Source organism: Streptomyces sp. NPDC002054 (assembly GCF_040296685.1).
Classification (GTDB): domain Bacteria; phylum Actinomycetota; class Actinomycetes; order Streptomycetales; family Streptomycetaceae; genus Streptomyces.
On record NZ_JBEOXT010000037.1, the window covers coordinates 1 to 89,828 of the forward strand.

The 89,828-nt window shown below is 71.5% G+C and carries 82 protein-coding genes, 2 tRNA genes, 1 pseudogene and 1 riboswitch; of the genes and pseudogenes, 36 read left to right on the forward strand and 49 right to left on the reverse strand.

The window, feature by feature from the left end; all coding sequences use genetic code 11:
* The first annotated feature begins 202 nt into the window (after positions 1-202).
* Both glyA and ABT123_RS29180 read left to right on the forward strand, forming a co-directional pair.
* The gene (gene glyA, locus ABT123_RS29175; RefSeq protein ID WP_351320074.1) at positions 203-1,603 is read left to right on the forward strand and encodes a serine hydroxymethyltransferase; all 1,401 of its coding nucleotides are present in this window, start codon (positions 203-205) and stop codon (positions 1,601-1,603) included.
* Positions 1,600-7,599 carry a non-ribosomal peptide synthetase gene (locus ABT123_RS29180; RefSeq protein ID WP_351320076.1) on the forward strand — a complete coding sequence of 2,000 codons (6,000 nt, stop codon included), beginning with the start codon at positions 1,600-1,602 and terminating at the stop codon, positions 7,597-7,599. The genes glyA and ABT123_RS29180 overlap by 4 nt, the downstream gene beginning before the upstream one ends.
* 99 nt (positions 7,600-7,698) lie before the next feature.
* Here ABT123_RS29180 and ABT123_RS29185 read toward each other — a convergent pair whose 3' ends face one another.
* The 3 genes from ABT123_RS29185 to ABT123_RS29195 form a co-directional block, all read right to left on the reverse strand.
* Positions 7,699-8,592, reverse strand: a complete 894-nt coding sequence (locus ABT123_RS29185) for a helix-turn-helix transcriptional regulator (protein ID WP_351320078.1) — start codon at positions 8,590-8,592, stop codon at positions 7,699-7,701.
* Position 8,593: 1 nt separating this feature from the next.
* Positions 8,594-9,505, reverse strand: coding sequence for a DUF4097 family beta strand repeat-containing protein (locus tag ABT123_RS29190; RefSeq protein WP_351320080.1), 912 nt, complete (start codon positions 9,503-9,505; stop codon positions 8,594-8,596).
* 612 nt (positions 9,506-10,117) lie between these two features.
* Positions 10,118-11,053, reverse strand: a complete 936-nt coding sequence (locus ABT123_RS29195; RefSeq protein WP_351320081.1) for a LysR family transcriptional regulator — start codon at positions 11,051-11,053, stop codon at positions 10,118-10,120.
* 221 nt (positions 11,054-11,274) lie between these two features.
* On the opposite strand from ABT123_RS29195, the gene snpA reads away from it, so the two are divergent.
* Positions 11,275-11,943, forward strand: a complete 669-nt coding sequence (snpA, locus tag ABT123_RS29200) for a snapalysin (protein WP_351320083.1) — start codon at positions 11,275-11,277, stop codon at positions 11,941-11,943.
* A gap of 284 nt (positions 11,944-12,227) precedes the next feature.
* Here snpA and ABT123_RS29205 read toward each other — a convergent pair whose 3' ends face one another.
* From ABT123_RS29205 to ABT123_RS29220, 4 genes are all read right to left on the reverse strand, one after another.
* A complete protein-coding gene (locus ABT123_RS29205) occupies positions 12,228-12,809 on the reverse strand; it encodes a dihydrofolate reductase family protein (RefSeq protein WP_351320085.1) in 582 nt (193 codons plus the stop codon).
* A 101-nt stretch (positions 12,810-12,910) separates the two neighbouring features.
* Positions 12,911-13,510 (reverse strand): GNAT family N-acetyltransferase, encoded by a 600-nt coding sequence (locus tag ABT123_RS29210; RefSeq protein WP_351320087.1) that lies wholly within the window; start codon positions 13,508-13,510, stop codon positions 12,911-12,913.
* Positions 13,511-13,654: 144 nt separating this feature from the next.
* Positions 13,655-14,686, reverse strand: a complete 1,032-nt coding sequence (locus tag ABT123_RS29215; protein ID WP_351320208.1) for a family 2 encapsulin nanocompartment cargo protein polyprenyl transferase — start codon at positions 14,684-14,686, stop codon at positions 13,655-13,657.
* Positions 14,683-16,092 carry a family 2B encapsulin nanocompartment shell protein gene (locus ABT123_RS29220; RefSeq protein ID WP_351320089.1) on the reverse strand — a complete coding sequence of 470 codons (1,410 nt, stop codon included), beginning with the start codon at positions 16,090-16,092 and terminating at the stop codon, positions 14,683-14,685. Before ABT123_RS29220 ends, ABT123_RS29215 begins: the two co-directional genes overlap by 4 nt.
* Positions 16,093-16,274: 182 nt before the next feature.
* Here ABT123_RS29220 and ABT123_RS29225 point away from each other — a divergent pair, with 182 nt between their 5' ends.
* The 3 genes from ABT123_RS29225 to ABT123_RS29235 all read left to right on the forward strand — a co-directional run bounded on the left by ABT123_RS29225 (position 16,275) and on the right by ABT123_RS29235 (position 18,716).
* Entirely contained in the window at positions 16,275-16,724 is a 450-nt protein-coding gene (locus ABT123_RS29225) for an Rrf2 family transcriptional regulator (protein ID WP_351320091.1), read from the forward strand.
* Positions 16,725-16,812: 88 nt separating this feature from the next.
* Positions 16,813-18,009 (forward strand): globin domain-containing protein, encoded by a 1,197-nt coding sequence (locus ABT123_RS29230; protein ID WP_351320093.1) that lies wholly within the window; start codon positions 16,813-16,815, stop codon positions 18,007-18,009.
* Between the two features lie 116 nt (positions 18,010-18,125).
* Entirely contained in the window at positions 18,126-18,716 is a 591-nt protein-coding gene (locus ABT123_RS29235; RefSeq protein ID WP_351320095.1) for an N-acetylmuramoyl-L-alanine amidase, read from the forward strand.
* Positions 18,717-18,775: 59 nt separating this feature from the next.
* On the opposite strand, the gene ABT123_RS29240 is transcribed toward ABT123_RS29235, so the two are convergent.
* Both ABT123_RS29240 and ABT123_RS29245 read right to left on the reverse strand, forming a co-directional pair.
* Positions 18,776-19,339, reverse strand: coding sequence for a S1 RNA-binding domain-containing protein (locus tag ABT123_RS29240; protein WP_351320097.1), 564 nt, complete (start codon positions 19,337-19,339; stop codon positions 18,776-18,778).
* Positions 19,340-19,372: 33 nt separating this feature from the next.
* Entirely contained in the window at positions 19,373-19,843 is a 471-nt protein-coding gene (locus tag ABT123_RS29245; RefSeq protein ID WP_351320099.1) for an NUDIX domain-containing protein, read from the reverse strand.
* Between the two features lie 62 nt (positions 19,844-19,905).
* On the opposite strand from ABT123_RS29245, the gene ABT123_RS29250 reads away from it, so the two are divergent.
* Entirely contained in the window at positions 19,906-20,802 is an 897-nt protein-coding gene (locus ABT123_RS29250) for a 1-aminocyclopropane-1-carboxylate deaminase/D-cysteine desulfhydrase (RefSeq protein ID WP_351320101.1), read from the forward strand.
* Positions 20,803-20,824: 22 nt separating this feature from the next.
* On the opposite strand, the gene ABT123_RS29255 is transcribed toward ABT123_RS29250, so the two are convergent.
* A complete protein-coding gene (locus ABT123_RS29255; protein ID WP_351320103.1) occupies positions 20,825-22,417 on the reverse strand; it encodes a Na+/H+ antiporter in 1,593 nt (530 codons plus the stop codon).
* Between the two features lie 67 nt (positions 22,418-22,484).
* Between ABT123_RS29255 and ABT123_RS29260 the strand changes: the two genes are divergently transcribed.
* From ABT123_RS29260 to ABT123_RS29270, 3 genes are all read left to right on the forward strand, one after another.
* Entirely contained in the window at positions 22,485-22,745 is a 261-nt protein-coding gene (locus ABT123_RS29260; protein ID WP_351320105.1) for a UBP-type zinc finger domain-containing protein, read from the forward strand.
* A 215-nt stretch (positions 22,746-22,960) separates the two neighbouring features.
* Complete coding sequence (locus ABT123_RS29265; RefSeq protein ID WP_030153599.1) at positions 22,961-23,374, forward strand: ATP-binding protein; 414 nt, start codon at positions 22,961-22,963, stop codon at positions 23,372-23,374.
* Positions 23,371-24,324 (forward strand): RNA polymerase sigma factor SigF, encoded by a 954-nt coding sequence (locus ABT123_RS29270; protein WP_351320107.1) that lies wholly within the window; start codon positions 23,371-23,373, stop codon positions 24,322-24,324. Before ABT123_RS29265 ends, ABT123_RS29270 begins: the two co-directional genes overlap by 4 nt.
* A gap of 57 nt (positions 24,325-24,381) precedes the next feature.
* On the opposite strand, the gene ABT123_RS29275 is transcribed toward ABT123_RS29270, so the two are convergent.
* Positions 24,382-24,816: a hypothetical protein gene (locus ABT123_RS29275; RefSeq protein WP_351320109.1), complete on the reverse strand. Its 435-nt coding sequence runs from the start codon at positions 24,814-24,816 to the stop codon at positions 24,382-24,384.
* A gap of 85 nt (positions 24,817-24,901) precedes the next feature.
* Between ABT123_RS29275 and ABT123_RS29280 the strand changes: the two genes are divergently transcribed.
* Both ABT123_RS29280 and ABT123_RS29285 read left to right on the forward strand, forming a co-directional pair.
* Complete coding sequence (locus ABT123_RS29280; RefSeq protein ID WP_351320111.1) at positions 24,902-25,870, forward strand: diacylglycerol/lipid kinase family protein; 969 nt, start codon at positions 24,902-24,904, stop codon at positions 25,868-25,870.
* 317 nt (positions 25,871-26,187) lie between these two features.
* Positions 26,188-26,445 carry a WhiB family transcriptional regulator gene (locus tag ABT123_RS29285; protein ID WP_004937597.1) on the forward strand — a complete coding sequence of 86 codons (258 nt, stop codon included), beginning with the start codon at positions 26,188-26,190 and terminating at the stop codon, positions 26,443-26,445.
* Between the two features lie 149 nt (positions 26,446-26,594).
* Here ABT123_RS29285 and ABT123_RS29290 read toward each other — a convergent pair whose 3' ends face one another.
* Both ABT123_RS29290 and ABT123_RS29295 read right to left on the reverse strand, forming a co-directional pair.
* Positions 26,595-28,064: a sensor histidine kinase gene (locus tag ABT123_RS29290; protein ID WP_351320210.1), complete on the reverse strand. Its 1,470-nt coding sequence runs from the start codon at positions 28,062-28,064 to the stop codon at positions 26,595-26,597.
* A gap of 372 nt (positions 28,065-28,436) precedes the next feature.
* Entirely contained in the window at positions 28,437-29,033 is a 597-nt protein-coding gene (locus tag ABT123_RS29295; RefSeq protein WP_351320113.1) for a TetR/AcrR family transcriptional regulator, read from the reverse strand.
* Between the two features lie 96 nt (positions 29,034-29,129).
* Here ABT123_RS29295 and ABT123_RS29300 point away from each other — a divergent pair, with 96 nt between their 5' ends.
* Both ABT123_RS29300 and nagB read left to right on the forward strand, forming a co-directional pair.
* On the forward strand, positions 29,130-29,891 hold the full coding sequence (locus tag ABT123_RS29300; RefSeq protein WP_351320115.1) for an SDR family oxidoreductase: 762 nt from the start codon (positions 29,130-29,132) through the stop codon (positions 29,889-29,891).
* 141 nt (positions 29,892-30,032) lie between these two features.
* On the forward strand, positions 30,033-30,818 hold the full coding sequence (gene nagB / locus ABT123_RS29305) for a glucosamine-6-phosphate deaminase (protein ID WP_351320117.1): 786 nt from the start codon (positions 30,033-30,035) through the stop codon (positions 30,816-30,818).
* A 5-nt stretch (positions 30,819-30,823) separates the two neighbouring features.
* On the opposite strand, the gene ABT123_RS29310 is transcribed toward nagB, so the two are convergent.
* Positions 30,824-31,972: an FHA domain-containing protein gene (locus ABT123_RS29310; protein WP_351320119.1), complete on the reverse strand. Its 1,149-nt coding sequence runs from the start codon at positions 31,970-31,972 to the stop codon at positions 30,824-30,826.
* 71 nt (positions 31,973-32,043) lie between these two features.
* Here ABT123_RS29310 and ABT123_RS29315 point away from each other — a divergent pair, with 71 nt between their 5' ends.
* Complete coding sequence (locus ABT123_RS29315; protein WP_351320121.1) at positions 32,044-33,867, forward strand: serine/threonine-protein kinase; 1,824 nt, start codon at positions 32,044-32,046, stop codon at positions 33,865-33,867.
* Positions 33,868-33,949: 82 nt separating this feature from the next.
* Here the strand turns inward: ABT123_RS29315 and ABT123_RS29320 are convergent, their stop codons facing one another.
* From ABT123_RS29320 to ABT123_RS29335, 4 genes are all read right to left on the reverse strand, one after another.
* The gene (locus ABT123_RS29320; RefSeq protein WP_351320123.1) at positions 33,950-35,482 is read right to left on the reverse strand and encodes a glycoside hydrolase family 3 protein; all 1,533 of its coding nucleotides are present in this window, start codon (positions 35,480-35,482) and stop codon (positions 33,950-33,952) included.
* Positions 35,483-35,489: 7 nt separating this feature from the next.
* A complete protein-coding gene (locus ABT123_RS29325; RefSeq protein WP_351320212.1) occupies positions 35,490-36,326 on the reverse strand; it encodes a carbohydrate ABC transporter permease in 837 nt (278 codons plus the stop codon).
* A 65-nt stretch (positions 36,327-36,391) separates the two neighbouring features.
* The gene (locus ABT123_RS29330) at positions 36,392-37,417 is read right to left on the reverse strand and encodes a carbohydrate ABC transporter permease (protein ID WP_351320125.1); all 1,026 of its coding nucleotides are present in this window, start codon (positions 37,415-37,417) and stop codon (positions 36,392-36,394) included.
* A 123-nt stretch (positions 37,418-37,540) separates the two neighbouring features.
* A complete protein-coding gene (locus ABT123_RS29335) occupies positions 37,541-38,827 on the reverse strand; it encodes an extracellular solute-binding protein (protein ID WP_351320127.1) in 1,287 nt (428 codons plus the stop codon).
* A 292-nt stretch (positions 38,828-39,119) separates the two neighbouring features.
* On the opposite strand from ABT123_RS29335, the gene ABT123_RS29340 reads away from it, so the two are divergent.
* From ABT123_RS29340 to ABT123_RS29360, 5 genes are all read left to right on the forward strand, one after another.
* Entirely contained in the window at positions 39,120-39,884 is a 765-nt protein-coding gene (locus ABT123_RS29340) for a GntR family transcriptional regulator (protein WP_351320129.1), read from the forward strand.
* Positions 39,885-40,063: 179 nt separating this feature from the next.
* On the forward strand, positions 40,064-42,217 hold the full coding sequence (locus tag ABT123_RS29345) for a carbon starvation CstA family protein (protein ID WP_351320131.1): 2,154 nt from the start codon (positions 40,064-40,066) through the stop codon (positions 42,215-42,217).
* Positions 42,214-42,411 carry a YbdD/YjiX family protein gene (locus ABT123_RS29350; protein WP_351320133.1) on the forward strand — a complete coding sequence of 66 codons (198 nt, stop codon included), beginning with the start codon at positions 42,214-42,216 and terminating at the stop codon, positions 42,409-42,411. The genes ABT123_RS29345 and ABT123_RS29350 overlap by 4 nt, the downstream gene beginning before the upstream one ends.
* A 202-nt stretch (positions 42,412-42,613) precedes the next feature.
* A riboswitch (cobalamin riboswitch) is annotated at positions 42,614-42,742 on the forward strand.
* A 148-nt stretch (positions 42,743-42,890) separates the two neighbouring features.
* Entirely contained in the window at positions 42,891-45,284 is a 2,394-nt protein-coding gene (locus tag ABT123_RS29355) for a ribonucleoside-diphosphate reductase subunit alpha (protein WP_351320135.1), read from the forward strand.
* A complete protein-coding gene (locus ABT123_RS29360) occupies positions 45,284-46,297 on the forward strand; it encodes a ribonucleotide-diphosphate reductase subunit beta (RefSeq protein WP_351320137.1) in 1,014 nt (337 codons plus the stop codon). The genes ABT123_RS29355 and ABT123_RS29360 overlap by 1 nt, the downstream gene beginning before the upstream one ends.
* A 658-nt stretch (positions 46,298-46,955) precedes the next feature.
* Here ABT123_RS29360 and ABT123_RS29365 read toward each other — a convergent pair.
* Positions 46,956-47,384: a hypothetical protein gene (locus ABT123_RS29365; RefSeq protein ID WP_351320139.1), complete on the reverse strand. Its 429-nt coding sequence runs from the start codon at positions 47,382-47,384 to the stop codon at positions 46,956-46,958.
* A 403-nt stretch (positions 47,385-47,787) separates the two neighbouring features.
* Entirely contained in the window at positions 47,788-48,003 is a 216-nt protein-coding gene (locus ABT123_RS29370) for a hypothetical protein (protein ID WP_351320141.1), read from the reverse strand.
* Between the two features lie 94 nt (positions 48,004-48,097).
* On the opposite strand from ABT123_RS29370, the gene ABT123_RS29375 reads away from it, so the two are divergent.
* A complete protein-coding gene (locus ABT123_RS29375) occupies positions 48,098-49,066 on the forward strand; it encodes a helix-turn-helix domain-containing protein (protein ID WP_351320143.1) in 969 nt (322 codons plus the stop codon).
* 9 nt (positions 49,067-49,075) lie between these two features.
* Here the strand turns inward: ABT123_RS29375 and ABT123_RS29380 are convergent, their stop codons facing one another.
* The 9 genes from ABT123_RS29380 to ABT123_RS29420 form a co-directional block, all read right to left on the reverse strand.
* On the reverse strand, positions 49,076-50,107 hold the full coding sequence (locus tag ABT123_RS29380; protein WP_351320145.1) for a FliH/SctL family protein: 1,032 nt from the start codon (positions 50,105-50,107) through the stop codon (positions 49,076-49,078).
* A gap of 101 nt (positions 50,108-50,208) precedes the next feature.
* Positions 50,209-50,844, reverse strand: a complete 636-nt coding sequence (gene def, locus ABT123_RS29385; RefSeq protein ID WP_351320147.1) for a peptide deformylase — start codon at positions 50,842-50,844, stop codon at positions 50,209-50,211.
* Positions 50,845-50,903: 59 nt separating this feature from the next.
* Positions 50,904-51,899 carry a tetratricopeptide repeat protein gene (locus tag ABT123_RS29390; protein WP_150209640.1) on the reverse strand — a complete coding sequence of 332 codons (996 nt, stop codon included), beginning with the start codon at positions 51,897-51,899 and terminating at the stop codon, positions 50,904-50,906.
* Between the two features lie 122 nt (positions 51,900-52,021).
* The gene (locus ABT123_RS29395; protein ID WP_502971088.1) at positions 52,022-53,302 is read right to left on the reverse strand and encodes an HD-GYP domain-containing protein; all 1,281 of its coding nucleotides are present in this window, start codon (positions 53,300-53,302) and stop codon (positions 52,022-52,024) included.
* A complete protein-coding gene (locus tag ABT123_RS29400) occupies positions 53,299-54,783 on the reverse strand; it encodes an HD-GYP domain-containing protein (RefSeq protein ID WP_351320149.1) in 1,485 nt (494 codons plus the stop codon). Before ABT123_RS29400 ends, ABT123_RS29395 begins: the two co-directional genes overlap by 4 nt.
* A gap of 185 nt (positions 54,784-54,968) precedes the next feature.
* Positions 54,969-55,286, reverse strand: coding sequence for a mycothiol system anti-sigma-R factor (rsrA, locus tag ABT123_RS29405; RefSeq protein ID WP_351320151.1), 318 nt, complete (start codon positions 55,284-55,286; stop codon positions 54,969-54,971).
* Positions 55,283-55,927: a sigma-70 family RNA polymerase sigma factor gene (locus ABT123_RS29410; protein ID WP_190345011.1), complete on the reverse strand. Its 645-nt coding sequence runs from the start codon at positions 55,925-55,927 to the stop codon at positions 55,283-55,285. Before ABT123_RS29410 ends, rsrA begins: the two co-directional genes overlap by 4 nt.
* Positions 55,928-56,257: 330 nt before the next feature.
* Complete coding sequence (locus tag ABT123_RS29415; protein ID WP_351320155.1) at positions 56,258-56,920, reverse strand: alpha/beta hydrolase family protein; 663 nt, start codon at positions 56,918-56,920, stop codon at positions 56,258-56,260.
* The gene (locus tag ABT123_RS29420; protein ID WP_351320157.1) at positions 56,920-57,738 is read right to left on the reverse strand and encodes an SOS response-associated peptidase; all 819 of its coding nucleotides are present in this window, start codon (positions 57,736-57,738) and stop codon (positions 56,920-56,922) included. The genes ABT123_RS29415 and ABT123_RS29420 overlap by 1 nt, the downstream gene beginning before the upstream one ends.
* Positions 57,739-57,793: 55 nt before the next feature.
* Here ABT123_RS29420 and ABT123_RS29425 point away from each other — a divergent pair, with 55 nt between their 5' ends.
* The 4 genes from ABT123_RS29425 to ABT123_RS29440 all read left to right on the forward strand — a co-directional run bounded on the left by ABT123_RS29425 (position 57,794) and on the right by ABT123_RS29440 (position 61,403).
* Positions 57,794-58,513, forward strand: a complete 720-nt coding sequence (locus ABT123_RS29425; protein ID WP_351320159.1) for a M50 family metallopeptidase — start codon at positions 57,794-57,796, stop codon at positions 58,511-58,513.
* An 82-nt stretch (positions 58,514-58,595) separates the two neighbouring features.
* A complete protein-coding gene (gene aroA / locus ABT123_RS29430; RefSeq protein ID WP_351320161.1) occupies positions 58,596-59,936 on the forward strand; it encodes a 3-phosphoshikimate 1-carboxyvinyltransferase in 1,341 nt (446 codons plus the stop codon).
* Positions 59,937-59,940: 4 nt separating this feature from the next.
* Entirely contained in the window at positions 59,941-60,951 is a 1,011-nt protein-coding gene (gene rsgA / locus ABT123_RS29435) for a ribosome small subunit-dependent GTPase A (protein WP_351320163.1), read from the forward strand.
* 128 nt (positions 60,952-61,079) lie between these two features.
* Positions 61,080-61,403, forward strand: a complete 324-nt coding sequence (locus ABT123_RS29440; RefSeq protein ID WP_125641979.1) for a DMT family transporter — start codon at positions 61,080-61,082, stop codon at positions 61,401-61,403.
* Here the strand turns inward: ABT123_RS29440 and ABT123_RS29445 are convergent.
* Entirely contained in the window at positions 61,295-61,885 is a 591-nt protein-coding gene (locus tag ABT123_RS29445; protein WP_351320165.1) for a TetR/AcrR family transcriptional regulator, read from the reverse strand. The two genes, ABT123_RS29440 and ABT123_RS29445, sit on opposite strands and share 109 nt — an antisense overlap.
* A 101-nt stretch (positions 61,886-61,986) precedes the next feature.
* On the opposite strand from ABT123_RS29445, the gene hisN reads away from it, so the two are divergent.
* Together hisN and ABT123_RS29455 are read left to right on the forward strand one after the other, a co-directional pair.
* A complete protein-coding gene (hisN, locus tag ABT123_RS29450) occupies positions 61,987-62,790 on the forward strand; it encodes a histidinol-phosphatase (protein ID WP_351320167.1) in 804 nt (267 codons plus the stop codon).
* Between the two features lie 169 nt (positions 62,791-62,959).
* Positions 62,960-63,352: a CBS domain-containing protein gene (locus ABT123_RS29455; protein WP_150212278.1), complete on the forward strand. Its 393-nt coding sequence runs from the start codon at positions 62,960-62,962 to the stop codon at positions 63,350-63,352.
* An 84-nt stretch (positions 63,353-63,436) separates the two neighbouring features.
* Here ABT123_RS29455 and ABT123_RS29460 read toward each other — a convergent pair whose 3' ends face one another.
* Complete coding sequence (locus ABT123_RS29460; RefSeq protein ID WP_351320169.1) at positions 63,437-64,888, reverse strand: catalase; 1,452 nt, start codon at positions 64,886-64,888, stop codon at positions 63,437-63,439.
* 160 nt (positions 64,889-65,048) lie between these two features.
* Here ABT123_RS29460 and ABT123_RS29465 point away from each other — a divergent pair, with 160 nt between their 5' ends.
* The gene (locus ABT123_RS29465; protein WP_150209627.1) at positions 65,049-65,465 is read left to right on the forward strand and encodes a Fur family transcriptional regulator; all 417 of its coding nucleotides are present in this window, start codon (positions 65,049-65,051) and stop codon (positions 65,463-65,465) included.
* Positions 65,466-65,571: 106 nt separating this feature from the next.
* On the opposite strand, the gene ABT123_RS29470 is transcribed toward ABT123_RS29465, so the two are convergent.
* Together ABT123_RS29470 and ABT123_RS29475 are read right to left on the reverse strand one after the other, a co-directional pair.
* A tRNA-Met gene (locus tag ABT123_RS29470) sits at positions 65,572-65,648 on the reverse strand.
* A gap of 47 nt (positions 65,649-65,695) precedes the next feature.
* Positions 65,696-66,295 carry a TetR/AcrR family transcriptional regulator gene (locus tag ABT123_RS29475; protein ID WP_351320171.1) on the reverse strand — a complete coding sequence of 200 codons (600 nt, stop codon included), beginning with the start codon at positions 66,293-66,295 and terminating at the stop codon, positions 65,696-65,698.
* 75 nt (positions 66,296-66,370) lie between these two features.
* Between ABT123_RS29475 and ABT123_RS29480 the strand changes: the two genes are divergently transcribed.
* A complete protein-coding gene (locus tag ABT123_RS29480) occupies positions 66,371-67,534 on the forward strand; it encodes an FAD-dependent monooxygenase (RefSeq protein ID WP_502971089.1) in 1,164 nt (387 codons plus the stop codon).
* Positions 67,535-67,558: 24 nt separating this feature from the next.
* Here ABT123_RS29480 and ABT123_RS29485 read toward each other — a convergent pair whose 3' ends face one another.
* From ABT123_RS29485 to ABT123_RS29495, 3 genes are all read right to left on the reverse strand, one after another.
* Positions 67,559-69,427 carry a tetratricopeptide repeat protein gene (locus ABT123_RS29485; RefSeq protein ID WP_351320175.1) on the reverse strand — a complete coding sequence of 623 codons (1,869 nt, stop codon included), beginning with the start codon at positions 69,425-69,427 and terminating at the stop codon, positions 67,559-67,561.
* Positions 69,428-69,621: 194 nt separating this feature from the next.
* A tRNA-Met gene (locus ABT123_RS29490) sits at positions 69,622-69,695 on the reverse strand.
* A 55-nt stretch (positions 69,696-69,750) separates the two neighbouring features.
* Positions 69,751-72,630, reverse strand: coding sequence for a UPF0182 family membrane protein (locus ABT123_RS29495; protein WP_502971090.1), 2,880 nt, complete (start codon positions 72,628-72,630; stop codon positions 69,751-69,753).
* Positions 72,631-72,763: 133 nt separating this feature from the next.
* Between ABT123_RS29495 and ABT123_RS29500 the strand changes: the two genes are divergently transcribed.
* Complete coding sequence (locus tag ABT123_RS29500) at positions 72,764-73,321, forward strand: PPA1309 family protein (protein ID WP_351320177.1); 558 nt, start codon at positions 72,764-72,766, stop codon at positions 73,319-73,321.
* A gap of 53 nt (positions 73,322-73,374) precedes the next feature.
* On the opposite strand, the gene ABT123_RS29505 is transcribed toward ABT123_RS29500, so the two are convergent.
* The 4 genes from ABT123_RS29505 to ABT123_RS29520 form a co-directional block, all read right to left on the reverse strand.
* Positions 73,375-74,463: a YlbL family protein gene (locus tag ABT123_RS29505; protein WP_351320179.1), complete on the reverse strand. Its 1,089-nt coding sequence runs from the start codon at positions 74,461-74,463 to the stop codon at positions 73,375-73,377.
* Between the two features lie 106 nt (positions 74,464-74,569).
* Entirely contained in the window at positions 74,570-74,776 is a 207-nt protein-coding gene (locus ABT123_RS29510; RefSeq protein WP_351320181.1) for a hypothetical protein, read from the reverse strand.
* Between the two features lie 138 nt (positions 74,777-74,914).
* Positions 74,915-75,376, reverse strand: coding sequence for a molybdenum cofactor biosynthesis protein MoaE (locus ABT123_RS29515; protein ID WP_351320183.1), 462 nt, complete (start codon positions 75,374-75,376; stop codon positions 74,915-74,917).
* Between the two features lie 414 nt (positions 75,377-75,790).
* The gene (locus ABT123_RS29520; protein ID WP_351320185.1) at positions 75,791-76,843 is read right to left on the reverse strand and encodes an SDR family oxidoreductase; all 1,053 of its coding nucleotides are present in this window, start codon (positions 76,841-76,843) and stop codon (positions 75,791-75,793) included.
* A gap of 303 nt (positions 76,844-77,146) precedes the next feature.
* Between ABT123_RS29520 and ABT123_RS29525 the strand changes: the two genes are divergently transcribed.
* Both ABT123_RS29525 and ABT123_RS29530 read left to right on the forward strand, forming a co-directional pair.
* Complete coding sequence (locus ABT123_RS29525) at positions 77,147-78,550, forward strand: zinc-dependent metalloprotease (RefSeq protein ID WP_351320187.1); 1,404 nt, start codon at positions 77,147-77,149, stop codon at positions 78,548-78,550.
* A complete protein-coding gene (locus tag ABT123_RS29530; protein WP_351320189.1) occupies positions 78,547-79,071 on the forward strand; it encodes an NUDIX hydrolase in 525 nt (174 codons plus the stop codon). Before ABT123_RS29525 ends, ABT123_RS29530 begins: the two co-directional genes overlap by 4 nt.
* An 89-nt stretch (positions 79,072-79,160) precedes the next feature.
* Here the strand turns inward: ABT123_RS29530 and ABT123_RS29535 are convergent, their stop codons facing one another.
* The 4 genes from ABT123_RS29535 to ABT123_RS29550 all read right to left on the reverse strand — a co-directional run bounded on the left by ABT123_RS29535 (position 79,161) and on the right by ABT123_RS29550 (position 82,778).
* Positions 79,161-79,892 (reverse strand): AIM24 family protein, encoded by a 732-nt coding sequence (locus ABT123_RS29535; RefSeq protein WP_351320191.1) that lies wholly within the window; start codon positions 79,890-79,892, stop codon positions 79,161-79,163.
* A gap of 18 nt (positions 79,893-79,910) precedes the next feature.
* Complete coding sequence (locus ABT123_RS29540) at positions 79,911-80,588, reverse strand: AIM24 family protein (RefSeq protein WP_351320193.1); 678 nt, start codon at positions 80,586-80,588, stop codon at positions 79,911-79,913.
* Positions 80,589-80,595: 7 nt separating this feature from the next.
* Positions 80,596-82,146, reverse strand: coding sequence for a TerD family protein (locus ABT123_RS29545; RefSeq protein WP_351320195.1), 1,551 nt, complete (start codon positions 82,144-82,146; stop codon positions 80,596-80,598).
* Between the two features lie 92 nt (positions 82,147-82,238).
* Positions 82,239-82,778, reverse strand: coding sequence for a M48 metallopeptidase family protein (locus ABT123_RS29550; RefSeq protein ID WP_351320197.1), 540 nt, complete (start codon positions 82,776-82,778; stop codon positions 82,239-82,241).
* A gap of 149 nt (positions 82,779-82,927) precedes the next feature.
* Between ABT123_RS29550 and ABT123_RS29555 the strand changes: the two genes are divergently transcribed.
* The gene (locus ABT123_RS29555) at positions 82,928-84,055 is read left to right on the forward strand and encodes a ThiF family adenylyltransferase (protein WP_351320216.1); all 1,128 of its coding nucleotides are present in this window, start codon (positions 82,928-82,930) and stop codon (positions 84,053-84,055) included.
* 42 nt (positions 84,056-84,097) lie between these two features.
* Positions 84,098-85,426, forward strand: coding sequence for an ABC1 kinase family protein (locus ABT123_RS29560; RefSeq protein ID WP_351320198.1), 1,329 nt, complete (start codon positions 84,098-84,100; stop codon positions 85,424-85,426).
* 26 nt (positions 85,427-85,452) lie between these two features.
* Here ABT123_RS29560 and ABT123_RS29565 read toward each other — a convergent pair whose 3' ends face one another.
* The 5 genes from ABT123_RS29565 to ABT123_RS29585 all read right to left on the reverse strand — a co-directional run bounded on the left by ABT123_RS29565 (position 85,453) and on the right by ABT123_RS29585 (position 89,303).
* Positions 85,453-85,659: a hypothetical protein gene (locus ABT123_RS29565; protein WP_351320200.1), complete on the reverse strand. Its 207-nt coding sequence runs from the start codon at positions 85,657-85,659 to the stop codon at positions 85,453-85,455.
* A 100-nt stretch (positions 85,660-85,759) separates the two neighbouring features.
* Positions 85,760-86,089, reverse strand: a complete 330-nt coding sequence (locus tag ABT123_RS29570) for a putative WhiB-interacting protein (RefSeq protein ID WP_351320202.1) — start codon at positions 86,087-86,089, stop codon at positions 85,760-85,762.
* Positions 86,086-86,454, reverse strand: coding sequence for a WhiB family transcriptional regulator (locus ABT123_RS29575; RefSeq protein ID WP_150209610.1), 369 nt, complete (start codon positions 86,452-86,454; stop codon positions 86,086-86,088). The genes ABT123_RS29570 and ABT123_RS29575 overlap by 4 nt, the downstream gene beginning before the upstream one ends.
* Before the next feature lie 182 nt (positions 86,455-86,636).
* Positions 86,637-86,963 (reverse strand): hypothetical protein, encoded by a 327-nt coding sequence (locus tag ABT123_RS29580; RefSeq protein ID WP_351320218.1) that lies wholly within the window; start codon positions 86,961-86,963, stop codon positions 86,637-86,639.
* A 180-nt stretch (positions 86,964-87,143) separates the two neighbouring features.
* The gene (locus ABT123_RS29585; protein ID WP_351320204.1) at positions 87,144-89,303 is read right to left on the reverse strand and encodes an ATP-dependent DNA helicase UvrD2; all 2,160 of its coding nucleotides are present in this window, start codon (positions 89,301-89,303) and stop codon (positions 87,144-87,146) included.
* A 125-nt stretch (positions 89,304-89,428) separates the two neighbouring features.
* On the opposite strand from ABT123_RS29585, the gene ABT123_RS29590 reads away from it, so the two are divergent.
* Both ABT123_RS29590 and ABT123_RS36790 read left to right on the forward strand, forming a co-directional pair.
* The gene (locus tag ABT123_RS29590; protein WP_351320206.1) at positions 89,429-89,689 is read left to right on the forward strand and encodes a mycoredoxin; all 261 of its coding nucleotides are present in this window, start codon (positions 89,429-89,431) and stop codon (positions 89,687-89,689) included.
* A 48-nt stretch (positions 89,690-89,737) separates the two neighbouring features.
* Positions 89,738-89,828 (forward strand): annotated as a pseudogene (locus ABT123_RS36790) (methylmalonyl-CoA mutase family protein); the annotation flags it as partial.

Below are 89,828 nucleotides of genomic sequence, written 5' to 3' on the forward strand. Positions count from 1 at the left end.
TCGCCGCCGCCTGGATCCTCGGCATCGCCGTCCTCGGCTTCTTCTGGGCCATGAGCCACTTCAACAAGGACCGCACCCACTGATCCGAAACCCGGCCGAACCGAACCGACCTGACACGTTCGACGGCCGGCAGAAACAGTCCACAAGCAACGGGCAGTTATAGCCCTTCGAGGCGCTGGAAGCGCGAGATGAGGTACTGGTGATGGAACGTCAGCTAGTGGTGGACGGTGCACAGGGCGAGCTCCTCCGCATCGGATGGGACTCCCTGCAGGACACCGACCCCGAGCTCGCCTCGCTGCTGGACGCGGAGGTGGGCCAGCAGAACACGACCCTCGCGATGATCGCCTCGGCGAGCATCGCCGACCCCTCGGTCCTCGCGGCCGGCGGAGCGGCCCTGTCCAACGTGACCGCCGAGGGCTACCCCGGTGCCCGGTACCACCCCGGCGCCCAGCAGTTCGACCGGGTCGAGAACCTGGCGGTGGAGCGGGCCAAGCAGCTGTTCGGCGCCCAGTACGCGAACGTCCAGCCGCACTCCTGCTCCTCGGCCAACCTCGCGGTCCTCGCCGCGCTCGTCCCACCGGGCGGCACCATCCTCGGCCTCGACCTCGACGCCGGCGGTCACCTCACCCACGGCTCGCGGGCCTCGGTCACCGGCCGCCACTACCACGCGGTCCACTACGGCCTGGACGAGGCCGGCCGGATCGACTACGCCCAGGTCGAGGCCCTGGCCCTGGAGCACCGCCCCAAGGTCATCATCGCCGGGGCGAGCGCCTACCCGCGCACCGTGGACTTCACCCGGTTCCGGGCCGTCGCCGACCAGGTGGGCGCGTACCTGCTCGCGGACATCTCCCACATCGCGGGACTGGTGGCCGCCGGGGTGCACCCCAGCCCGGTCGACGTCGCCCACATCACCACCATGAGCACGTACAAGCAGCTCGGCGGCCCCCGCGGCGGCCTGATCCTGAGCGGGCGCGAGTACAAGACGCCCGGTCCCGACGGCCGCACCCCGCTCGGCCGGCTCATCCAGCGGGCCGTGTTCCCGCAGTCGCAGGGAACTCCCAGCCCCGCCTCGATCGCCGCCAAGGCCCGCGCCTTCTCGGTGGCGGCCGGACCCGGCTTCCAGGAGACGGCCCGCCTGATCGTCGAGAGCGCCTCCGCGCTCGCCGCCGAACTGTCCTCCCTCGGCTACCGGATCCTCACCGGCGGCACCGACAACCACATCGTCCTGCTGGACACCACCGACGTCGGCCTGACCGGTGTGATCGCCGAACGGGCCCTGGAGGAGTGCGGGATCCTCGCGAACCGCAACCGCATCCCCGGTGACACCAAGCCGCCGCTGGTCACCAGCGGTCTGCGCCTGGGCACCAACATCCTCGCCCAGCGCGGCATGGGCCCGGAGCAGATGGCGGAGTGCGCACAGCTGCTCCACACCGTCCTCAAGGCCACCACCGCGCTGACGGACACCGAGTACCGGATCGACCCCGCACTGGTCGCCACGATCCGTGAGGAGGTGCGCTGGCTCTGCGCCCGGCACCCCCTGCCCATCGAGAGCCCCAGCAGCGTCACCAGCGTCGAGACAACACTGATCGGAGTCGGACCATGATCCACGACCGTACCCACGACGCCTCCCAGGAGGCCTGGGCGCCGGTGCTCGTACCGACGGACCGCCCGCGCCTTCCTGACGTGGCGCCCCGGTGCTCGGCCGTGGCGCACTCCCAGCTCGAGATCGAGGTCCCGGCCGCCGCCGACGGGACCGGCTCCACCGGCGTACTGGCCGCAGCCTTCGCGGCCCTGCTCTTCCGCTACACGGGCCAGGACCGGATCGCCCTGGCCGGCCCGGACGGCGAGACCCGCTTCCCGGTCGACGGCGCGGCCACCCTGCAGGAGCTGGCCGCGGCCGGCACCGCCGGGACCGCCACCGCCACCCCGGTCGTCGCCTTCGCGGCCGACGGCACCCCCGCCCGGGACCACGCCCCGTACGAGCTCCAGCTGCTCGTCCGCGGCGAGGCCCTGGAACTCCACTACGACGCCGCGCTCTTCGACCGCGACACCGCGGTCCGCCTGCTCGACCACTACCGCACGCTGCTCACCGACGCACTGGCGTCCCCGGGGCAGCCCGTCAACCTGCTGCGGCTGCTCACCGACGAGGAGCTGCAGCGCACCCTGGTCGAGTGGAACCGCACCGAGACCCCGCTGCCGGCCCACGGCACCCTGCACGAGGCCTTCGAGGCCCAGGTGGAGCGCGCCCCCGAGGCCACCGCCGTCGTGCACGGCGGCCGGCGCATCGGCTACGGGGAGATCAACGCCGCGGCCAACCGCCTGGCCCACCACCTGCGTTCCCTGGGCGTCGGCCCGGATGTCCGGGTCGGCCTCTGCCTGGACCGCTCCCCCGCCCTGCTGATCGCGGAGCTCGCCGTCCTCAAGGCCGGCGGCGCGTACGTCCCGCTCGACCCGGACTACCCGGCCGACCGGATCGCCATCATGGTCAACGGCACCTCCTGCGCCGTGATGATCAGCCGCGAGGACCTCACCTCGAACCTGCCCGAGCTGGACGAGCAGAGCCCGCCGCTGGTCCTGGTCGACCGGGACGCCGAGGTCCTGGCCGCCCTGCCGGAGCACAACCCCGAGCCCGTCGCCGGCCCCGAGCACCTCTGCTACATCATCCACACCTCGGGATCCACCGGTGCCCCCAAGCCGATCGCACTGCGGCACCTGGGCGTCCTGAACAACATCGCCGACCTGAACACCCGCTTCGCGGTGGGCCCCGAGGACTCCGTCCTCGCCCTGTCCTCGCCCAGCTTCGACATGTCGGTCTACGAGTTCCTCGGCCTCACCGCCGCCGGCGGCACGGTGATCGTTCCCGACGCCGGCCGCACCAAGGACCCCGTCCACTGGGCCGAACTGGCCGCCGCCGAGGGCGTCACGGTCTGGAACTCCGCCCCGGCCCTGCTGGGCCTGCTCGCCGACCAGCTGGAGCAGACCGGCGCCGACCCGCTGCCGCAACTGCGGCTGGCCCTGCTCGGCGGCGACTGGGTGCCGGTCCCGCTCGCCGAGCGGGTCCGCGCCTTCGCCCCCGACCTGCGGTTCATCGTGATGGGCGGGGCCACCGAGTCCTCCATCCACTCCACCATCTTCGAGGTGGAGAAGGCCGACCCGGACTGGACGAGCATCCCGTACGGCCGTCCGATGGCCAACCAGCGCACCTACATCCTCGACGAGGCCCTCCAGCCGGTGCCTCCGGGCGTTCCCGGCGAGCTGTACCTGGCCGGGGTCGGTCTGGCCCGCGGCTACCTGAACCAGCCCGAGCGCACCGCCGAACGCTTCATCGAGTGGTCGTACGGCGAGGTCCGCGAGCGCCTGTACCGGACCGGTGACGTCGCCCGGTTCGGCCCGGACGGCCTGATCGAGCTGCTGGGCCGCGCCGACTTCCAGGTGAAGATCCACGGCCTGCGGGTGGAGCTCGGTGAGATCGAGAGCGTGCTGCGCGCCCACCCGGCCGTGCGGCAGAGCGTGGTCGTGGCCCGCTCGAACCGGCTCGTCGCCTATGTGGTGCCCGAGGCGGGCGACGGCGACGCCGGCGCGCCGGCCCTCGACACCGAGGAGCTGCTCAGGACGGCCGCCGCCCGGCTGCCCGAGTACATGGTGCCCGCCGCCGTGGTCACCCTGGAGAAGCTGCCGCTCACCCCGAACGGCAAGCTGGACCGGAAGGGGCTGCCGGAGCCGGAGCTCACCACGGCCGCCTACCGGGCCCCCCGCACGGCCGAGGAGGAGACCCTGGCCGGGGTGTTCGCCGAGGTCCTCGGCGCCGACCGGATCGGCATCGACGACGACTTCCTGGCCATCGGCGGCGACAGCATCCGCGCCATCCAGGTCGTCACCCGGGCCCGCGCCCGCGGCCTGGAGGTCACCCCGCGCCAGATCCTGCAGTCCCGTACGGTCGCCGCGCTCGCCGTGGTCGCCACGGGCACGGACCCGGCAGCGGAGGCGGCCGGTTCCGCCCCGCTGGCCTCGCCGGACTCCCCGGAGTTCCGGGCCTGGCAGCAGCGCTACCCCGGGCTGTCCGACGTATGGCCGCTGACCGCCCTGCAGTCCGGCATCCTCTTCGAGTCCACGCTCAACGACACGGGCTACGACGCGTACCAGATGCAGACCGTGTTCCACCTGTCCGGTCCGGTCGACCCCGCCCGGATGCGGGCCGCCGGCCAGGCCCTGCTCGACCGGTACGCAAACCTGCGCGTGGCCTTCGTACCCGATTCCGACGACAACCTCGTCCAGCTCGTGGTGGACGGTGTGGCGCTGCCCTGGCAGGAGGTCGACCTGACCGGTCTGGCCCCTGCCGAGCGCGACGCGGCCTTCGAGGCGTTCCTGACCGAGGACTACGCCCGGCACTTCGACCGCACCGCACCCCCGCTGCTGCGCCTGACCCTGGTGCAGTTCGGAGAGGACCGCCACGAGCTGGTCCTCACCACCCACCACGTGCTGATCGACGGCTGGTCCGAGCCGATCCTGATGCAGGACCTGCTGCGGCTGTACGCCTCCGACGGGGATGCCTCCGGGCTCCCCCGGGTCCGCGACTTCCGCGAGTTCCTGGCCTGGCTGGACCGGCAGGACCGCGCGGAGACCGCCAAGGCCTGGGCCGAGGAGCTCGCCGGGGTCGAGGAGCCGACCCTGCTGGTGCCGGCCACCGCGCCCCGGGCGCAGGCCTCCGGCGCCGGATCGGCCGGGCTCGGACTGTCCGAGGACGAGTCCCGCAGCCTGTTCCGGAAGGCCTCCGAGCTGGGTGTCACCGTGAACACCCTGGTGCAGGGTGCCTGGGCGGTGCTGCTCGGTGAGCTCACCGGCCGCCGGGACGTGGTGTTCGGTGCCACGGTCTCCGGCCGGCCGGCGGCACTGCCGGGGGTGGAGTCCATGGTCGGACTGTTCATCAACACCCTTCCGGTGCGGGTCCGGTACGCCCCCGGCGACACCCTCGCCGAGGTGCTGACCGGCCTGCAGGACCGGCAGTCCGTCCTGCTGGACCACCACCACCACAGCCTGACCGAGATCCACCAGGCCACCGGACTGGACACGCTGTTCGACACCCTGGTGGCGTTCCAGTCGTACCCGGTGGACCGGGTGGGCATCGCGGAGGCGACCGCGGCGGCCGGGGTCGAGGTGACCGGCATCCGTGCGGAGGGCGCCGCGAACTACCCGCTCGCCCTGATCGTCGAGACCGAGCCGCATGTCCGGCTGAACCTGCAGTACCACCGCAACCTGTTCACCGAGGAGGCGGTCGACGACATCGCCGAGCGGCTCCACGGGGTGCTCCGGCAGCTGCTGGCCGACTCGGACCTGCGGGTCGACGCGGTCGACGTGCTGCTGGACGTCGAACGCGACCGGATCATCGCGGGCTACCGCGCGGCGGTCACCGCCGCCTCGGTCACCGCGGACACCCTGCCCGCTCTCGTCGAGCGGCAGGCGGCCTCGGCCCCGGACGCGGTCGCAGTGGTCTCCGGCGGGCTCTCGCTGACCTACGGGGAGCTGAACCGCCGGGCGGATGCCCTGGCCCGGCACCTGGTCCGGCTGGGTGCCGGACCGGAGGCGGTGGTCGGGCTCGCCCTGCCGCGCTCCGCTCAGCTGGCCGTGGCGCTGCTGGCGACGCTGAAGTCCGGTGCCGCGTTCGTGCTGGTCGGCTCCGGCCGGTCCGGCCCGGAGCGCGATCCGCTGCCGGCCCAGGCGGGCGCCGGACTGGTGCTCACCCAGGCGGACGTCGACGCTCCGTACGCCGTCCCGGGCGCCGGGGACCGCGTCGCGGCGGTGCCCGCCGCCCCGCAGCAGCTGGCCTGGCTGCGGCGGGCGCCGCAGCAGGACGGTGCGCCGGCGGGTGCCGCGATCAGCCACCGCGCGCTGGTCGAGGGGGTCTCCGGGTTCGCGTCCGGGGCGGGTCTGACGCCCGGCACCCGGCTGCTGGCGGCCTCGCCGCACGGCGATGCGGTGGCCTTCGAGATCCTCGCCGCACTGAGCGGGGGCGCCTGCGTCGAGGTGGTCCAGGACCTCGGGGCGCTGGCGGAGCGGGGCGGCTGGTCGGGCGATGTGATCAGCACGACCGCGCCGTTCTTCGCCGGGCTGCTGAACGGCTCCACCGGTGCCGGTGCCGGTGCCGGTGCCTTCCGGGCCGGGACGGTCGTCCTCACCGGCGAACCGGTGCTCGCCTCCTTCGCCCGGCGGGTCCGTACGGCGATCCCGGGGGTCCGCGTGGTGGGCAGCTACAGCCCCGCCGGAACGGTCCGGGCCACCGCCTTCACGGTGCCGGCCGGGGACGAGGACTCCGCCGGTACGGGAACCCGTACCGGAACCCTGCCGCTCGGCGACCCGCTCGACGGCCTGCGGTTCCACGTGCTGAACGAGTCCTTCGCGCCGGTTCCGACGGGCGTGACCGGAGCCCTGTACGTCGGGGGCGGGGTGGCCCGCGGCTACCACGGCCGGGGTGCCCTGACCGCCGACCGGTTCCTGCCGGACCCGTTCGGTCCGGCCGGGGCCCGGATGTTCCGCACCGGCGACCTGGCCCGCTGGGGCCGCGACGGCCGGCTCGAGCTGATCGGGCGCGGCGGCTCGCAGGTGAAGATCCGCGGGCGGCGGTTCCGTACCGACGAGGTGGAGGCCGTGCTGGCCGCGCACCCGGCGGTGTCGCAGGCGGCGGTGGTCGCCCGCGCGGCGGACGGCCCGGGCGGCGACGACCAGCTCGTCGGGTACGTCGTACCGCTGCGGGTGGGCGGCACGGTGGCTTCCGCTTCGGCGGGCGTGACCGCCGAGCAGCTGCGCGAGTTCGTGGCGCAGCAGCTGCCGGAGCACATGGTGCCGGCCACGGTGGTGACGCTCGACGAGCTGCCGCTGACGGTGGACGGGACCGTGGACCGGGACGCCCTGCCCGAGCCCGGCGCGGACACCGCCGCGGACGCCGGCCACCGCCCGGGCCGCACCCCGCAGGAAGAGGCGGTGTGCGGGGTGTTCGCCGAGGTGCTCGGCGTCGAGCGGGTCGGCATCGACGACAACATCTTCGCCCTCGGCTGCAACTCGCTGAAGGCGACCAGGATCATCGGCCGGCTGCGGCGGACCGTCGGACTGGAAGTCTCCATCCGGCTGCTCTTCCAGCACCCGACCATCGCGGAGCTGTCCGGGCACCTGAAGCCCGCAACGGCCAAGAGCCGGCCCGCACTCGGCAAGTCGATCAAGCAGACCGTGAAATCCATCAAGAACGAAACGAAGGAATCGGTGATTCAGATGCGCGCTCAGGCTCAGGACCAGGCTCAGCAGCTCAAGGAGAACCTGGAGGAGTCCTACCGCGAGCAGTACTCCGGCGCTGACTTCAACGCCCGGATCCAGGAGGACATCGACAACCGCATCCAGAGCAGCATGCAGTGGGGCGGCAACAAGCCGAAGGACCCGAAGGACGCGCAGCGCCGGCTGAAGCGGATGCTGGAGCGCTTCGCCGAGGAGGTCCGCGACAACACCAAGCACCACGAGCTCACCGAGGAGCAGCTGAACGCGGTCCAGGAGACGCTGACGGCAACCCTGGCCACGCTCCGCACCCGAGTCACGGAGAACCGCAAGACCCTCTGATCCGAACTCTGATCCGGCTCACCTCCTCCCCTGGGCGAGCACCGCAGCCCCCCGGCCGTGACAGGCCGGGGGGCTGCGCGCGTGCCGGGTCAGGTCAGGTCAGCCGCGGGTGCGCAGGGCCGAGGTGAGGTCGGCCGCGGCGGCCGAGAGGCGGTGGCGCGCCTCCTCGACCTGTGAGGTGGTCACCCCGTGGTCGCGGGCCGCGTCGCGGACGTCGTCGCGGAAACGGTCCAGCAGCCGGTCCAGATCGCGGGCCGGATCCCCGGTGGGAGCCAGGTCGGCGGCCCATGCGGAGCCGGTCTTGCGCGCTTCGGCCGCCGGCTCGGCCGGGCCGGTGCCACCGAGCCAAGCCCCGAGCTTGTCCGTGATGTCGGACAGGCCGGACCGGGCGAACTGCTCCTGCAGCTGGCCGGCGATCCGCTGGACCTCCTCGCGGGCCTTGTCCTGCGCCTCCTTGGCCTGCCGGCGTGCCTGCTGGGCCTCCTCGCGGGCCCGGCGGCTCTCGTCCTTGGCCCGGCGGGCCTGTTCCTTCCACTCCTGGCGGGCCCGCCGGAGCTCCTCCTTCGCCGCGGCCCAGGCATCGTCCGAGGGGCCCGGGTCGGGGGTGGCGGAGGCAGAGGCCGCGGCGCGCATCTCGCGCCGCAGGTCGCCCGCTGCGCCGCGGACGTCGTCGCGTATCTCGGCGGCCAGTTCGGAAACCGACTCGCGGATCTCCAGCTCCAGGTCGGCGAGTTCACCGCTGCGGCCGGCCAGTTCGGCCCGGCCGGCATCGGTGATCGAGTACACCTTGCGCCCGCCCTCGGTGGCGTGCGTGACCAGCCCCTCGGCCTCCAGCTTGGCCAGCCGCGGGTAGACGGTGCCGGCCGAGGGCGCGTACAGGCCCTGGAAGCGCTCCTCCAGCAGGCGAATCACCTCGTACCCGTGGCGCGGCGCCTCGTCCAGCAGCTTCAGCAGGTAGAGGCGGAGGCGGCCGTGGGCGAAGACGGGCGGCATGTCAGAGCACCTTCTTGTCGAACGAAAGGGGGGCCGACGTCTCAGAGTTGTCGGGGCGGCGCAGCAGGGCGATGGACCCGGAGACGGTGGTGGCGCGGAGCGTGCCGGTGCCGTCCCCGAGCGTGCCGGTGATCTTCTTGGAGCCGATCCGGCCGGAGACCCGCAGGTCCTCGAAGGCGTTGGAGATGCCGCCGCTGGTGGTGCTGGCCTCGACCCTGGCGTCGGCCGGGTGCGGGAGCCGGATCGCGACCTGCCCGGAAACGGAATTGAGGCTGATGTCGACCGGCCGCTCGGCGGCGGGGTCGGGGGCCAGGTCGAGGAGCATGTCCCCGTTGACCGATTCGGCCTGTACGGTGCCGGCCGAGCCGTCGACGAGGGTGAGTCCGCCGGAGACGGAGCGGAACCGGAAGTCCCCGTTCACGGACTGGGCTTCGACGCTACCGGTGACGGTGCGGGTGCGGACGCTGCCGGACAGGCGCACGAGGGTGGCGTCACCGGAGACCCCGTGCAGCTCGGTCCCGCCGCGGATGCCGGAGACGACGGAGGCCGCGCCGACCGCGGCGATCTGGACGCGGGCGTCGACGGGCAGGGTGAGGGTGACGACGGCGCTGCGCTCCCAGGCCTTGCGGCCGGAGCCGGACCGCCAGCTCTCCCACGGCTTGGAGTCGAACCATTCGCGCAGGCCCTGGGAACCGTTCCAGGGCAGGTCTTCGTAGGACACGGTGAGGGTGTCGCCGTCCTGCACGATGTGCAGCGGGGGGCCGTCCACGGCGGAGACCTCCAGCCGGGCCGGCCCTTCGTCGGTACCGACGACGTTGACGGTGCCGTCCAGGACGCGGACGCGCAGGCGCTTCACCGGGGATTCGAAGGTGAGTTTCTGCGGCTCGGCGATGGACCAGGTCTGCTCGGCCATGGGTGCGGATCCTCCTCGTCGGAACGCGACGCAACATATCGCGTCTTCCGCCTAACACGATATATCGCGCCCCACCCAAGTCAAGGCCGGCCCCGAGCAAAGCCCCGCCCGCCCTGCGGGCCCGGCCCGTCCGGAGCGGGCCCAGAGGCGGAGCCCGCACCCCCTGGGGGCGCGGGGGCGTGGCCCCAGCCCCAAAGCAGGGCCCGAGCGAAGCCCCCCGCGGCGGGCCCGGCCGGGGGCGTAGCCCCGAAACGGGCCAGGCGAAGCCCGCAGCCACCGCGGGGCGGGGCGCAGCCCGGAACCTGGGTCCGGGCGCAGCACCCACCGGCCGGGGGGGGCCGCGGGCGGAGCCCCGCAAGCGGGTCCGGGGCGCAGCACTCACCGGCCGGGAAGCCGGGGGCGGAGCCCCGGAAGGGTGCTGGGCGGGGCCCGCGCGCCGTGCGGGGGCCGGTGTCCCGTGCTCGGGGCGGAGCCCCGGAACCGGGGGCCGGGCGAAGCCCGCATACCCTGCGGGCCCTGCCGCCCCGCGGCCGGGGCGCAGCCCCGCGGCCCTGCCGGGCGGAGCCTGTACGGGCGCAGCCCCGGAAAGCGGGCCCGGCCCCCGCAAGGGGGTTAGGCCGCGGACAAGAGGGGGCTGCCTGTGCGGTGGAGCCAGGCGCGGTATGGGGCCGTTCGGAGCGCCAGCTCCCGGTAGGCCGCCCGCAGGTCCGCGTACACCTCCGCATGCGCCCCCGGCCGCGTCGCCAACAGCAACCGCACCGCCAGCGGATCACCCTGCAGCGGCCGTATGGCCATGTCGTCCCGCGGCCCCGACGTCGGCTGGCACGGCGCCACCGCCTCGCCCGACACGATCAGCGAAGCCGCAGTGTGGTAGTCGGTGTGCAGCACCGGCGGGTCGAGGCCGGCGCCGGCGAACACCCGCCGCAGGCCGTCCCATTCGCCGTCCACCGACGGGTCCACCGTCCACCGGTCCCGCGCAAAGTCCTGCAGGTCCACCACCGGCTGCCGGGCGGCCGGATGGTTCCGGGCCATCGACACGAACTGCGGCTCGCGCTCCATCAGCACCCGCATCTGCAACCCGGCCGGCACCCGCAGCGGGCTGCCCTCCACCTCGTGGACGAAGGCCACATCCAGCTGCCCGGCCGCCACCATCCGCAGCAGCGCGTTCGCCGACACGTCCACCACCAGCGTGGTCTCGGTGTCGGGGAGCCGCCGGTGCAGCCTGCGCAGCCAGCCCGGCAGCGCCCGGCTGGCGGTGGAGCCGATCCGCAGCCGCTGGCCGTGCGCCTGCGCCCGCGCCTCTGCGACCAGCGCGGCCATCTCCGCCAGCAGCGGCCGGGCCCGGCCGAGCACGGTGCGCCCGAACGGCGTGGGCCGGCAGCCGGTGCGCTCGCGCAGGAACAGCTCCCCTTCCAGAGCCCGTTCGATCCGCTGAAGCTGCGTGGTCAGCGAGGGCTGGCTGACGCCGAGCTGCCGGGCGGCCTTGTGCAGACTGCCGGCGTCGGCAATGGCGCACAGCGCGCGCAGATGCCTCACCTCGAGCTCCATGACCCGAGAGTAGGACGCGGCCCGCAGACCGCACCAGCCACTAACACCCCACCTATTCCCGCCATTTTCAAGCGAGTTGGCCAGAGTTGGCCAGTCCGCCACCCTCCCGATAGCCCGGTGTTATCGAGCGCTGACATCATCCGCCGGCCACCCCGGCTCCCCCAGACTCCGGTACCGGAACCACCCACCCCCCGCACCGGATTCAGGAGGAGCCCCCCACCATGCGCCACTCCCGACGCACCAGCAGCTCCCGTAAGGCCGTTCTGGCCACCGTGATCGGACTCGGTCTCGCGACCGCCCTCGGCGTCACCGCCCCCGCCGCCGGCGCGGCCCCGGCGCCGATGCCGGCCGGGAACGCCGCGAGCTATGCCGCGTACGAACGGTCACAGGAGAACGCGGACGCCAACCGCGCCTTCTTCGACGCCGTGCAGCGCTCCGTGGCCGAGCAGCGCAAGGCCAACCCGGGCGCGCTCGCGGTCACCGTCACCTACAACACCCGCAATGCGCCCAGCTTCCGCACCCAGATAGCCCGCTCCACCCAGATCTGGAACAGCTCGGTGTCCAACGTGAAGCTCCAGGAGGTCTCCTCGGGCGGGAACTTCGCGTACTACGAGGGCAATGACTCGCGCGGTTCGTACGCCAGCACCGACGGGCACGGCCGGGGCTACATCTTCCTCGACTACCGGCAGAACCAGCAGTACAACTCCACCCGGGTGACCTCCCACGAGACCGGGCACGTGCTCGGCCTGCCGGACCACTACTCGGGTCCGTGCAGCGAGCTGATGTCGGGCGGCGGGCCGGGCACGTCCTGCCAGAACGCGCAGCCGAACGGGGCGGAGCGCTCACGCGTCGACTACCTCTGGCGCAACGGCCTGGTCGCCCAGCGCTAGAGCGGAACTCCCACCACTACGGCGCGCCGGGCTCGTACTCAGGGCACTCCGGGTTCCGGCAGGGACCCGGGCCCCACGCCGGTACGAAGGCCCCCAGGACCTTGCGCCGCCTGAGCACCGTATCGACAGGGCGCCCGCAGGCCGGGCAGAACAGCTGCTCGTGCCCGGCCTGCGGGGCCACCGTCAGATGACGATACTGATCATGACCGCTCATATGTCTACATTAGTCCGCTTTGCTCCGGTTCACCCGGAAACCGGTTCACCCGGAGACCCGGAGACCCGGTTCAGCGCTTGCGCGCGTAGGTGGAGACCACCTGGCCGCCCCCGAAGCCCTTCACCCCGAGCAGCTCGACCTCCCGCACGCCGAACCCGGCCCGGGTCATCGGCACCCCGGACCCGGCCACGACCGGGTAGGTCTTCACCACGAACTCGTCGATCTCCTCCACCAGCTGCCCGGCCAGGTCGGCGCCGCCGCACAGCCAGATCCCGAGACCGTCCTGCGCCTTGAGCTCGCGCACCCGGGCCACCACATCCCCGGCGATCAGCTCGACGGCCGGGTCGGGCGAGGTGGCCAGCGAGCGGCTGACCACGTACTGCTCCAGGTGGGCGTAGGGGCTGGTGATGCCCAGCTTGAGACCCTCCTCGTACGTCCCGCGGCCCTGGATGACCGCGTCGAAGCGCCGGGCCTCGAGGTCCTTGATCCCGAAGAATTCCTGCACATGAGTGGGCAGGGTCTCCGGGTACTCCGCGGCCATCCAGTCCCGGTACTCGGGGTCCAGCCACTGGTTGAAGAAGTCGGCGTTGCCGTCCGGCCCGCCAATGAAGCCGTCGACCGAGGTGGCGACGAAATAGGTCAGCTTGCGCAAAGAATCCCCCCCTGAATGAGCAGCACTCCAACTCGAAGCACTTCGAGCAAAGTACTACACATGAAGTGGTTGCGCAATCAGCGGCGCACCCAGCCGTGCAATCAGCCGCGCGGCTTGCGCCACATGGGCCACATCGGCGGCCCGTCCGGCAGCTGTACCGCCGTCCCGGTGAACTCCCAGCCCAGCCGCTCGTACAGCCGCTTGCTCCGCTCGCTGCTCGCCTCCAGGTACGCCGGTACGCCGTCCCGGTCGCAGGCGTCCAGCACCGGCCGCATCAGCCCGGTCCCCAGCCCCTCCCCCTGCCGGGCCGGATCGACCGCGATCATCAGCAGGTACTCGTGCTCCTCGGCGGTCGGGTGCACCTCGCCGGTCAGCCGGCCGACCAGCTCGCAGCGCTCGTTGTCCGGATCGGCCACCGCGCGCATCTTCGCCGGGATGTCCTCCTCGTCCTCGTCCTCGTGCTCCCCGGCCGGGACCCGCAGCCACAGGGCGGCGCAGGAGCCGTCCACGGCGTAGTCGATCCGGCCCTGCTCGAGCGCCACGTCCACGAACACCCCGAGGAACTTCCCGTGCACCGCGCGCCGGTGCTCCGGGTCGGGGAAGACCCAGCTGCTCACCGGGTCGTTCCGGAAGGCCTCGTCGAGCAGCCGCGCCACCGCGTCCCGGTCCGACGGCCCTGCCTGGCGTATGTCCAGCCCCACTGGTCTCACCCTTCGCTCACGCGTCAACAACCGTGAGTGATCCTAGAGTTGGCCGGATCATGCGGAAAGGAGTGTTCCGGCACCATGAGGTGCCGGAACGCTCCTTGGCCCACCTGGGCGGTTCTGCTATCGGACGCGCCCGGGCTACCGCGTACGCCGGGTCACGAACTCCGCCAGCGCCAGCAGACCGCCCGCCGCCGCAAGGTCCGGTACCGCCCGGGACAGCTGGTGCACCGCCCGGCCCATCCGGTCCGCGGCATGGGCCTGCGCCCAGTCGCGGCCCCCGGCCCGCTCCACCGCTTCGGCGGCCCGGTGCACGTCGTCGCCGGTCATGGGCCCGGCGTACAGCTCGGCCAGTTCCCGGCCCGCGTCGGTGCCTGAGGTGAGGGCTGCCACCACGGGCAGGGACTTCTTGCGGGCGAGCAGATCGGCGCCGGCCGGCTTGCCGGTGTGCTCCGGGTCGCCCCAGATGCCGATCAGGTCGTCGATCAGCTGGAAGGCCAGCCCGGCCTCCCGCCCGAACGCGTCCATGGCGTCGACCTCGTCCGGCCCGGCCCCGGCATAGAGCGCACCGAGCGCACAGGCGCACCCCAGCAGGGCACCGGTCTTGGCCATCGCCATGGTCAGGCACTCGTCCAGCGACACCTGGGCCCGCTGTTCGAAGGCACAGTCCGCCTGCTGCCCCGCGCAGAGCTCGATCAGACAGGCGGCGAGCCGGGCCGAGGCCTGCGCGGAGGCCGGATGCGCATCCTCCGCCAGCAGACGCAGGGCGAGCGCCATCACGGCGTCCCCGACGATGATCGCGTCCGGTGTCCCGAACACGGTCCACGCCGTGGGCCGGCCGCGCCGCCGGACGTCCTCGTCGATGACATCGTCGTGCAGCAGGGTGAAGTTGTGCGCCAGTTCCACGGCCACCGCCGCCGGTACCGCCCGATCCGCGTCCCCGCCCAGCGCCTGTGCAGCGGCGAGCACCAGGGCGGGCCGGATGGCCTTGCCCGCGTTGCCCGCGGCCGGGGTGCCGTCCGCGTCCTCCCAGCCGAAGTGGTACATCGCCACGCGCCGCATGGATCCGGGCAGGTTCTCGACCGTGCGGCGCAGCTCCGGGTTGACCGTTTCCCTCGTGTGTTCCAGGAGAGCCGCGGCCTCCTGGCCCTCACCGGTCGCGATGGCGTTCAGCGCCGGCGGCCGATCTCGACGTTCTCCAGCACCCCGAGCGCGTCCGGGACCAGCACCGCGGCCGAGAAGTAGGCGGTGACCAGGTACGAGATGATCGCCTGCTCGCTGATGCCCATGAAGCGGACCGACAGGCTCGGCTCGATCTCGTCCGGGATGCCGGTCTGATGCAGGCCGATCACGCCCTGCTCGTCCTCGCCGGTACGCATGCAGAGGATCGAGGTGGTCCGGGCGTCGCTGATCGGGATCTTGCTGGACGGGAAGATCGGCACCCCGCGCCAGGACGGCACCCGGTGGCCGCCGATCTCGACGGCCTCCGGGTACAGGCCGCGCTTGTTGCATTCGCGGCCGAAGGCGGCGATGGCCTGGGGGTGGGCGAGGAACAGCTTGGAGCCGCGCCGCATGCTGAGCAGCTGGTCCATGTCGTCGGGGGTGGGCGCGCCGTCGTGCGGCTGGATGCGCTGGTCGTAGTCCGCGTTGTGGAGCAGGCCGAACTCGCGGTTGTTGAGCATCTCGTGCTCCTGGCGCTCGCGCAGCGCCTCGACCGTGAGCCGCAACTGCTGCTCGGTCTGGTTCATCGGCTGGTTGTACAGGTCGGCGACCCGGGTGTGCACGCGCAGGACCGTTTGTGCAATGGAGAGTTCGTACTCGCGCGGCCGGGCCTCGTAGTCCACGAAGGTGCCGGGCAGCACAGCCTCGCCGACGTGGCCGGCGGAGAGGTCGATCTCGGCCTCGCCGTACGTGTTGGTGCGCTGCTCGGGCATGGCCCGGACCCGGTCGAGGTGGGCGCGGAGGGAGTCCACGCGGTCGGCGAGCAGCTGGAAGTCCTGCCGGGAGAGGACCAGTGCGGTGCCGGAGGTGGCGGCACGCGCGGTGTACTCCCAGATCGCCTCGTCGTCGAGCAGGCTGTCCTCGCCGAAGTAGGCCCCGTCGGCGACGGTGCGGAGCACGGCGTCCTCGCCGTAGGGGCCCGGGCCGACCTGGTCGATGCGGCCGTGGGCGAGCAGGAAGACCGTGTCGGAGCGGCTGCCGAAGGAGGTGAGTTCCTGGCCGGCCTCGAAGTCGATCTGCCGGCAGCGCTGTGCGAGCTCGCCGAGCACGTCGATGTCGTCGTACGAGCGCAGCAGCGGCAGTTCACCGAGCTCGGCCGGAATGACCTGGACCTGGTCCCCGGTCTTGATGAACGTGACGCGTCCGTCGCCCACCGAGTAGCTGAGCCGGCGGTTGACCCGGTACGTGCCGCCCTGCACGGACACCCACGGCAGCATCTTCAGCAGCCACCGGGAGGTGATCTCCTGCATCTGCGGCACGGACTTGGTCGTGGTTGCCAAGTTCCGTGCGGCCGAGGTGGCGAGACTGCGCTGCGGCAGCGACTGTGCCTCGGTTTCGGAACCTGCCTGGACCGACATGTGTCATTCCCCTTCGATCACTCCATGAATCTGCGATCGAAGCCTCGCAGGACGGAACGTGACGGGGCCATTACACAAAAGGGTGGGACTACTCCGAGCGGGTCTGGGCACTCTCTTCTGCCACGGTCGATGGAGACCGCCTTAATTTGCATATCAGATGCACATATCTCTACCGTGGGCCCATGCGGCTCACCCGATTCACCGACCTGGCCCTGCGCGTCCTGATGCGCCTGGCCGTCGCGGAGGCGGACCATCCGACCACCCGCGAGGTGGCGGCGACCATGCAGGTCCCCTACACGCACACCGCCAAGGTGGTCGCCAGGCTGCAGCACCTCGGCCTGGTCGAGGCCCGGCGCGGTCGCGGTGGCGGGCTCACCCTCACCGGCGCCGGGCGCTCCGCCTCGGTCGGCGGGGTCGTCCGCGAGCTGGAGGGCGCGGGCGACGTGGTCGAGTGTGAGGGCACCACCCCCTGCCCGCTGCGCTCCGCCTGCGTACTCCGCGGCGCGCTCCGCCGGGCCCAGGAGGCCTTCTTCGCCGCGCTGGACCCGCTGACGGTGAACGACCTGGTGGCGACCCCGACCGGGCCGCTGCTGCTCGGGATCTCCGGCGGAACCGAAAGACCGACGATCTAGCCACAACCGGGACCGGCCGACCGGCCGGCCATCCGCACACCCTTAAATACGCATCCCACATACCAATTAAGAAGAAGCGAGGATCTCCATGCTCTCCGAGAAGTCGACCGCGACCGTACGCGCCACCCTGCCCGCCGTCGGAGCCGCCATCGGGGACATCACCGAGCTCTTCTACCGCAAGCTGTTCACCGCCCACCCGGAGCTGCTGCGCGACCTGTTCAACCGCGGCAACCAGGCCGCCGGAGTGCAGAAGCAGGCCCTGGCGGGATCCATCGCGGCCTTCGCCACCCACCTCGTCGACCACCCCGGGACCCGCCCCGATGTGATGCTGGCCCGCATCGCGCACAAGCACGCCTCGCTGGGCGTCACCCGCGAGCAGTACCGGACCGTGCACCTCCACCTCTTCGCGGCGATCGCCGAGGTCCTCGGCGAGGCCGTCACCCCCGAGGTGGCCAAGGCCTGGGACGAGGTCTACTGGCTGATGGCCAACGCCCTGGTCGCCATCGAGGAGCGCCTGTACGCCGAGCAGCAGGTGGCGGCCGGCGAGGTCTGGCGCACCTGGAGGGTGACCGGCCGGACCGAGGAGACCCCCGACTGCACCACCTTCCGGCTCGCCCCCGCCGACGGCCGGCCCGCCCCGGTGCACCGGCCCGGCCAGTACGTCTCGGTCCAGGTCGAACTGCCCGACGGCGCCCGGCAGATCCGCCAGTACAGCCTCTGCGGCGCGCCCGGCTCCCCGGACCTCTCGATCACCGTCAAGCGGGTGCACGGCCCGGCCGCCGGCGGCCCCGACGGGGAGGTCTCCCACCACCTGCACACCCGGGTCCACCCCGGGGACACCCTGCGCGTCTCCGCCCCGTACGGCGACCTGGTCCTGACGGACAGCCGGGACCCGCTGCTGCTCGCCTCGGCCGGCATCGGCTGCACCCCGATGCTGTCGATGCTGGAGCACCTGGCCGACACCGGACACACCGCCCCGGTCACCGTCGTGCACGCCGACCGCTCCCCCGCCGACCACGCGCTGCGCACCGACCACCGCGCGCTGACCGGCAAACTGGCCGATGCCCGGGCGTACTTCTGGTACGAGGAGTCCCCGGAGCCGGGCGACCTCCAGGGCCTGGTGGACCTGGCCCCCGTCCCGCTCGCCCCGGGCACCCGGGCCTACCTCTGCGGCCCGCTGCCCTTCATGCGCGCGGTCCGCGAGCAGTTGCTGGCCAAGGGCCTGCCGGCGGCGGACATCCACTATGAGGTGTTCGGCCCGGATCTGTGGCTCGCGAACGCCTGAGGCCGACTGTCCGAATCGGCTCGCTCAACGTACGAACAACATACGAAGGCACTAGCCGCGGAAGGGCCGCCTCCGCTACACCCGGTGACAACGGGTACGCAAGGAAGGAGGCGGCCATGGCCGCACCCATGTCCTCGGAACGGTTCATCAACGCATTGCGGGGCGAGGGGCTGACCGTCGTCGAAGTCGGCGCCTGGCGCACGCACAACCGCAACCACAAGGGCCCCTGGGGGCCGGTCCACGGGGTGATGATCCACCACACGGTCTCCCGGGGCACCGCAACGACGGTGTCCATCTGCCGCGAGGGCGACGCGGACCTCCCCGGTCCGCTCTGCCACGGCGTGATCACCAAGGACGGCCGGGTCCACCTGGTCGGCTACGGCCGCGCCAACCACGCCGGGGCCGGGGACTCGGACGTACTGGCGGCGGTGATCGCGGAGAAGGCCCTGCCACCGGACAACCAGGCGAACAGGGACGGCAACCGCCACTTCTACGGCTTCGAATGCGAAAACCTCGGCGACGGCCGGGACCCCTGGCCGGAGATCCAACTCGCCGCGATCGCCCGCGCGGCAGCAGCCGTCTGCCGCGTCCACGGCTGGAACGCCCGCTCGGTGATCGGCCACCTGGAGTGGCAGCCGGGCAAGATCGACCCGAAGGGCTTCACGATGCGCTCAATGCGCGACCGCGTGGCCGAACGCCTGAAGTAACCCACCGGGGGCGAGGAACCCCAACCGCCCACACCCCCTCGCCCCCACCGGGGTCACGATCAAGCCGACCCGGCTTCCGCCTGCCTGCGGGACAAACCGAGCCGGCGCCGATCGCGCTCGACCCGCGTAACGACGACCTTGATCCGGTCACCCACCTGGACGGCTTGCTCGGGGGTTTCGACGGGTTCGAGAGCCAGCTCTTCGAGATGGACGAATCCCTCCACACCGTCTGCAACGCATACGAAGGCACCGAAGGGCACGAGTTTGGTGACCCTTCCGTCCACCTGCATCCCCTCCCGCACCATGTCGGCGAACTGCTGGAACGGGTCCGGTTCCAGCGCGCGCAACGAGAGCCTGGCCTCGCCGTTCCAGGAGTCGAAGTACAGGAACTCGCAGGTGACCTGTTGTCCGATCTCGACCACCTCGGAAACGGACTCGAATCTCCGCCACGACAGATCGGGGATGGTAATGAAGCCGACCCCCGGATACACCGGATGCTGAGGTCCGTCATCCAGCGCCACGAACACGCCGAATGACCGCACGTCCGCCACAGTGCCGGAGAGGTGGTCACCAGACCGGAGGGACTTCAGGAACGCCCAGAGTTCAGGATTCTCTGTGATCACGGCGTTCAGCCTCTCACCCCGGCAGGCGCATGGTCAGCCGAGGTACGGCGCGGGGCGGCGCTCCAAGAAGTGTTGGAGGCGCAGGCGTTGGGTGTGGTGCAGGGGCAGCGCGTCGAGGTCTGCCGCTGCCACGAAGCGCAGTTCCGTGCTCTCGTCAGAAAAGGCCAGTTCTCCGCCCGTAATGCGGGCAGTGAAGCAGACGTTGAACTGTCGCCTGACCTCGCCGTCGCTGTACTCGATGATGTGCCGGGGGTCCGTGTACGTACCGACCAGTCCCGTGATCTCCACGTCGAGCCCGGTCTCCTCCTTGACCTCACGGACGGCCGTGCCGGGCAGCGAGTCACCCAGGTCCATCCCTCCGCCGGGCAGCGCCCACAGGCCGTTGTCCGTGCGCCGTTGCAACAGGATGCGACCCTCGCCGTCGGTGACCACCGCCGATGCGGCCACGACCATGCTGTTCGGCGCGGGCGCGTGGGGATCGTCGTAGTACTCGGTCCGAGCCATCGGGGCGTACCTCCACGGACGCACCGTACGCGTTCACACCCCGACCGGCACACAATGGACGGGTGAACCGTCCCGCGCATCTCGACCTGCTCTTGCAGCCACGCCCGCCCTCTCCGCTGCAGGAGGTTCGGGACGAGCGGTTCGAGCGGGGTGGGGTGCGGCTGGTGGTCAAGCGGGATGATCTTGTGCACCCGGAGCTGCCCGGGAACAAGTGGCGGAAGCTGGCGCCCAATCTGCGGGCCGCCGTCGAGGGTGGGTATCCCTCGTTGTTGACCTTCGGCGGGGCCTATTCGAACCATCTGCGGGCCACCGCCGCCGCCGGGCGGCTGCTCGCGCTGCCCACCGTGGGCGTTGTGCGCGGCGAGGAGCTGGCCGGGCGGCCGTTGAACGCCTCGCTGGCGCAGTGCGTGGCCGACGGGATGCGGCTGCACTTCGTGAGCCGGGCCCGGTACCGGGAGAAGTCGGATCCCGCCCTGCCGGCGGAGGCGGGCGCGGCCGAGGCGTACGTGGTCCCCGAGGGCGGCAGCAATCCGCTCGCCCTGACGGGCTGCGCGGAGCTGGGCCGCGAGCTCGCCGGGGCGGCGGATGTGGTGGCGGTCGCCTGTGGCACCGGTGGGACGCTGGCCGGCCTGGCGGCCGGGCTGGGGCCGGGGCAGCGGGCGCTGGGGGTGCCGGTGCTGCGCGGGGGCTTCCTCGCCGAGGAGATACGTTCCCTCCAGGCGGCGGCCTTCGGAGCGCCCCTCGGCAACTGGTCCCTGGCGGAAGGCTTCCACCACGGTGGCTATGCCCGGGTGCCGGCGGACCTGGAGGCCTTCGCCGCGGACTTCGAGGCCCGGCACCGGCTCCCGGTGGAGCGCATCTACGTGGCGAAGCTGCTGTTCGCCCTGGCCTCCCTGGCCGAAGCCGGCGCGTTCCCCGCGGGGACGACCGTGGCCGCCGTCGTGACCGGCCGCCCCTGATGGCCGCGGTCCCGGCCCGGCGTCATTCCTCCCGGTACGCCGCCGCCTCCTCCAGGTCCAGCCGGCGGAGCAGCACGCGGAGCATCTCGTCGTCGATCCGGCGCCGGTCGCGGAGGTCGACGAAGACCTCCCGCTCCGCCTCGATCATCTCCCGCGACAGCCGCCGGTAGACCTCGTCCGCCGACTCCCCGGTCACCGGGTTCACCTCCCCCAGCCGCTCCCACACCGCGTTGCGCCGCCGCTCCAGCACCGTGCGCAGCCGGTCCGCCAGCGGCGGCGGGAGCTGGTTGGCCGGGTCCTCCAGAAGTTCCGTCAGGCGCTCGTCCGCCGCCCGCGAGGCCTCGCTCTGGGCCTGCGCCTCCGCCAGCGTCTCAGCCTGCACGTCCCGCGGCGGCAGCCGCAGCAGCCGGATCAGCGGCGGCAGGGTCAGGCCCTGCACCACCAGCGTGGCGATCACCGTGGTGAAGGTGAGGAAGAGGATCAGGTTGCGGTACGGGAAGGGGCTGCCGTCGTCCAGGGTCAGCGGGATCGAGAAGGCGATCGCCAGCGAGACCACTCCCCGCATGCCCGCCCAGCCGACGATCACCGGGGACCTCCAGTCCGTCGTCGGCTCCCGTTTCCGGATCCGCGCGGACAGCACCCTCGGCAGGAAGGTGGCCGGGAACACCCAGACGAACCGGGCGACCACCACCACCAGGAACACGGCCAGCGCGTACCAGGCCGCGTCCAGGCCCTCGTACTCGCCCAGGTCCTTGAGGACCACCGGCAGCTGGAGGCCGATCAGTGCGAAGACCACCGATTCCAGGATGAACGCGACCATCTTCCAGACCGCCGCCTCCTGGAGCCGGGTCGCGAAGTCGACCTGCCAGGCCCGGTGGCCCAGGTAGAGGGCCACCACGACCACCGCCAGCACCCCGGAGGCGTGCACCCGCTCCGCCACCGCGTACGCCACGAACGGGATCAGCAGGGAGAGGGTGTTCTGGAGCAGGGGTTCCCGCAGGCGGGTGCGGAGGTGGTGGATCGGGACCATCAGCAGCAGGCCGACGCCCACACCGCCGACCGAGGCCAGCAGGAACTCGGTGATCCCGCCCGCCCAGCCGGCGCCCTCGCCGACCACCGCCGCGAGCGCCACCTTGTAGGCGGTGATGGCGGTGGCGTCGTTGACCAGCGACTCGCCCTGCAGGATGGTGGTGATCCGGTTGGGCAGGCCGAGCCGCCGGGCGATCGCGGTCGCGGCGACCGCGTCCGGCGGGGCGATCACCGCGCCGAGGACCAGCGCGGCCGTCAGCGGCAGCCCCGGCACCACCAGGTGGACCACATAGCCGACCACCAGGGTCGCGAAGAGGACATAGCCGACCGACAGCAGCGCGACCGGCCGGAAGTTCGCCCGGAGGTCCAGGTAGGAGCTGTCCACCGCCGCCGTGTAGAGCAGCGGGGGCAGCAGCAGCGGCAGGACGATGTGTGGGTCCAGGGTGTAGTCGGGCATCCCCGGCAGGTACGCGGCCACGAGCCCGGCCGCGACCAGCAGCAGCGGCGCCGGCACCGGGGTGCGGCGGGCCAGCCCGGCCACGGCGGCGCTGGCCGCCACCAGCGCGACCAGCGGAAGTACCTCCATGGAAGATCCGCCCTCCATCCCTCGCCGATTCCTCGACGCGCGCCCCCACCTGCGTAACCTGGCCATCATGAGCGAGTGCACGCACCTACCGGAACTGCCGCGCCCCGAGCCTGCCCCACATGCCCTGACCTGCCCGCAATGCGAAGCCATGGGCAGCCATCCGGTGCAGTTGCGGCTCTGCCTCTGGTGCGGCCACGTCGGGTGCTGCGACTCCTCCCCGCACCGCCACGCCACCGCGCACTTCCTCGAAACCGGCCATCCGGTGATGCGGAGTTTCGAGCCCGGCGAGACCTGGCGGTGGTGTTTTGTCGATGCCTCGATCGTCTGAGGTTCGATCGCTCGCGGTGGGGTAGGTCAACCCTCCGCCGGTTCCCTCGATTTGGGCCCGCAGACCCCTAGCCACTGTGTGTACCCATGGGCTTACCATCAGTCACTGACTGCCATTGGTCTGGGGTCGGGTGCCACCGGGGGTGCCGCGACACGATCGTCCGGATCGCGATAGCGTCACCGGCGAACAGAGCTCGTACCACCTTGGAGGTGAGGGTGTCCCAGATCGCAGGCGAGCCCGGGACCCAGGACTTCGTGGAAGTCCGGCTGCCGGCCGCGGGTGCCTACCTGTCGGTGCTGCGTACGGCCACGGCCGGCCTCGCGGCACGTTTGGACTTCACCCTCGACGAGATCGAGGACCTCCGCATCGCGGTGGACGAGGCCTGCGCGATCCTGCTCCAGCAGGCCGTGCCCGGCTCCGTCCTCAGCTGCGTATTCCGGTTGGTCGACGACTCGCTGGAGGTGACCGTGTCGGCCCCGACGACCGACGGACGTGCACCGGAGCGCGACACATTCGCCTGGACCGTCCTGTCGGCGCTGGCCGGCAAGGTCGAGTCCACGGTCGAGGAGGACCGCACGGTCAGTATCAGCCTCTACAAACAGCGCGGCGCGGGACCAGGCCCGGCGTGAGCGGCGGGGAGACCCCGGTGCGGGAGGCGGCAGGCATCCCGGAGCAGCATGCCCGCCCCCACCCGGTGGAGGACGGCGGGCCGGCGGACGGCGGGCCGACGGACGGCACGGCGGCAGACGGCTTTTTGGACTCGGCGGAGCGACGGGCGGGCCCTATGAGCGAGAACCAGCACGAACATCAAGAGGGGCACGATCCGCGCGACCGCAGCGGCGCGCGGGCCCTGTTCCTGCAGCTGCGGGAACTTCCGGAGGGGTCCCCGCAGCGGGCCGAGCTCCGCAACCGGCTGGTCCGGATGCACCTGCCGCTGGTCGAACACCTGGCGCGGCGGTTCCGCAACCGGGGCGAACCACTGGACGACCTGACACAGGTCGCCACCATCGGGCTGATCAAATCGGTGGACCGGTTCGACCCGGACCGGGGCGTCGAGTTCTCGACGTACGCGACCCCGACCGTGGTCGGCGAGATCAAGCGGCACTTCCGCGACAAGGGCTGGGCGGTCCGCGTCCCGCGGCGCCTCCAGGAACTGCGGCTGTCGCTGACCACCGCCACGGCCGAGCTGTCCCAGCAGCACGGCCGCTCCCCCACGGTGCACGAGCTGGCGGAGCGGCTCGGGATCTCCGAGGAGGAGGTGCTGGAGGGGCTGGAATCGGCCAATGCCTACAGCACGCTGTCGCTGGACGTGCCGGACACCGACGACGAGTCGCCGGCGGTCGCGGACACGCTGGGCGCGGAGGACGAGGCGCTGGAAGGCGTCGAGTACCGCGAGTCACTGAAGCCGCTGCTGGAGGGGCTGCCGCCCCGGGAGAAGCGGATCCTGCTGCTGCGCTTCTTCGGCAACATGACGCAGTCGCAGATCGCGCAGGAGGTCGGCATCTCCCAGATGCACGTCTCCCGCCTGCTGGCCCGCACCCTGGCCCAGCTTCGGGAGAAGCTCCTGGTGGAGGAGTAGGCGGCGGAGCAGCCGCTACGCCCTACGCCATATACGCCCTAATACGTCCTATACGTCCTACGCCGCGTCCCTGGGCCCGATGCCCAGGGCCTCGGTGGCCGTCGGGTTCACCAGCAGGACGATCACGGCCAGTGCGGCCAGGGCCAGGGCCACGGCCGCCGCGATCATCGCGCCGCCGGTGGTCCAGAGGGTCCAGGCCACCGGCATGGCCATGATCTGGGTGATCAGTGCCGGGCCGCGGCTCCAGCGACGGCCCAGGCGCAGCCCGCGGGCCGCGATCAGCGGCAGCGCGGCGAGTGCGAGCACGGTGATGCCGCCGGTCTCGGCCTGCTGCGGGGAGTCGGCGTCGCCGGCGATGCCGACAAACAGCAGGTAGACACCGAGGCCGGCCAGCGCCAGGCCCTCGAGGGCGGTGAGCGCCGCGGCGGCGGTCAGCCGGCCGGGGACGACGGGCGCGGGCGCGGGGGTCTGCGGGGTCTGCTTCGTACTCACCCCAGCAGGGTAGCGGCGCGCCCCGGGGCGGCGGTGGGGGCAGCCGGTATGAGTGGTGTGACATCGGGTGGGTACTCTGACGCTCATGCGTGCACTCCTCGTGGCCAACCCAGCAGCGACGACCACCAGTGCGCGCACGCGCGATGTCTTGATCCACGCCCTGGCCAGCGAGATGAAGCTGGAGGCGGTGACCACCGAGTACCGGGGGCACGCCCGGGACCTGGGACGCAAGGCCGCCGAGAGCAAGGACATCGAGCTGGTCGTGGCGCTCGGCGGGGACGGCACGGTCAACGAGGTGGTCAACGGTCTGCTGCACGCGGGCCCGGATCCGGAGCACCTGCCCCGGCTGGCCGTGGTGCCGGGCGGGTCCACCAATGTGTTCGCGCGGGCGCTCGGCCTCCCCAATGACGCGGTCGAGGCGACCGGCGCCCTGCTGGACGCACTGCGGGAGCGGCGCGAGCGGACGGTGGGGCTGGGACTGGCGGCGGGTCCGGCGGGCTCGGAGGACGAGGGGGTCCCGGAGCGCTGGTTCACCTTCTGCGCGGGCTTCGGCTTCGACGCGGGCGTGGTCGGCCGGGTGGAGCAGCAGCGGGAACGCGGCAAGCGTTCGACCCACGGCCTGTACGTGCGACAGCTCGTACGGCAGTTCCTGGGGGACTCCAACCGGAGGCGCGGCACGGTGACGCTGGAGCGGCCGGGCGCGGATCCCGTCCACAACCTGGTGCTGTCGATAGTCTGCAACACCTCGCCGTGGACCTACCTGGGAAATCGCCCGCTGTACGCGTCCCCGGAGGCCTCCTTCGACACCGCACTTGACGTGCTGGCGCTGAACCGTTTGTCAACTCCGGCCGTCGCGCGCTACGCGACACAGCTGCTGACCTCGACTCCTGAGCGGGGCCCGCGCGGCAAGCATGCCTTGTCTCTGCACGATCTGACCGACTTCACCTTGCATTCGAAGGTGCCGCTTCCGTTCCAGATGGACGGAGACCACCTCGGTCTGCGGACCAGCGTTCGGTTCACAGGCGTTCGCCGTGCACTGCGTGTGATTGTGTGAGTAGAAGAGCCTAAAAGCCTTTCACTCGAACGTTTAGGCGCCGGTCCACCCCTAAGAAGTACGGCTGTGACCTAGTCGACACCGACGAATCAAAAAAAACTTTCCGGAAGGGGTTGTATCCCCGTCCGAGGTTTGCGAATCTCTACATGGCGATCGGGACAGCCCGCAGGACCGGCACCCACGAAGACCGCCAGAACCCCTCCACGCATCACGGACCGCCCCGGGCAACTGGGCGTTGGCCCTTCCCTTGCGTAGGGATTCGTGAAAGCGTTCACATTCACAAGCAACGTGCAAGTCACACAAGAGAGGTAGCAGCCATGGACTGGCGTCACAACGCCGTTTGTCGTGAGGAAGACCCCGAGCTGTTCTTCCCCATCGGCAACACCGGTCCTGCGCTGCTGCAGATCGAGGAAGCCAAGGCCGTCTGCCGCCGCTGCCCCGTCATGGAGCAGTGCCTGCAGTGGGCGCTCGAGTCCGGCCAGGACTCCGGCGTCTGGGGTGGCCTCAGCGAGGATGAGCGCCGCGCCATGAAGCGCCGCGCCGCCCGCAACCGGGCGCGCAACGCCACCGCCTGACATCGACTTTCGAGCCTCGAGCCGCAGCGCGTAGTACCCAAAGCAGCGCTCAGCAACGTGCTCTTGAGCCCCGGACCGGGAAACATTCGGTCCGGGGCTCAGTGCTGTGCCCCGGACCCTCGCGGTCACGGCGTCACACTGTGTGACTGCTACTTCTGCGGGCTGGCCGGTATGTCCAGGACCACCTTGGTGCCCCGCGGCTCGCTCGCCACCATGTCGAAGCTGCCGCCGAGCTCTCCCTCGACCAGGGTCCGTACGATCTGCAGCCCGAGGTTGCCGGCCCGCTGAGGGTCGAAACCCTCGGGCAGCCCGCAGCCGTCGTCCAGCACCGTGATCAGCAGCCGGGCGTCGTCCCGGCCGGTGCCGCTGCGCATCGCGGACACCTCCAGCGTGCCCCGCTCCCCCGGCGCGAAGGCGTGCTCCAGCGCGTTCTGCAGGATCTCGGTGAGCACCATCGACAGCGGGGTGGCCACCTCGGCGTCCAGGATCCCGAACCGTCCGGTGCGGCGGCAGTCCACCTTGCCGGGCGAGATCTCCGCGACCATCGCGATCACACGGTCGGCGATCTCGTCGAACTCGACCCGCTCGTCCAGGTTCTGCGAGAGGGTCTCGTGCACGATCGCAATCGAACCGACCCGGCGCACCGCCTCGTTGAGCGCCTCGCGACCGTTCTCCGAATCCATCCGGCGCGCCTGGAGCCGCAACAGTGCGGCCACGGTCTGCAGGTTGTTCTTCACCCGGTGGTGGATCTCCCGGATGGTCGCATCCTTGGTGATCAATTCACGTTCGCGACGGCGCAGTTCGGTGACGTCCCGGCAGAGGACCAGGGAGCCGATCCGGGTTCCCTTGGGCTTCAGTGGAATGGCGCGCAGCTGGATGACCCCGCCGTTGCCCTCGACCTCGGTCTCCCGGGGGGCCCAGCCGCTGGCCAGCTTGACCAGTGCCTCGTCCACCGGGCCGCGGGACGGGGCGAGTTCGGCGGTGGTGGTGCCCAGGTGCTGGCCGACCAGGTCGGAGGCCAGGCCCAGCCGGTGGTAGGCGGAGAGCGCGTTCGGTGATGCGTAGGTCACCACGCCGTCGGCGTCCAGCCGCATCAGGCCGTCGCCGACCCGCGGCGAGGCATCCATGTCGACCTGCTGGCCGGGGAACGGAAACGCCCCGGCGGCGATCATCTGGGCCAGGTCGGAGGCGGACTGGAGGTAGGTCAGCTCCAGCCGGCTCGGTGTACGGACCGTGAGCAGATTGGTGTTCCGGGCGATGACCCCGAGCACCCGGCCCTCGCGGCGGACCGGGATGGACTCCACCCGGACCGGCACCTCCTCGCGCCATTCCGGGTCGCCCTCGCGCACGATCCGGCCCTCGTCCAGGGCCGCGTCCAGCAGCGGCCGACGGCCGCGCGGAACCAGGTGGCCGACCATGTCGTCCTGGTAGGAGGTGGGGCCGGTGTTGGGCCGCATCTGCGCGACCGAGACGTACCGGGTGCCGTCGAGGGTGGGAACCCACAGGACGAGATCCGCGAAGGACAGGTCGGAGAGCAGCTGCCACTCCGAAACCAGCAGGTGGAGCCACTCCAGGTCAGTCTCACTGAGAGCGGTGTGCTGGCGTACGAGGTCGTTCATGGAGGGCACGTGTGCGAGCGTACCCCGGGTTCGGGGGATGACATTGCGCACGGCTTTCCCACAGGAATACCCAGGAGTACCGTCGGCCGCGTACTGTTGGAGGAACCGCCGGAGCAGATCTGCCCTCCTCGGTGGATGGACAGAACAGATTGGTCTAGTCCACAATCGAAATGAAGACTTCCGCCCTCCCCGCACAGGAGGACGGATCGAGGGAAGCCCAGCGCGTTCTGCCCTGACCGCGCAGGCCCCTCCTGCCGGCCGCCGGGACCGCACACCCGCCGGCCGCCATACTCCGGGCTGCGGTGCCGGACGGGTTGAGGGTCCCGTCCCGGCACCGTGGCCCTGAGGATCTCCGACCGGCCCCTCAGGCCGTCAGGCGGCGGGCCAGGCCCGCAGCGCCACCTCGGCCACCGCCGCCAGTTCCGCCCGGGTCGCGCCGTCCCGCGACTGCTGGGACATCCCCTGGAGCACCGCCCAGCTGTACCGGGCCAGCGCCGCCGCGTCCGTATCGGCCGGCAGCACCCCGGCGGCGACATCCGCCCTGATCCGGCTCTCGAAGGCGGCCAGATTGGCCTCCCGAAGCACCCGCAGGCCCTCCGCCACCTCCTCGGTGGCGGTGTTCACGGCCGCGCTGATCACCAGGCAGCCCCGCGGATGGCCCGGGTCGGTGTAGATCTCGGCGGCCTCGCGCAGGATCCGCTCCACCGCCGCCCGCGCGGTGGGCTCCTCGGCGAGGGCCACGCTCCCGAAGTCCCCGTACCGGCACCCGTACACCGCCACGACCTCGTCGAACAGCTTCCGCTTGTCGCCGAACGCCGCGTAGAGGCTGGGCGCGCCGATGCCCATCACGGCGGTGAGGTCCGCGATGGAGGTCGTCTCGTAGCCGCGCTCCCAGAAGGCATGCATGGCCTTGTCGAGGGCGGCGTCCCGGTCGAAGGAACGGGGCCTGCCACGCTGTCCGGTCACCATCCCCAAATTCTATAGCGCCCGCTAGCAAATCTGGTACGGTCCCATTCTGTAGCGACCGCTAGCAATTTCTGGACGGACGGAATGGGGAGGCACGTCATGGGTGTACTCGACGGGAAGACGGCACTGGTCACGGGCGGCGGCCGGGGGATCGGGCGGGCCGTGTCGGAGCGGCTGGCCCGGGACGGGGCGCTGGTCGCCGTGCACTACGGGAACAACGAGGCGGCTGCGCTGGAGACCGTGGCCGCGATCGAGGCGGCCGGCGGGCGGGCGTTCGCGCTCCGGGCGGAGCTGGGGGTTCCGGGGGACGCGGAGGCGCTCTGGGCGGCGTACGAGGCCCATCCGCTGAGCACCCCGGGGGTGGACGTCCTGGTCAACAATGCGGGGTCGGCGACTTTCGCGGACATCGAGGCCACCGATGAGGAGGCCTACGACCGGGCGCACGCGGTGAACGCCAAGGCGCCGTTCTTCATCATCAAGCACGGGCTGGCGCGGCTGCGGGACGGCGGCCGGATCATCAATGTGACCGGCACTCCGGACATCGCCCTCCCGGCCATCCTGGCCACCATCACCGCCAAGGGTGCGGTGAACGCGCTGACCGTCTCACTGGCCGCGCAGCTCGCCCCGCGCGGGATCACGGTGAACTCGGTGGGCCCGGGGATCGTGGAGACCGACCTGAACGCGGCCTTGCTCGCCGATCCGGCGGTCCGGGCGCACGCGGCCTCCCGGTCGGTGTTCCACCGGCTGGGCACCACCGGGGAGGTGGCCGGCGCCGTGGCGTTCCTGGCCTCGCCCGACTCCGGCTGGGTGACCGGCCAGCACCTGCCGGTCACGGGCGGCCTCCAGCTGTCTCTGCTCTGACCCGGGAGGCCGGGGCGGGCGATCCGGATCACCATGGGAGCAGTGGCCGGAGCAGCGGCCGAAGCACCCCCTCGCCCGCCCCGGCTCTGCTAGATTGGTCTATACCACAATCGAGCTTCTCTCCAGATCGGCAGGCCCAGCGTGGAAGTTGTCATCGTCCCGGACGCCAAGGCAGGCGGCGAGCTCATCGCCGAGGCCATGGCCGCCCTGGTACGCCGCAAGCCCGACGCCCTGCTCGGCGTGGCGACCGGGTCGACGCCGCTGCCGATCTACCAGGCGCTGGCCGCGAAGGTGCAGCGCGGCGAGGTCGACGCCTCCCGCGCCCGGATCTGCCAGCTCGACGAATACGTCGGCCTGCCGGCCGGACACCCCGAGTCCTACCGCGCGGTCGTGCTCCGCGAGGTGGTGGAGCCGCTCGGCCTGTCCGAGGACTCCTTCATGGGACCGGACGGCTCGGCCGCGGACATCGTGGCCGCCTGCGAGGCGTACGACCGGGCGCTCGCCGAGGCCGGCGGCGTCGACCTCCAGCTGCTGGGCATCGGCACCGACGGGCACATCGGCTTCAACGAGCCCTGCTCCTCGCTGGCCTCCCGCACCCGGATCAAGACGCTGACCGAGCAGACCCGCCTCGACAACGCCCGCTTCTTCGACAACGACATAGACCAGGTGCCGCACCACGTCATCACCCAGGGCATCGGGACCATCCTGGACGCCCGCCACCTGGTGCTGCTGGCCACCGGCGAGGGCAAGGCCGAGGCGGTGGCGCAGACCGTCGAGGGCCCGCTGTCGGCCCTGGTGCCGGCCTCGGCGCTGCAACTGCACCGGCACGCCACGGTGATCGTGGACGAGGCAGCCGCGTCCAAGCTGAAGCTCGCGGACTACTTCCGCCACACCTACGCCAACAAGCCTGCCTGGCAGGGACTGTAGGCCCGTCAGTACCGGCGGGTGGGCGCACTCGCCCCCGGCGGCTCCGCACCGCCCGCACCGCCCGCACCCCGCCACGCGTCGGCCAGTTCGGCGGGGAACCGGCGGCCACTGCGGGTCAGGACCACGCCGGGGGCGAGCTCGACCTCGTCCCCGGGGCGGAACGGCCGGCCGGTCCCCGGCGGCAGCGGCTCCCACGGCCCGAACCCGCCGCGCCGGCCGGCCGGCCGCATCCGGGTGCCGTAGCTGCTGACGTCGCGGATCAGCACCGAGCCCTTGCGGGCGGAGACGGTCACATGGGTCCGGCTGACCCGGGCGGCGGTCTCCGGCTTCAGCAGGCTGTGCAGGGCGATTCCGGCCGGACCGGGGTGCCGGCCCACCTGCGCCTCGGCGCCCTCGTCGAGGGTGTAGCGGGCCACGCAGACCCCGTCGATCACGGCCTTGAGCTGGGCGGTTCCCAGCCGCGGCCCCTGGTCCTCGAGCGGCAGCCCGTGCAGTTCGCAGGTGGGTACGCCTCCGCGGATGCGCGGCAGCAGGACCCGGCCGCCCTTTCGGGTGTCGTAGAGCGAGCAGCGGCGTTCCGGGCAGCGCCAGGACCGCATGATCACCGTGGTCATCGGGGTGCTGGAAGGCCCGATGAGCCCCTGCTTCTTGAGCGCGGAGAGCTCCATCTTGCGGGAGATCTCGGCCGCCGAGCGGACCCCCATGTCCATCGGGACGAGGGCCACCGTGCCGCCGGCGCGCGGCTCGGGCCGCAGGAACTGCCAGGTGTTGCCCTGGATCCAGTCGTGTTCGAGCCGGTGGTCGACGTACTGGTCGCCGGTGATCACCCGGGTGCCGGTCATCCGCGCCAGCTCCAGGATCCGCTCGTCGGCGTCGGCGACCTCCTCGACCAGCCCGTCGGCCACCCAGCGGCGCAGCCGGCGCACCTCGGCGGGGTCCGCGAACTCCCGGTGCCCGCCCAGCAGGCTGATGTCGGCGACCGGGTACACGGAGACGTCCGGGTCCCCGGTGAGCTCCATCAGGGCGCGGAGCACCAGGCCCAGCCGGCGCAGCGACCGGGGGCCGCGGGGGCCGATGTTCGTCTGGCGCACGACGTTGGAGAGTTCGACCAGGTAGTCGGCGTGTTCGGCCGAGGCGGCCAGGTGCTGTTCCATGTGTCCCCCCATGGCGGCGCTTTTGCCGCGTTTTCCCTCCGCAGCGGTAGGTGACATATAGCATCGCTGCCGTGACGGGGAGAGACGATCGCATCAACACCACAGGTACGGGGCCCCAGTTGAGCCCGCTGGGCCCTGAGGATCCGCGCGAGGTGTCGGGGTACCGGTTGCTGGCCAGGATCGGCGAGGGCGGCATGGGATCGGTCTACCTGTCCCGGACCCGGGGCAACCAGCCCGTGGCCCTCAAGGTGATCCGCCGGGAGTACGCGCAGGACGACGAGTTCCGGCGGCGCTTCGAGCAGGAGGCGCGGTCGGCCCGGCAGGTGCAGGGCTACCACATCGTCCCGGTCGTGGACCACGACACGGGCGGCCCCCAGCCCTGGCTGGCCACCACCTATATCCCCGGCCTGCCGCTGGATTCGGTGCTGGCCGCGTACGGGACGCTGCCGCTGCCCGCGGCCCTCCAGCTCGTCGGGTGCGCGGCGGAGGCCCTGCAGGCGGTCCACAAGGCCGGGGTGATCCACCGCGACCTGAAGCCGAGCAATGTGCTCATCGGATCGCAGGGGCCCTGGGTCATCGACTTCGGTATCGCGCGGGCCGCCGACGCCACCCAGCTCACCCGCAGCGGCGGGTTCATCGGCACCCCGCAGTACATGTCGCCCGAGCATGCGAACGGCCTGCCCCTCACGCCCGCGACCGATGTCTTCTCGCTCGGCCTGATCGCCGCGGTCTGTGCGGCCGGCCGCCATCCGTACGGGGATGCCGGGGCCATCACGGTGGCCGCCCAGATCGCCAACACCGAGCTCCGGCCGCCGGACCTGAGCGGCTACCCGGAGCCCCTGCGGACCGTGCTGACGCACTGTCTGGCGGCCGACCCGGCGGCCCGCCCCACCCCTCAGGCCCTGGCCGAGCTGTGCCAGGAGCTGAGCGGGCGGCACTTGCGGGACTTCGCCGGCTGGCTGCCGGCCCCGGTGGCCGCGGACATCGCCGGGCGGGAGCGGGCGGCGGAACACCTGCCGGAGCCTGCCGACCCGGGCCCGGCGGCGTACGGGGCGACCGTCCCTCCGGAGACCCCGTACGGCACGGGCGGGTACGGCACCGGCGGGTACGGCACGGGTCCGTTCGCCGCCGGCCCGGACACCGGGGCGACGCACCTCCGGCAGGGGGCTGCCACCCCGCCCCCGGCAGGCCTGCCGGGAACTGCACCGGTCGCCGCCCCCGCCCGCCGTACCGGCCGCCGCCTGGTGATCGGCGCGGTCGCAGTGGCCGTCGTGGCGGTGGCCGTGGCGGGCTGGGCGCTGACCCGGGGGGAGGACGATCCGGACTCGGCCGCGGGCGGGAAGCCGGGCGGCGGCGCGCAGCCGCAGTCCTCCCCGAGCGCCACGCCCTCGCAGCAGCCGACCGCGTCACCCCCGAAGGCCCCGGCCGCCGGCTCCCCGTCGGCGCCGTCGGCCCCCTCGGCTCCGGCCGGCGTCACGTACAAGGTGGTGTTCGAGAACCGGCCGTTCGCGATGCGCTTCCCCTCCACCGGGTACACCCAGGGCGATCTGGACGCTCCCAAGATGGTGCCGCTGGGCGCCGACAGCGGCGCGACGGAGCTGGTCTACTCGGCCGCCGCGAACGGCAAGGGCTATCAGGTGCTGAAGTTCGAAACCCCGACCGGGCTGAGCGAGGGCACCACACCGGAACAGTGCGAGAAGGCGGCCGGCGGCAACGCGCTGTCCCAGGAGCTGGACGCGGAGATGATCGAGAGGTATCTGACTCCGGGCGCGGTCCTGTGCACCGTCACCAAGGACAAGAACCTGGCGATGATGAAGATCACGAAGGTGGAGGACAACGGCGGCAAGCCGGACTTCCTCACCGAACTGACCCTCTGGAGCCCAAAGAAGCCCTGAGAAGCCCTGACCGGCACCAGCACCGGCACCGAAGGCCGGGCTTCCCCCTGGAAAGCCCGGCCTTCGGCGTATCGGGGAGGCCTCAGCAGCCCGCGATGATCTCGGCCGCCGCTCGCCCGCAGACGCGCGAGGCGCCGTGCGTGGCGATGTACAGGGACCCGCGCGGCTCGGCCCGCGGCAGGCCCATCTCCACCACCACCGTGTCGGGCCGGGCCGCGACCAGCGCGTCCAGGACCTCGGCCATCCACGGGTGGCGGTGCGCGTCACGGACCACGGCCACCAGGGTGCGGTCGCCCGCGGCGGCCAGGATGTCCGCGGCCGAGGAGCCCTCCGGGAAGCGGGCCGCGTCCGTGTCCGGGACCAGCGCCGCCAGTTCGGCCGCCACGCCCCACGGGGTCTCGTCCCCCACGGCGATGTTCGCCACCGGGACGAGCGTGGCCACGTACGGGCGGGACAGGTGGACCGGCTTGCCGGTGGCGCGGACCGCGCGGCGGGCCGCGGTCAGGCCGATGTCGATGCCGATGCCGGTGCTGATGCCGGGCGCACTCCCCTCCTGGTGCGCGCCCGGCGCGACAGCTGCCCGGGAGCGCCGGGTCCAGTCGGCGAGGGCCCGCACCCGGGCGGCGGCGTCGGCGAGCCGCTCCTCGGGCAGGCTGCCCTCGCGTACGGCCTCCACCAGCGCGTCGCGCAGGCGCAGCACGGTCGCCTCGTCGGCGAGTCCGCCGCCCACACAGATCGCGTCGGCGCCCGCGGCGATCGCCAGGACCGAGCCGCGCTCGATGCCGTAGGTGCCGGCGATGGCGTTCATCTCCATGCCGTCGGTGACGATCAGGCCCTCGTAGCCGAGCTCCTTGCGCAGCAGTCCGGTGAGGATCTGCGGGCTGAGGGTGGCGGGCCGGGTCGGGTCCAGGGACGGGACCAGGATGTGCGCGCTCATCACGGCCTTGGTGCCGGCGGCGATGGCTGCCTTGAAGGGCACCAGCTCGCGGGCGTACAGGGTGTCGAGGTCCGCGTCGATGCGGGGCAGCGCGTGGTGCGAGTCGACGTTGGTGTCGCCGTGGCCGGGGAAGTGCTTGGTGCAGGCGGCGACGCCGGCGGCCTGGAGGCCGCGGACGTACGCGGCGGTGTGCCGGGCGGCGAGGTCGGTGTCGGCGCCGAAGGACCGTACGCCGATGACCGGGTTGTCCGGGTTGGAGTTGACGTCGGCGGACGGGGCCCAGTTGAGGTTGACCCCGCACTCGGCGAGCCGGCGGCCCAGCTCGCGGGCGACCTCCCGGGTGAGGTCGGTGTCGTCCACGGCGCCCAGCGCGAGGTTGCCGGGGAAGGAGGAGCCGTCCCGGACCTCCAGGCGGGTGACGTCGCCGCCCTCCTCGTCGATGGCGACGAGTACGTCGTCCCGCTCGGCCCGCAGCTGCGCGGTGAGCGCGGCGAGCTGCTCCGGGGAGGCGATGTTCCGGCCGAACAGGCCGACGGCGGTGAGGCCCTCGCCGGCCTGGCGGAGCAGCCAGTCGGGGGCGGTGGTGCCCTCGAAGCCGGGCTGGAGGACGGCCAGGGCGTCGCGCGTGACCTGATCGTTCGAATCGGACGCAGTGACGCGGTGCGCAAGGACAGTCATGGTGCCGTTATCCCTTCACGGCGCCGGCGGTCATCCCGCCGACGGCCTTGCGCTGGAGGAAGACGAAAACGAGCAGGACCGGCAGGGCGAACAGCGTGGAGGCGGCCATGGTGGCGCCCCAGTCGTTGCCGAAGGCGGTCTGGAACTGGGTGAGCCACAGCGGCAGGGTCTGGGCGGTCTTGTCCTTGTTGAGGATCAGGACCATCGCGAACTCGTTCCAGGCGGTGATGAAGCCGAAGAGCGAGGTGGACATCAGGCCGGGGGCGAGCAGCGGGAAGATCACCTTGCGGAAGGCCTGGCCGCGGGTGCAGCCGTCGATCTGGGCGGCCTCCTCCAGGGTCACCGGGACGGCGGCGATGAAGCCGCGCAGGGTCCAGATGGTGAAGGGGAGGACCATCACGAAGTAGATGGCGGTGAGCAGCGGGAGGCTGTTCAGCAGGTCCGCATCGCGGGCGATCATGTACATCGCGATGACCATGACCTCCCAGGGGGCCATCTGCGCCATCATCACGGCGAGCACGAGGCCCTTGCGGCCCTTGAACTTCATCCGGGCGATCGCGAAGCTCGCGGCGAGGGCGACGAGCAGGGCGAGCAGTACCGCGGAGACGGTGACGATCAGGCTGTTCCGGGCGTAGGTCCAGAAGAGGTCGACGTCGGTGGCGGTGCCGAAGTTGTCGAAGGTGGGGACGAAGAAGAAGACCGGGTCCTTGGTGAGGATCTCGCTCGACGGCTTCAGCGCCGAGGAGAACATCCAGTACACCGGGAAGACGAACACCACGGCGAGGAGCAGGGCGCCGAGGTTCTTGGCGACGGCTGCGGGGCGCAGCGGCTTGCGCTTGCGCAGGACCTGCCGGGGCTGCTGGGACTGCGCGGGCTGCTTGGTCTGCGCGGGCTGCTTGGTCAGCTGGCTCACTGCTCATCCTCCTGCTTCAGGATCAGGCGGAAGTAGAAGGACATGACGACCACGAGCATGAGGATCGTCAGGATGGAGATGGCGGCGGCGAGGCCGTAGTGCTGCTGGGACTGGCCCTCGATGTAGGCGAAGACCGGGAGGGTTTCGGAGGCCCGGTCGGGGCCGCCGGACCGCATGGCGTAGACCTGGGTGAACGCCTTGAAGATCCAGATCACCTCGAGGAAGGTGGTGACCAGGAAGAAGGGCTTGAGGCTCGGGAAGACGACCTTCCAGAAGGTCTGCCAGCCGTTCGCGCCGTCCATCTTGGCGGCCTCGTACAACTCGGCGCCGACCGTGGTGAGGCCGGCGTACATGTTGAGGGCGACGAACGGGATGGAGCCCCAGATCAGCAGGATGGCGATGATCACCAGGGTGGAGAAGCCGGTCTCGAACCAGTTGTGCTGCTCGTAGCCGGAGAAGCCGAGGGTCCGCATCAGCCAGTTGACGACGCCGAACTGCTCGTCGAAGAGCCACTGGAAGACGGTGACGGAAGCGACGATGGGCATGGCCCACGCCATCACCAGGGCGAGCGAGAGGACCAGGCGCATCCACTTGCCGAGGCGGTTGAGCAGGATGCCGATCAGGCTGCCCAGGATCATGATCAGGGCGACGTTGGCGGCGGTGAAGACAAAGGACCGGACCACCACGGTCCAGAACTGCGAGTCGCCGAGCAGCTGGGTGTAGTTGTCGAGCCCGATGAACGGCGCCTTGCGCTGGATCAGCTCGATCTTGTTGACCTGCTGGAAGGACAGCAGGAGGTTCTTGAACAGCGGGTAGAGCAGCAGTCCCGCGATGCAGATGACGGCCGGCGCGACGAGCACGTACGGCAGCCAGCCCGACGGGAGCGAACTCCGGCCCCCGCGAGGAGACGGCTGGACAGGGTGGCCGGCCTTGGTCGGCGGCGGTGTCGTCGGCCTTCCGGCGGACTTCAGTGGTGCGTCCTCTGGAGCGCCGGTCGCCGCTCCCTGGGAGTGCACGGTCATGTCTTGGTTTCCTCGCGGTTGACTGTGTCGTCAATGCGCGACCGGGGGCACGGCGGGCGCGTGGGCGCCTGCCGTACCCCCCGGTGCGTTGTCCTGCTGCCCTGTGGGCCCTGCGGGTGGGTGTTACTTGTTGATGCGGCTCGCGATTTCCTTGTCGGCCGCCTCGCCCGCCTTCGCGGCGTCCTCACCCTTCAGGACCTTGGTCATGAACTCCTTGATGGGGTTCGGCTCGGTCTCGACGTTCGCCCAGCCCGGGGTGATCGGGGTGATCTTGCCGGAGACGGCACCCTGGGCCATGGCCTCGGCGAAGGAACCGGCCGGAGCCTTGAAGTTCGCGGCCTCCTGGTTCGGCAGCAGCGCGCCCTTGAGCTCGGCGGCGTACTTCGTCATCTGGTCCTTGCCGGCGGCCAGGGCCAGCCACTCCTTGGCGAGGTCCTTGTTCTTGGAGCGCTCGGCGACGGCGAGGTTGGAGCCGCCGAGGAAGGTGGCGCCCGGCTTGTCGGCGGTCTTGCCCGGGATCGGGAAGAAGCCGAAGTCGGCCTCCTTGCCCGCCTCCTTCAGGGCCTTCTCGGCACCGGCGGCCTCCCAGCCGAGACCGATCCAGGAGGCGACGCCGCCCTTGGGAACGATGTCGGTGGACTGCTGCGGGGTGGCCTCGTCCTTGTCCTTCGGGGCGGTGGAAAACGCCTGGAGCTTCTTGTAGAAGTCCATGCCGTTGGCGGCGGCCGGGGTGCCGAGCTGGCCCTTCCACTTGTCGCCGTCCTTGACGGCGAGCTCGCCGCCCTCGTCCCAGACGAAGCCGGCGAGGACGTACCAGCTCTGGCCCGGGAGGTAGATCGGCTGGGCGGCCGGGTCGGAGGCCTTCAGCTTCTCCAGGCCGGCGATCCACTCGTCGCGGGTCTTCGGCGGGGTGATGCCCGCCTTGGCGTACGCCTTCTTGTCGTAGACCACGACGCGGTTGGCGGCGTACCAGGGGGCGGAGTAGAGCTTGCCGTCGACCTCGGCGGAGGGGAGCATGCCCTTGGCCCAGGCGTCGGCGCCGAACTTGGCCTTGTCACCGGTCAGGTCGGCGAGGCCGCCCGTGACCGCGTAGCCGGCGGTCTGGGTGTTGCCGAGCTCGATGACGTCCGGCGGGGTGTTCTCGGAGAGGGCCGTGGTGACCTTCTCCTGGATGCCCTTCCACTGCTGGACCTCGACCTTGACCTTGGTGCCGGGGTGCTTGGCCTCGAACTCCTTGTTGACCTCGGCGATCCAGGCGTCGGGCGCGGAGCCGTCCATCACCCAGACGGTGATCTCCTTGTTGCCGTTGGCGTCGGTCTTGCCGCCCTTGTCGTCGCCCCCGTCGCCACACGCCGCCAGACCGATGACCATGCCCGCGACACCGACCGCCGCAATGAGCTTGCGCTTCACGCCACCCTCCTCAGGGATGCTGCTTTGCACTTCCCTTGCCCGCCGCGATGACCTACGCCAAGTCGTGCCTGTGGGGCTGGGATCTGGTCGATGATTGGTTTAGACCAGTACCCGGAGCTTGGCCTAGACCTTTAGGGGTGTCAAGGGTCTAATAAACGAGTGCTCGGTCCGTTACCGGACCGACACCTGAGGGAGGGGCGAGGTCCGCCCTCCGGCACGTGTCACGATGTGACCGCACAAATCGGAGGAGCCGGTGACGGCAACGAAACTGGAGTCGGGAAGGCGGGCGGCAATGGCCACCGAAGGGGCGCTCACGGAGCCGGACGGCGGGGCAGCCACTCGCACCGCACGTGTGCCCAAGTACTACCGACTCAAGCGGCACTTGCTCGAGATGACCGAGACACTGCCGCCCGGCACGCCGGTGCCGCCGGAGCGCACCCTCGCGGCCGAGTTCGACACCTCGCGCACCACCGTCCGGCAGGCCCTGCAGGAGCTGGTGGTCGAGGGCCGGCTGGAACGCATCCAGGGCAAGGGCACCTTTGTCGCCAAGCCGAAGGTCTCCCAGGCGCTCCAACTCACCTCCTATACGGAGGACATGCGGGCCCAGGGCCTGGAGCCGACCTCCCAGCTCCTGGACATCGGCTACGTGACCGCCGACGACACCCTGGCCGGCCTGCTCAAGATCGCCGCCGGCGGCCGGGTGCTGCGGATCGAACGCCTGCGGCTGGCCAGCGGCGAGCCGATGGCCATCGAGACCACCCACCTCTCGGCCAAGCGCTTCCCGGCCCTGCGCCGTTCGCTGGTCAAGTACACCTCCCTCTACACCGCCCTGGCGGAGGTCTACGACGTCCACCTCGCCGAGGCGGAGGAGACCATCGAGACCTCCCTGGCCACCCCGCGCGAGGCCGGCCTGCTCGGCACCGACGTCGGCCTGCCGATGCTGATGCTCTCCCGGCACTCCTACGACGCCGACGGCGAACCCGTCGAGTGGGTCCGCTCGGTCTACCGCGGCGATCGATACAAGTTCGTTGCCCGACTCAAGCGCCCCGCGGTCTGATTCGTAGTTGACTCTCGTACCGGATTGCGGACGGGGGCTTACGTTCACCGGGACGGTCCCCGTAGATTCCTGCGCTCACGCAGATGATCAACGAGGGGACGAGAGCCGTGCCGGAACCGGGATCAGAAGGAACAGTCAGGACATCAGGCGCAGTCGGGGAAAACGGCCCCGAACGCCGTATGACACCCCAGTCGGTTGCCATCTGGGTGCTCGTCGCACTCGTGGGGGCGATCGGCTGGGGTGTGCTCGCGCTCTCCCGCGGCGAGGAGATCTCGGCGGCCTGGCTGCTGGCCGCCGCGCTGGGCTCGTACGCGATCGGCTACCGCTTCTACTCGCGGTTCATCGCCGACCGGGTGCTGAAGGTCGACCGGACCCGAGCCACCCCCGCCGAACGCCTTGACAACGGTGTCGACTTCCATCCGACCGACCGCCGAGTGCTGTTCGGCCACCACTTCGCCGCCGTGGCCGGCGCCGGCCCGCTGGTCGGCCCGGTGCTCGCGGCACAGATGGGCTACCTGCCCGGCACCATCTGGATCGTGGCCGGCGTCATCTTCGCCGGCGCCGTCCAGGACATGGTCACCCTGTTCTTCTCCACCCGGCGCGACGGCCGTTCGCTCGGCCAGATGGCCCGGGACGAGATCGGCCCGGTGGGCGGCGCCGCCGCGCTGATCGCCGTATTCGCCATCATGATCATCCTGCTCGCGGTGCTCGCGCTGGTCATCGTCAATGCGCTGGCGCACTCGCCGTGGGGCGTGTTCTCCATCGGCATGACCATCCCGATCGCCCTCTTCATGGGCTTCTACCTGCGCGTCCTGCGGCCCGGCCGGGTCACCGAGGTCTCCGTCATCGGCGTGGCCCTGCTGCTGCTCGCCATCGTTGCGGGCGGCTGGGTCGCTGAGTCCTCGCTGGCCGGCACCTTCACCCTGGAGAAGGAGACCCTGGTCCTCTGGATGATCGGGTACGGCTTCCTGGCCTCGGTGCTGCCGGTCTGGATGCTGCTCGCGCCCCGGGACTACCTCTCCACGTTCATGAAGGTCGGCACCATCGCCCTGCTGGCCGTCGGCGTGGTCATCGCGATGCCGACGCTGAAGATGCCCGCGGTCACCGATTTCGCCGCGGGCGGCAACGGTCCGGTCTTCTCCGGCTCGATGTTCCCCTTCGTCTTCATCACCATCGCGTGTGGTGCCCTGTCCGGCTTCCACTCCCTGGTCTCCTCGGGCACCACCCCGAAGATGATCCAGAAGGAGACCCAGGTCCGGATGATCGGCTACGGGGCGATGCTGACCGAGTCCTTCGTCGCCGTCATGGCGGTGATCACGGCGTGCATCCTGGAGCCCGGGCTCTACTTCGCCATCAACTCCCCCGCCGGAGCCATCGGGACCACGGTGGAGTCGGCCTCCCAGGCGGTGACCAACTTCGGCTTTGCCATCTCCCCGGAGGCGCTGACCCAGGCCGCCAAGGATGTGGAGGAGGCCAGTCTGCTCTCCCGCACGGGTGGCGCGCCGACCTTCGCACTCGGAATGTCGGAGATCTTCTCCGCCGTGATCGGCGGCTCCTCGATGAAGGCGTTCTGGTACCACTTCGCGATCATGTTCGAGGCGCTGTTCATCCTGACCACGGTGGACGCGGGCACCCGGGTGGGCCGGTTCATGCTCCAGGACACCCTCGGCAATGTGCACAAGTCCTTCCGGGACATCAGCTGGAAGCCGGGCGTGTGGTTCGCGAGTGCCATCGTGGTCGGCGGCTGGGGCTACTTCCTCTGGGTCGGCGTCAAGGACCCGCTGGGCGGCATCAACCAGCTGTTCCCGCTGTTCGGCATCGCCAACCAGCTGCTGGCCGCGGTGGCCCTGGCGGTCTGCACCACCCTGCTGGTGAAGTCCGGGCGTCTGAAGTGGGCCTGGGTGACGGGCGTTCCGCTGGTGTGGGACGCGGCGGTGACCCTCACCGCGAGCTACCAGAAGATCTTCTCCGAGGACCCGAAGGTCGGCTTCTTCGCCCAGCGCGACAAGTACCAGGACGGCATCGAGGCGGGGAAGGTGCTGGCGCCCGCCAAGTCCATGGACGACATGCACACCGTGGTCACCAACTCCACCGTGGACGGGGTGCTGTGCGCGCTGTTCGCGCTGCTGATCCTGGTGGTGCTGGCGGACGCAACCCGCACCTGCTTCAAGGCCATCGCGCGGCCCGAGTCGGTGAAGCTGTCCGAGGTCCCGTGGACCGAGTCGAAGATCGTCGCCCCGGCCGGGATGTTCCCGACGGCCGAGGAGCGGGCGGAGCTCACGGACGCCGGCCTGGACTCGGGCGGCGGCAAGGTCAAGGAGCCGGTGGCGTGAGCTCCGCGCGGCGGCTGCTGGCCCGGGTCCGGTACTTCGTACGGGAGTTCTCGGGCGAGGCGGCGTACGACCGGTACGTCGCCCACGCCCGCAGCCACGACCCGGCGGCGGAGGTGATGACCCGCCGCGCCTTCGAGCGGGCCCGCACCGACGCCCGCGAGGCGGACCCGCGGAACGGCTTCCGCTGCTGCTGAGCCGTACCCGAAGGGCCCCGCCGACTCCTGCGGCGGGGCCCTTCGGCGCGCTCGGCGCACCCGGTCCTGCACACTGCGGAGAGCCCGGCCGCACACCCGCTGCGCACCTACGCACTGGAACTGAACGCGCCGCGACAGTAACCACGCCGACCGACACGGACACAACATGTGGGGGGTCACGCATCAACGGCCCCCCACATGTATGCTCATCCCTGCTGTCGCCGCAGGGGAATCCGGTGCGAATCCGGAACTGTCCCGCAACGGTATGAAGTGCACCTTTCTCCAGAAGGGACGCGCAAGTCCGAGCACCTGCCGACGGTGCGCCCAGACCGACCGGTCCGGGTGCCGATTCGTCCGGGCCTCGCGGTTGGGCCGGTGGACGCCATGCGGCGCTGTACACGTTCTCGTCACGCCCGCATGCGCTGCCTCACGCCCCGCCGCCGAAGGTGACCGGAGCCGAGTGAGGGAGAGCTCCCCCCGTGACCATCGCGCCTGCCGCACCGCGAGCCGAGTCCGACCTGCCCGAGACTTCGTCCGGGGGCCCTGGTGCCGCGCTGCTGCGGACCCTCACGGAACTCACGGCCGACCTGCCCGACACCGACCCCGGCCGGGTCGCCGCCGCCGCCCTGCGCGGCCGGAGCTCGGCCGCGGACGAGGCCGAGCTGCGCGGGCTGGCCACCGAGGCGGCTGCGGGGCTGATCTCCGAGGACCCGGCGTACTCCCGGCTCGCCGCCCGGCTGCTCACCCTGGCCATCGCCGAGGAGGCGGCCGGGCAGGGCGCGGCCTCCTTCGCCGAGTCCGTCGCCGTCGGCCACCGCGAGGGGCTCATCGCCGACCGCACCGCCGCGTTCGTCGAGACCCACGGCACCCGGCTCGACGCCCTGGTGGAGCACTCCCTCGCCGAGGGCGCCGACGACCGGTTCGGCTTCTTCGGCCTGCGCACCCTGCACAGCCGCTACCTGCTGCGCCACCCGATCACCCGTCAGGTGATCGAGACCCCGCAGTACTTCATGCTGCGCGTGGCCTGCGGTCTCGCCGAGAACGAGAGCATCGAGGCCCTGGAGGAGGTCGCCTCGCTCTACCGCCTGATGAGCCGGCTGGACTACCTGCCCTCCTCCCCCACCCTCTTCAACTCCGGCACCCGGCACCCGCAGATGTCCTCCTGCTACCTGCTGGACTCCCCGCTGGACGAGCTCGACTCGATCTACGACCGCTACCACCAGGTGGCCCGGCTCTCCAAGCACGCGGGCGGCATCGGCCTGTCGTACTCCCGGATCCGTGCCCGCGGTTCGCTGATCCGCGGCACCAACGGGCACTCCAACGGCATCGTGCCGTTCCTGAAGACCCTCGACGCCTCCGTCGCCGCCGTGAACCAGGGCGGCCGGCGCAAGGGTGCCGCCGCCGTCTACCTGGAGACCTGGCACGCGGACATCGAGGAGTTCCTGGAGCTCCGCGACAACACCGGCGAGGACCAGCGCCGTACGCACAACCTGAACCTGGCCCACTGGATCCCGGACGAGTTCATGCGCCGGGTCAACGCCGACGCCGACTGGTCGCTGTTCTCCCCGGCCGACGTGCCCGAGCTGGTGGACCTGTACGGCGCGGAGTTCGACGCCGCGTACACCAAGGCCGAGGCGGCGGGCCTGGCCAAGAAGACCATGCCGGCCCGCGAGCTGTACGGCCGCATGATGCGCACCCTGGCGCAGACCGGCCAGGGCTGGATGACCTTTAAGGACGCCTCCAACCGGACCGCGAACCAGACCGCGCTGCCCGGCACCGTGGTCCACTCCTCCAACCTGTGCACCGAGATCATCGAGGTCACCAACGACGACGAGACCGCCGTCTGCAACCTCGGCTCGGTCAACCTCGGCGCCTTCGTCGTGGGCGGGGCGATGGACTGGGAGCGGCTGGACGAGACCGTCCGGACCGCCGTGACCTTCCTCGACCGGGTCGTGGACATCAACTTCTACCCGACCGAGCAGGCCGGCCGCTCCAACGCCAAGTGGCGTCCGGTAGGCCTGGGCGCGATGGGCCTGCAGGACGTGTTCTTCAAGCTGCGGCTGCCCTTCGACTCCGCCGAGGCCCAGGCGCTCTCCACGCAGATCGCCGAGCGGATCATGCTGGCCGCGTACGAGGCCTCCGCCGACCTGGCCGAGCGCAACGGCCCGGTGCCGGCCTGGGCCCAGACCCGTACCGCCCAGGGCGTCCTGCACCCCGACCACTACGACGTGCAGCGCCACTGGCCGGAGCGCTGGGACGCGCTGCGCGCCCGGATCGCGAAGAGCGGCATGCGCAACTCGCTGCTGCTCGCCATCGCCCCGACGGCGACCATCGCCTCGATCGCCGGCGTGTACGAGTGCATCGAGCCGCAGGTCTCCAACCTGTTCAAGCGCGAAACCCTCAGCGGTGAGTTCCTCCAGGTCAACGCGTACCTGGTGGAGGAGCTGAAGCAGCTCGGCGTGTGGGACGCGCAGACCCGTGAGGCGCTGCGTGACGCCTCCGGCTCGGTGCAGGGCTTCGGCTGGATCCCCGCCGAGGTCCGCGAGCTGTACCGGACGGCCTGGGAGATCCCGCAGCGCGGTCTGATCGACATGGCGGCGGCCCGTACTCCGTACCTGGACCAGAGCCAGTCGCTGAACCTGTTCATGGAGACGCCCACCATCGGCAAGCTCAGCTCGATGTACGCGTACGCCTGGAAGCAGGGTCTGAAGACCACCTACTACCTGCGGTCCCGCCCGGCGACGAAGATCGCCCGCGCCGCATCCGGCAGCGCCGCCGTCCCCGCCGCCGCCACCCCCCTCCCGCAGGCCGTCGATGCCGACGCGCTGGCCTGCTCCCTTGAGAACCCCGAGTCCTGCGAGGCCTGCCAGTAATGAGCTCCACCGACAAGAACCTTCTCGACCCGGGCTTCGAACTGACCCTCCGTCCGATGCGCTACCCGGACTTCTACGAGCGCTACCGGGACGCGATCAAGAACACCTGGACGGTGGAGGAGGTCGACCTGCACTCCGACGTCGCCGACCTCGCGAAGCTGACCCCGGCCGAGCAGCACATGATCGGCCGCCTGGTCGCGTTCTTCGCGACGGGCGACTCGATCGTGTCGAACAACCTGGTGCTGACGCTCTACAAGCACATCAACTCCCCCGAGGCGCGCCTGTACCTCTCGCGCCAGCTGTTCGAGGAGGCCGTGCACGTCCAGTTCTATCTGACGCTGCTGGACACCTACCTGCCCGACCCGGACGACCGCGCGGCGGCGTTCGACGCGGTCGAGGAGATCCCCTCGATCCGCGAGAAGGCGCAGTTCTGCTTCAAGTGGATGGACTCGGTCGAGAAGATCGAGCGGCTGGAGACGGCCGCCGACCGGCGCCGCTTCCTGCTCAACCTGATCTGCTTCGCGGCGTGCATCGAGGGCCTGTTCTTCTACGGCGCCTTCGCGTACGTGTACTGGTTCCGGTCGCGCGGTCTGCTGCACGGCCTGGCCACCGGCACCAACTGGGTGTTCCGGGACGAGACCATGCACATGAACTTCGCCTTCGAGGTCGTGGACACGGTCCGCAAGGAGGAGCCGGAGCTCTTCGACGACGCGCTCCAGCAGCAGGTCACCGACATGCTGAAGGAGGCCGTCGAGGCCGAGCTGCAGTTCGGCCGCGACCTGTGCGGTGACGGCCTGCCGGGCATGAACACCGAGTCCATGCGCGAGTACCTGGAGTGCGTGGCCGACCAGCGGCTGGTCCGGCTGGGCTTCCCGCCGGTCTACGGCTCGCAGAACCCGTTCTCCTTCATGGAGCTGCAGGGCGTCCAGGAGCTGACCAACTTCTTCGAGCGCCGCCCCTCGGCCTACCAGGTCGCGGTGGAGGGCACGGTCGACCTGGACGAGGACTTCTAGGTCCGAACTTCCAGGTCCGAACCTCTCGGTCCGAACCGCTCTTGCTAGCGTCCCCGCCCATGGGAAGAAGCACCTGGTCGACCAGGTCCTTGGGCGGGGGCGCTCTGCTGTGTGCGGCGGTGGCGCTGTGGCGGGCGCTGTTCCGGGCGGGGCCGCCGCTGCCCGATCCGTGGCTCGCCGTGCTCGGGTCGGCGGCGGTGCTGTGCGCGGCCGGCTGGGTGTGGGCGGCCGTCCGGCCGGTCCGGCCGCCGCGGGCCGTTTCCGCTCAGCCGCCGGCGGGCCCGCCGGCCCGGATGCCCTGGCGGGCAGCCGGCCGGCTCCGGGTGGCCGGGCTGGTGTGCTGTGTGCTCTTCCTGCCGATGCTGCTGGTGGATCTGGGGCTGCGGCCCGACGGTGCCGAGGCGCGGCGGATCGCCGTCCTGCGGGAGGCCGGCGCGATCGTCGACGAGGCCCGGATCGAGACGGTGCACCGCGAGAGTCCGCAGACCGACCTGACCGTACGGGTACCCGGACTCGCGGCGAGCGGCCACGAGTCGGTACGGGTGACAAGTGCGACGCTCGACCGCAGCCCCACGGTCGGCGACCGGGTGCTGGTCCTGCACGTCCCCGGTTCCCCCGGGCTCGGCGGCTATGTCGACGAGCCGGGCGTCCTCGCCCGCTATGCCGCGGATGCCGCGGGCGGCTGGGCGCCGCGTTTCTTCCCCGGGTCGGAGCTGCTGTTCTTCCTGCCGGTGATCGGGCTGTTGAGCACCGGCGTGCTGGCCCTTGTAGTGCTCCGGCCGCCCGCCGGGGTACGGGCGCTGCGCGCCGATGCCCGGACGCCGGGCCGGCAGGTGTGGGGGGTTCGTGCGGAGGTGCGCGTCGCCCGGCGGACCGCCGAGGCGGCCACCGGACGTACGGGCCGGACCTGGCTGGCGTTCACCACGGCCGACGGCGTCGAGTTCAAGGCGGGCAGGGAGGTCGGGCCGGTGGACCACGACCTGGCCGCGGTGGCGGCCGAACTCACCGGACGGCCCGGCTGGTTGTGCGGCCGGGCCCGGGACGGGAAGCTGTCCGGCCCGCAGTCCGTGTGCTTCGCCACCGACACGGGCGACGTGGTGTGGCTGCTCCTGGACCCGAGCACCTTCCGGCGGGTGCTGCGGGGGCGGACGGCCAGGGTGGCGCCGGAGCGCCGGAGCCGACTGCTGAGGCCGCGCGCCGAGGTCCGGCTGCGCTCCCATCTGCCCTGGCTGGCCGGGGTGTTCGCGGCGTGGGTGCTGCTGCTGCCGGCTGCTCACCCCGTCCGGCCACGGCCGCTCGTGGCTGCTGGTCGGGCTGTCCGCAGCGGCGTTCGCCGGCGCCCTGGTGCTGCTGTGGCGCGGCCGGTCCGCGGCGCGGGCTGCGGGCGCGGGCTGGGAGACCGTCCCCGCCCGGGCCCGGCGAGCGCCGCGCCCCCGTACGGAGCCCGGCGCTCCGGTCCGGCCGTAGGGATCCCGGCGGCGGGCCCCGGTTCACTCGCAGGGCGCGTGCCGCAGGGCAACACGGGCCGTACCCGGGCGCGCCTGCGCACTCCGGCGCCCGGCCCGGACGACCTCGACCCGCGTGCGCTGCCGGGCGGCGCGCAGCTGCCGGTCGATGCGGCGCTCGTGCAGGACTCCGTAGAGCGCGGGGCCGGCGAGGAGGGCGGCGACAGCCAGGACGGTCAGGTAGTTCAGGAGCGTGTTCATGACTCCACTCTCGGCCCGGCGGCCTCCGCCGGACAGTGGCAGGACTGTCACGAAAGAGCGAATTACTGCCACGGATTACTGCCACACTGGGGTCATGTTGAAAAACGTGGCCGTGGTCCTGATGAACGGCGTCGCCCCCTTCGAGTTCGGCATCTTCTGCGAGGTCTTCGGGATCGACCGGAGCAGCGCCGGACTGCCGGTGTACGACTTCGCCGTGTGCGCCGGCGAGGAGGGGCCGCTGACCCTGGCGGACACCGGGCTGACGCTCACGCCCGAGCACGGACTGGAGCGGCTGGCCGAGGCAGACCTGATCTGCCTGCCGGCCGACCGCCAGGCCCCCGTGCGGGAGTACCCCGAGCCGCTGCTGGAGGCCCTGCGCCAGGCCGTGGACCGGGGCGCGCGCGTGCTGAGCGTGTGCAGCGGGGCCTTCGTCCTCGGCGCGGCCGGGCTGCTGGACGGCATCCGCTGCACCACCCACTGGATGCACGCGCCGACCCTGATGCGCCGCTACCCGCGCGCCCTGGTCGACCCCGAGGTGCTGTACGTCGACGAGGGCCGGGTCGTCACGGCCGCCGGCACCGCCTCCGGCATCGACGCCTGTCTGCACGTGGTCCGGCAGGAGCACGGCGCCGAGGTGGCCAACACCATCGCGCGCCGCATGGTGGTCCCGCCGCACCGCGACGGCGGCCAGGCCCAGTACATCCGGCGCCCGCTGCCGCGCACGGCCTGCGACACGGTCGGCGAGGTGATCGCCTGGATGACCCGCCACCTGGCTGACGAGATCACCGTGGAGCATCTGGCGGAGCGGGCGCACATGTCACCGCGCACCTTCGCCCGCCGCTTCCTCGCCGAGACCGGCACCACGCCCTACCAGTGGCTGCTGCGCCAGCGGGTGCTGCTGGCACAGGAGTTGCTGGAGTCCTCGGACGAAACGGTGGACGCGATCGCGGGCCGCTGCGGCTTCGGCAATGCCGCCGCACTGCGCCACCACTTCCTGCGCACCCTGGGCACCACCCCGAACGCCTTCCGGCGCACCTTCCGGGGCCCGCAGGCGGTGGCGTGACGGCCTATGTCACTTCTTGCAGGTGACGTTGGCGGTCGCGGACGCCGACTTGCCCTTCGAGGGTCCGCTGTCGATCACCAGCTTCTGGGTGATGGTGGCCGAGGCCGCCCCGGCCGGCACGGCCGCCTGGTCGGTCACGCTCTTGGGCTGGATGGCGTCCCCGTCGGCGAATTCGATCGTGCCCGGCACCTTCCCGGAGGGGCGCTCCCAGTGGAACTGGACGGTTCCGGTGCCGGATCCGAAGAACGTCCCGGTGAACGTGACGCCCTGGGCGCAGTCGACCTCACCGGACTTCGGTGCAGGTGTCACGGTCAACTTGATGACGGTGACGTTCCGCGAGGTGTTCCCCTTCCGGAGGTCCTCCTTGCCCTCTTTCTCGCCGACCTTGCCGCCCTTGGCCTGGCCCTCCTTGAAGCCGACCTCGTAGCCCTTCCCGTAGCCGTCCCGGTGGGCGGCGATGGCGATTTCACCGCACTGTTCCGCGGTGAGGCCCTGCTTCTGCTTGAACGCGTCGTCGTAGCTCTGCTTGTACGCGTCCGCGAAACCGTCCTCACGGCCGTCCTTGAGGCCCTCCATGTGGCCCACGCGGAAGGCGTCCTTGGTCAGCTCCGGCGCGTTGCAGGCGGGTGGCGCGGTCCCCACGGTGGCGGTGGCCGTCTTGGTGTCCCTCCCCACTCCGGTGATGGTGCGGGGGATGAGGCTCACGTTGAGCGTGGTGGTGCCCGGCTTGGCGGTCTTGCCGACGATGGGGTTGGAGACGTGGGTGACCGAGGTTCCCGGAGCGCCGAGGTTGAAGCAGCTGGTGAGCCCGCCGTCGCCGAACGCTTCACCCCCCACCGAGGTGCAGGACTCCTGGCCGGTCGGAGCCTTGTGGTTCTTCACGACCACGTTCACCTTGGCGATCTGGCCGGGGATCAGCGGGCCGACGGCCTCCACCGATTCGATCGACACATTCTCGTCCGCCGCGGCCCCCGGCGCGTACGCCAGAGCCAGTCCGGCGACCACCGGGAGCGTGATGACCGCACGCATGCAACGCTTCATGACCGTTCCTTCCGCGTCCCCCCGGTGGGAAAGTTCGCGGCGTGCGTCTCTTTCATGCTCGCCCGGCGGTGGAACGGTGTCCACCGCGGGGCGCAGGGCGCTTACTCGTTCGGGACGGTCTCGTAGCGCGGGGTGTTCTCCGCCATCTGGCGCAGCGCGTCCTTGCGGTCGCGCTTGGAGAGGCGGTCGATGTACAGGTAGCCGTACAGGTGGTCGGTCTCGTGCTGGAGGCAGCGGGCGAAGTAGCCGGTGCCGCGGACCTTGATCGGGTTGCCCTGGGCGTCCTGGCCGTGCACCTCGGCGAAGTCCGGGCGGGCCAGCGAGGCGTACGCGGTCGGAACCGACAGGCAGCCCTCGTTGGAGTCGTCCAGCACCCGCTCCGCAGCCGGCAGCTCCACCAGGCGCGGGTTGATCACCACACCGGTGTGGTAGACGCCCTCGTCGTCCGGGCAGTGGTAGACGAAGACCTTCTGGTCCACGCCGATCTGGTTCGCGGCCAGGCCCACGCCCTCGGCGGCCTTCTGGCTGGCGAACATGTCGTCGATCAGCTGCGCCAGTTCCTCGCCGAACTCGGTGACGTCCTTGCACTCGCGGTGCAGGACCGGGTTGCCGACCACCGTGATCGGCCGCGCGGTGCCGCGCTCCCGGTAGGCGAGCTCACGCGCCTCACAGTCCTCGGTGTCCACGACGAAACCCTCGTCATCGACCTGGACGACCTCGTTCTCCTGCTGCGCCATGTCCCGCGTACGCCTTCCCTGAAAGTCTCCGGTGTGCGCGTACAGCCTACGTGCCGGACTCAGCAGACTTCCTCGAGATCCCGCCACTCGCGGCTGTCCGGGCTGTCCGCCACCCAGCCGTCCAGCAGCCCGCGCACCAGCCCGGCCGGGGCCGCGATGCCGCATTCGCGTTCCGGCACCCAGAGGGAGCCGGAGCCGGCCGTGCGGTGGCCCAGGGGGCCGGGGTGGCCCGGTTCGCTGTGGTCGTGCGGGTCCAGGTGCTCGCCGTCGCCCTCGTCGCTGGGCATGGCGCTCTCCGAGCAGGTGCGGCACAGCAGCCGCACCGAGGAGGACCAGTCCTCGGCGGCGAAACCGGCGTCCGAGGCCAGCTGCTCCAGCGCGTCCCGGTCCGCCTCGGTGGCCGCCTCCAGCAGCACCACCCAGGTCGGCACCGGGGACGGCGCCCACAGCTCGATCTCGTCGAAGACGGGGTACGCGGGGCCGGCCGCGGTGATGCGCTCGCCGTGCGGGACCCCGTCGTGCAGCACGACCTCGCCCCAGCGCCGCCCGGACGAGGGCAGCGGGATCGACAGGACCTCCATCCGGGCCGGGTCCAGCCGGCGGCCCCAGACCACCTCGGCCTCGCCCTCCGGGGACAGCCGGACGGCCGCGCTGCCGAGCTCCATGCCGACCGGCTCGGCCGAGCCGCCCGCCGCGTGCGGGTCACCGGGCACCTTCAGTCCGTACGCCTGCCAGGCCCGGCGGGCCAGCGGCCAGTCCTGCAGGGCGGTCGCGGCGATGCCCACGTTCCACCAGTCCGGGGCGCCGGTCTCCCGGTCGAGCAGGGCGACGGCCCGCAGTCCGGCGGCCCGCGCCTGCTCCCAGTCGTGCCGGAACTTGTGCAGGAGGGCCAGGTTGAACCAGGACTCGGACAGCCAGGGCTCCAGGTCCGCGGCTCTGGTCAGCAGGGCACCCGCGTCCTCGTACCGACCGTCGCCGATCAGCGTGAACGCGCGGTCGGTTGCCTGCCGCCAAGAGGCGGAGGGCCTGTGCCGTACCTTCCCGAAGATCCTCACGATTCCCGCCTGCCTGGAGGGGCACCTCCCAGCGGAGCTGGGGGACAACGATTCAGCCTTGCGGACACTCTCCACTTCGCATCCAACCATGCCCACTCGGACGGCCGCTCATTACCCATGGGTTACCCCGGCCGAACAGCAGTGATTCCATCACGTCGGAGAATCCGTGCGAGGCATTCGACCACCTCCGGCTGGTAGTCGCGGGCGGTGCCGAGGCGCAGCTGTTCCAGCGCGTCCAGGGAGCCGCCGGGGTGCCGGGCCCCGCCGACCAGGTCGTCGTACGCGTTGGCCACCCGGACGATCCGCGCGGCGACGGGCTGCTCCCGGTACGGCTCGGCCTGCCGCTCGACGACCACGGCCACCTCGGCGGGCACCCCGGTCTGCCGGGCCACCTCACCGCCCAGCTCGGCGATCCGGCGGGCTTCGGCGGCGGGCAGCGGGGCGGTGGCCCCGGCCGGCACCGGGTCGACCAGGGAGAGCTGGCCGATGTCGTGCATCAGGGCGGCGTACTCCAGCACGGTGAGCTCGCGCTCCGACATCCCCAGTTCCCGGCCGACGGCGCAGCTCAGGGCGGCGACCCGGCGGGCGTGGCCGGGCTGGGTGTAGCCCGCGATCTCGGTGGCCCGGGCCAGCGAGGTGATGGTCTGCCGGTAGGTGGTGCGGATTCCGGAGATCCGCCGGAAGGACAGCTGGGTGAGCAGCAGCGGCACGCTGAACACGGGCAGCGCCCACAGCCCCGCCACGGCCGCCCCGAGGGCCATCACCACCCCGGTGGCGCAGATCGCCGAGCCGATGCCGAGTAGGGCGCGCAGCTCGCCGCGGAGCAGCGGCCCGTACGGCCAGCCGGTCCGGGCGCCGGCCAGCGCGGCGGCGAGCACCGCATCGCAGAGCGCGCTCAGGCCGAGCAGGCAGAGCAGGAACAGCACCAGGCCGGGTCCCTGGCCCACCCGGTCCTCCAGCAGTCCGGAGTTGTAGAGCGGCTGGAAACAGGCGGCGGCGAAGGCGACGGTGAGGACGCGGCGGACCACGTGGTCCAGGGCGGGCCCGCGACCGCGGGCGATGTGCGGGACGATCCCCACCAGGGCGGCGGCGACCACCACGGCCACCACCTGGAGCACCCCGTGGCGGGTGGGGTTCCCGGCGTTCTCGCCGAGCAGGGCGTACGCGAGGGCGCCCGCGGAGCCGAGCGGCGCGGGCTGCCGGTCGCCGGCCGGAGCGGTAGCGGGCCCGGGCCCGGACCCGTCCCGGGTGTCCCTCCGTGCCAGCTCGCCGAGGGTGATCAGCAGCCCGAAGACGAGGGCGATGCCGGGTTCCACGAGGCCATTCCACAGGGTGTGGCCGAGCGCAAAGGCGGTCAGCAGCCCGGCCGCGGCCCGCACGGCCCACACGATGGCGCGCCTCACGGCGCTCCACCCGTCCCGGCCCGCCCGGCCTCCGGGGAGCCCCCGCCCCGCACGGAGGCGGAATGCACCCGGCCGGCGGCTGCCCCGCCCGGCCGGGGCTGCCCGGGCAGCCCCGGCAGACCAGCGGGTCCGGCCGGGCCCGACGGACCCGCCGGGATCACCTGGAGGTCCTCGTCCGAGGTGACGGCCGGGTGCCAGCCGTTGCGGCGGACGGCGGCGGCCAGCGCCAGCACCATGGCCGGGTCGAACTGGGCTCCGGCGCAACGTTCCAGTTCGGCGAGGGCCACCGGGACGGGCCGGGCCCGGCTGTAGGAGCGGGTGGAGGTCATCGCGTCGAAGGCGTCGGCGACCGCCACCACCCGGGCCGCCACCGGGATCTGGTCCCCGGTCAGGCCGTAGGGGTAGCCGGATCCGTCGACCCGTTCGTGGTGGTGCAGGATCGCCGCGCGCGCCTCGCTGAGGAAGCCGATCCCGCGGACCATTTCGTGCCCGTACTCGGGATGGAGCTCGATGATGCGGCGTTCCTCGGGGGTGAGGGGCCCGTCCTTGCGCAACAGCCGGGTGGGAACGCCGAGTTTGCCGACGTCGTGGAGGATCCCGGCGATCCGGACCACTTCCAGCCGGTCCTCGGCCATGCCGAGCTCGCGGGCGATCATCGCGGAGGCCTGGCCGACCCGCTCGCTGTGGCCCCGGGTGTAGCGGTCCTTGATGTCGACCGCCTGGACGAGGGCGCGGATGGTCGCCTGGTGCGCGGCCCGTTCGCGGTGGTACTGGGCGAAGACCCAGCAGGAGATCCAGACCGGCAGCAGCACGGCGAGCGCGGCCGGCGGACCGTACGGGCTGCGCCACATGACGGCCATCATCAGGCCGGCCAGGCCGTGCACCAGGTGCGGGGCGACGGTGCCGGCGGGCAGACCGCGCCAGGCGGTCGCGGCGGGCCGCCGCTCGGCGGTGGCCAGGATCCCCCCGTCGAGGGCGGTGAGCACCAGGCAGAAGGCCAGGGCCGCCGCGGCGGCGGGGAACATCACGTGGGGGAAGTCGGCCACCCGGGCCGCAGGGGAGGATCCGGCGAGCGCCTCCGGACCGCCGAGCAGCGCGTAGATGTGGCCGGCGGCCCAGGCGGCCGTCGCCTGCTGCGCCGCGTGCCACACCCGGCGTAAGCCGGCCGGTCGTTGCTCGATCCGTTGCTCGATCCGTCCGGTGAGCGCCCCCGGGACGGCGGCGAGCGCGGCGGCGGAAGGGGGCAGCAGGAAGACGGCGGCGAAGACGACGGGGAAGAAGGATCCGATGCCCTCGGGGACCCGGCCGCCGGGCAGTCGGCAGGCCTTGACCAGTTCACAGCCGAGATAGAGCCCGCCGAGCAGGGCCACGGTCCGCCAGGGCACCGCGCCGGGATCGGCGAGCGCGGGCAGGAGGCAGGCGATTGCCCCGGCGACGGCACCGAGGAGGTAGACCCGTGCCCCCGGCGGAAGTACCCGCATTGGCGTTCTCCTCCCCCGGCGCCCGAGCAAGCGAGTCGGTTACCGATTCACACCGGTACCGAAGGGGGAGAATAGGTCGGCCCCGCCGACGGGGGGCCGCATTTTCGTATTTGCGCCGCACGGAGTCCCCCGGATTAGCACCTTCGAGTGAACGAAGTGGCGTCCCGGGGGCGGGTGTCGGGCTTTCAGCCGGTGGCAGGTCCCGGCGCGGCCGGACCGGCGGTGATGTCCTCGTCCGGCACGGCCTGCCCGGAGCGGATCAGCTCGATCCGCCCCATCACCTTGGACCGCAGGTCGGACGGCACGTCGTCCGACCCGCAGCAGCGCTTCACCAGCTTCTTCACGGCCTGTTCCAGGCCGTACTTCTCCAGACAGGGATTGCACTCGCCGAAGTGCGTTTCGAACTTCGTGCAGTCACTGTCGGGCATCTCATGGTCAAGGAACTCATAAAGGTGGTCCAGGACCTCAGAGCACTCCGTCTCGTGCGGCTCTCCGCAGCTCATGAGCCCGAGCCTTTCCGATCGTTCGACTCTCCCGCGCCGGCGGGGACCAGCCCGCGCTCACGGGCATAGTCCTCCAGCATTCCGCGGAGTTGGCGGCGGCCACGGTGCAGTCGCGACATGACTGTACCGATGGGTGTACCCATGATGTCCGCGATCTCCTTGTACGCAAAGCCTTCCACGTCGGCAAGATAGACCGCGATGCGGAACTCTTCCGGAATGGCCTGCAGCGCTTCCTTCACGTCCGAATCGGGCAGGTGGTCGAGCGCCTGCGATTCGGCGGAGCGCAGTCCGGTCGACATGTGCGACTCGGCGCGCGCCAGCTGCCAGTCCTCGATCTCCTCCGCGGCGCTGCGCTGGGGCTCGCGCTGCTTCTTGCGGTAGGAGTTGATGAAGGTGTTGGTCAGGATGCGGTAGAGCCACGCCTTGAGGTTGGTGCCCTCGCGGAACTGGTGGAAGGACGCGTACGCCTTCGCGTACGTCTCCTGGACCAGGTCCTCGGCGTCGGCCGGGTTGCGCGTCATACGCAGCGCGGCGGAGTACATCTGGTCGAGGTAGCCGAGGGCGTCGCGTTCGAAGCGCGCGTTGCGCTCCGCGGTCGTCTCCTCCGTCTGGCCTTCGTCGGTCCCGGTAACAGGACCCACCTCCTCCGACAGCGTGGCGGACCCGAATGCGGACCCACTCGAATCGGAGAATAGTCGACCATCCCGGCCATCCGCCGCCCGGAGGGAGGCATGCCTGGCCGCGGGCAGGACCGTCCGGCCCCAGCTCCCGCCGGCAGTTCCCCCCGCCAGGTCAGCGGCCTGCGGGCGGTTCTGGCTGATGACCTGGGTCATGCGCGCTCCCTGTTCCTCCGGCTGTGGCGTACGTTCGACACCCCGCACAACCAAGCGGCCGGTCGGCGCATTCCCGTCGGGCCGCGGGGCCCGGCTCGGAAAACTCCGCCACGGGCGAAATCCGCTCGCCCCCGTATGTCAGGTCGGCAGCCGGTCCAGCCAGTCCGCCACCGCCCCGGTGACCTGCGCGAGGGCCTCGTCCTGGGTCTGCTGCGCCCGCTTGGGCACGGCCAGGCCGTGGTCCCCGTCCGCCACCTCCACCAGCTCGTACGCACCCTCCGGGAACTCCTCGGGGCGGCCGAAGGGGTCCCGGCCGCCCTGGACCACCAGGACGGGCACCCCGGCCGCCACCGCCCCGGTGAGCTCCTCGGCCCGGGACTTCTCCGGCCGGCCCGGCGGGTGCAGCGGGAAGGCCAGGGCGAGCACCCCGGCCGCGCCCAGTTCGGCCGCCGTCCGGCAGGCCACCCGGGCCCCGGCGCTGCGCCCGCCGGCCACCACCGGCAGCCCGGGCTCCGCCAGGGCCGGCCAGAGTCCCCGCCAGCCTTCGTCGAGCACCTTGGGGGCGGCGGCGACCTTCTTGCCGGCCACCCGCCAGGGCTGCTCCACCAGGGCCACCGCGATGCCCCGGGCGGGCAGCGCGGCGGCCAGGGCCTGCAGGTCCCGGGCCTCGATGCCGCCGCCGGCGCCGTGGCTGACGGCGAGCACCAGGCGGGCCTGCGGCGCGGTGTGCCAGGTGATCCGGGCTTCGCCGGCGGGGGTGTCGACAGTCTCGGTGGCAGTGGGATCGGTGCGCATGCTCATCAGAACAGGGTGCCCTCTTCGGGTGCCTCCAGCTCGGCAAGCAGCTCCGGTCCGTTGTTGCGGACGTTGCTGACGGCGGTGGACACCGGGTAGGCGCGCATCAGGCCGCCCGGCGGGGGCGCCAGCAGGTCCCGCAGCGAGCCGTCGACATCGGTGTTCGCCGGGTCCAGCCAGGGGTCCCAGCGGTCCGGGGTGAGCATCAGCGGCATTCGGGGGTGGATGTCGGCGAGCGAGCCCGGGCCCTCGGCTGGGGCCACCGCGAGCGGGCCGGCCTCCGCCTCGGTGGTGATCACCGAGCAGGTCACCCACCAGGCCAGCGGGTGCTCGTCGGGCAGGGTCCGGTCGCGCCAGAACTCGTAGATCCCGGCCATGGCGAAGACCGAGCCGTCGGCGGGCTGCACGAAGTAGGGCTGCTTGCGGGGCCGCTTCTTCTTCCCCTCGACCTCCAGCTGCCGCTCCTCGCTGCCGGTGACCCACTCGTAGTAGCCGTCGGCGGGGATGATGCAGCGGCGCTGCGCGAAGGGCCGGCGGAAGGAGGGCTTCTCGTGCAGGGTCTCGGACCGGGCGTTGATCATCCGGGCGGCGCCCTCGGGGTTCTTGGCCCAGGAGGGCACCAGCCCCCATTTGAGGATCCGCAGCTGGCGAACCGGACGCGGGTCCGGCGCGTCTTTCACAGGACGGTCGAGTACGACGTAGACCTCCTTGGTCGGGGCCACGTTGTAGTCGGGGGCCAGGCTCTCCTCCGGCTCCCATTTCTCGACCCCGAAGAGTCCCACCAGGTCCTCGGGCCTACGACTGGATGCATAGCGTCCGCACATGACTGCCACACTGCCATGGCACCCGACCACCACCGCAAGGAGCCCGAGAACCATCGTGGACACGGACATAACGAGCGCGGCCGACCTGTGGGACCGGCTCACCGGCCTGCAGGAAGCGCCCGCGCAGTGGCTGGTGCTGGCCACCTTGGCCGCCGCCCTGGCCGTCGTCCTGCCCCGCGGCCTGTGGCGGCTGTCCCGGAACGCCATCACCATCGCGCACGAGGGCGGGCACGGACTGGTCGCGATCCTGACCGGCCGTCGGCTGGACGGCATCCGGCTGCACTCGGACACCAGCGGGCTGACGGTGAGCCGGGGCCGGCCGACCGGCATCGGAATGATCCTGACGGCCGCCGCCGGGTACACCGCGCCCTCGCTGCTGGGGCTGGGCGGCGCCTGGCTGCTGTCCGCCCACCGGATCACCCTGCTGCTGTGGGCGGCCACCGCACTGCTGCTGGCCATGCTGGCCATGATCCGGAACGCATACGGAGCGGTGACCGTGGTGCTGGCCGGCGGGACGTTCCTGCTGGTGTCCTGGCTGGCCGGGTCCGAGGTCCAGGCGGGGTTCGCGTACGGGGCGGTGTGGTTCCTGCTGCTGGGCGGGGTCCGGCCGGTGTTCGAGCTCCAGGGCAAGCGGCGGCACGGGGGTGCGCCGGACTCCGACGCGGACCAGCTGGCCCGGCTGACGAACGTGCCGCCGGCGATGTGGCTGTTCCTGTTCCACACGGTGTCGCTGTGCTCCCTGCTCGGCGGCGGGCGCTGGCTGCTCGGCCTGTAGGGCTGTCCGGGGCTGTCCCGACCTTGGAGAGTACGGTCGGGCAGCGCGGAGGGGTCGGCCCCGAACAACTAAAGTGAGGGCCATGACCGAGACCCCCGCGCCTCCCGCCCTCTGGCCCGCCCCGCTCGCCGACGGTGCCGTCCGCGCCACCGTCACCGTGCCGGGGTCGAAGTCGGTGACCAACCGTGCTCTGGTGCTGGCCGCGCTCGCCGCCGAGCCGGGCTGGGTGCGCCGCCCGCTGCGCTCGCGCGACTCGCAGCTGATGTCGGACGCCCTGCGGGCGCTCGGCGTGGGCATCGAGGAGACCGTCTCCTCCAGCTCGGACGGCGGGGCCGGTTCCGGCGAGGCCTGGCGGATCATCCCGGCCGCGCTGTACGGCCCGGCGACCGTGGACGTCGGCAACGCCGGCACCGTGATGCGCTTCCTGCCGCCGGTCGCCACCCTCGCCGCGGGCGACATCCGCTTCGACGGCGACCCGCGGTCGTACGAACGGCCGCTGGGCCAGGTCATCACCGCACTGCGCACCCTGGGCGCCCGGATCGACGACGGCGGCCGGGGCGCACTGCCCCTGACCGTGCACGGCGGCGGGGCCCTGGAGGGCGGCACGGTCGAGATCGATGCCACCAACTCCTCCCAGTTCGTCTCCGCGCTGCTGCTCTCCGCGCCCCGGTTCAACCAGGGCGTCGAGGTCCGGCACGTGGGCACCAACCTGCCCTCGATGCCGCACATCCGGATGACGGTGGAGATGCTGCGCGCCGCGGGCGCCCAGGTGGACACCCCCGAGGCGGGCGGCGAGAAGGACGTGTGGCGGGTGGCGCCGGGCGCGCTGCTGGGCCGCGACATGGTGGTGGAGCCGGACCTGTCGAACGCGCAGCCGTTCCTGGCCGCCGCGATGATCACCGGCGGTACGGTCACCATCCCCGACTGGCCGCGCCGGACCACCCAGCCCGGTGACGCGCTGCGGGAGATCTTCACGGAGATGGGCGGTTCCTGCGAGCTGACCGACGCGGGCCTGGTCTTCACCGGAACCGGCCGGATCCACGGCATCGACGTGGACCTGGGCGAGGTCGGCGAGCTGACCCCGGGCATCGCCGCGGTGGCCGCGCTGGCCGACTCCCCGTCGACCCTGCGCGGGGTGCAGCACCTGCGGCTGCACGAGACCGACCGGCTGGCGGCGCTCACCAAGGAGATCAACGAGCTCGGCGGCGACGTCACCGAGACCGCGGACGGTCTGCACATCCGCCCGCGCCGGCTGCACGGCGGGATCTTCCACACCTACGACGACCACCGGATGGCCACCGCGGGTGCGGTGATCGGCCTGGCCGTGGAGGGCGTACAGATCGAGAACGTGGCGACCACCGCGAAGACCCTGCCGGACTTCCCCAGGATGTGGGCGGACATGCTCTCGGGAGCTGGAGAGTAGCGCCATGCGCCGGTACGGGAAGCACACCGACGAGGACGACATCCGGGCCCGCCCCAACCGCAAGGGCAACCGGCCCCGGACCAACATCCGGCCGAAGCACGAGGACGCGGCCGAGGGGTTCGTCCTCACCGTGGACCGGGGCCGGCTCACCTGCCTGGTGGAGGACCGCAAGGTCATGGCGATGAAGGCCCGGGAGCTGGGCCGGAAGGCCGCGGTGGTCGGCGACCGGGTGTCGCTGGTCGGCGACCTCTCGGGCAAGAAGGACACCCTGGCGCGGATCGTCCGGATCGAGGAGCGGTCCTCGGTGCTGCGCCGCACCGCCGACGACGACGATCCGTACGAGCGGGTGGTCGTGGCCAATGCCGACCAGCTGGCGATCGTCACGGCGCTCGCCGATCCGGAGCCGCGCCCGCGGATGATCGACCGCTGTCTGGTTGCGGCGTACGACGCGGGGCTGGAGCCGCTGCTGGTGCTGACCAAGTCGGATCTGGCCTCGGCCGACAAACTGCTGGAGACGTACGCCACGCTGGGCGTCAACTACGTGGTGACCAACCGCGAGGAGCTGGCGAGCGGGGACGCGGCGGATCGGGTGCGGGAGCGCCTGGCGGGCCGGATCACCGCGTTCGTGGGGCACTCGGGCGTGGGCAAGACCACCTTGGTGAACTCGCTGGTCGCGGCGGACCGGCGGCGGGCGACCGGGCACGTCAACGCGGTCACCGGACGCGGCCGGCACACCACCACCTCGGCGCTGGCCCTGCCGCTGCCGGGTGTGGAGGGCTGGGTCATCGACACCCCGGGCGTGCGGTCCTTCGGCCTGCACCACGTGGATCCCTCACGGGTGATCCTGGCCTTCCCGGACCTGGTGGAGGGTACGGAGGGCTGCCCGCGGGCCTGCAGTCACGACGAGCAGGACTGCGCGCTGGACGAGTGGGTGGCGGCGGGTCACGCCGACCCGGCCCGGCTGTATTCGCTGCGGCGGCTGCTGGCGACCCGGGAGCGGCGCGAAGGCGACTGACGTCGGCTGACGTCGACTGAGGCTCCGGCGCACGTTTGGCGACCGCCATGTCTGGTAAATGCATAATCGCACCAAGTGGCGCGAGGTCGAGGTCTGACCGTGTCACATGACGCGGGGAGGCATTCGACATGGCGTGGCTGCTGGTCGTGGTCGCGGGAATCCTGGAGACCGGATTCGCGGTCTGCCTGAAGCTGTCCCACGGTTTCACCCGGCTGTGGCCGACGATCGCCTTCGCGTGCTTCGCCCTCGGCAGCTTCGGCCTGCTGACGCTGGCGCTCAAGAAGCTGGACGTCGGCCCGGCGTATGCGGTGTGGACGGGCATCGGGGCGGCCGGGACGGCCATTTACGGCATGGTGTTCCTCGGTGACCTGGTCTCCACCCTGAAGATCGTCTCGATCACCCTGGTGATCGTCGGTGTCATCGGCCTCCAGCTCTCCGGGTCCTCCCACTGATCGCCCTTGCCCGGGACGATGACGTACGAGAGGGCGAGCCGGACCACGAGTTCGCAGCGCTGCGGGGTGGCTCCGCCCGGGGCCAGCGCCGCCGCGGCGCGCTCGCAGACCGCGCGGGCGAGCTCCCCGGGCCCGGGCCGTGGCACCGGCGCCGGCAGCTCCGGCGCCCAGCAGCCGGTCAGGAGTGCGCGGAGCAGGGGGTGGGCGCGGGCCGCGCCGACGATCCAGTCGGCCAGGGCCAGCAGCCGCTCGGCGGAGCCCGCCGGACCGGCCAGGGCCCGGTCCACTCCGGCCAGATACCACTCGGTCTCGCGCCGGACCATGGCCCGCCCCAGGCCCGCCTTGTCGCCGAACTCGTTGTAGAGGGTCTGCCGGGACACCCCGGCGGCAGCGGCCACCTCGACCATCCGGACGTCCGGCCAGGGCCGCGCCGCCAGCGCCGCTCCGGCCGCCTCCAGCAAGGACTCCCGTGCTGCCGGCATCTCGCCTCCCGCTGGCTGTTCCCGCCAGAGTTGACGGACCGCCATGCACTGTCAAGAGAGCCTGTGTGGTCCGGCCGGAACGCTGCCGATACTGTTCGGCCATGCCCGTGTATGACGATGACCTGCGCCTCGCCCACGCTCTCGCCGACGCCGCCGACGCGGTCACCATGGACCGCTTCAAGGCCCTGGACCTCAAGGTGGAGACCAAGCCGGACATGACTCCGGTGAGCGAGGCCGACACCGCCACGGAGGCGGTGATCCGGCGTCTGATCGAGGAGGCGCGGCCCGCGGACGCCATCCTGGGCGAGGAGTACGGCCTGGTCGGCACCGGCCCGCGCCGTTGGGTGGTCGACCCGATCGACGGCACCAAGAACTACGTCCGCGGCGTGCCGGTCTGGGCGACTCTGATCTCCCTGATGGAGGCCGACGAGAACGGCCGGTTCCGGCCGGTGGTCGGTGTGGTGTCCGCCCCTGCGCTGGGCCGCCGCTGGTGGGCCGCCGAGGGCTCGGGCGCGTTCGCCGGGGGCAGTCTGGCCCAGGAGGCGCCGATCGGCGTCTCGAAGGTGGCGGCGATGTCCGATGCCTCGTTCGCGTACTCCTCGCTGAGCGGCTGGGAGGAGCAGGGCCGACTGCCCGGCTTCCTGGAGCTGACCCGGGCGTGCTGGCGGACCCGTGGCTACGGGGACTTCTGGCCGTACATGATGGTCGCCGAGGGCTCGCTGGACCTGTGCGCGGAGCCGGAGCTGAACCTGTGGGACATGGCCGCGATCGCGGTGGTCGTCCAGGAGGCGGGCGGCCGGTTCACCAGCCTGGACGGGGTGGACGGGGTGGACGGCGGCAATGCCGCGGCTTCCAACGGGCTGCTGCATGAGGAGCTGCTCGGGTACATCCGCCCGCGCAACTGACGGCAACCGACGGCGACTGCCGACGACTGCGCGCGATTTTCACCGAGCGTGCCCCCTTGATGCCCCTGGGTGGGCATGGGAATCTGAGAATCCTCCGCTTGTGCGCTTGTGAATCCATTCTCTAAGCGCTCCGCCGAAGCGGGGGACCTCACCCCAGGAGGTGGCACTCTTGCTCGTCCGCGACGCCATGAGCACCGTGATCCTCACCCTCGGCCCCGCCCACACCCTCCGGCAGGCCGCCGGACTCATGTCCGGCCGCCGCATCGGCGCAGCCGTCGTCCTCGATCCCGACCACAGCGGCATCGGCATCCTGACCGAGCGCGACATCCTCAACTCGATCGGCGCAGGGCAGGACCCCGACCGGGAGACCGTCGGTGCGCACACCACGAACAACGTGGTGTTCTGCACCCCGGAGGCCACGCTCCAGGAGGCGGCCGAGGCCATGGCCCACGGCGGCTTCCGGCACCTGATCGTGCTGGAGCACGGCGGGCCGGTCGGCATCGTGTCGGTCCGCGACATCATCCGCTGCTGGGTGCCGGCGCGGCGCTCGGTGGCCGCGTAGAAGCGTAGAAGCGTAAGAGCACAGAAGGCCGTAGGGCCGAACCCTTGACCGGGTCCGGCCCTACGGCTCTCGGCGGAGCAGCCGTCAGCCGCGCAGGGCCTGGACCGCGGCGTCGAGCCGCTTGCCGAAGTCTCCGTCCGCCTGGCGGAAGTTGCTGATCGCGCGCTCGGCGAGGTCGTCACGGGAGACCTTGGCGATGAAGCCCGCCAGGTTCTCGATCAGACGGCCCTTCTCGTCCTCGGACATCAGGCGGTAGAGGTTGCCCGCCTGGACGAAGTCGCTGTCCTCGGAGTGGACCGGGGCCGCGTGGTTGCCCGTGCCGCCGGCGACCGCGGTGGACTGCCACAGCGGGCGGTCGGTCTGGAAGGGGCCGCCGAAGGAATTCGGCTCGTAGTTCTTCGCGCCCTTGTGGCGGCCGTCGTACAGGAAGCCGTCACGGGAGTTGGTGCGTGCCTCGGTGGCGTGCGGGCGGTTCACCGGCAGGTGGTCGGCGTTGATGCCGACGCGGTAGCGGTGGGCGTCGCCGTACGCGAAGAGCCGGCCCTGGAGCATCTTGTCCGGGGACGGACCGATGCCGGGGACGAAGTGCGCCGGGCTGAAGATGCTCTGCTCGACCTCGGCGAAGACGTTCTCCGGGTTGCGGTTGAGCTCCAGCTTGCCGATCTCGATCGGCGGGTAGTCCTCGTGCGGCCACACCTTGGTGAGGTCGAACGGGTTGAAGCGGTACTCGGCCGCCTCGGCCGCCGGCATGATCTGGACCTGCACCGTCCAGGTCGGGAACTCGCCGCGCTCGATGGACTCGCGCAGGTCGCGCTGGTGGGAGTCGGGGTCCTCACCGGCGAGCTTGTTGGCCTCGGCCTGGGTGAGGTTCTTGATGCCCTGGTCGGTCTTGAAGTGGTACTTGACCCAGAAGACGTCGCCGGCCTCGTTGTTCCACTGGAACGTGTGCGAGCCGTAGCCGTTCATGTGGCGGTAGGACGCCGGGATGCCGCGGTCGCCGAACAGCCAGGTCACCTGGTGGGTGGACTCGGGGCTCAGGCCCCAGAAGTCCCACACGTTGTCGGCTTCCTGCGAGCCGGTGTACGGGTCGCGCTTCTGGGTGTGGATGAAGTCCGGGAACTTGATGGCGTCCTTGATGAAGAACACCGGGGTGTTGTTGCCGACGAGGTCGTAGTTGCCCTCTTCGGTGTAGAACTTCAGCGCCCAGCCGCGGGGGTCGCGCACCGCGTCGGCCGCACCGAGGTTGCCCGCGACGGTGGAGAAGCGCAGGAAGGTCTCGGTCTGCTTGCCGACCTCGGAGAGGAACTTCGCCCGGGTCCACTGCGAGACGTCACGGGTGAGGGTGAAGGTGCCGTACGCGCCGGCGCCGCGGGCGTGCACCACGCGCTCCGGGATGCGCTCGCGGTTGAAGTGCGCGAGCTTCTCGAGCAGCAGCTGGTCCTGCACCAGGACCGGACCGCCGACACCCGCCGTCTCGCTGTTCTGGTTGTCGGCGACCGGAGCTCCGGCCTCCGTGGTGAGCGGTCCCTGCGTCACGTGCGCCTCCTGCGTCTTTCCTGCCAGTCCTGTCCTTGGCGTTTGCCGCAACCGATCCTACGATGGACTTTGTCTAAGTCAAGTAAGCATCCAAGTCCGAACTGGTTCGTGATCTTTACCTGTATCCAACCCGGATCCCCTCGCTGTTAGGCTGGCCTCTATGAGTGACCTGCTGGAACGACTTCGCGGACGCGGCTGGCGCATGACCGCACAGCGGCGCGTCGTGGCCGAGGTGCTCGACGGTGACCACGTTCACCTGACGGCCGACGAGGTGCACGCGCGTGCAGTGGCCAAACTGCCGGAGATCTCCCGCGCGACCGTCTACAACACGCTGGGCGAGCTCGTATCCCTCGGCGAGGTCCTGGAAGTTTCCACGGACCGCCGCGCCAAGCGGTACGACCCCAATGCGCACCGGCCCCACCAGCACCTGGTCTGCGCCCGGTGCGGCGCGATCCGCGATGTCCACCCGGCGGGCAACCCGCTGGCCGACCTGCCCGACTCGGAGCGCTTCGGCTTCACGGTCGAGGGCGTGGAGGTCACGTACCGGGGGATCTGCCCGAACTGCGCCGGCGCGTAGTTCGGGGGCGCCCCCGGGGCCGGATTGCCCGGTGAACCCGGCGCACGGCTCCCGTACCCATAAACGACTCAAGGCCCGGATCCATGGGATCCGGGCCTTGAGCACTTGGTAGCGGGGACAGGATTTGAACCTGCGACCTCTGGGTTATGAGCCCAGCGAGCTACCGAGCTGCTCCACCCCGCGTCGGTAAACCCAACGTTACGTGAAGCCACCCGACCAGCGCAAATCCATTAACCGGCGCGCCCCGCCAGACCTCGATGGAGCAGGGCGGTGAGCGTGTCGACCATCTCGGGCCGGTCCTCCCCCGCGGTCAGAGCGGCGTAGCCGAGCATCGAGATCATGGCGCCGATCGCCGCGGCCACCAGCTCCGGATCCCCCGGCAGCTCCCGGCCACGTTCGCGCATGTACTCCAGGTGCTCGCGCAGCGGCGCGGTCTCCGCGGTCAGGCCCTCCCAGGCCTGCCGGGAGCCGGGCGGTTCGGCCATCGACCGCTGGAAGAGTGCCACCACCACCGGCAGGTGGTCCCGGAAGACGTCCCAGGCAGCGGCCACATGGGTACGCAGCTGCTCGAGGTCGGCGAGATCGTGCTCCCGCGGATGCCCCTCGGCGGCCACGGCCGCGTCCGCCTGTGCGCCCATGTCCGCCATCAGGGCCTGGAGCAGCTCGTCCTTGCTCGCGAAGTGCTCGTAGAAGGAGCCGGTGGACCGGCCGGCGGCCTTGGTGATGTCGGTGATCTTCGTGTTCGGGTAGCCGCGCTCCAGGAACAGCCGCCGCGCGGCCTCCTTGAGCGCCGCCTCGGTACCGGCCGCCCGCTCCTTGCGCACTCCCACACGAATCCCCTTCACCGGTTGCGCCTGCCGTAGGGCCCCATCATACTGAGCGCAAGTTCACCGAATCTAGATTCAGTGAATCAGCATTCAGCGTGCAGTCGAATGAGCGGGAGGACCACCATGCGTGTGACAGTCATCGGCGGCGGGGTCGCGGGCGCCGCGAGTGCCATCGCACTGCGCCGGATCGGCGCGGAGGTCACGGTCCACGAGGCGTACGAGGACCCCGCCGGCCAGGTGGGCTCGTTCCTCAGCCTGGCCGTCAACGGGCTGCGCGCACTGGACGCGCTCCAGTGCGGCGACGCCGTCCGGGAGGCCGGCTTCGAGGTGGCGGACCTGGCGATGGTGTCCTCGGCGGGGCGGACCCTGGGCGTGGTGCCGCGCGGCCGGCTGTCCTCCGAGGGCATGCGCAGCGTGACCGTGGCCCGGGGGCGCCTGGTGGAGGTGCTGCGCGCGGAGGCCGAGCGTTCGGGCGCGCGGATCGTCACCGGCCACCGGCTCGGCTCCCCCGCCGAGGCGGACCCGGATGCGGACCTGGTCGTCGGGGCGGACGGCATCTGGTCGGCCACCCGTACGGCGCTGGACCCGGCGGCGCCGGTGCCGGCGTACGCGGGCCTCTACAGCGCCTCCGGCGTGTCGCCGGACATCGGGCTGCCCTCGGCCACCTTCCACATGGTGTTCGCCCGGGCCGGCGCGTTCCTGTACGTGCCGACGCCCGACGGGAAGGTCTGGTGGTCGGCCCAGGTCGCCTCGCCCCGGCCGCCGGACCTCGGTGCGGTGTCCCTGTCCTCGCTCGCCGGGCTGTTCCGCCACGAGCCGGGTCCGGCCGCCCTGCTCGCCGCCGCGACGGAGCTGCACCGCCCGACGCTGATGCACAAGCTGCCGGAGGTCCCGGTCCGGCACGACGCGCGGACCGTCCTGATCGGGGACGCCGCCCACCCCGTCGGTGCGGGGCAGGGTGCGTCGATGGCCATCGAGGACGCACTCGCGCTGGCCCGGTGCGTGGCGGTGGCCCCGTCGGTGGCGGCGGGTCTCGCCGCGTACGACGCCGAGCGCCGCCCGCGGATCGCCCGGATGCTCCGCGCCGCGGCGGACAACCGCGACGCGAAGACCCCCGGCCCACTGCGCCGCCGCATCAACGACGCGCTGCTGCCATGGGCGCTGCGCTACGGCTACGAACGCTCCATGGCCTGGCTCTACACCCACGACCCGGGCACCCTGCCCACTCCGGCGGCCCGCTGAGGGGCCCGCTGAGGGGGCCCGCTCTTACGCGGAGAGTTCCTCCGCCAGGGCCTCGCGCAGTTTCGCCGCTCGCTGGGAGACTTCCGCGGGGCCCAGTTCCATGGCTCGGGCGCACCACTTCTGGGCCTCCGTGAGGTCCCCGTGCCGGGCCGCCAGCAGGCCCAGCCGGAGTGCGGCCCGGCCGTGGCCGGCCACCGCCGCCCGGGTCCACCACAGCGCGGCCTCCGGCTCGGCGCCCTCCCGGGCCAGCAGCAGGCCCAGGTTGAACGCGCCGTTGCGGGAGCCGGCCTCGGCCGCCTCCCGGTACCAGCGGGCGGCCGTGCCGAGATCGCCGCGGCCCGCCGCCAGCATGCCGACCCGCACCTGGGCACGCCGGTGCCCCTGCTCGGCGGCCCGCCCGTACCACTCCTCGCTCTCGCTGCGCGGCGCCGCCACCGGCTCGCCCAGCGCCGGCGGCTCCGGCGGCGGGGCCAGCGACTCCAGGAGGGAGGCCAGCCGGAAGGCCGCCTCCGCGCTGCCGCCGCCCGCCGCACACCGCAGGTGGCGCTCGGCGGCCCGCTCCTCCCCGTCCCGGACCAGCGCGATGCCGACCTGGAGGGCCGCATCGGTGTGGCCGGCCGAGGCCGCCCGCTCGTACCACTTGAGCGCGGTGCGGTCCTCGTCCCGGCTGGCGAACAGGATGCCCAGGTTGAAGGCCGCGTCCACGCTGCCCGCCTCGGCCGCCTTGGAGAACCACGGCTCGGCGCCGGCCGCGTCCCCGCCCTGGAGCAGCAGGATGGCCAGCGCGTTGGCCGCCTCGCGGTGGCCGGCGTAGGCGGCCCGCCGGTAGAACTGCTCCGCCTGTGCGGTCCGCTCCTGCGCCGCGCACAGCAGCGCGAGGTTGTAGGCCCCGTTGTGGTCGCCGGCGTCCATGGCGGCCCGGTACCACTTCTCGGCCGTCTGGGTCTCGCCGCGAGCCGCGTGCAGCGCGCCGAGCGCATTGGCGGCGTTGCCGTCGCCGTCCTGGGCGGCCCGGTGCCACCAGGCGGCGGCGCTGTCCTCGTCCCCGGCGTCGCGCAGCAGGAAGCCCAGGGCGCAGGCCGCCCGGGCCTCGCCCTGCTTGGCGGAGGTCAGGTACCAGCGCCCGGCCTCCTTGAGCTCGCCGCGGGCCTCCAGCAGGGTGCCCAGGTGCAGGGCCGCCCGGCGGTGGCCGCGCGCGGCGGCCTGCCGGTACCAGGCCTCGGCCTCGGCGGGCTCGCGGCGGCGCAGAGCCCGGGCGAGCCGGTACGCGGCCTCCCGGTGGCCCTGCTCGGCGGCAGCCCGCAGCCAGCGCTCGGCACCCTCGTCGCCGCGGTGCTCCAGCAGGTCGGCCAGCCCGTACGCGCCGAGCGCGTGCCCGGATTCGGCGGCCTGCCGCAGCCAGTACTCGGCGGCGGGCTCGTCGCCGCGCTCGCGGTAGTACCGGCCCAGCGCGTGCGCGGCGGGGGCGGATCCGGCGACGGCGGCGACCCGCCACCAGCCGGCGGCCTCTTCCGGGTACCCGCGCTGGTGCAGCAGCACACCGAGGTTGTTGGCGGCGGCCCGGTCCCCCTCGCCGGTGGCCCCCCGCAGGTAGGGCTCGGCCCCGTCCAGGTCTCCCCGGCGCAGCAGCAGCGCGCCGAGCACGCTCATGGCACCCGGGTCGCCCTTGTCGGCGGGCCCCCGGTGCCTGGCCTCCAGCTCGGCATCACCGGCCGGCTCCGCATCGGGCTCGGCGAACACCTCGGCCACGGCCACCGCATCGGTCAGTGCGGTCTCCGTGTCCTCGGCCGCGGCCGACTGTGCCACCCCGGTGCCTTCCGTGCCCTCTTCGGTCTCCGTCCGCACAAACCGCCCTGTCTCCAGCAGAGTTGACCCGTCCCCCATAAATCCCATCGTCGCATCACCTGCTACCCGCGTACACCTGGTATGTCGCAGCCAGTGAGGTCACTTCAGCGTTTTGTCGACATGCCCACAGAGTGACAAGTCAAACACGAGCCACCGACAACTCACCCGTACGGACACGCGAGTGCGTGCAACAAGACATGACGAAGGCCCGGATCCCAAGGATCCGGGCCTTCGTTTTTCAGTAGCGGGGACAGGATTTGAACCTGCGACCTCTGGGTTATGAGCCCAGCGAGCTACCGAGCTGCTCCACCCCGCGTCGGTGAAACCACAGTATCACGACGCGGAACTTCTCCTGTCCCCAGAGTTGCGGGCTAGCCGCCGGCCGGCTTCGGCGCCTGCGCCTTCGCCTCCGCCTCGACCGCCCGCTTCAGCGCGGCCTCGAGCTCGTCCTGAGCCTTTCCGTAGGCCGTCCAGTCGCCGGCCTTCATGGCCTTGTCGGCATCCTCGATCGCCTTCTGGGCGTCCGCGAGTGCCTGCTTGACCGTCGGGTCCTGCGGTGGCGGCTGCGCGGTGCCGTCGCCGGGCGGGGTGGTCGGCGGGGTGGGCGTGGTCGGCGCCTCGGCCCCGAAGACCACGTTCAGCGCCTTCTCCAAGGTGTTCTCGAAGGCGGTCCGCTCCCCGTAGGTCACGAGGACCTTCTTCAGCAGCGGGTACTTGAGGCCGCCACCGCGCACGTACACCGGCTCGACGTAGAGCATCCCCTTGTCGAGCGGGACCGTCAGCAGGTTGCCGTACTCCACCTGCGAGTCGCCGCGGCTCAGGATGTTGATCTCCTGGGCGATCTCCGGTTTGGAGTTGAACTTGGCCTGCACCAGCTTCGGTCCGTCCACCGGGTTCGCGGTGGGCAGCTTCAGCACTCTGATCTTGCCGTAGTCGGGGGTGCCCGGATCGGCGTTGACCGCCATGAAGGCGCTCAGGTTGTCCCGCCCGTTCGGTGTGAACGTCGTGGTGAGCGAGAAGACCTGGTCCTTCTCCTTCTGCTCCGGCATCTTCAGGGAGAGGTAGTACGGCGGAACCGCATTCCCCTCCTTGTTGGTCGGGTCGTCCGGCACCGCCCAGACCTCGCTGCCGCTGAGGAAGGTCTGCGGGTCCGTGACGTGGTAGCGGGTCAGGAGCTCACGCTGCACCTTGAACAGGTCCTGCGGGTACCGCAGGTGGTCCATCAGCGCCTGCGGGATCTCCTTCTTGGCCTTCACCGTGCCGGGGAACGCCTTCATCCACGTCTTGAGGACCGGGTCCTGGCCGTCCCACTGGTACAGCTTCACCGTGCCGTCGTAGGCGTCGACCGTGGCCTTCACGGAGTTCCGGATGTAGTTGACCTGGTTCTCCTGCGCAACGACCGCGCGCTGTGAGTTGGTCAGCGAGTCCGCCGTGGTGTCGCCGAGCGTCGTACGGGAGGCGTACGGGTAGCCGTTGCTGGTGGTGTAGGCGTCCACGATCCACTGGATCCGGCCGTCTATCACCGCCGGGTACGCGGCGCCGTCGATCGTCAGCCAGGGCGCGACCGCCTCGACCCGCTCCTTGGGCGTGCGGTGGTAGAGGATCTTCGAACCCTCGCCGATCGCTCCGGAGTAGAGGATCTGCGGCTCGCTGAAGGCCAGGGCGTAGGCGGCCCGGTTGATCGGGTTGCCCAGGCTCACACCGCTGTCGCCCTTGTAGGTGGTCTCCTTCTCACCCTTGTCGTCGGCGTAGTCGAGCTCCTTCTGCGGACCGCCGACGATGGAGTACTGCTTCGTCTGCTCGCCGTAGTAGATCCGCTGCTCGTACGTCCCGAGGTCGCCGGTGGACGGCAGACCGGACTCGGTGAACACGGGCGTGCCGTCCGCGGTGACCTCGGTGCCCTTGGCCGCCACGACGCCGAAGCCGTGCGTGTAGCGGAAGTGGTCGTTGATCCAGTTGTTCTTCGGGATGCCCGCGAGGTTGAGCTCGCGGAGACCGATGACGGTGTCCTGGTCCTTGTACCGGTCGACCGCCAGCGTGGACGGGAAGCCGTAGTAGCCCTTGTTCTGCTGGAGCTGCTGGAAGGCCGGGGAGACGATGTTCGGGTCGAGCAGCCGGATGCTGGCCGTGGTGTTGGCGTCCTGGCGGAGCTTGTTCTTGTCCGCCTTGGGGTCCGGTGCGCCCGGATAGTCCGTGACTTCCGTCTTGTCGATGCCGTAGGCGTCACGCGTCGCCTTGATGTTCTTCTCGACGTACGGGGATTCCTTGGCCTGCTCGTTCGGCTGGACCTGGAACTTCTGCACGATGGCCGGGTACAGCCCGCCGATCAGGATCGCCGAGAGCACCATCAGGCCGAAGCCGATCACCGGCAGCTGCCAGGTGCGGCGCCACAGCGTCGCGAAGAACAGCGCGGCACAGATCGCGGCGATGCAGAAGAGGATGGTCTTGGCCGGCAGGTAGGCGTTGGCGTCCACGTACCGCAGGCCGGTCCAGTTGTCCGAGGCCTTGAAGTCGCTGGACTTCACGGCGAGCCCGTACCGGTCCAGCCAGTAGGCGATGGCCTTGAGGCTGACGAAGAGGCCGAGCAGCACCGACAGGTGGCCGGTGGCCGCGGCGGTGGCCCTGGCCCCCGGGCTGGTCACGCGCAGGCCGCCGTACAGGTAGTGGACGACGGCGGCGGCGATCAGCGACAGCACGATGGCCGCGAAGCCGAAGCCCAGCAGGAAGCGGTACCAGGGCAGGTTGAAGGCGTAGAACGACACGTCCAGGTTGAACTGGGGGTCCTTCTGCCCGAAGGGCACCCCGTTGACCCACATCAGCCAGGTCTTCCACTGGCCCGCCGCCGAGGCCCCGGCGATAAGGCCGACCAGCACGGAGATCCCGAGGAGCAGCCACTTCTTGTACGGGGCGATGCTCATCCGGTAGCGGTCGAGGCTCTGCTGCTCCATCGACATCGCGGCCAGCGGCGGCCTCAGCCGGTGGGCCAACCAGATGTTGAACCCGACAGCGCCGGCCATCAGCAGTCCGAAGACGGCGAACAGGCCGATCTTGGTCCACAGGGTGGTCGTGAACACGGTCGAGTAATTGACCGAGCGGTACCAGAGCCAGTCGGTCCAGAAGCCCGCGAACATGATGAAGAGCATGGCCAGGACGGCCAGTACGCCCAAGGTCATGAGGAGAGTGCGGGCTCGCCGGGACGGGCGGCCGACTCTGATCCGTGGCCCGGAGGGGCCTCCGCCGCGGTCCGGCATCTGGAAAGCCAAGGTGCGCACCTCGAAGTCGCTGTTATCTGGTCGGGGCCCCGATCGTAGAGCCCACTCATTGAACTTACTGAGGCTTTAGTCAGTTCCCGATATCCGGTGGAAAGGAGGCAGGATGTTGTCCATGTCCAACCTTTCCTCCTCCGGCACCCCCATGGCGGCCAGCCCCCTGACCCGTGCCTGCCTCGAAATCGACGAGTACGCCGCCGGCCTCGGCTGGGACCGGCCGGCCCGTCTCTTCGCCCTCGTCGACACCGCCCGGCTGCGCAAGCAGGAGCCGCGGCTGGCCACCCAGCTCGGCCTGGACCAGGACGATGCGGGCAAGGCCCAGTACACCCCCATCGAGCAGGACGAGCTGCCGGCCGGGACCCCGCTGGACAAGTTCCTCGGCACGATCGCCTGGCCCGACTCGGTCGTCGGCTGCGCGCTGACCGTGGAGCGGCTGATGCTGCCGCCGTCCGCGGAGGCCGCCGTGCCGACCGGCCTGAGCGAGAAGCAGCTGGCCAAGTGGGTCGCCGGGCACCCGGAGCGGCAGGAGGTCCGGCTCACCGTGGCGGTGCTGCGGGACGGCTCGCGGGAGTCGGCCGTACGGCTGCGGGAGAAGGACTCGGCGAGCGAGGTGCTGACCGGGGCCGGTCTGGTGCCGGGCTTGGCCGAGGCACTGGCGGCGACCTTCGCCTAGCCGGGGACCGGGGCGGGCCGCGCACTCACTTCGCGGCACTCACTTCGCGGCACTCACTTCGCGGTGCACTGCGGCAGCGCGGCCGTGTCCCCCTTGCTGATCTTCTCCAGGGACTTCGTGGCGTCGTCGATGGTGTCCACCTTGACCAGGGTGAGGCCCTCGGGGACGTTCTTCACGGCGGAGGCGCAGTTGTCGGCCGGGGTCAGGAAGTACTGGGCCCCGGCCTTCCGGGCCCCGATGGTCTTCATCTGGATGCCGCCGATGGGCCCGACCTTGCCGGCATCGTCGATGGTGCCGGTGCCCGCGACGAACTTTCCGCCGGTGAGGTCCTGCGGGGTGAGCTTGTCGACGATGCCGAGGGCGAACATCAGGCCCGCGCTCGGGCCGCCGACGTCGGTGAGCTTGATGTCGATGCCGAACGGGAAGGTGTGGTCGGTCTCCGCCCGGATTCCGACGATGGCGTGCCCGTCGCCCTCGGCGGGGGCGGTGGTGATCTCCACCTTCTCGCTGCCTTCGGGCTCCTTGCCGGCCTTCTCGGCGGCAGCGGCCTCCTTGGCCGGGACGATCGTGAACTCGACCTTCTCGCCGGCCTTGTGCCGGGTGACGAGCTTGGCCACATCGTCGGGGGCCTTCACCGGGGTGCCGTCCACGGCCTTGATCACGTCTCCGGCGTGCAGCTTGCCCTCGGCCGGGCTGCCCTTGACCACCGTGAAGACGGCAACACGCGCGGTGACCGGGATGCCGAGCTGCTTGAGGGCCGCCACCTTGGCGCTCTCCTGCGACTGGCTGAACTCCTCGGCGTTCTCCTGCGTGGACTGCTCGTCCGTCTTGCCGTGCGGGTAGAGGTTCTCGTGCGGGACGACGATGTTGTCCGTGGCGGCCCAGCCGTAGACCGCTTCCAGCAGGTTCATGTCGTACTCGGCGCTGGTGACCCGCACGGTCGTCATGTTGAGGTGCCCGCTGGTGGGGTAGGTCTTCCGGCCCGAGATCTGCAGGACGGCCTCGCCGTCGGCCTCGCCCAGCGTGTTGAAGGTCGGTCCCGGGCTCATCTCCGAGTACGGGACCTTGATGAACACCCCTGCGCAGAGCAGCGCGAACAGCATGAGCGTGGAGGCGAGCATCGTCGCGGTGCGGCGTGGCATGGAACGACAGTACGGGAAGCACCTGTGGGGCGGCCCCCGGGGCCGGTCCGTACGGGCCCGGTAAGGAACCGGCCGGCAGCGCTCGCATCCGTACGGTCAGAGGTGATCAGAGGTGATCGGAACCGGAGTGCGCTCCGGAGTGCTCGGCGGACTGGCCGGAACGATCGGCCTTGTCCATCACCTCGCGGAATCTCGCGTAGCCCGCGAGCTCGGATATGTCACCCTGGGTGCGGTCACGGGCCGCCCAGCTGCCCCACATGGCAGCACCTATTGCGGCGAAAAGCGGAATCAGCAGCCAGGCCAGCGATGCCATTCCGTGCCTCCCTACCCCGAGTACGAGCTGTTGGTGTCCACAACGCTCGTGCCCGGGGCGGGGTTACGCAAATCGAGGGCGTGTTGTGCGGCCGAATGGGCGGTTTCAGCAGAATTCCAGGCGGCCTGCGGCAGGCCTTCAGCAGGCGCCGACCCACTCCTCGGTGCCGTCGGAGAAGGTCTGGTGCTTCCAGATGGGGACCTCGTGCTTGAGGTCGTCGATCAGCATCCGGCAGGCCTCGAAGGCCTCGCCGCGGTGCGGGCAGGAGACGGCGACGACGACGGCGAGATCGCCGACGCTCAGGTCGCCGATGCGGTGGACGGCGGCGAGGGCACGCACGGGGTACTTGGCCACGACCCGCTCGGCCACGCGGCGCATCTCGGCCTCGGCCGTCGGGTGGCACGAGTAGCCGAGCGCATCGACGTCCGCCCCGCCATCGTGGTTGCGCACCGTGCCGACGAAAAGGGCCGTGCCACCTGTGGAATCGTCGCCGACGGCCCGGAAGACCTCGTCGAGCGAGAGCGGGGTGTCACGGATCTCGAGCAGCCGGATCGGGTCGGATGCGGCCTGCTCGCCGGGGTGGTCGAAGTGCGGTGCCATACGTTCATCGTGCACTACGCCGCTGACGCGGCGGAATACCCGAATCACCCGTCCCGACCCCCCTCCCTTGGGAGCCTCCTACAGGCCTGGGCCCCCACCGACGGCGGGCACCCCCGGGCGCGGGGTAGGGGCGCAGCCCCAGAAGCAGTGCCGGGCCCCCGGCGGGTGCAGGGCGCAGCCCTGAGAGCGTGCCGGGCGAAGCCCGGGCCCGGGGTACGGGGCGCAGCCCCGGGAAGTTGCCGGGCAGAGCCCGCGAACCTGGGCGCACGTGGGCGCAGCCCAGGGGCAGTACCGGGCTGCGGGGCGCAGGCCCAGAAGCAGTGCCGGGCGGAGCCCGGGTGCCCGGCAGGGCGCAGGCACGGGGCCGGGTGCCGGGCGGAGGCTGGGAGAGGGGCGGGGGTGGCGGCGTGGGGGTCAGAGGCCGCGGCGGCGGCGGGCTCGGCGGACTACCGCCGCCGCGCCCAGCAGCGCCACCGTCGCCCCCGCCGCGCCCGCGGCCGTCGCGTCCTTGCGGCCCAGCCGGCGGCCGGCGACCGTGTGCCGGCCGGCGACCTCCTGGAGCAGCTCGGCCAGCACCTCCTCGTTGGTCCAGCGGGGCCGCCAGCCCGCCGCATGCAGCCGGCTCACGCTGACCACCCACGGATGCATGGTGTAGGCCAGGTCCCCGGCCGGGGACGGAGTGAGGCCGATCCGGTGCAGCCGGGCCGCCGCGCCCAGCGCCACCGCGGACGGCAGCTCCATGCGCCGGATGCCGCTCAGCTCCTCGACCTCCTCCTGCTCCAGCCACCCCTCGCAGCCGACCGCCAGCTCGCCGTCGACCTTCTCCAGCGCCGCGTACTCCAGCGCCGACACCAGGTCGTCGACATGGCAGAACTGCCAGGTCGGCCGGGAGCCCGCGACCACCAGCAGGCGCGGGGACTCGAAATACCGGGTCAGTGCGGTGTCGGTGCCGCCGACCAGGACGGCCGGCCGGACCACGGTCACGTTCAGCCCGGGGTGCGCCCGCGGCGCCCGCCGGCCCAGCCGCTCGATCTCCAGCAGGTCCCCGACACCGGTCGCCTCCGCGGTGGCCCGCAGCTCGGAGTCCTCGGAAAGCGGAATGTCGTTGTCGGGCAGGGCGCCGTAGACCATCGCCGAGGTGCACAGCACCACCCGCCGCACCCCGGCCGCCGCGGCGGCCGTCAGCACGGTCTGGGTTCCGCGTACGTTGTACGCGGTACGGGCCGCGGAATCCGTCTCCAGATCCAGGTCCAGCGCCAGGTGGACCACCACGTCCGCGCCCCGCAGCTTGTCGGCGATCGCAGGGTCCCGGACGTCCAGGACGTGCCACTGCGCCGCCGCGCAGTCACCGCGGCGCTCGTCGATGGCCACGACCTGCTTGACCTCGTCGGAGGCCGCGAGCCGGGCCACCAGTGCGGCACCGACCCCGCCGGCGGCACCGGTCACGGCCACGACGGGGCCTCGCACGGCCGGGTTTCGCGGCCGGCGAACGCCGCCGGCGACTTCGCCGGCGTCGGCCCGTTCGGGCCGGCTTTCGCCGTCGTGCGGCGCTCGAACCTGCGGATCTGGGGAACTCACCGGGCGTCTCCAGCGGTTGTCTTCAGTAGGGGCGCGTCCTGACGCGTACCTACCAGGTGACGTCCATCCTGCCGCAGCCCAGGAGCCGGCGGAGCACCGAGCCCGGAAGCGGGTGTGGTGTCTACGCTGGGTGGTGTTGTCGGACCATTGCCCGCCGGCCCGAGCCGGCGGCCCTACGAGCCGAGGAAACCCGTGAGTGACACCCCATTCGGATTCGGCCTTCCGCCGGAGGAGCCGGACAACGGCGACGAGGGCAAGAAGAAGGGCGATCAGGGCGGCCAGGCCGGTGGCCAGGGCGGCCCGGCGAATCCGTTCGGGTTCGGCGGGGCCGGTCTGCCCGGCGGCGCGGACAACCCGTTCGCCGCGATGTTCGGCTCCATGAATCCGAACGATCTCGGCGCCGCGTTCCAGCAGCTCGGGCAGATGCTCAGCTACGAGGGCGGCCCGGTGAACTGGGACATGGCCAAGGACGTGGCGCGCCAGACCGTGGCCCAGGGCACTGCCGACGGGGTCAAGGACAGCAGCGTCGGCGTCGCCGAGAAGGCGGCCGTCGAGGAGGCGGTGCGGCTGGCCGACCTGTGGCTGGACAGCGTGACCTCGCTGCCGTCCGGCGCCGGCACGGCGGTGGCGTGGAGCCGCGCCGAGTGGGTCGAGGCGACCCTGCCGGTGTGGAAGGAGCTCGTCGACCCGGTCGCCGAGCGGGTCGGCGCGGCCATGGGCCAGGTGCTGCCCGAGGAGATGCAGGCCATGGCGGGCCCGCTGCTCGGCATGATGCGCTCCATGGGCGGGGCCATGTTCGGGCAGCAGATCGGCCAGGCCGTGGGGGTGCTCGCCGGTGAGGTCGTCGGCTCGACCGATGTGGGTCTGCCGCTGGGGCCGGTCGGCAAGGCCGCCCTGCTGCCGCTGAACATCGAGGCCTTCGGCAAGGACCTGGGCGTTCCGTCGGACGAGGTCCGGCTGTACCTGGCGCTGCGCGAGGCCGCGCACGCCCGCCTCTTCGCCCATGTGCCGTGGCTGCGCTCGCACCTGTTCGGCGCGGTCGAGGGCTATGCCCGCGGCATCAAGGTGGACACCTCGAAGCTGGAGGACGTGGTCGGCCAGCTCGACCCGTCGAACCCGGAGCAGCTGCAGGAAGCCCTGCAGGGCGGCATGTTCCAGCCGCAGGACACCCCGGAGCAGAAGGCGGCGCTGGCCCGGCTGGAGACGGCGCTCGCGCTGGTCGAGGGCTGGGTGGACGCGGTGGTCCACGAGGCTGCCAAGCCGCGGCTGACCTCGGCGGACGCGCTGCGCGAGACCCTGCGCCGGCGGCGTGCCACGGGTGGTCCGGCGGAGCAGACCTTCGCCACGCTGATCGGTCTGGAGCTGCGTCCGCGCCGGCTGCGGGACGCCTCGCGGCTGTGGGCCTCGCTCACCGACGCGCGCGGGGTGGACGGCCGCGACGGGCTGTGGGAGCACCCGGACATGCTGCCGACCGCCTCGGACCTGGACGACCCGGACGGGTTCGTCCACCGCGAGCAGCTGGACTTCTCGGAGATCGACAAGATGCTCGGCGAGGCCGCCGAGAAGCGCAACGAGGAAGGCGAAGACAAGAAGTGAGCCTGTACGACGACGCGGTCCTGGTTCTGAAGGGGTACGAGGGCCAGCCCGAGCTGCGCGATGTCTACCTGGAGCACCTGGCGGCCCACCCGGACGGGCTGTACAAGCCCTGCACGGCCGGGCACATCACCGCCAGCGCGCTGGTGATCGACCCGTCCCGCGGGCGGGTGCTGCTGACCCTGCACAAGAAGCTGGGCATGTGGCTGCAGATGGGCGGGCACTGCGAGCCCGGTGACGCGACGCTGGCGGAGGTGGCGCTGCGCGAGGCCCGGGAGGAGTCGGGGATCGTGTCCGGGCTGGCGCTGCTGCCGGGCGGCCCGGTGCGGCTGGACCGGCATCCGATCCCGTCGCCGTGCAACTGGCACCTGGACGTGCAGTACGCGGCGCTGGCTCCGGCCGAGGCAGTGGCGGCGATCAGCGAGGAATCTCTGGACCTGCGCTGGTTCGCGTACGAGGAGGTGGCCGGGGTGGCCGACGAGTCGGTGGTCCGGCTGCTGGAGGCGACCCGGGCGCGGCTCTGACGCACGGCGGCCCTATGAGGGCGGTCGGGCAGAGACTCTGCCCGACCGCCCTCACGCGTTTGACGCCGGATCCGCGCGCCGCAGGCGCGCTAGGCGCGGCTGCCGCCGAGGGAGTTGCCGCGCATGCCGAGGCCGAGCAGGCCACCGCGCAGGTGGGTGGGCGGCAGCAGCTCGCTGGGCTGGACCAGGACATGGCCCTCGCCCTGGAACTGCATCTCCCAGCCCTCGCCGGTGGCGCCTCGGCGGCGCCAGACCCCGGAGGTGGAGGTCGGGGCCTGGAGCTGGGTGCGCAGCGAGCTGGACCAGGCGATGACGGCGTCGGCGTCCGCGCACACGTTTTTGCCGGGTCCGACCTCCAGGACGAGCGGCTCCCCGGAGGTGAGCAGGGCGACCTGGCCGCTGCCGTTCAGTTCCAGGTTGTAGGCGCCGGCCCCGGCGATCTCGACGGCGCTGTCGATGGCGACGATGCCGACACCGAGGGTGGAGTCGAAGGCGAGGACGGACTTGCTGTCGACGGTGATGCCGCGGCCGACCTCCATGACATGGATGTGCTGGGCGAAGTTGGCCAGGTAGACGTGGCCGGTGCCCTTGCACTTCATGAGTTCCAGGCCTTCGCCGGTCATCTGGCGGACATTGCGCCAGCTGTTGTTCCGGTACTGGCTCTGGAAGTCGATCTGCCCCTCGAAGGCGACCATCGCGCCCTGGCGGGCGAGGACGGAACCGCTGCCCTGGGCGATCTCGGCCTTGAGCAGCTGGGAGTTCTGCAGGGTGTAGCGCCCGGTCGACGGGACCGGGACGTGCGCGAAGAGTGTGCTGTGCATGGTGGCTCGGTGCTCCTCTCAGCCCCGGATCTTGAAACGGTCGCCGGTGTCCTCGCTGGGCTGGACGATCACGAAGCCCTGGCCCTTGAAACCGATCTGCAGGGCTTCGCCGCTGCCCCGGCCGATCAGGGCGCTCGCCTTGACCGTGCGCTTGGCCTTCAGGTCGAGGCCGGTGGTCCAGCCGATCAGGGCGTCCGGGTCGACGTAGGTCTCGCGCTCGGCGCAGTCGAGGACGGTGGGGACGCCACGGCTGACCAGGGCGACCCAGCCGGTGCCCCGGATGACGAGGTTGGTGAGGCCGGATCCGGAGAGCTTGGCCAGGCCCTTGACCGGCTCGATGGCCAACTGGAGGGTGGCGTCGCAGGCGAGCAGGGTGGCGCCGTTGACCGAGAGGGCCTCGTCGGCGAGGTGCACGACGAGGACGTCGGCGCCGTAGTCGGCGAGGAACAGGTCCCCGTCGCCCTGGCAGAGCATCAGCTTTCCGCCCTCGCCGGTGACCATTTCCTCGGCGGAGCGGCGCAGGCTCGCGGGCGCCCCGTGGAATTGGACGTATCCGTCGTAGGCGATCATCGAGCCGGCCTTGGCGATCAGGTCCTGGCCGGTCACCATGGCGACCTTGAGGGTCTTGGCGTTGTGGACGGCCATCCGGACGCCGGTGGCGGCGACGCGATGGGCTCCGAGTGTCTGGGTGTCCATGGCTGCCTCACACCTCGAAGGGCTGTACGACGACGAAGTTGCCGGGGGCTCCCCGGAACTGAAGGTTCACGGCCTCCCCGGTACGGCTGGCATAGCCGGAGCGGCGCAGCCGCAGTGCCGTGGTGGTGACGGCCTGGGCGCCGGCCGACCAGGCGATGACGGCGTTGCCGTCGACGTAGGTGGCGGGGCCGACGGGCAGAACCACCGGGGTGCCGCGGGTCTTGACGACCACGGCTCCGGTGCCGGAGAAGAGCATGGAGAACAGGCCTCCGCCAGGCAGACCGGCGCCCTCGATACGGCGGACCTCGGTGGACAGCGACTCGTCGAAGGCGAGGACGCCCTGGGCGCTGGTGTACAGCTGGTCGGTGCCTTCGAGGCGGATGACGAAGAGCTTGCTGGCCTCGTCTGCGAGGAAGACCTCGCCGTCGCCGGAGCAGCGCATCAGGGACATGCCCTGGCCGGTCAGCTGGCCGGTCAGCTTGCCGAGCAGGCCGGAGCCCTTGTGGGCGAAGTCGATGTCGCCCTGGTAGGCGACCATGCTGCCCTGCCGGGCCAGGATGGCCTGGTTCTTGGTGAGGGTGACGCGGACCTGCTGGGGGTTCTGCTCGGTCCAGCGGTCGCCGACGGCCACCTCGGCGTACTTCCTGAGGACCACGCGCAGGCCGGCCTCCGGGGGCACCGGGGCGACGGCCTGGACGGCTCCGAAGGGCGGGGCCATGGGCGTGCCCGGCGGCGGTACCGCACCGAAGGGCGGAGCGGTGGCAGCCGCCGGGGCCTGCGGGGCGGGGGCGGCCGGAGCCAGCACGGCGCCGAACGGCGGCGGGGAACCGAAGGAGGCGGTCTGCGGGGCCGGGGTGGCGAAGTCCAAAGCGGTGGCCTGCGCGGGAACAGGCGCCACGGGCGGCGGTGCGGTGACCGGGGCGGCCGGAGCCGGCACGGTGGCCGGCGGGGGCGGGGCGAACGCCGGGGGCGCGAAGGCCGGGGCGGGCTGCTGCGCTGCGGCGGGCTGGGCCGGTGCGGGCTCCTGCTCCTCGGCGACCTCGCCGCCGAAGTTCTTCAGGAGGGCGTCCAGGCCGCCGTCGAAGCCCTGGCCGACGGCGGCGAAGCGCCAGACGTCCTTGAGGTAGAAGTCCCCGAGCATGACCGCGCGCTCGGTGGTGAACTCCGCCCCGGTGAAGGCGTAGCGGACGACCTCTTCGCCGCCCGCGACGATCCGGATGTACCCGGGGCCGACCTGGGACATGGTCCCGCTGCCGTCGATGGTGGCGGTGAAGGACAGCTTCTGGATGGCGGCCGGGATCCGGTCGAGCGTCACCCGGAAGGCCTCGGTGTCACCGGCCTGCGCACCGAGCTGCTGGATCGACTCCTCCGGCGATTTCGGCTGGTTGTAGAAGATGAAGTACCGGTCGTCGGAGAGCTGTTCATTCGCATCGAGCCCGAAGCAGCTGATGTCGAAGCTCAGCCCGGGCCCGGCGATCTGAACGCCTACGTACAGATCCGTCCCCGCCGTCAGATCACTGATTTTGGCCTTGTGGCCGCGTTGGAATTCCCTGGCCATGTGCTACGACCGTCCCCCATCCGAAAGTGAATGCGTGCCGTCAGGCTATCCGCAACGACTCGGATCCGGCCAAGCCTGTGGATGACCCACTGTCATTCCTCGCGCGCGGCGGGCACCTTCGGCAGCCGTTCCGCGGCGACCACGCCCTCCAGGTAGCCGCGGGCCCGTTCGGTCCGCGGATACGCCTCCAGCAGCTCCCAGAACCGCGGCCCGTGGCCGGGCACCAGCAGGTGGGCGAGCTCGTGCAGCAGCACGTAGTCGATCACGTAGTCCGGCATGCCCTGGAGGCGGTGGGACAGCCGGATGCTGCCCTCGGCCGGGGTGCAGGAGCCCCAGCGGGTGTTCTGGTTGGTGACCCAGCGCACGGAGCGGGGGCGGGCCCGGCCGCCGAAATACTGCTCGGACAACCGCTCGGCGCGCTCGGCGAGTTCCGTGTCACCGAGGGTCCGCCGGCTTTCCTGCGCGGCCAGTTTGTCCAGCATCACGCCCACCCAGCGCTGTTCCTCGGCCTCGGACATCCGTGCAGGGATGAGCACGACCGTACGGTCACCCTCGCGGTAGGCGGATACGGTCCTGCGGCGGCGCGCGCTCCGGCGGACTTCGACGGCACGCTGCGATGGGTCGGCGGACACGCCATGACGGTACCCGCTGGCCACGGCCGAAGTCCCGTCATCTCGTATGACGAATAGGTGGGGGTTGTGGACAGGTTATGACGGCCGTTCTCGGGGGCGGGCATTCTCCCGGTACGGAGCGCAACAAGGCGGAACAAGGGGGAATGGCGATGCATCCGAAGGTGAAGCCCGTGCTGGCGCGGGCCTGGCGTGATCTGCAGACCGTTCAGTTCGGCGTGACTCCCGCGCACGCGGTGGTGCTCGGGCCGGTGGACACGGCGACGGGGTCGCTGATCGACCGGATCGACGGGACCCGCGGGATGGACCTGCTGCGGGCCGAGGCCAAGGCGATGGGGCTGCCCGAGGGCCGGGCGGACGAGCTCGTGCGGCGGCTGGCGGCGGCCGGGCTGATCGACGATGCCACGGCGGGCGACCCGGGGGTACAGGCGCTGCGCCGGGAGGCCCCGGAGCGGCTGGGCCCCGATCTGGGCTCCCTGTCGGTGGTGCGCCCGGACCCGGCCGGAATCCAGGAGGGCCTGGCGGCCCGCCGGGCCGTCCGGGTCCAGGTGCGCGGGGCCGGCCGGGTCGGGGCGGCGGTGGCGGCGGTGCTGGCGGCGGCCGGGGTCGGCCGGGTGGAGGTGCTGGACGGGGGCCGGGTGGAGCCGGGGGACTTGGCGCCGGGCGGGCTGGGTGCCGAGAGCGTGGGCCGGCTGCGCGCGGAGGCCGCGGCGGGGCTGGTCCGCGGGGCGGCTGCCGGCCGGCCGCGCAGAGCCGCGGGACGGCCGGACGCCGTGCCGGGGCCGGCCCTGGTGGTGGTCGCCCCGCGGGACGGGCTGCAGGCCTGGGCACCCGATCCGGACACCGCCGCCGAGTGGGTCGCTGCCGGAGTCCCGCACTTGTATGCCGGAGTGCTGGAGGGCACCGGGGTGGTGGGGCCGCTGGTGCTCCCGGGCGGGACCGCCTGCGCCGGCTGTATGGAGCGGGACCGGATCGCCCGGGACGCGGCCTGGCCGCGGCTGCTGGTGCAGTGGCGTTCGGCCCATCGGCGCCGGGCCGTGCCGGCCTGCGACCTGGGCCTGGCCACGGCCGTGGCGGGCTTGACGGCCGCCCATGCCCTGGCCTTCCTCGACGGGGAACTCCCCGCCTCCACCGGTGCCCGCTGGGAGGCGGCCCTTCCCGGACTCCACTGGGAGCAGGCTGAGCTGACCCCTCATCCGGACTGCGGCTGCGGTGCGGCGAGAGCCCGAGAGGGGGACTCGTCCGGCGCGCTGGAGCGGCAGGACACAATGGCCGGATGACCCGCCGCTCGCGGCACAGGTGTCAGCTCACTGGAGGGGCGTATGTCTGATCTTCCCCGCAAGGCGGTCACCCGGACCGCGAAGCTGGCCGCGCTGCCGCTCGGCATCGCCGGCCGGGCAACCTGGGGACTGGGCAAGCGGATCGGCGGGAAGTCGGCGGAGATCGTGGCGCGCGAGCTGCAACAGCGCACCGCCGAGCAGCTGTTCCGCGTGCTGGGAGAGCTGAAGGGCGGGGCGATGAAGTTCGGGCAGGCCCTGTCCGTGTTCGAGTCCGCGCTGCCGGAGGAGGTCGCCGGGCCGTACCGGGCGGCGCTGACGAAACTGCAGGAGGCGGCTCCGCCGCTGCCGGCGGCGACGGTGCACCGGGTACTGGCGGACCGGCTGGGTGAGGACTGGCGCGAGCTGTTCGTCTCCTTCGAGGACAAGCCGGCGGCAGCCGCTTCGATCGGGCAGGTGCACCGGGCGGTGTGGCACGACGGGCGGGAAGTCGCGGTCAAGGTGCAGTACCCGGGGGCCGGCGAGGCCCTGTTGTCGGACCTCAAGCAGCTCAGCCGGTTCGCCGGTCTGCTGGGGCCGCTGATACCGGGCATGGACATCAAGCCGCTGATCAAGGAGCTGCGCAACCGGGTCGCCGAGGAGCTGGACTACGAGCTGGAGGCGGAGTCCCAGCGGATCCATGCGGAGGCGTTCGAGGGAGACCCTGATGTGCTGGTGCCGGACGTGGTGCACCAGGGCGACGAGGTGCTGGTCACCGAATGGGTGGAGGGCGTCCCGCTCTCCGAGGTGATCCAGGACGGAACGGCGGAGGAACGCGACCGCGCGGGCCAGCTGCTGGCCCGGTTCCTGTTCTCGGGACCGGCCAGGACGGGGCTGCTGCATGCGGACCCGCACCCGGGCAACTTCCGGCTGGTGACCGGGGCGGACGGCACGGTCCGGCTGGGCGTGCTGGACTTCGGCACGGTGGACCGGCTGCCGGGAGGGCTGCCGAAGTCCATCGGGGTGTCCCTGCGGATGACCCTGCAGGGCGATGCCGAAGCGGTGTACGAACAGCTGCGCGCCGAGGGGTTCGTCAAGGAGTCCATCGCCCTCGACCCGGACACCGTGCTGGACTACCTGCGCCCGATCATCGAGCCCGCCGAACTGGCGGAGTTCACCTTCACCCGGGACTGGATACGCGGCCAGGCGGCCCGGATCGCCGATCCGCGGTCTCCCGCACACCAGTTGGGCAAACAGCTCAATCTGCCTCCGTCGTACCTGCTGATCCACCGGGTCACCCTCAGCACCATCGGGGTGCTGTGCCAGTTGGGTGCCACGGTGCGGCTGCGCGACGAACTGGAGGCCTGGCTGCCGGGGTTCCCGGCCGAGGGCTGACCGGGGCCGGGACGCCGGTCACCCGGTCACCACCAGGAGGAGTCGAGTCTGCCTTCGATCGCCCGGATATTGGCCCGGGCGCAGTCGTGGCAGAAGTACTGCCGGACGCCGTTCTCCATGGAGCAGGTCCAGGTGAGCGGGGCTCCGTCGGGGGATCGGGTGCCGCAGCGGGCGCACACGACGGTCCTGGCCTCGGGGTCCCGCGGGGCGGGGTGGGGGGTCGGCTGGTCCACCTCCAGACGATACCGCCGCGCGGGGGCGGCGGGTGTCCGCAACGCACCGGGGGGACCGGTCCGTTCGGACCGGTCCCCCCGGGTGGATGCCTGTCGGCGATCAGTGCATGACGGCCATGGCCAGCGCGCGCCGGGCGCGCAGGGAAGCGCGTTCGGCACGGCGCTGCATACGCCGCGCGTTGACCAGGCGCATCGCGCGCCGGTCGGCGTCCGCCTCACGCAGGCGGTCGGCCATATGCGCGCGAGCCAGGGCTTCTGGGATGAGTTGCATTTCGCGGGTCCTGTTCTGACGCGAGGTGATCGCGCCGGTGGTGATGAAGTCTTCGGTGGCGGAGCCGGACGGCTGCTCGCTCGTGGTGTGCGGGGTCATGAGGGCCTGCTTCAGGGGGTCGTGCGTCAGAGGGCGGTCGATGGTTCCGGCGGCGTTCATACCGCGACCGGGTTCTTGCGCGGGCGGCCACGAGGCCGCTTGCGGGCGACGACCACACCCTGGACGAAGAGCTCGCCACCCCAGACACCCCAGGGCTCACGGCGCTCCTGCGCTCCGGCGAGGCAGGCCTCGACGAGCGGGCAGGTGCGGCAGAGGGACTTGGCGTACTCGACATCGGCCGGGGACTCGGCGAAGAAGACCTCCGGGTCGTAACTGCGGCAGGGGACGGGTACGCCGAGGTTCTCGATGGCGTCGTCGAGCGCGGTGAGCGCGGTGAGCGGAGTCAAGGTGGAGTCCTCCGGGACTGCAGGCGGGGAGATCGTTCGGTTCTGCGGTACGGACGGGGCGTGCGCTTCGAGTTGCACGGTGGTTTCTTCCTCGTCTTTGTCGACTAGTCGTTCCGGCCTGTTGGCCGGGTTCGGCTGGTACCTGGTCTTGCCAGTCCCGAGGCCCCTTCGCTCCGTCGTCCCCGTTCGGGGACAAACAGAAGGGCCGCGGATCCCGGGTGGGGTTCCGCGGCCCTGAAGGCGCCGGCCAGATCATGCGATCAGGCTGGATCACTCCAGGGTTCGAGCCCACGGAAGGCCCACATCAGGTGGTGCTGCTGCGTCGTCTGCTTCAGGGATCCGGCACCGGTTGCGGCAAAGGCATAGGCGGCATGTGCTGCCTGCTCCTTCACTACTGCCACCGGCGCCTGGGTCGGTCGCTCATTGCGCTCACGGACCGGAAGGGTGGCGGGAACGGCCAGGCTGCTCGCGGAAATCGCGGACAGACCGGTGCCCTGACCCAGGAACGCGGGGGCAGCAACGAGCGAAGAGGAGCCGAGCAGGCAGGAAGCGGCAACCGGACGATCGGTCATTTTGGTCTCGGTCATGAAGCTGATCACTGGTCTCGCCTCCTCTCGGCGTCTCAAGGGGACTGGCTGGTGGGCCGATCCCGCACGTATTCGGATAAGTACAGCACGAGGACAGGGCTTCGGAGAAGCCGCCGTTCCCGTGGTTAAGAACCTATGGGGATTGCCAGGGCATGTGCAAACTATTTTTCCGACGAGTTTCTACGCGCCGTCCCCGGGCTCGCCCTCGAGCTCCTGGCCTGCGCAGATGGCCAACACATCGGCTCCGTACCGGTCGAGCTTGCGACCGCCCACGCCGGAGATCATCGCGAGCTCGCCCTCCTCGGAGGGAGCTGCCTCGGCGATCGCCATCAGGGTCTTGTCGGTGAAGACGCAGTACGCGGGCAGTCCCTGGACCTTCGACTGGGCCGCGCGCCACTCCCGGAGCCGCTCGTAGAGACCCTCGTCCATGTCGGACGGGCAGTCTTCGCAGCGCATCAGTTTCAGCTCGCCCGCTTCGGTGAGCGTCTTGCCGCAGACCCGGCACAGCACCGGCCCGCGCCGGGACCGCTTGCGGGAGCCGCCCTCGACGGCGACCCGGCTGCCGGGGGCCGCCGAGCCGGGCCGCAGGCCGTTGAGGAAGCGGCTGGGCTTCCGGGAGCTCCGGCCGCCGGGGGCGCGGGACAGCGACCAGGAAAGGGTCAGGTGCACCCGGGCCCGGGTGATGCCGACGTAGAGCAGCCGGCGCTCCTCCTCGACCTGCTCGTCGGTCTTGGCGTAGGTGATCGGCATCATGCCGTCGGTCAGCCCGACCAGGAACACCGCATCCCACTCCAGGCCCTTCGCGGCGTGCAGGGAGGCGAGGGTGACGCCCTGGACGGTCGGGGCGTGCTGGGCGGCCCGGCGCTCCTCCAGCTCCACCGAGAGGTCGGCCAGGGTGGCTCCGGGGCGGCTGCGCGCGAAGTCCTCGGCGACCCGGACCAGGGCGGCCAGCGACTCCCACTGATCGCGCACGGCACCCGAGCCGGCCGGCGGCTCGGGGGTCCAGCCGCTCGCGCTGAGCACGGCCCGCACCTGGGCGGCCAGCTCGACCACATCGTCGAGCAGCGGGTCGTTGGCCCTGGAGTGGGCGGCTCCGCGCAGGGTCACCAGGGCCCGCTGCACTTCGGGGCGCTCGAAGAAGCGCTCCGCGCCGCGCAGCTGGTAGGGCACTCCGGCGTCCGCGAGGGCCTGCTCGTAGACCTCGGACTGGGCGTTGATCCGGAAGAGCACGGCGATCTCCCCGGCCGGGACCCCGGCCTCGATGAGGTCGCGGATCCGGCGGGCGACGCCCTCGGCCTCGGCGGGCTCGTCCGGGTACTCGGCGTAGACCGGCTCGGGGCCGGGGTCGCGCTGGGAGATCAGCTCCAGGCGGTGCTCGGCGGCACGGCCCCGGGCCTGGTTCAGCACCCCGTTGGCCAGGTGGACCACCTGGGGGGTGGAGCGGTAGTCGCGGATCAGCTTGACCACGGTGGCCTGTGGGAAGCGGTTGCGGAAGGTGAGCAGGTGGTCGGGGGTGGCGCCGGTGAAGGAGTAGATGGTCTGGCTGGCGTCGCCGACCACGCACAGGCTGTCCCGGTCGCCGAGCCAGAGCTCCAGCAGGCGCTGCTGGAGCGGGCTGACGTCCTGGTACTCGTCGACCACGAAGTGCTGGTACTGGCTGCGGATGGTCTGGGCGATGTCCTGGCGGTCCTGGAGGATGCCGACGGTGAGGAGCAGCACGTCCTCGAAGTCGATCATCCCGCGGTCGCGTTTGAGCTGTTCGTACGTCCCATAGATCTGTGCGATTTCAGCCATGTCCCGGGGGACCTCGCGGCCGGCCTTGAGGGCCGCCGCCGGGTAGTCGGCCGGGACGGTCTGGGTGACCTTCGCCCACTCGATCTCGCCGGTGACGTCGCGCAGCTCGTTCCGGTCGAGGCGGATCCGGCAGCGGGCGCCGGCCTCGGCGACCAGCTGGATCTTGCGCTCGACCAGGCGGGGCAGGTCGCCACCGACCGCTTTCGGCCAGAAGTACTGGAGCTGGCGGAGGGCGGCCGAGTGGAAGGTCCGGGCCTGTACTCCGCCCGCGCCGAGGGTGCGGAGCCGGCCGCGCATCTCTCCGGCGGCGCGGTTGGTGAAGGTGACGGCGAGCACACTGGCCGGCATCATCTGGCCGGACCGGACGCCGTAGGCGATGCGGTGGGTGATGGCCCGGGTCTTGCCGGTGCCGGCGCCCGCGAGCACGCACACCGGCCCGCGCAGGGTCGTGGCGACCTCGCGCTGTTCCGGGTCCAGGCCGAGGAGAACCGCGTCGGCCGACTCGGCGACGGCCGGGAAGGATGAGGAGTGCGTTGCTGCTGTCACCCGACCATGCTGCCAGGTCCGGTGGGCCGGACGGGAAAGTTGTCCACAGCCCCCGGGGAATGACAGGGCGGTGCCGTACGTTCGAGTACTCGGATCCAACCCCAGCCCCGAAGGAGAGCGCCCCCATGCAGGACAAGGGTTCCGTGACGATGTACAGCACGACCTGGTGCGGCTACTGCCGCCGGCTGAAGACCCAGCTGGACCGGGAAGGCATCGCGTACACCGAGATCAACATCGAGCAGGACCCCGAGTCCGCGGCCTTCGTCGAGAAGGCCAACGGTGGCAACCAGACCGTTCCCACGGTCCTCATCGTCTCCCCCACGGGCAACGAGTCGGTCATGACCAACCCGAGCCTGGCCCAGGTGCAGCAGGCGCTCGCCGTCTGATCACCCGCCGTACGTACGGCAGCAGGCCCCCGCCGAGGCGGGGGCAACGACATCCCGCTCGGGGACGTCACCACCTCGATGACCATCTCGGGCCCGGCTGTGCCCGTCTTCTGCATGTACCTGGTCGCCGCCGAGCGGC

Bases quoted from the DNA above. Each gene is read 5' to 3' on its own strand.
- glyA (WP_351320074.1), top strand. From the start codon at position 203: ATGGAACGTCAGCTAGTGGTGGACGGTGCACAGGGCGAGCTCCTCCGC.
- ABT123_RS29180 (WP_351320076.1), top strand. From the start codon at position 1,600: ATGATCCACGACCGTACCCACGACGCCTCCCAGGAGGCCTGGGCGCCG.
- ABT123_RS29185 (WP_351320078.1), bottom strand. From the start codon at position 8,592: ATGCCGCCCGTCTTCGCCCACGGCCGCCTCCGCCTCTACCTGCTGAAG.
- ABT123_RS29190 (WP_351320080.1), bottom strand. From the start codon at position 9,505: ATGGCCGAGCAGACCTGGTCCATCGCCGAGCCGCAGAAACTCACCTTC.
- ABT123_RS29195 (WP_351320081.1), bottom strand. From the start codon at position 11,053: ATGGAGCTCGAGGTGAGGCATCTGCGCGCGCTGTGCGCCATTGCCGAC.
- snpA (WP_351320083.1), top strand. From the start codon at position 11,275: ATGCGCCACTCCCGACGCACCAGCAGCTCCCGTAAGGCCGTTCTGGCC.
- ABT123_RS29220 (WP_351320089.1), bottom strand. From the start codon at position 16,092: ATGTCGGTCCAGGCAGGTTCCGAAACCGAGGCACAGTCGCTGCCGCAG.
- ABT123_RS29225 (WP_351320091.1), top strand. From the start codon at position 16,275: ATGCGGCTCACCCGATTCACCGACCTGGCCCTGCGCGTCCTGATGCGC.
- ABT123_RS29230 (WP_351320093.1), top strand. From the start codon at position 16,813: ATGCTCTCCGAGAAGTCGACCGCGACCGTACGCGCCACCCTGCCCGCC.
- ABT123_RS29235 (WP_351320095.1), top strand. From the start codon at position 18,126: ATGGCCGCACCCATGTCCTCGGAACGGTTCATCAACGCATTGCGGGGC.
- ABT123_RS29245 (WP_351320099.1), bottom strand. From the start codon at position 19,843: ATGGCTCGGACCGAGTACTACGACGATCCCCACGCGCCCGCGCCGAAC.
- ABT123_RS29255 (WP_351320103.1), bottom strand. From the start codon at position 22,417: ATGGAGGTACTTCCGCTGGTCGCGCTGGTGGCGGCCAGCGCCGCCGTG.
- ABT123_RS29260 (WP_351320105.1), top strand. From the start codon at position 22,485: ATGAGCGAGTGCACGCACCTACCGGAACTGCCGCGCCCCGAGCCTGCC.
- ABT123_RS29280 (WP_351320111.1), top strand. From the start codon at position 24,902: ATGCGTGCACTCCTCGTGGCCAACCCAGCAGCGACGACCACCAGTGCG.
- ABT123_RS29285 (WP_004937597.1), top strand. From the start codon at position 26,188: ATGGACTGGCGTCACAACGCCGTTTGTCGTGAGGAAGACCCCGAGCTG.
- ABT123_RS29290 (WP_351320210.1), bottom strand. From the start codon at position 28,064: ATGAACGACCTCGTACGCCAGCACACCGCTCTCAGTGAGACTGACCTG.
- ABT123_RS29295 (WP_351320113.1), bottom strand. From the start codon at position 29,033: ATGGTGACCGGACAGCGTGGCAGGCCCCGTTCCTTCGACCGGGACGCC.
- ABT123_RS29300 (WP_351320115.1), top strand. From the start codon at position 29,130: ATGGGTGTACTCGACGGGAAGACGGCACTGGTCACGGGCGGCGGCCGG.
- ABT123_RS29310 (WP_351320119.1), bottom strand. From the start codon at position 31,972: ATGGAACAGCACCTGGCCGCCTCGGCCGAACACGCCGACTACCTGGTC.
- ABT123_RS29320 (WP_351320123.1), bottom strand. From the start codon at position 35,482: ATGACTGTCCTTGCGCACCGCGTCACTGCGTCCGATTCGAACGATCAG.
- ABT123_RS29330 (WP_351320125.1), bottom strand. From the start codon at position 37,417: ATGACCGTGCACTCCCAGGGAGCGGCGACCGGCGCTCCAGAGGACGCA.
- ABT123_RS29340 (WP_351320129.1), top strand. From the start codon at position 39,120: ATGGCCACCGAAGGGGCGCTCACGGAGCCGGACGGCGGGGCAGCCACT.
- ABT123_RS29345 (WP_351320131.1), top strand. From the start codon at position 40,064: ATGACACCCCAGTCGGTTGCCATCTGGGTGCTCGTCGCACTCGTGGGG.
- ABT123_RS29360 (WP_351320137.1), top strand. From the start codon at position 45,284: ATGAGCTCCACCGACAAGAACCTTCTCGACCCGGGCTTCGAACTGACC.
- ABT123_RS29370 (WP_351320141.1), bottom strand. From the start codon at position 48,003: ATGAACACGCTCCTGAACTACCTGACCGTCCTGGCTGTCGCCGCCCTC.
- ABT123_RS29375 (WP_351320143.1), top strand. From the start codon at position 48,098: ATGTTGAAAAACGTGGCCGTGGTCCTGATGAACGGCGTCGCCCCCTTC.
- ABT123_RS29380 (WP_351320145.1), bottom strand. From the start codon at position 50,107: ATGAAGCGTTGCATGCGTGCGGTCATCACGCTCCCGGTGGTCGCCGGA.
- def (WP_351320147.1), bottom strand. From the start codon at position 50,844: ATGGCGCAGCAGGAGAACGAGGTCGTCCAGGTCGATGACGAGGGTTTC.
- ABT123_RS29400 (WP_351320149.1), bottom strand. From the start codon at position 54,783: ATGCGGGTACTTCCGCCGGGGGCACGGGTCTACCTCCTCGGTGCCGTC.
- rsrA (WP_351320151.1), bottom strand. From the start codon at position 55,286: ATGAGCTGCGGAGAGCCGCACGAGACGGAGTGCTCTGAGGTCCTGGAC.
- ABT123_RS29415 (WP_351320155.1), bottom strand. From the start codon at position 56,920: ATGAGCATGCGCACCGATCCCACTGCCACCGAGACTGTCGACACCCCC.
- ABT123_RS29420 (WP_351320157.1), bottom strand. From the start codon at position 57,738: ATGTGCGGACGCTATGCATCCAGTCGTAGGCCCGAGGACCTGGTGGGA.
- aroA (WP_351320161.1), top strand. From the start codon at position 58,596: ATGACCGAGACCCCCGCGCCTCCCGCCCTCTGGCCCGCCCCGCTCGCC.
- rsgA (WP_351320163.1), top strand. From the start codon at position 59,941: ATGCGCCGGTACGGGAAGCACACCGACGAGGACGACATCCGGGCCCGC.
- ABT123_RS29440 (WP_125641979.1), top strand. From the start codon at position 61,080: ATGGCGTGGCTGCTGGTCGTGGTCGCGGGAATCCTGGAGACCGGATTC.
- ABT123_RS29445 (WP_351320165.1), bottom strand. From the start codon at position 61,885: ATGCCGGCAGCACGGGAGTCCTTGCTGGAGGCGGCCGGAGCGGCGCTG.
- hisN (WP_351320167.1), top strand. From the start codon at position 61,987: ATGCCCGTGTATGACGATGACCTGCGCCTCGCCCACGCTCTCGCCGAC.
- ABT123_RS29465 (WP_150209627.1), top strand. From the start codon at position 65,049: ATGAGTGACCTGCTGGAACGACTTCGCGGACGCGGCTGGCGCATGACC.
- ABT123_RS29485 (WP_351320175.1), bottom strand. From the start codon at position 69,427: ATGGGATTTATGGGGGACGGGTCAACTCTGCTGGAGACAGGGCGGTTT.
- ABT123_RS29495 (WP_502971090.1), bottom strand. From the start codon at position 72,630: ATGCCGGACCGCGGCGGAGGCCCCTCCGGGCCACGGATCAGAGTCGGC.
- ABT123_RS29500 (WP_351320177.1), top strand. From the start codon at position 72,764: ATGTCCAACCTTTCCTCCTCCGGCACCCCCATGGCGGCCAGCCCCCTG.
- ABT123_RS29505 (WP_351320179.1), bottom strand. From the start codon at position 74,463: ATGCCACGCCGCACCGCGACGATGCTCGCCTCCACGCTCATGCTGTTC.
- ABT123_RS29510 (WP_351320181.1), bottom strand. From the start codon at position 74,776: ATGGCATCGCTGGCCTGGCTGCTGATTCCGCTTTTCGCCGCAATAGGT.
- ABT123_RS29515 (WP_351320183.1), bottom strand. From the start codon at position 75,376: ATGGCACCGCACTTCGACCACCCCGGCGAGCAGGCCGCATCCGACCCG.
- ABT123_RS29535 (WP_351320191.1), bottom strand. From the start codon at position 79,892: ATGCACAGCACACTCTTCGCGCACGTCCCGGTCCCGTCGACCGGGCGC.
- ABT123_RS29540 (WP_351320193.1), bottom strand. From the start codon at position 80,588: ATGGACACCCAGACACTCGGAGCCCATCGCGTCGCCGCCACCGGCGTC.
- ABT123_RS29545 (WP_351320195.1), bottom strand. From the start codon at position 82,146: ATGGCCAGGGAATTCCAACGCGGCCACAAGGCCAAAATCAGTGATCTG.
- ABT123_RS29555 (WP_351320216.1), top strand. From the start codon at position 82,928: ATGCATCCGAAGGTGAAGCCCGTGCTGGCGCGGGCCTGGCGTGATCTG.
- ABT123_RS29560 (WP_351320198.1), top strand. From the start codon at position 84,098: ATGTCTGATCTTCCCCGCAAGGCGGTCACCCGGACCGCGAAGCTGGCC.
- ABT123_RS29570 (WP_351320202.1), bottom strand. From the start codon at position 86,089: ATGAACGCCGCCGGAACCATCGACCGCCCTCTGACGCACGACCCCCTG.
- ABT123_RS29580 (WP_351320218.1), bottom strand. From the start codon at position 86,963: ATGACCGAGACCAAAATGACCGATCGTCCGGTTGCCGCTTCCTGCCTG.
- ABT123_RS29590 (WP_351320206.1), top strand. From the start codon at position 89,429: ATGCAGGACAAGGGTTCCGTGACGATGTACAGCACGACCTGGTGCGGC.